Raw genomic sequence first — 94,882 nt, forward strand, 5'->3', positions numbered from 1 at the left:
TTCTTATATTTAACAGGAGAACAATTTAAACCTGAGTTATTTCAAAAGCTTTATCACACTGCCCAGCAATACTTTGCCCAAGATACTGCCATTAAGATGCAGCATTATATTGGCTTATCAGAAAATCATAGTGGTTATGTGCCGATCGGTGAAGAACGCTTTGTTGAAACAAGTTATGATCTCAAAGAGGCCTATGATGTCAATTATGATCACCAGAGCCAAGCAGATCGTCGCCCCTTGGTTGGCCCAACACAGTGGCCTGATGACCCGATATTTAAGCAGCAAGTCTCTGCCTATTATCAGCATATCAAAGCGATTGGGCATGAAATTTTCCAAAGTTTTGCACTGGCACTCGGTCTAGATGAGCATTATTTTGATGCACATATTTCCAAAGCCCCCAGCCAACTTCGCCTAATTCATTATCCTTACCATCCTGAAATTCAGGATAAAGAAGGTATCGGTGCGCATACCGATTATGAATGTTTCACTTTGCTATTACCCACAGCGCCCGGATTACAAGTGCTTGATAAAACGGGGCAATGGATTGATATCCCCCTTCTTGAAAATACTTTGGTTATGAATATTGGCGATATGATGGAAATTTTATCCAATGGTCGATATTTAGCAACCAAACATCGTGTTAAAAAAGTGTCTGAAGAACGCTATTCATTCCCGTTTTTCTTCTCTTGTGATTATGACTATGTAATTCAGCCTTTACTCAAAGATCAGCCTGCACAATATGCGCCTTTAAAAGGAGGTGAACATCTTTTTAATCAAACCGCACAAACCTTTCAGTATCTCAAAGAAAAAGTGGCACGGGGCGACATTCAACTTGAAAATGCCCGCCCGCTTTATTCATTTGGTTTAAGCCAAAATGAGGAGTCGAAATGAACTTATTAGAACTCTGTACACAACTTAAACCAACGGATGATTCAGCCTGCTTATTGCCGCAATATTTATTGGGTGCTTTTCGCCGTAAGAGCATTACCTTTGCCAATGGTTTAACCGATGAAAACACCCTGGTCTATTGGTTTCAATCCAAGACATTTACCATTGATTTACGCTTAAAAGACCCTCGATTAACACCCGTTTTAGAACGACAAGGTTGGGTTGGCGATACTCTTTGGGATGCTCAAAATCAATTACTTTCATGGCATCTCAGCAGTAATTATCAAAATCATGTGCAATGGCCCGAACCTGCAAAATTGTATTCGATTGGCAATGCCATACTCGAGTTTTCACCCAGCCATGCTTATGTTGAGGATTGGCGTCAACAAGCGACGCGTGGCATTTATCTTGGCTTACGTTTATTTAAAATTGAAAATACTGAGTTAAATACCAGTTATCCTGCGGATGGCGGCTTGATCCTTTGTGATCATTTTATTGCCTTTGCCAAGTCTCGACATCCCGATATACAACAGGCTCTTAAATCCGCTGAGACGTTAACAGATGCTATTTTTCAGCAACAGATCAGTCTAGAAGCTATCCAAGACTATGAGGTTTCGATCAGTTTTGATCAACAGATCATCGAACTTAGTACCGTCACCAACAAAGTTGGAAGCAAGATTGATCTTGAAAATTTCCAACAGCTTGATCGCAACACACTAGTACAACAGCGAATTATCGATGGTGAACTGTGCCGTTTATATTTCACACTCGATGTATTTCAAGCAGATTTTTGCTTTACAACACTCACGGGCACTTCAACTGCTAGCCAAAGTTGGTTTGATCATGAAGAAAATCACCTTTTCCATCATGCAAAAATAGCCTTATAAGGAATATTTCCAAGCAATGTCTTTTTTATATTTAATCATTGCCATTGTGGCAGAAGTCATCGCGACTTCTGCCATGAAAGCATCTGATGGTTTTAGTCAGTTATCTGCATCGATCATCACCGTGATCGGATATGCGGTTGCCATTTATTTTTTATCACTGACCATGAAAACGATTCCTGTTGGTATTACTTATGCGCTTTGGTCGGGCGCAGGTATTATTTTAGTGTCTTTAGTCGGCTTCTTTTACTACAAACAACACTTAGATTTAGCTGCAATCATTGGTTTGGTATTTATGATTATTGGAATTTTAATTATTCATCTTTTTTCAAAAAGCACAGAAATATAATCAATGGATAATCATATTTTAATGTGATTAAGCTCTATATAATATTTTTGCACCTAAAATAAAATAGCCCGAGACATGCTTAGGCTATTTTTCAAACTATCTAACTCTTTTAAAAAACGTTATTTCAACTCTTGTAACAATGTTGGATAAATCAGACCATCGACATTTTGTTCGGTTTTATAGATGCCATTTTCCACGTTGAATTTATTGACGTGATAAGACGAGCCATAGATCGAATCAAAACCATTGCCTTTGCTAAAGACTTTTTGATTGGCTTCTAAATCAAGTAAATGGGTACCATTCACCATTGTTTCGTATTGTTTTGGATCGACCCCAGAACGAATTGCCATAATTTTTACAGCATCTGCATGTGTCGCAGGATCATTGATGTATTTCACCGTCTTGTCCCACACTTGAAGGATCTTTTTCCATTCATCTTTATGTGCAGTTAAATGACTCATATTTACGGTCAGGGTGTCATAAATTAATCCTGGTTTATCCTTCGATGTATAAATGATTTTTGATCCAGCTACCGCTTTTAATGCCTGACTGGCAACAGGTTGCCATACCGCAATCGCTGAAACATCGGGGCTGGATAGAACTTGTGGTAATTGATTGGTGGCAGAATTGACCAATTTGATTTCATTGATTGGGATTTTTTGATCTGACATTGCTGTTGCAAGGAGCAAGTGATCGACCAGACCTTTTTCAACACCAACAGATTTACCTTTTAAATCATGAATACTATTGATCCCATCTTTGGCAATAATCACATCATTGCCCGCAGAGTAGTCCGTTGCCATAATCATCATGCCTTGGGTACCACCTGATGCCGTCACCAAGTTATCGCCATTGGTGACAAATACTGCATCTAATTGATTGGCTGAAAAGGCTGAGAGTGATGCTGAATAATCAAACCATTTAAACTCAACATTGAGACCAGCTTCTTTTAGCCAGCCTTTTTCAATCGCAACCTGCCACGCCACAAAACCCGGCCAATCACTATAGCCAATGGTGATTGGTTTTGCATTTGCTGAAGCTTGAGTACCTTCTTTCGCTTGTGGAATTTTTGCTGTGTTGTCACAACCAGCGAACAACATTGCAGATAATAGTGATACTGATAATAAAGATTTATGGATCATACAGATACTCCCCCGATTTAATCATTTTGCAGAATTGGTGGCATCACAGCATCCATCAGCTCCAGATGCCCTTTGATCACACCCTTGAGTGCTGTAAATTGTTGGCTTATATGCCAAAGCTCAGAACTTGCCCCTTGCATCAGCATGACTTGTAAGATTTTTTGTTGATCAAGTTGAATATGCAGTGAACTGATCACTTGTGTTAAAAACTGTTGTTGTAAATCAATCAGTTGATTTCGAAGTGGCATTTGTCCTGCATCATAAAGAATGGTCAAAGTGCCGACCATGACTTCATTTGCCTGTGCCTGTTCCGCAATCAGGTGTTTATTGATCATGTCAACAATCGCTTGAGAACGACTTTCGTAGTGCTGATCAACAATTTTCTGATCGAGTGCATTTAGCGTTGCTTCAGGTACAGTAATGCTGATTCGAGCCAACTTTTGTTTAGCCACAAACTTATCCTTTTACCTTGTTGACAGAAGTGTTTTGTTTGATATATACGCCTGCACGTACACTGAATAAATCTATAAAAAATGCTTTAAGCGGATGTGTTTTTTTGACTGCTGTTTTGACCTGATTCATAGCACAACTCCATCTCAGTATTACCAAATTAGGTTTTTGTATTACTGATATAACAATGCAGAAAATGTGCCAGTTTTTAACCAAGTTTTTGCTGGTTTTAGCATGTATTTATGGATGATTTTTGGGCAAAAATAAATTAAATGCACAAGCATAGCGCGAAGCGTTATATAGGTTTAACAGTAAAGCCTCTTTTATTTTAATTTTAATCGGCTAAGTCTTTCTAACTTATGACACTTGATAGGATTATGGCTGTAAAGCAAATAGAAAAAATTAAATCTATGTTTGAAACAGAAAAGGAGCATCATCACTGATGCTCCTGTGTTGATTTTTATCAGGCTACAGGTGCTAAGGTAAACAACACCTGTCCAGTCTTAACCGTCTGACCTTTTTCAATGGTGATGGCTTCCACCTTCATCCGTTCAGGTGCAACAATCGGAATTTCAATTTTCATCGCTTCAATCACCGCAAGGGTTGCACCTTCTTCAACAATATCTCCAGAAGCACATTCGATTTTCCAGATTGAACCAGGCATATGTGATTCAACTGCACAACCACCTTCGGGGATACTGACTGCTTCGCCATCCTCTACAGTATCTAAACCTTCTGATACATATTCTTGTAAACCTGCAGCATGCCAACGACGGCGCTCTGCTTCAAAGTTGGCTTGTTGCGTCTGTTTAAAAGCATGAATACTGTCTTGATTTGCAGCAAGGAAATCATTGTATTCTTTAAGATTAAGCACACCATCTTCAATACGCAGTTGCAAACGCCCTGCTTTAAAATCTTCACGCATTTGTAGCAATTCTACTTCTGAAACCTCATAGAATTTAACCTGATCAAAGAAGCGTAATAACCACGGTTTGCCAGCTTCAAAATTGGCATTTTTACGATAACGGCTCCACATTTGTGTGGTACGTCCCACAAATTGATAGCCCCCGGGACCTTCCATACCATAAACACACATATATGCCCCACCGATACCAACAGCATTTTCTGGTGTCCAAGTTCTTGCAGGGTTATATTTTGTTGTGACCAAACGCTGACGCGGATCAAGTGGTGTGGCAACGGGCGCACCTAAATAGACATCACCCAATCCCATGACCAGATAATTGGCACTATAGACCACATCTTTTACCGCTTGCTTTGATGCTAGGCCATTGATACGACGAATAAACTCAATATTATCAGGGCACCACGGTGCATCAGGACGGACGATTTGTGTATAGCGCTCAGTCGCCAATTGGGTTTGTGAATCTTCCCATGCCAGTGGTAAATACACGGTCCGTGAAGGCACTTGCATATTGTGAATATCGGGCAGTTCCGCTTCCGCTCGTTGAAGTTTTTCCAATAGCTCAAGTTGATCGATTTGAATTGAATCAAAATGAATTTGTAATGAACGAATCCCCGGAGTCAGATCAATAATTCCGTGGATATTCTGCTCTTTTACCCATTGCATCAAAGCATGAATACGGAACCGTAGATTTAAGTCTAAAACCAAATCACCATATTCAACTAATAAATAGCTATTCCCCGCAGGTCGGTAAGTCACACTCGGTAAATGTGCTTGTCCTACGCGTGTGGCTAAAACAGCATTTTCTAATGTGTCATTTTCCGCGTGGAATACAGGATTAAAATTCACTTCATCTGTGTCAGAAGCGATAAGGCTTTGATGATATGTGTGATCCAAGGCTTTTGCTTGCGCATAACTGACAGGAATAAATTTAACTTTATCACCTGCTTTAAGTTGACCAATTTTCCAAAGTTCAGAATGAATCACCACAGCTGGACAAACAAAGCCACCTAAGCTTGGACCATCAGGCCCTAAGATGATCGGCATGTCGCCTGTAAAATCAATCGCACCAATTGCATAAGCATTGTCATGAATATTTGATGGATGCAAACCTGCTTCACCGCCATCTTCACGTGCCCACTCAGGTTTTGGGCCAATCAAGCGAATACCTGTACGACTCGAATTATAGTGAATCTCAAACTGGTTGCTAAAGAATCTATCAATATCGTCTTTGGTAAAGAAATCTGGTGCGCCATGCGGACCATACATCACCGCAATTTCCCAATGACGCGCAAATTTAGGGATTTGATCTGCGGCTAAACTTTTGCTTTGATCAGATGAATATTCAGTAATCGCAAGCATATCCCCTATTAATAAATTACGCCCTGCATGCCCACCAAACTGTCCCAGTGTAAAAGTTGCTTTTGAACCTAGATATTCGGGAACATGAAAGCCACCTTTGATCCCAATATAGCTTCGGCATCCAGTGCTCATTGTTCCACACTTTAACACCTGACCTTTTTTAACATTTACGGTTTGCCACATTGGAACCAGTACGCCATCCAGTTTAGATGGCATGTCGCCACCAGTAATCACAATTTGACTATCACAATGAAACTTTAAACTTGGCCCTTGTAAGGTACATTCCAATCCAGAAGTATTATAAGGATTGCCTAAAAGTTGGTTGGCGACATTTAAACTTAAAGGATCAATTGCACCCGATGGTGGAACACCCACATCCCAGTACCCTAAACGACCAGTAATATCCTGAATTGCGGTTTGAATACCCGATTGTAAAACCTCAATTTTTTGGGTTTTCCATACAAAGCTGTTTAAGAAGCGTGTGGTTTGTGTCCCTGAATTAAACACCTCACCCGCAATAATATTTTGTAGGTATTCCAGATTGGTTTCGATTCCTGCAATCTGTGTATCTGCCAGACTAGATTGCATGGCTTGAATCGCTGACCGTCGATCAGATGCCATCACAATGATTTTGGCAAGCATAGGATCATAAAATGAAGATACATTTGAACCAGTTTCAACCCATGTTTCGACCCGTGCATTTTGATCAAATTGCACATAGGTCAGTAAGCCTGCACTGGGTTGAAATTGTTTAATCGGGTCTTCCGCATATAAACGAACTTGAATCGAATGTCCTTTTGACGCTAATTTTTCAGTGGGTGCTGACCAATCGCCACTGGCTAAAGTCACCATCCATTCAACCAGATCTACAGCATAGACTTGTTCCGTTACGCCATGCTCAACTTGTAGACGCGTATTCACCTCTAAGAAATAGAATTGCTCGGTTTCAGTATCCATCACAAACTCAACCGTACCTGCTGAACGATAATTCACAGATTGCATAAGTTGAATTGCGACAGTTTGAATATAGTCACGTTGCTCATCGGTTAAATGAGGTGCGGGTGTTTCTTCTATGACTTTTTGATTACGACGTTGTACAGAACAGTCGCGTTCTCCTAAAGCCAATACCTGCCCTTTTCCATCACCAAAAATTTGTACTTCAATATGTCGAGCATGCTGCACAAATTTTTCTAAGTACAAGCCTGCATCTTTAAAGTTGGCTTGGGCCAAATACGAAACGGTTTGATAAGCGTCTTTGAGTTCCGCTTCATCCCAAACCAAACGCATACCGATACCACCACCACCCGCAGTACTTTTTAACATCACAGGATAGCCAATACGTGCAGCTTCGGTGATTGCTTCTGGTTCGCCTGAAAGCAAAGAACTTCCCGGCAAGAGTGGTACTTGGCTTTTAATCGCCAGTTCGCGGGCCGTATGTTTTAGACCAAAGTCCAGCATTTGGCTTGAGGTTGGCCCAATAAAGGCAATGCCCTGATTTTCACATAGGTCACAAAACTCTGCGTTTTCAGACAAAAAACCATAACCCGGATGGATTGCTTCAGCGCCAGTTTGCTTGGCAATTTCAAGAATTTTTTCAATATTTAAATAACTTTGTTGTGCTGGTGCAGCACCAATACAAAATGCCTCGTCGGCTAAAGTCACATGTAAAGAATCCTGATCAGCTTCTGAATAGACAGCAACAGAAGCAATGCCAAGTTTTTTTAGTGTACGAATCACACGACAAGCGATTGCACCACGATTGGCAATAAGAACTTTTTTAAACATATTTATGCTCCCATACCATTGTGTACCAGCAATTGAATTTTCGTTGGGTTATAGCCATTACATGGGTTATTTAATTGCGGACAATTTGAAATCAGTACGATTAAATCCATCTCAGCTTGAATTTCCACATATTTGCCAGCGGCAGAAATACCATCAGCAAAGGTTAAATGGCCATCCGAGCTGACAGGCACATTCATAAAGAAATTAATATTGGGGCCGATGTGCCGAACGTTTAACTGATATTTTTGTGCAATCGGATGTTTGGCTAATGCATACATAAAATTATTACGGCAACTGTGCATCGGATAGGTGTCATGTGCATAGCGAACCGTATTACTTTCACATGAACAGGCACCACCTAAGGTGTCATGACGACCGCAGTTATCATCGGCAATCACTGCAATTGGGCGGCCTAAATTACTGTATAAGGTTGTCCCTTTTTCAAGGTAAACATGCTGATTAATGGCCAAAGTATCTGTTGCGCTATAACGTTCTGCTGGGTTTTCTGCTGACATAAATAAGGTATCGACGGCTTGATTGCCTTCTAAATCAACAATACGGAAATATTGGCCTTTTTTTACTTCGCCCATCCATGCTTCACCCGCAGGACAAACTTCATTTAACAAGGCTTGATCTAAAATAGGCTTTTCGATTGAAGTTAAAATGCTCATGATGATTGTCCTTAAATGCGTGTGTTACTAGATGAACTCAGCGCGTAATAACGCTGGTTATTGTCAAATGCACGTTGATTTTGCGGACATGAGTCTCGACAAATATCGTTTTCCATTAAGGACAATGCGGTAAAAAGACCCATTTCTATATCAGCGGGAGCATATTGCGCTGAATGATCTAAACCATGCGGTGCAGCCGATAAGAATACAAAACAATCCATTTCAAAACGCAGTTCAATGATTTGCCCAGTATTGTCTGAGCCAATATAAGATAATGCACCTGCATCATCTGGGGTCACTTTTGAAAATAAATTCACTGTTGCGCTGAGATCAATTTGCCCAAGTGAATATTTACTCATTTCAACCAGCAAACCATCTAAACCATTTTGAATCATTTGATTTCGGGCATCTTGGAATGTCTTTATTCCAAAAGTAGCTTGGATTTGTTCTGGACGACTTGGACCACACAAAGCGTCATTCCAGCCATGATCATCATGAATAATTGAGGCCATAACCCGCCCCAAATCGGAATACAACACATGACCTTGAGTTAAAAAAGCAGTATGTTGCCCTTTTAAACTATCTGGCATATTAAAACGCTCAAGTCTGTCATGGGCATTCACACAAAATAAAGAGACATTGGCATCGGCAGATAAAGCTTTAAATTGAAGTACGCTTCCTTTGGGAATGCGACCTGACCAGTGATGTCCACCGGGTAATTTTTCAGACCAAATGACCTGTTGATCATGATAATTTGTCGTATGCATAGCCACTCCTGTTCGGATAGTTTATTGACTTCCTCCCGGGCTTTTATCCCTCCGTGTAGTTCTTTCGAACCGCGAACTCTCGGTCCAGTCATACTCTTTTAGACAAGTATCGGAACCCTAGATCACTTTTTATAATTTTATTTGATGCAAAGGATGTGCCAATCTGGTATTACGATTTTAGGCTTTAGTAATACTAATTTTGTGCGATAAGAGTGCATTTAAGGACATAGAAAGCAAAAATGAGTTATTAATGATCTAAAAAATGGCGATGTGCTAAATAAAAACCCGTTCTAAATTAAAACGGTCTCTAAAAAAAATCCATCTCTAATAAAATCCTTTTCGAAAAGAAACCTGTCATCGAAACAACGCAGCACAAAAAATATTTAAGCTCGTCGATAGGTTGACTTAGGGCATTGCGAACCTTACGCTGCAAACAAAGCCATGCTTTGTTTTTGCTCATATTCTGCTTAAGAAGATAATTCAGGGATATAGCGGAAACACTCGATAAAAAACACGCACTGATTCAGGCCAAAACCAACCTGAGTCAGCGCGTGTTAAAATGATTCATCGTACTTAGCAAGTAGGTGCTACAGGATGGCTCATTAATAATACATTTTAGTAATACGTTGCTCTTTTTTTCGAGAATTTATCCAATTGCTTGAGAAAGCCATCAAAATAATCTTTTTCTTTTTCTTCTACACGATAACCTGCATATAAGGTTCGACGTAAACCTTCAGGCGCGACACAATCTAAACGGCGAGAAACCACCCAGCCCTTTTGCTCATATTCATTGACCACCCAATCAGGCAGTGCTGCGATACCATGACCACTTGCCACAAGTTGAATCAACATTTGAGTTAAGTCTGTGGTGCGAATATGTTTTGGCTGAATATTGGCAGGAATAAATAATCTCGACATGATATCCAGTCGATGCTTATCCACTGGATAGGTCACCAAGGTTTCTTCCGCCAACTCTTGCACCGTAATTTCTTTCATTCGCGCCAAAGGATGCGTGATTGAGAGTACCAATCTCGATTCATATTCAAAAATTGGAAAATACTCTACCCCTTTTAGCGCAATTGGATCTGCTGTAATTAACAAATCAAATTCACCGGTTTGTAATAACTCATGCGGATTGGCTTCAAATCCTGAGGCAAAATCTAAATCTACATCTGGGTATTGTTGACGATACTGGTTTAGCAATGGCATAAGCCAATCAAAACAACTGTGGCATTCAGAAGAGAAAACGATTCGTCCTGTTTGCCCATGCACAATACGGGTAATATCAGACTGGGCAATTTGCACTTGTGGCAAAATATCATCAGCAAGTTTCAGTAATCGTTGACCAACATTAGAAAAACTCACTGGACGTGAGCGACGATTCACCACTTCGACACCAAACCATTGATCTAACTCTCGAAGCTGGTGTGATAAAGCCGAAGGCGTTAAACACAAATCTCCTGCTGCTGCAACCAATGAACCATGTTCACGTAAAGCAGTAAGTGTTTTTAGATGTCGAAGTTCTAACATTCCGTCATTACCAAATTAATATGTTAAAGGTGATCTGGCTATAGCATAACGGATTGATGATGTTTATGTTTAATTATTTTCACTTAAATTTCAAATTTGTTATTTTTATTCATTTTTAAATAATACGTAAAAATATTGAAGATGCTCTTACTCATCCATACAATTAAATCACTCCATTTTTGAATGAACTAAATCTGGTGATTTAAAATATCATCCTTAAAAACTTTCAGCATAGACTGAAAACATTTCAGTGAATTCAAACACCACAAGACGTTAAAACTTCTAGAATAGAAGATTATTCATTTTTTATATTGTTTAACATGACTCTGGAACGCCAAAAGCTCACACTCCCCCAAGGCCACGACAAATTGTTGCTGCATTCATGTTGCGCGCCGTGCTCAGGTGAAGTCATGGAAACCTTAATTGAATCAGGCATCGACTTTTCAATTTTTTTCTATAATCCAAATATTCATCCAGTCAAAGAATATTTAATTCGCAAAGAAGAAAATATTCGCTTTGCTGAGAAGCATAATATTCCATTTATTGACTGTGACTACGATACAGACAATTGGTTTGAACGTGCCAAAGGTATGGAAAATGAGCCTGAAAAAGGCATCCGCTGTACCATGTGTTTCGATATGCGTTTTGAGAGAACCGCACTCTACGCACACGAACATGGATTTAGTTTAATCAGCAGCTCATTGGGCATATCGCGTTGGAAAGATATGCAACAAATTAACGGCTGTGGAATCCGAGCTGCCGCACATTATCCACAAATTGAATATTGGGATTATAACTGGCGTAAAAGTGGCGGTGCACATCGTATGATCGAGATCAGCAAACGTGAAGAATTTTACCAACAAGAATACTGTGGCTGTGTTTATTCACTGCGAGATACCAATCGCTGGCGTATGAAAAACGGTCGTGACCGAATCAAATTAGGTGAAAAGTTTTATACCAATGCGATGGACGAGGAAAATTAATTTATTCAAACTCGTCCCTTTATCACTGCTTCACATACCAGTTTTTCCAAGAGCTGGTTCCACGTACTTCTATCGGTACAGTTGGAATCAGCTGTTTTTTTAATATCTGAATTTGATCGACCTCTTCAGCCAATCGAGCTTTGATAGAGTGTATACACTCTCGATCCCCAAATTCACAACGGTCTAAATGTGTGCCACCGCATGGACCATTTGCCAGACCTTTAGGGCAAGTTTCAGGGCAAATATATAAGGTTTCAGCCAGCCGACACTGACCACAGCTCTCACACCCGACAATAAAGTGCTTACTCAAATATTCCGCTTGTAATAGTAATTTTGCTGCAAGGGCTTTATTCCAAAAATTCGCACTAAAAATATAAGCACCCAGCCCTTTGACCAAACTGGAATTAAACATGGTACTGTGAATGGTATCTAAAAATTGATATTTCACTTTCTGATGCAAATTACTCAGCTTAGACTTTTCTACAGCAGCTGGGCGTAATTCATTGCCCGTTTTAAGCTGCCATAATTGAGTCCATAATTGTTCACATTGTTTAAGATCAAGATGTCGATACTGTTCAATATAACTAGTTAAAATCGCTTGCTCATCGGCTTTATGGCACGCAGAAAGATGCACACCAGCATAACCAATATGCTGACAAATCAAAATTTGCAAAGCACAACGTAAATAAGTATTTTCAGTTTGATCAGAATCATGTTCTTGAGCCAACACTTCAAGCATATGTGGTGTAATCACAATACCTGCAACGTTATGTTTCAGCATAAATTTCGCTCGTGCTAAAGTCAGCGGCATCACACAAGCAAGAATTTTTTGTGTATAGTTTTCTTCAATTAAAAACTCATGTGCTTGTTTAAGTGCCACGAGGTCAAAGCCTAACTGGGTAATAATATAATCAGCGCCGGCTTGTAGTTTTTTATGTAATTTTAAATACTGCGCTTGTTTTTCTGCTTGGCTATATTTAAACGGATTCAAAGCAACGCCAATATGAAAGCCGCCCTGTTGTTTGGCAGCGATGACCGCATTCACCGATTCTAAATAGCGTGTTCGAGCGTGGCTACCTTGTCCATCATGATGTTGTTTTAACTTATCGCCAGTCAGTAACAATAAATTTTGCTGTCCGTGTTGTTTGGCTTGCGTTAAAAACAGATTGAAATCATGAATATCTCGGCCTTTACCTGCATAGTGCAATACTTTTTCAATCTGCTGCGGATAAGATTGCGCGGCGATTAAGGGTGCAATATCTTCATCTGAACGTACTCGATCTGACAAAGTCATACATACAGGAAAGCCCGCCAGTTGTGTTGCTACGGGCAATACCTCTTGCATCGAAGGCAAATATTCCACCAAACAACAAAATTGGTTTTGAGCAAAGTATTGGGAAAGCTGAGACATAAAAAAATTTAGATAAATACAGCAAAATAAATAGGCCTGAATTATAGAATGTTTTAAATCGAATTGCTGTAATCATAAAATGCTTTCTAAATAATCTTGATAAAAATGCTTAGCTCCGCTCAGTAAACATTTTTGTTTACACGGTCATCATTTTTGTTTACCATATACTTATGTTCAATAAAATGAGCTAAGTGTGAAGAGAAGTGATTTCATCAAAGAGTTAAAAGGTTTGGGCGCAACATTTGTAGAAGGTAGTAAACACACCAAGGTTTATTTAAATGAGAAACAAAGCACTATACCTCGCCATACTGAGTTAAAAACAGGACTGGTAAAAGCAATAAGAAAGCAATTAGGAATTTGAGGGTTCGCCCTCAAACCTTTCTTAAGATGAAATTGTTGTTCACATTATTTCGGAGATTTAATACATGTTTTATCCAGCTAAACTTAAACCAGATCTAGAAGATGGTGGTTATGTTGTAGAGTTTAGAGATATTCCCGAAGCTATTACCCAAGGTGATACTTTAGATGAAGCCAAAGAGATGGCTCAAGATGCACTTATAACCGCTATGGACTTTTATTTTGAAGATCAAAGGTCTATTCCTTTACCGAGTAAAACGCTTGAAGAAGACGAAGTATTTATTGAAGTTCCAATAAGTATTGCGTCTAAAGTTTTACTTTTAAACTTAATGCTTGAGAAAAAAGTAACTCAAGTAGAACTCGCAAGATTGCTCCATAAACCTAAACAAGAGATTACTCGTATTGTAGATCTACATCACTCAACAAAAATTGATACTGTTGTTGATGCATTAAAAGCCTTAGGCAAACAACCCCAGCTTATAATCTAAAAAAAGAAACCCGCCTACAAATGGCGGGTTTTTTGTACCACAATACGTATGGTTATTCACTTTACTATAGTGAACCTGTCAAAAAACTCAGACACATTAATGTAATTTCTTTTAATTAATATATCAATTAAATCAATTGCATGGAGAAATAAATTAATTGATTATAAAAAGGCTTGCAATGCCACATCTTACATTCTAGGTTTAGATCCCTTTGCGTAGGCGACGTCTCACTTTTCGTAGGGAGATGCCAAACCTTGCGCTGCAAACAAAGCCGTGCTTTGTTTTTGCTCATGTTTGGCGAGGGGTACGTCCTGTACCCCCGCCCAACGGCGACATCCCTGTCGCCACACGGTAGGATCACCATCCATGATTCAAAAGCACAAAAAACGAATTAATAACCAATAGTTTCTAAAAGTTCATACAAAAATATAAGCTTTATTTATGATTAATGACTTGATAGAAATCACTTATATGAATAATTAGGTGGTTTCACTATAGCTAATATATTGATAAATAAAAATATTTTAAATTTAACTTTTTTATACTGAAAAAAATGGGTATTGTCTCCAATACCCATAAAGCTTATGTCTTGCTATTAAATTCAAATAGTGAAAACTATATCTAAACTAAGCTACTGTTAATATTTAAATTTCACATTCAGACGAACCATCATTGGATCCCCCCAATTAACCAATTGTGCATTTGGTGTGGTCCCTGCCAGATACTCTCTATCAAATAAGTTTTTAATCGTTAAACCCGCACCCCAATTTTTGGCTTCATAACCCGCATTTACATCAAATAAGGCATAACTTGGTAAGTAGACAAAATCTGTACTACGTTGTGCTGTTCGAGAACCTTGATAACGAATCCCCGCACCAATATTCCAACCTAATTTATCTGGGCTAAAATAGTACTGGGTAGATAACGAACTGGCATTTTTAGGTACATGATTGGTACGTTTGCCAATATCACTGGCAATCACACTTTCAGTGACTTTTGCTGTTGGGATATAGCTATAGGTTGCTGTGGCATTCCATTGATCGGTTAATTCCGCAGCAATTTCTGCTTCAAAACCTTTGGTGACTTGTTCGCCTGTTTGGATTGAAAAGTTTCCAGAAATATCTGCTTCAGTTACATTTTTACGGGTCAGATCATAATAGGCAATATAGCCTTGTAGACGCTGATCCAGTGCTTGTAACTTGACCCCAACTTCGGCCTGTTTACCCTCTTCAGGATTCAGCAATTGACCATTTTCACCGGCATCTGTTACAGGCATAAACGAGGTCGAATAACTGATATATGGTGCAAACATATCGTTGATACGATACATCACCGATCCACTGCCCGTAAATGCATTGTCTGAGTTTTTGCTGCTGCTATTTTTTAATACATCGTCAATTTCAACCTGAGTCCAATCATGTCGACCAGACAATCCGATAATCCAGTGATCATCTACTTTAAGTGTATTGCGTAGATATAAACCAGTATATTGGCTATAGGTTAGTTGTTGCGTTGGTGCCCCCAGTTTGGTACTGGTGATCCCATAAACTGGACGGTCGGCATTAAAAGAATTGATGGTATCAGTTCTACGATAATAATCACTGCGCTCTCGCATCATATCAACACCGACCATCACATCATAGTTGATCTTTCCAAAATCAAAATTACGTTGTAAGTTATTGTCCAAGGTGTAGTTAGTATCTTGTTTGTCTTGATTATTTACAGCACGTTTAATGTCTGGTAGAGGATTGTTACCTGATGCTAATATCGGATTGCCTTGGGTATCAGTTTTGGTGACTGCAAAGTTTTGTTTAAACACCCAAGCATTGTCAAAGTAGTGCGCATAATTTGCACCTAGACGATAAACATCGACATCATAACCATGATCAGGTTCGCCAAAGAATAGACTTGAAGGGTATTTTTTATAATTGCCTTTGCTATAAGGAATACCCTGTTGACGGATGTATTCACGATGTTGATAGCTGGCAATGACAGATAAATCATCTTTATCGCCTAAATCAAAATTGTAAGATGGAGCGATATATTGGTTTTTAAAATAAACATGGTCAGTCGGGTCATCTTGATCAGAGATCCGTCCTACAATACGAAAAGCGCCTTTTGCACGATTGTCAGGTGCATAGTTCAGGTCAAATGTACCTTCTTTTAAACCATAGCTTCCATAACTTAATGTGCCTTTGTAAGCGGTTTCTGCTTGCGGTCGTTTGGTGGTTAAATTGACTAAACCGCCTGGCAGCGCCAAACCAAAACCAACTGAGGTTGGGCCTTTGACCACTTCAATAGACTCTAAGCCAGAAATATCTTCCGCTCTTAAAACATTATCTGATGCTTGAATACGCAACCCATCAATATAAGTTTGTGAACTGGATATTTGTCCACGAATAATAAAATCATCCCAGCCTCTTCGTCCATATTGACCAGAGGTCACACCTGCCACACCTTCTAAAGCTTCGGCTACTGTTTTTGCTTGCTTTTGTTCAATTTGCTGATTGGTGATCGCACTAATCGACTGAGCTGTTTCAAATAAAGGCGCTTTAGATCGCAATACCGCACTTGCTGTTTTTGCTGCATAGGCTTTTTTATCACTGTCTGCTTGTACGGTAATCGTTGGCAATTTATTGCTTACAGCATTTTGCGTTATATCTGATTCTGACTCAGCATGAGCGGTGGATAGCATGATGGCAAAAACTGAAAATGCGAGGGAGGATTTATTAAATTGCATTAAACAATGACCTAAAAACTTGAAGCATAATTATAATCATTTTCATTTATATTTATCACTATTTTTTACGCTTTCCTTTTAATGATATAAGTTTGAAAAGAAGCACGCTTTAAATAAAACATGATTTTTCTAATGATTAGACTGTATCAATCACATCATTGATAAGTTAGGCTTATTCTTTTATAACGATCGGTCAAAAATTAATAATAGTGTTTATTTAGATGTTTTATTTTGCAGATGACTCATATATTGAGTTGGGCTTAAACCTAGAACTCGATGAAACATGGTGGTGAATGCAGCCGGATTTTTAAAGCCAAAATCATAAGCAATGTGCTGTATTGGCTGATTTTGGATCAATTTTTCCAGACTTAACAGTACACAAGCATGTTGTCGCCATTTTGAAAAAGACATCCCGACTTCACTTTTAAACAGCCGACTAAAATGCCGCTCGCTGATATAAAGTTGTGTCGCAATTTCTTCGGGTGATAAATGAATATTGGGCTGCTTTAAGAACTTTTGGCAAATTTCTAAAATGGCTTTATTTTCCGGCAAAGGTAAATGCAGTTCAATTTTTTCAGAAACGGCTAGCTCAGTTAAAATCAATTCTTGAATCAGCTCATCATGTCTAGAAAGCGGTTCATTCAATGCTGGTGCTTTTAAAAGTAATTGTCGAAGCAAAGGCGAAATTGACAGCACTTCGCAACATTCAATCTGCCTCGGGACATCTTCAGGAAGAATATACAAACTACAGGTTTTAACATTAAACAAAGTCAATTGATGCGGAACTTGTGGTGGAATCCAAACTGCCCTTTCTGGAGGAATGATCCAGTTTCCTTGTGGTGTTTCTACATGCATCACACCCTGAGCAGCATAGAGTAATTGTGCTCGTTTATGGCTGTGCATCTTCAACACATAATACTCAGCGTACTGCGTTTCTATCGCAATCATTTTATGTTTTAAATGCTCAACACTATGAATCGAGATTTGTTTCATATCCATGTCTGATTTGAGTAATTAAATGCGGAATATAACAAATTTTACCAATCGAGAAATCCTTAAACTGGTATTTATTTTGAAAGATCTCTGTGTATGGAACTCTATCTTATTTTATTGGTTGCAGGATTTGTCAGTGGCATACTCACCATATTATTTGGTTTTGCTGGTGGCTTTGTTGTTGTTCCTTTGGTTTATTCGACAATTCGTATGCAATATCCAATTCATTCTACGGCCTATGATTTAGCTTTTAAAAGTGCGGTTGCAAGCTCATTATTGTTGATGGTGATCAACTCTGGTTTGGCAACTTATCAACAATATAAACAGCGAAAAATACACAAGCAGTACCTCTTCCCAATCGCATATTGGATTGCTGCTGGCGCAATTTTAGGCACTTTACTTGCCCTAAATATTTCATCACATGTATTAAAATGGTCTTTTGCGCTCTATTTGTGTTTTACAATTTTTGATTGTCTGCTTCGTCAATTCAAACAGCCGCATTCAAATCCACAAGCAATAAGATTACTCACCAAAACAGAACAAGGTCTAGGCGGCATCTTTATCGGCGGGATTGCATCAGCGTTGGGTGTCGGAGGCAGTGTGATGACTGTTCCTCTGTTCCGTCGCTGTGGTTTGGATATGTCTTCAGCCGTTGCCCTTGCAAATCCTTTGAGTATGCCTGTTGCCATAGCCGGTTGTATCACCTTGATCATTGGGCAAATTATCCAACCACAACATTTAGGAACGCATTTTGTTGGTTATTTTTATTACCCTGCTTTAATTGCATTGATTATAGGCGGCTTTTTAGGCATGAAATTGGCAATACAATGGACCGGAAAATTGTCTAATCAAATGCATGAGCGTGGTTATATCCTATTACTCACGCTGGTTTTGATCAGTATTTTATTTCAATAAGGGAGACTGGTGGCTTAAAGGCTTGGAGATTATCTGTTAACAATCCAACTAAAAACCAAGCCATATATCGTTTAACGTTAATATTTTTAAATTTTATATATGGCTCAATCAAGTAACATTTAAAAAAACGCTAGCTAATTTTAAACATGACAATACGTGAAGAAGTTTTGAGTTTTGGCACAATTGACATCAATGTCGTTAACATTAACCCCATTCGATGCCAACCTTTAAATTGATTAAACAAATAAGTCCGCACATGTTTAAGTTTGGGATGCCATGTTTCAATGTCTTTTTCATCATCCAAACCAAACTTAAATGTGGCTTTGGTTTTACTCACAGTGTCGTGTAAAGCAGACTTAGTACTCATCCAAGCATTGAGCATGTCAAAATGCAGTTCAGCACCTGAAAAACGTTCAGCTAAAGCTGTTAACACCTGTTGATTTTGTGCTTGATTGAAGTACATCAATACCCCTTCGATCACAAACATAAAATGACCATTGGGATGCGTTTCTTTTAATTGATCCATCCATGTGGTCGATAACATTGAACTTGCAATAAAGTGTTCATTTTTATGCGCGGGAATAAGTTGCTGACGTTGCTCAATCACTTCAGCAATATCCAATTGATAAAACTCAGCATGTTCAGCACTTTTACCGATACGTTGTATACGGCTATCTAAACCACAGCCTACAAATACAATAATCGGCTGATGATTAAGATAATGATGAAGCTGAATAAAGTCTTTAACTTTCTGATCAAAATGTGTTGAACGCAATGCAACACCTACAGACGTGGCCTTCTTGTTTTTATATTTTGAAAAATCATAATCAATTTTTTCCACCAACTCACAGGCTGTTTGGTCATTAATTAAAGGATTTTTTTTCTGCGTTTCAACGGATTTGGCATATAAGGTAATCAATAGCGTGTCGGCAATGTCATCCTGTAAGTTAAGCGATATTTTTTTCATTACGTATTCCTCATGTCATTTAGATTTATTTTTTGCAAATAATGCTTTGGGTGATTTGCCATAATAACGAGTAAACGCAACTGTAAAATTATTGGGATATTGATAGCCCACCTGCCACGCTACTTGAGCCACGTGTAAACCTGACTCAAGTAAGCTATGGGCTTTTCGCATCCTCAACTGCAATAAATATTCAGTCGGATTTACCCCATACAGCTTGATAAAACAGGCTTTGAATTTATATACATTCATACCGATCACACTGGCGATATACTGCATCGTCAATGCTTGATCTAATTGATTGATCATTAAAGCTTTGGCTTTTTCCAAATTTTGCACATCCTGCATACTCAAGTTTGCAGGTGAGACTGTTGATTCATCAGGCACAATTAACGGCAAATGTTCTGATAACAAACTCAGTGCATGAATATGTTGTTGTAAGCTATTTTGTGGTTGGTTGTTGCGTTGTAATAGTGAATGTGCCAATGCGCAAGCATGGACTTTACTGGTCATTGAAACAGGCTGAAAAGCGATTGGATGGATGTGGTTTGGGAAAAATAAGGTCTTGAGCTGTTGTGAACTTAAATATTTACTCAAAAATTCCGAGCTCATAATCAAGCGAAGCTGAGAAACCGTCTGTTGTTTTTGATAGTGGCGTATTCCTTCAATGGATGGAAAAGTGTTGATACTGATATGGTCCGCTTTAAAACTGAGCTGCTCTGTATTGTTACTCTGATATTTTGAGCACCCTTGTAATCCAACCGTCAATACCATCACGGGGTTTGGGTGTGTTGCTTGCGTTTCTTCTTCTAATGCATATTGAGGGCAATAGTGTAATTGGTTAAGTAGCAAGCCAGTTTCAATCTGTAAAGTGTCAGCATAGCAATGACCAAAATCTTCAGGCAAGCCAATACGTTGTTGCCGTGAAGAGATCTCTTGAACCGAACGCGCTACATCAATCCGTACACGATGATGTAATTGTGTCATCACTCAATACTCCATCTAGCCAGAAACTTCATTCCGCATACTATTTTCTATAATTTTAATATAAGAAATAATAATCATTCTCATTTATTGAGTCATCATATCGTATCTTTGGATCGAATGTCTAGACCAAATGTTATCGGCATTCCCTGTGTAATTTTAAAAGGTGCTTTTAATGAATCTTTCTCTAAATCAGGCTGTACAAATACTGACTCAACCTCATCCTTTACATTCCATTTGGCAAATTTACCTGTCACAAATACAGGCACAAGCCTTAGATTTTTCAATTGAAAAAAAACTCTTTGCATCATTATTTCAATTTGAAGATGCCACAGTCCTAGCAAAGAAACATGCTTTGCATCCTCAAAATACCGATTATCTGTTACAGCTCTTGGCAAGTTTACAGCTGTTAGATACCCAGTTTGACCCAACCAGACAGGCTATGCTTTATCGTATTAAACCAGCACTTAAAGACTACTTTGATCCTATATCAGATCAATATTGTGCTGATGCTCTGTTATATCGCCAACAAGTGATTCAGTCTGTTGCTGGACAACTTTCTGTGTCTTTTTCTCGTGATTTTCAAGCCCAATTTCGAACACCAGAAACGATCGGATCTGCATGGGCACAAGCGGCTCAAATACAAATTGCCCAAGAACAAAACGCTGTCACAGTTCACATTGCAGATGTGCTTTCTGATGTAGTCCGTGAATTTAAAACAGCAAGACATTTTCTTGACGTTGGTGCTGGCGCTGGGCGAGTTGCGATGCATGTGGCTGAAAAGTTTGCTCAACTTGAATGTACCCTTTTAGAGCTTCCGCATGTCATCGAGGTAATTCGACCTACTTTAACAAACCATCCAGCACATCAACGCTTGCATTGTTTAGCCGCGGACTTGCAAAGCTTAGACTTTCAAACTTTAAAATCTCAACCCCAATACGATATTATTTGGTGCTCATCTGTACTGCATTTTGTCAATGATTACGCTTTAATTTTAGAAAAACTGCTTGCAGCTCTATCACCCAATGGCGTATTAATTTGTTGTCATGCCGAAATTGACCCATCTCAATATGATGCAGATATTCAGAGCTATTATCTGAATATGCGTATGCAAGGCAATTACATTCCACAAAAGGACGACATTTATCGCAGCTTAAAGCAACTGGGTTGTCAGCACATTGAAACGATCGAGAATGTGCAATTCCCTGTTGCGCCGGTTGATGTACTGATTGCGCGGAAATAGGTTATAAAAAAGCGAGAAGTAAAACCCAATCCTTAAATCAAATTGACTTCTCGCTATCTTATGTTGTCATGTCGAATATTGAACATAAACGCATTAGAATTTCTGCGAAATACTCACCTTATAATCTCGACCTGTACCTGTCATATACTCTCCCAAATACATTTTGTAATCACGATTAAATAGATTATCAATCGAGAAATTCAACGTCGGGCCTTTTGCACCAATTGGCTGCCAGTCTGCATAAACGCTATGTAGTGAATAGCCTTTGGTTTTGGGTAATGAAAATGAAGATGCCGCGATCGACTTATCATTATCTGAAAGGCTTCGATCTTGTGCAGCAACAAATATCCCTCTCCATCCCATGGTTAAGTGATGTTCAGGCACATTCACCCCTAAAGTCGCTGTGGCTTTTTTCGGTGGAATATTGGTCATCCATGTTTTTTGATCAAACCACGGATTTACAGGGGAATTATCACGTTGCCCGCGAATATAAGCATAGGTTAAACCTGCAAACCAAGTCGGCTGGTTATAAAACGCTTCGGCTTCATAGGCTTTGATGGTGTAATCGGTCACGTTACGATAAAAACCACGATCATAATTGCCTTTACAGTCTGCTACGCTGCCTTTTCCAGTATTTACATTGTTTTCTGCTTGGGCTTTACAAAATGTTGAGCGATTGCGGAATATTTCATCACCCCCGCGATTATGATGATAAGTTAAACGCACTTGCAGATGATCTTCATCACTGAATACATCATCAAAATTCATCTCATTTCCGACACGAATCGCCAACATTTTTTCAGGAAGTAAATAACGACTGGTCGATGGAACAGTGGTCGCTGCGGATTGCACATAATATTGCTCATCAACACGAGGCGCACGCCATGTTTTACTGACATTTGCAAACCATGTCATGTAATCCGCCTGTTTCCAAGACATTGCCAAACGTGGAGACCAGCCCGTATAGGTTTTACTGGAATAATCATGCCCAGCCGCTGGATCATTAAATCGTGATGCACGATTTGGCTTGCCGTTATTTTCAATATGATCATAACGTAGCGATGGGGTAATGACGAAATTGTGAATCTGATATTGATCTTCAATAAATGCACTCAGCATTTGTTGATCGCCAGCAGGCATATAGTTCGGTTCATAATAACCAAAATTATAATCGGGCTTTTTGGCATTATTCTTGTCATAAATCAGCGAGTTTTGTTCCATTTTCTGGTATTGCGCACCGACTTTTAATTTATGCGTCCCCAGTTTTGTTGCAATATCACTGATATTACTCATTTTTAATGCTGTATTGGTATAGGTTACCCAGCTTTCATTACCTAACAGTGCCGCTGAACCTGTCACACTTGGCAAGCGTAGATCATGCTGATAGGTTTTGGAATAAGATGCGACAGCTTTTAAGTTTAGATATGGGTTAGCGTCTGGATTGAATTCATAACTTGCAGAATAGCTGGTATCTTCCTGATCACGGTCGACCAAACGGCGTTTCCAAGCCTCATCATAACCATATTTGGCAATATCAGCTTCAGTTGGCACTGCATCTTGATCACGCATGGCAGCAAAAGGTTCCCAGCCTTCATGTCCGCTACGCATGGCATTTAAAGAAATTTTATGACCATCGGCTGGATAAACATTCAGTTTGGCTAAATAGGTTTCCTGCTCTTGCCCAGAATATAAAAACTCACTGCCATCAGGACGCTTTACATTTCCGCTGTCTCGGTTGGTATAGTAAAACAGACCATCGACCAGCCCATTGTCGGCTTTACCATATACTGCACCTGTATAAGTATTTTGGCTGTTGTTGGAAAAACGTGAATATTTTAAAAATGCGCCAATATTTTTACCATCATCCAGCAAGTCAGTGGCATCTTTAGTTTCCAGTGTAACCTTACCCCCAAAACCACCATTTCCGACTTCAACATTATGTGGTCCTTTATCCACCGTAATTTTCTTTAAAATCTCAGGTTCAATAAAGACTGAACCTTGTCGATATTTATCAAACGTTTTAACAGAATCATCCAAGGTGATTGGCACATCAGCGACACCGCCCATGCCGAGAATATTAATCGTTTGCCCTCCCGGACGTGGAGATCCTGCTGAACCTACACTGGGCATATGATCGAGCAATTGCGCAACATTATTGGTTTGATAACGATCAATCGCCTTTTGATTGAGTACGCTCTGACCAAATTGTATGGTATCTTTTTTTACTGCCTCGACCACAATCGGGGTCATCTGATAAATTTGATTTTCAGCACTTGTGGTTGATGTTGTTGTTTTATCCGTTGCTGCTTTCTCTGTATTGACTACAGGTGCTTGTGTAGTGACAGGCTTTTCAATGAGTAGATAACCTGCCGAAGTTTTTTGAATCTGGAATGGCGTATTTTGCACCAATAATGCAAAAGCTTGATCTAGGGTATATTTACCCTTCATCGTCTTTACCCGATAACGATTGGTTTTTGCAGGATCTAACAACAAGGATACATTGGCTTGCTGTGCCAAGCTATTTAAAGCTTGGGTTAATGAACCGCTTTGCACTTGATAAAAACCAACAGGCGAAGCGTTATTTGCATGCGTTTGTATACTGATTGCACTCATAGACAGTGCGATTGCAACAGCCAACGCAACTGGCTTTATTGCATTCTGATATAAAGATTGAGACATTTTCTACCCACCCAAGGTTAAATGATAATCATTAACTTCATTTAGTTAAAATAATCCGTGTTTTCATGTGTTCTAAGTTATATGACGAAGCAGAAACAAAAAAACCGCAATCAATTGCAGTTTTTTTAAATTTTAACGTTCTAAAGTATCAGCAAATGCATCATTCTTCGCTTAGTCCAACACAGAATTACCCCTTTATAAATTTTGAATCAATAATTTGCGATAAATAGTATTTTATTCACATTATAGAAAAGAAAATCTCGATATAAATAAACACTATTAAATATAGCTAAACTATGTTTCTGCTTGTTTTAAGCATCTATTCATTTTAAACCCATTTTATTTTAAGGCCCTACTCACTTTAAAACACCGTTTAATTTAAACGTAAAATTATTTTAAAATTTAGCCAATCACCATTTATTTTTATTTTAAATCTCGACCAATTTAAAATAAAACCTTATCCTTACAAAAATACATCAACATCACAATAGTTTATAAATTAACTTTTTATCATATAAATACATTACATAAAATCATGTATAAATTTTATTGTTAAAATTCAATATTTTAAAAAATAAAATGGTAAATTTTAAGTCATTATTTTAGTTTTAAACAGTATTTTTAACATATAACAATGAGAGAAAAATAAATAAAATTATTTTTATTAATATATTTTTAATTCAACCAAAATAACATTTTTGTCATTTTGAAGTAATATAAATCACATGATCACCAAGTTTAGTAATTTTAATTGGATATTGAGTCACCAATAACCGTAGCGTTTGATCTAAATCCTGCTTCGCATTAATCACCCCACTGACTTTATAATCTTTTAGGGTCGAATGATTAAATATTAAATATTGATGATGATAACGCCCCAAGTTGGTCAGTAAATCAGCTAAAGGAAGTTGATCTGCCAATATCTGATGTTTATCCCAAGCAAACTCGGTCGATGCAATATCTAACTCAGAAATCGGACTTAAACCAAGTGAGTCAGCGCTAATTTTTTCGCCTTGCTTGACTACTTTTACTTGAGAATTTTGAGCCAATGAACGGGTTTCAACCTTTGAATGCAACATATTCAACACACTGCTATTGGCGTACTGATAAACGATAAATCGTGTACCGAGCGCTTTAAAATCCGCTTGAGCTGTATGAACGATCAGAGGTCGTTGTGGGTCTTTGGCAACATCAATATAAATATCCCCTTGGACTAAATTGATTTGTCTTTTTTCAGCAGTAAAATCAAGTTTAATGGCAGATTTTGCAGCTAAAGTCACTTTGGAACCATCTTCCAAGGTGATCGAATGCATTTGCCCAATCTCAGTTTTATAATCAGCCGTGTAGTAAGACATCATTGTTGAATGAGCAGTGAAATAGACAACCCCGCCGATACTCACACAGAATACCAATACTTTGCTAAACAGTTGTAAAATATGTTTTTTACTTTGTTGGCTGACTTTCATTGAATTTCGAATGTTTTGGCTGGATATGCCATGCGTTGTCGAAAACTGTTGCATCGATTCAGAAAAATTAAGCATTTGATCGAGTTGATCATGATGTTCAGGATACTTGCTTCGCCATGCCTCAAACTCAATTTGTGCTTGTTGACGTTCATGCAAATCATCGGTATTTAAACGAACAATCCATAAAGCCATCTCTTTCTGTAGCTGTTTAGCGTTCATTTAACCCTAGCTCAAGCAAATTGTTTTTCGCCTCATAACATAACTGTAAGCATTCAGCTAAATAGAGCTGTGTCGTGCGTAATGATTTGCCAATCTCAGTGGCAATTTCACTCTGACTATAGCCTTCAAAGTAATACATGATAAATGCTTTTCGAGTCAGTGCTGTTGTATCCTGTAAAGCGATGGTGAGAAAATCTAAAATAAGTACAGCCTCTTCAATTTGATTTGAAGTGATTAAAAGATCTTGATCTTCCGTATGCTGTTTGAGTGTTTCTAAATAATTCTGCTCTAAAATATAACGACGATGCTTATCAATCAGCAGATGTTTTGCGACATTAACCAGATATGCACGCGGTTCCTGAATTGAAAAAAGCTGTTTGGTTTGCAGCAATTTGACAAAAGTATCTTGAACCAGATCTGCGGCAGTAAAAGGATATCTAACACGCGAGTTCAACCATTGTTTCAGCCAATCATGGTGATCCAAATACATCTCTTGCAAGATTTGTTGCCGCGATGGTGTGGGGAGAATTGGAATCATAAAATTAAATTAAAAATTCTAAACAATAATAATTATCGTTTACATTTTGTTATTTGTAAATGCTATCCTAAAGAACTTTTTTGTAGGCTCTGTTGCGGTTTTTATCCAGTTCATTCGTCATCTCTCATATAACCCATTTTTTCATAGACTTTTTTAAATAAGAGAATTACATGAATCAAGCACTGATCACTGAACCCAATGCCAATGCGCAACAAGAACTCAGTTTAGCTATGCGTCTCAAATTACAGACCGCAGATGAGCATGAAAGAATGCATACGCTGATGGCAAAAGTAGACGTATTTTCAAGTTTAGAAAAATACGCTTTATTCACCTTGTCTCAGTATTATTTTCAACTTGAAATCGAGCATTTATTTCAACTAGATCAAGTGGCTTTACATATTACCGACCTTGATATTCGTGGTCGTTCTGCACAAGCACTGTTAGATCTACAAGATTTAGCTATTCAACCTCAAGGTCAAACTTTAGAAAGTTTAAATGTAACGTTCCCTGCTGCTTTAGGCTGGATTTATGTTTCAGAAGGATCAACTTTAGGCGCGGCATTTTTATTTAAACAAGCGCAGCAACGCTTAGGCTTAAGTGCTGAAAATGGTGCGCGCAATTTGGCAGCTTACCCTGAAGGTCGAGCAAAGGTTTGGAGACGATTTGTTCAAGCTTTAGATCAAGCCGAGCTCAGCCCTAGCCAAAAAGACGAAGTTATTCAAGGTGCACTGGATGCATTTAATTATTTTGGCAATGCCTTAATCAATTTAGAGCAGCTTAAGTAATTCTATTGCAGTGAAAATTTTTAATTCATTTGTGTAAGCAATAGAACTTTAATAAAGCAAAAAATGATCATGTGGAGCAAATTCATTTTGGTATTGAAAGTCCCTTCTCCCACTGGGAGAAGGCTAGGATGAGGGGCTTTTATGTTGATTTACGGTTTTAAAAAGGACTGATAAAACAAGAGAACTGAGTCAATCAGCTTTCCCTTTTTATTTGGCTCTATTCGAGTCAATGCAGTTGCCCCCTGCAAGATGCAGTGAGAAAATCTAAATAGAGGGTTGTTTTTTGCTATACAGCATAAACAAAATAGACAACAGAAACAGTCCACCCATCAACATAACCGTGACATGGAAAGCCAACAGTTCAGCAGATTGTAAGCTGTTGCCCTGCTGTTGAGACAAAGTGGTCACAAAGGTCATCGCTGTACCTAAAACGGCTATCCCAATCGTCATTCCCAGTTGACGTAGTGTATTTAAAATGGCTGCTGCAAAGTTTGCATCTTGCACTTGTACACTGCCCATGATCAATGTACTTGAACCCGGAACGATCAATCCCATACCAATTCCCATAAGTCCACTACAAAAGATAAATAGCGCAAAAGATGAATCGGTTTGAAAACTCATCATAGCCAACAATGCAATGCCTGCAATTGCCAAGCCCAGTGTTAATAAGCTCGCTACGGTAAAACGCTGGTGTAATTTGGAAAAGGCAATTGAAACAAACGCCTGTGTTAAAAACTGTGGTGCAATCAACCAGCCTGACTGTGCTGCAGTTAACTCAATCTGATTTTGATAAAACAAAGCAAATATAAATAACGAACTATATCCTGCAAATCCTAAAATAAAAGAAATCGCGTTATAGGCTAAAAAGCGTTTATTTTTAAATAAATGATTGGGGATCAATGGATGAGTGGCATGTTTTTGTTGCCATACAAACGCCATACTTGCCAAGATAAACAAGAAAATACTCAGCATAAACCAATGTGCTAAATGCACATGTTGTAATGCGATAATGCTATACGTTAATGTGACAATCGCTACAGCACTGTAGAGCAAACCTAAATAATCAAAAGGTACAGGCACCGATTTCTGATCCGCCTCAATACCATAATAACCCAAGTAAATCGTTAGAATCCCAACAGGAAGATTGAGCCAGAAAATACTTTGCCAGCCAAAATGATGTACCAATAATCCACCCATCAGTGGACCAACAATTAATGAAAACGCACTAAAAGAACTCCAGCGACCAATTTCACGTGCTTTGTCTTGCGGTTGATGAAAATGATGCACCATGATCGCCAATGCCAAAGGGATTAAAACTGCACCAGCCACCCCCTGAATCATTCGTCCAATAATCAACAAACTAAAATTGCTTGCCATCGCACAAATCAATGAACCCACGATAAAAATGATCACACCCAGTAACCATAACTTTTTACGCCCTATACGCTGGCTTAATGCCCCCACCGCTAACATTAAACTCGATAGACTTAAAGCATAGCTATCAATCACCCACTGCAGATCCGCCATATCACTATCAAATTCGTTTTGAATACTTCCAAGTGCAAGATTGACACTGCTGAGATCCACCAAACACAGAAAGGTACTGATATAGAGCGCTAAAACGAGATAAATCGGCTGGCGAGATGCATTCATACATCACCTAGGTTGTTTAAATGAGAATCATTATATTATATACTGACCGACGGTCGGTCAATGTATAAAAGTCTACTTAAACCCCAAACTTTTCATTTTTTATAGACAATCTTGAAAGCGCTTTTAAAGATCATCACTGATCACAACTTAAACAGAATGGTTAGCTTTAAAATGTATATTTTCGGGTTCTAATTAAAATTGATAATAAAAGAATATCAGACGAGAAGCGATTTATATGATTCAAGGTCATAGTGAAAGTCAGCCATCATGATGGAGCATTTTTAAATATTGCAGCGCAATTTGTTGAGAAAAATCTGTGCTATCTTGTAGTTGATTGGCAATTGCTTCATCTGCAACCCCATGCACACCTGAATAAATCAACAAAGCGGTTAATCTTGGCTGTTCTAAATACCAAATACCCGCCTGTTGCCCTCCATTTAAGATTTGCAGCAATTGTTCCAATATCATATTTTTTTCATTATTCTTACGTTCGTGATGGTGCGCGCCAAAAACAATATCATGCACTGCATAACTTTCGAGGTAGGTTTGTATATTGGCAGAGACCCAAACCTTAAATTGGCTGACCCAATCTTCAGCATCACATGTTGCAACTGCGGTGTCTAAGGCCGCGATAAAAAAATCGATATAACGTTTTTTTAAGGCTTCAACAATATGCTGTTTCGATTCAAAGTAATGATAAAAAGTCCCTTTAGCAACACCCACACTGGCAATAATTTCGCTAATCGTGGTAGCTTCCACACCTTTTGCTAAAAAAAGCGTTTGTGCAGCATTCATCAGCTCATCAATTCGGACTTCTGCTGGCTTGGTTTGCCTTTTTGTCACCTGAGTAGAAGCGACTTGAGATTGTGATGACATACTTCTCTATTTTCTACACACAAGAATTTAATTATAGAGGAGCCCTAGCTAATTCACAATTCAAGCTAATACGAGTTCCCGAATACATCAATGTGGATATAATCCTAGTTCAGTCATACCAAATAATTTTTTAGCTGATAAAGAGACTTATTCTTTTAAATTCTCTAGCGAAGATAGACCTACTTAAAATATCTAAATATTTTTTAATACTGATATAAAAAATGAGAGAACGAAGTCTGTAAGTTCTCCCATTTTATTCGGTGCTATTGATCTAAGCCTAAAGATTTAAATTTCGTTATTTCCCCCCTAACCATTTGGTCGAGTCACAATTGGGAAAATTGAATCTGGACGTTTAAACATGGCAAAGAATTTTCCAATTTTCAGTGGATTACCTTTAACTTTACTGTCTTTAGAAAGCAGGACTTTTACCCCTTCTATTTGACCTGTAATCATTTTTAGATATAAGGGCTTGGTTACGGTTAATGTTGGGCAATCCGATGCCAAACCATTACTGTCATCATGACGTTTAAACTGCATGACTGAGTTTTCAACCCATAATGAAAAATTCTCTTGGGTATCCGACAAAACCAGATTGATACACTGGTTTTCATTTTTTAAATTTTCCACATCTAAATTTGTCGCCATGGCTTCAAGAAATCTTTCAGTTGGCGTGTGAATCAATAAATCACTCGGATCAGAGGTATTTTGTAGTGGTACATTATTCTGTAACTCTTGAGCGCCCACCAAAAAGAAATTACGCCAAGTCGAAGCCTCAGCAGCATAGCCCAATTGACGATACGTATTTGCCAATAAGTCTTTCGCTTGTTGGTTTTGAGGGTTATTCAACACAATATGTTTTAAAATCTCGGCAGCCCATCTATAGTCAGCTTGAGCATAGGCATCCCGCGCATTTTTCAATGCATTGTTTTCTCCACCTGCTAACTCAATATATTTTTTTGCAACAGCTTTTGGTGGCAATGGATCTAAGTTGGAAGGATGGGCATCGAACCATCCCATATAATATTGGTATACCGCTTTTACATTATGCTTAAGGGTTCCATAATAGCCATGTGCGTATAATTTTTGATCAAGCGCAGCTGGAAGCTTAATTTTCTCGGCAATTTCAGCACCATTAAAACCAGAGTTCATATATCTTACCGTCTGATCATGGGTGAACTTATAAACATCTCGCTGGGTTTTAATAAAATCTTGAATATTGTCATTGCCCCAGACCGGCCAATGATGCTGTGCGATCAATACATCTGATGCTTTAGCATGCTGCATTGCTTGGTCTAAATAGCCCACCCATTTTAAGGCATCACGTACTTTAGCACCTCGAAGGGTATAAAGATTATGCATTGTATGCGATAGAATTTCTGCGCCATTATAAAGTTTCAGTGATGGAATAGAGAATGTTAATTCAGCAGGTGCTTCTGAACCCGGCACGTTATAAAACACAAAATCCAAACCATCAATGCTCATTTTCTGTTCTGCTTGGGTGATCAGTTGTGTAGGCTCAAGGATTCCCATTTTACCCACAGCAACAGCCTTACCTAAACCTGTATCCACCAATCCTTCCGCATTCTTTGGTAGAAAAGTTCCATACATATAAGTCGCACGACGTATCATGGCTGAACCTGCCATCACATTTTCACTGGTCGCTTCTTCCATAAAGCCTTGTGGCGCAATAATAGGAGTTTTTCTTGCGTTAATTTCGTCACTAGAAAGAACCCCTAACGCCCCACCAAAATGATCGATATGGCTATGGGTAAAAATAATGGCTGAAATTTTTTGCTCACCTAAATGCTGCCTAGCAAATTTAAGTGCCGCTTCAGCCGTTTCTTTAGAGGTTAATGTATCCACAATAATCCAGCCAGTATCACCTTGAATAATGGTCATATTTGCCAAATCAAAACCACGAATTTGCCAAACTCGATCAGTCACTTTAAATAGACCAACATTGTTGTTTAGCTTTGCTTGTCGCCATAGCGCAGGATTAACTGTATTTGGTGCTGGATCATTTAAAAAATTAAACGCATCAAAATCCCAGATAACATTGCCTTTCTCACTTTTAATTTGACCCGTAGGCTTGGCAATAAAACCCTTTTGCGCATGATTAAACTCTGTCATATCGTCTAAATTGTATTTACTTTTATAAGCATTATTTGATTCAATGACCGCTTTTTCGACTTGCCCATTTGCTGCAAAAACAGAAAATGGCAAAATAAACATCAATGAGATCGTTAAAAATTTAATTTTCATTGTCATTCCTTTTTTCAAAATATCCATAATTTTTGATTTTCTGATCTGTACTGTTCTTTTCATTCCGCATCTAATACGATGACTTTATGTCGCTATAAAAATCCTTTTTCCTCCATAAGTTCATTCATGATCGTTTTTAGCTCATATCATTTTTGACTCACATTGTTTTTATTAGCAACATTTTTAATCAATGATCAGTTTAGGCTAATCATAACGTTGATTTACCTTAAAACGGATTCCACCTTCTATATAGTCTTTTAAATATTTACCCAGTAGCTTGTGATCTTTCACTTGGGTTGGCCAAAAATGCTCAAGACCAATATCACTGACCACATTGAGAATGGTATTGAAGGTAAACAGTACTTTTAATGCAATCGCATCAGGCTCTGCATCGGGCAATGCCAGCTGTAATAAGTCGACCGCTTTATCTGAAATAGGTACTAGCGTTTTTACAACAATGATCCGCCCTTCATCTCCTGCACTAATAGTTTTAGAAAAGAATTTTAAATAATGTATGCCATTTTCCTGTAAAAGAATCTTTACCATCGGTTTCATCAAGGCATCTACCACATCAGAAACTTGTACCTGTTCAGGTTGAATTGCATTTAATAGCGCTAGGCTGTCTGTGACATAAGGTGTCATAACATGATCTAGCGCAGCTTCAACCAATCCCCATTTAGATTTGAAGTGGTAATATAAAGCTGATTTGTTTGCCACTTTTGCAGTTTCATTAATTTTCTGTACAGACAAAGTTTCGATATTGTTCTGAGAAAACAGAACAATCGCAGCCTCGATAAGCTTTTCTTTGGTTTGATTACTCATCACATTCCATAGAGAAAATAAAAAAGAGAGGTCTCTTTTATATCAAAAATGATAAAAAATAAACCAATCCTGAATCAGATTGGTTTATTTTTAACGGATGAATTACGAACAACCTTTGGCTTCAAATTCCTCTTTAGAGCTATAGTTAAGCTCTGGTAAATAATCACCCATCACCGTCTTTTCATCTCCCCAAACTTTGGTATTTTGAATGGCTTGATTAAAGTTTGAATACGGTAATAAATTTCTCATAATCAAGAAACCGACATCATTATGCCCTTTTTCCACCGCATCTGGACCAGTATAACCATCACCACGCGGGCTTAAAGGCAAGTAAGAAATCCCACATTCTTCTGTGGCATTCTTTGGTCGATCTTCGGGTAATGATACAACAAGGGTATAAAAACCATTTTTGTCTTTATGCTTCATTTGCTCGTCATAAATACAGAAGTTGGTCGCTGTCGAGATCAGCTCATTGGTACAAATCGACCAATAACGAATATCGCCTTTTGCTAAAGTGGTTTCATTACCAGAAGTTGCTGCGATTTGAGGTAGTTTACCTTTCACCACAACCACCTTACCAAGTTTACGACTAATCACCGAAAAGGTGTATTCATTATCTGGTGTAGCCCATTGATTTAGCTTACGTTCAGTTTTAAATCCTTCACACTGATCTAGGTTGTGTTTATAAATACAACTAATATTCGCAGGTCCATTATAGGCGGTATACCATGTTGGTTTTAATTGTGCAGGGAAACCTACATAAGGCTGTTTATTGTATAAACTTAAAATCACACTCAAAGGTGTTTGTACATTATCCAAAGCTTTTTCTTTCACTTTAAGGACTTTACAGACTTCTGCGCCTGTTTTGATTTCACCGTTGGCTAACTGTACTTTATAACGCGGAAAATTGACTCCACCTTTCTCATTAAAGCCTTTATTCGGCACATAAACACGATAGATTAACGCCACTTCATTGCTGTCTGTTTTAGGCGCATATAAGGTATTTTCTTTAGGTGATGCAGGTAGATCGCCTAACACCAACTCAGCTTTAAATCCTCTTTCTTTATTTAAGCGGTTATTACCCACAATAAAGGGATTGGTCACACCTTGATTGGGTTTAATATTGACATCTACCAGAGAATTAACACGCTCTCCTTTGGCTGTATAGCTAACCAGAGAGGTGTGACGAGCGTAAGGATAATCACCATCGATAAAAACTTTTGCGCCTTCTGGTACTGTAAATTCACTCGACCAGTAATTTACATTAGAGTCTGGAAGCGCATAATTCATTGGATTGGCACCACCTGTTCCATCCTTACTCGAAACAGCATTTTGCCACATACAATCCGTCAGTTCTGCTTTAGGCGGTTGAGTTACACGTTCTGAATCATCATTGTCGTTACAAGCACTTAAAGTGATTGAACCCATAACCGTCGTCAGCAGTATCCCTACTTTTAATTTATTCATCTTTTCCATAACTTACGTCCCTATGTACCATGTCCTTCAATCCTAGAACGATGGCGATTTCATTTTAATTTTAATTGATCACTTAAATGGACTGGCTTTTAATCCACTTAGATTAAATATAATAATCCACTTAGATTAATTTTCAAGCGGTTTTTTTCTGATCTATTTAAAAAGTGCTTTTTTGCATTGATCAACAGCATTTCCAGTTGATGTTTAAAGCGATTAAAAATGAGGAGAACCTAACAGCTACGATGTTTTAATTCTTCATCCATTGCTTAGACAGATGAAGGAAAACCCTTGCTAAATCGCTTAAAAATATCGGCTCTGTATTGAATTCTTCATTTTAAAAGAAAAATAAAATAGGGAAAAATGGCGAAAAAATTCTTTAAATTGATAAAAATAAAAATACATTCGATCTTTTTCATAAAGCAAAAAATGATCATCTGGAGTAAATCATATGGGTATTGAAAGTCCCTTCTCCCGTTGGGAGAAGGCTAGGATGAGGGGATTTTATCTGGATTTATGCATATTCAGTTTAAAAATCATCTATCCAATATATTCACCATAGAGTACCCAATAACATGATTTTTACTGGCTACTCTAAGTATAAACTGCCCTCAATTCAGGTTAATAAAATAAAAGCGGATTAAAACATATTAAAATAAATTGGAAAAACCCCTAACAATCGAAGCTCTTCAAACAATTGTACAAACGCAGCAACCCAGAAAAACCAGATCACCTGAGCTAAGAACAACCTAAAATGTTTGGATGACACTTGGCAATATTGCGGTTCAGAATAGTTTTTAAAACTCGGCCAAAAGCGTGGTGTAGTTTGAGTATAATTCAAATACAATTGATCAAATTTTTTCCTCAAAAAACGCTCTTCTTGACGTATGACAAAGTAATAATAAACTAAAAACAACACGCTAAAAGCTGCGGGAAAGAACAAGGTTTCGGTTAAAAACATAATCCCCAGTGCAGCTAAAAAACTAAAAAGATAGAGTGGATTTCGACAGATGGAATACGGACCATCCATAACTAACTTCGCGTTTTTATGGCCTAAAATATAGATACTGCACCAAATCCGCCCCATTGCTCCGATTCCCACTAAAATCCAACCGACCAACCATAAAAGATGCTCAATCAGTGGAAAAGTGTCGTGCCATAGACCAAAACTAAAAGCAATAATAAATGCCAATACAAAACCAATAACTCTTGAACCCATGGTCCTTATTCTGGAGGAAAATATAATACTCACACTATTTCCTCCCACAATAAATTGAATGCTTATTTTCTTCTAAATAAAGTTCTAAGTGGTTGCCCACTATAATTAAATAATGTGCAACACTTATTTTAAAAATAAAATTTAAATACGATGATTCCACAAAATAACATATAGATTTTTTTTGACTAAACATTTAAATACTCCTCAGCATATACAAAAATGTAAACTTTGGTGGGAGCTACTTTAGCTAGCCACCGTATAGCTGCTTGAATTTAGGAGGAGGAGATAAATTATTTAATTCAGGGGATTGATATAAATTCAACCATCTGTATCGCTGAAAAGTCAGAAGATTAAAAAATGGATTAAATGTATTTTCAAAATAGCGTTCAATTTTTAAATCAGCAAAGTTCGATATAAAATTACATTTATCACTTAAACAAATATTTTGACAAAACTGATTTATTTCATTGTTATATCTTATTTTTTCAATATTTACTTCTTGATTACCAATGGCAATAAGTGATTCTTTATCATCAATATTTTGTTTTATATGCGTTTGAGTCGAAATTTCATTAAGACATAAAGATTCAACCACATACCAGACATTCTGAAATGTAAATTGAAACACCAATAGCCAAACAAAAAACAGCTTCTTTCCCATTACAATTTTCTGTAAACAATATTCATGATATTTAAAAAATCTAATTAAGTCAGTTGCTACGCTACAAAGATAAAATAGATTTCAATAAATTAGTTTAAAATAATACTAAAGCGATTGCATACCTGTATAAATTTTCACAATCCTACTCATTTTAAAAATTCATGATTAATTTTATATAATAGTTTTTTAAATTTACAATTACATTTACACAAAAAAGAAACAAGATATTGGTAAATATTCGATAAAGCATTTTTATTACAAAATTGTCATTAATTAAATGTTTGATTAGAACGCTTTCATAAATCAAAAAAATGATCATCAGGAGTGAATCATATTGGTATTGAAAGTCCCTTCTCCCTCTGGGAGAAGGCTAGGATGAGGGGCTTTTATGTTAATTAATGTTTTTAAAAAAGACTTCTGAAAGGAACTTATAGATCAAAATAAATTAGATTATAGATCTAAAATAAGCACTAACCATTTTCTCGTTCATATTCCGCAATCGCTTCTTTCGCAATACGGAAACTATCCACACCAGCAGGCACACCACAATAAATTGTGACTTGTAATAGGACCTCCCTGATTTTTTCTTTGGGAACACCATTACGTAACGCACCTTTCACATGTAACTTAAGCTCATTTGGGCGGTTAAGTGCAGAAATCATAGCGAGGTTAATCAAACTTCGTTCAGGTTTAGTCAACCCTTCTCGTCCCCAAACCGCACCCCAACAATACTCAGTGGCTAACTCTAGTAAGGGCAAGTTAAAATCATCAGCATTGTTCATAGATTGATTAACATATTCTTCGCCGAGTACTTGTTTACGGATCGCCAGTCCTTTTTCAAATGTTTCATTACTCATTTGCTTAATCCTCACAATTAATTATTTGCTTAATCCAGCTAACAACACATATTTAATTTCCAAATAGTCTTCTATTCCATATTTGGAGCCTTCTCGTCCTAATCCTGATTGCTTTATCCCACCAAACGGCGCCACCTCGTTGGATAATATTCCAGTATTCAGTGCCACCATCCCATACGCTAAAGCATCAGACACACGCATTGCCCTGCCTAAATCCTGAGTATAAAAATAAGATGCCAAACCGAACTCAGTATCATTGGCATAGGCGATAACCTCTTCCTCTGTTTCAAACTTAAATACAGGCGCTAATGGACCAAAAGTTTCTTCTTTGGCAACTTGCATTTCAGCAGTAATATCTTTGACAATGGTCGGTTCAAAGAACAGTGCCCCGCATGGGTGAGGCTTTCCACCCAATACAATCTGGGCACCTTTACTTACTGCATCGTCAATATGTTCTGTCACTTTGCGAATCGCCGCAGCGTCAATGACGGGTCCAAAATCTACGCCAGCCTGCATTCCATTACCGACCTTGAGTTGTTTAACTGCCTCAACTAATTTTTCGATAAATAAATCATAGACCGCTGATTGCACATAAATACGATTGGCACAGACACAGGTCTGCCCTGCATTACGAAATTTACTTGCAATCGCACCTGTTACAGCAGCATCAAGATCGGCATCATTAAATACAATAAATGGAGCATTCCCACCCAACTCCATCGACACCTTTTTCACCGTTGATGCACATTGTGCAATCAACTTTTTACCCACCTCAGTTGAACCTGTAAAACTAAACTTCTGCACGCGTTCATCTGTAGTCAATACCTCACCGATTTCGCTAGAGCTTCCAGTGATAACATTGAATACCCCTGCTGGAATACCTGCACGTAGTGCCAACTCAGCAATTGCAAAGGCAGATAATGGCGTTTGCGAGGCTGGACGGACAATCATGGTACAACCTGCCGCCAATGCGGGCGCAACTTTACGGGTAATCATGGCATTGGGAAAATTCCACGGGGTAATTGCGGCACAAACGCCGATGGGTTGTTTGTTGACTAAAATTTTCTGATCAGCAGCATTTGAGGGAATAATGTCGCCATAAATCCGTTTGGCTTCTTCTGCAAACCATTCTATATAAGCTGCGCCATATGCAATTTCAGCCTTGGCTTCTGCGAATGGTTTTCCTTGTTCCAAGGTTAAAATATAAGCCAGATCTTCTTGATGATGCATGATTAAGTCAAACCATTGACGTAATATCTGACTGCGTTGTTTGGCAGTTTTTTTACGCCATAGCGGTAAAGCCTGTTCAGCTGCAGTAACGGCATTCAAGGCTTCCTGCTGCCCCATTTTCGGTACAGTGCTAATAATTTCACCTGTGGCAGGGTTGATCACATTAAAAGTTTGTTTCGTGTCAGCATCTCGCCACTGACCATTGATCAATGCCTGTGATTTTAATAAACCCACATCGTTCAGTTGTGCCATTTTATTGTTTTCCTATTTTTAAATCTTTGCCAAACACCCAACTTTTTACATCTTCAACAATACTTTCCCGATTTAAATCACTTGCAACGAGAGCTTTTGACCCAGTACTGAAAAATGATATTGCCCTACGATTAAATCCATCGGGCGAATGATGGAACCTGTTAAAATCACATCACCTGCGTTTAAGCTTTTAGCCTGTTGCAAGAGGGTCCGAATCAACCAAAGATAGTTGCGGATTGGGTGATCTTCAGGTTGTGTGGTCACAATGATGTCGAGGTTGGCTTGTTCAATAAGCGGGTAAATATCTAAATCAGCTATAGAGATCTCTATTTCATCACCCAGTATGTAAAACTGTGCCGCAGCATTATCTGCCAAGAATTGAGCGAGATTAAAATGCCAGTTTTGCCAGCGCGTATCTGCAATTTCAATTGCTGGTCGTATTTGCCCTACTTTTGCCAGTAATTCTGCATCCGTTAAATCCGCAGTGGTGATGGCCTGTTTTAAAATAAAGGCCAATTCAACTTCTAGTTTAGGCTGGTACAGATTTGCAAGCGCTATACAACTGCCATTTTCCAATTGCATATCCGAGCAAAGATGACCATAAACAGGATGTTGCAAAGCATATTTAGCTTGAGCCAGCGCACCCGAAAGAGCCACTTTCCAACCTGAAAGTGTAGTGTCAGTTTCCTGACAATAGTGTTGGATCAGTTGAGCCTGACTGAGATAAGCCTGATCGGTTTCAAGAGATTCAAACTCATTGGCATCCAGTACATGTCGCGCAATTCGAGCATCTAGTAAGCGATGTTGTAACTCGATTAATTGATCAACTGACATGCCAATTTCTCCAAAGTTTCTTCAAGCTTTTCCAAAGCGCATGTGGCTGCGATAAAGCGGTCAGGACGTACAATCACCACTTCATCACGGGCAAGATCAAACCAGTCTTCTAGTTTACGCTCCACATCCTCTACACAAATCACCTGTTCAGAAGCATTTAAAGGTTGCTTACGATTTAAACCACTTTTAGCGCGATTGATCTGAATAAAACGCGTCTCACGACTTTGCCAAAATTGTCGCGTCTGCTCGGATAAATGCTCCAGTGGATCTTTTCGGAATGCAATCACGGCATACCATTGACCCAGAATCTCATCAAATTTCAGCTTATTGGCATGAGCATCTTCGACATAGGGTTGAATAAATATTTTCCCAACCACATCGGTTTCTTTGATGTGCGGACGTGGATGATAGACCAAACCTTTATGAATAAAGGGTTTCGGTTTAAATTTAAATTCAACCAGATGGCTGCGTAAGGCATCGACATTGTTAAAAGCTTGAAATAGCCAATCACGTACCCCTGCCATAAGTGGATTGGTCAATCCCAAAACCATACCCATATTGTCTGCCAAGGCAACTAATTCTGTCGCGTTGGTACGGCGCTCATCATCATAACTGGCGATGATTTTTTCCGAGGCGTAGTTTTTTAATACCGCAGCCAATTTCCATGCGATGTTCCCTACATCTCGAATACCTGAATTTAAACCTTGCCCTGCCCAAGGTGGAGTAATATGTGCCGCATCGCCAATCAAGATAATTCGTCCGTCAATAAAGCGGTTGGCAACTCGTGAATTATGGGTATAGGCACGAATTCGAATGATTTCCAGTTCATCTACAGCATCCCCAATATGATTACGGATCAATTGGCGAATGTTGTCTTCCTTACACATGCTTTCTTCGTCTTCACCATCAAACAGCATAAATTCCCAGCGGCGCTGCTGATAAGGCAAATATATACAGACAAATGGGCGGTTAGGATCGGCATGTAAGGCGGTATATGGTGCATCCAGATAATCATGTGCAGCATCCACCACAATCCATTTATGTGGATGAGTTAAACCCTCAAGCTGAATCCCAGCTTTTTTACGCACACAGGAACGGCCACCATCTGCACCAATCACATATTTGGCTGAGATTTGGTAAATTTCACCATCGCTGTCTTTAACTTTGACCGTTGCCGATTCTTCAGTTTGGGAAACATCGAGCATTTCATGCCCAGAACGTAATTCGACCTGTGTATAGGGTTGCAACATTTCCCGCATAGATTTTTCTAAAAGCTGCTGCATAAAGATATTGCGCATCGGCCAACCATAATCAGCAACAGACGGTTTTACTTCAGCAAAACAAATTCCACGAGCATTGTAGTAACGCAACGGTACATTTTGGATCATGTCTTTTACAACTTCATCAGCCACGCCAATGCTTTGCAAAACACGTAAGGCTTCATCGTCCATGCCCACTGCACGAGGGTACGGTAAAATATCTGGACTCATTTCAAGCACAATGCTTTGAATCCCATACATTCCCATATAATGCGCCAGCGCAATTCCATTTGGCCCACCGCCAACAATAACAACCTGTGTGTGTTCCTGCTTCATCCCTATTGCTCCCTTCCTTTGACTTCCTTATACCGCTAAGCAAACTGTTTTAAAAAATCCTGTACGGTCTGATTAAATTGTTCAGTTTGATCATCATGGACATAATGTGATGCCCCTGCAATTTCCACTGTTTTGACCAGTTTGTTGTTTTCCTTAATTTTTTCGAGTATCTCAGTGGTTAAGAAATCTGACAAGCCACCCTTTATAAATAGCGTAGGACAAGTCAAACTTTTAACAGCAGGCCACAAGTCGATCGATGGAAAACTCAAACGTGCCTTGGCAATCCCTTCCTGATCATGGCGCCAATGAATCTGACCATCTTTTTCTAGCAAGGTATGTTGCAAACGTGACTGAATCCCCTGCTCATCAATCAATGGGCGAAGCTTTTGCCAAAATGTTGTGGCCTCATCCCACGAAGCAAAAGATAAGGGGGTGCTTTGCATTTCATGTCGAATCCGTGCTGCACCCTCGCCTTGTATAGAGGAGCCTGGACCAATATCCTCAACAATCAATGCCTGAACCTGCTCAGGATGCAAACGGGTAAATTCAAGTGCATTAGTTCCACCTAATGAATGACCCAATAAGATGATTTCATCCACCTTTAATTCAGCAATCAAATCTTCAAGATCATGTACATAATATTCAGTTTGGTAGCTTGAATATTCCGCCCAATCACTTTGTCCACGTCCACGCTGATCCAGTGCCACTACATAGAAATGCTCTGCAAGCAATGGTGCAAGCATGTGCCACGTTGCGGCATAGGAACGCAATCCATGCAGCATGATTAAAACAGGCTGCTCAGGTTCACCCCAAGTTAAATAATGTAGACCAAGTCCACTGCGGTTTTTAAAAAAATGACTTCCTATTCGCATAATCTCATGTCCTTATATGCATGCGCGATGCCTAAGATTGAGCTGCGTTATCGCTGGCTTAATTTAGACCATCTTCACCTTTAATTTCAGATGCTTTTAATCCACCTAAACGGGCATGTAAGCGTCCACGAGTCGCAAAAGCCCAGATCACAATAATTTCATCGTTATTGGGTGCATCATTAAAAGATAAAGAAAATGTGTCATAGTGCGAACGTACATAAAGCGCATCTTTATGTGCTAAAGGAACATCAATGATCGTCCCTGCAACACCACGCTTACCAGTCGAAGGTACCCATGATTTACCACCTCCAATAGCCTCACGTACTGGATTGGCCGCAGGATTGGTCAAAAAAGCATTGCCATGTTCATATTCACTATTCATACCGACCAAAATGGCTTTGCCATAACTTTCAATAGCGCGACCCTGTGCCAAAGCCTGTATACGGCGACCAAATTCACGACCCAGTTCAGGTGATTTTTCAATCAGTGCATTGAGGTCTTGCTGAAACTTTCCTGCAAATGGATTATGGATCGCAACAGCAACCGCATATTTATAAACCGGTTCGCCATCTGCCAACACACCGCTTTCATTTGCCAGTGTTTCTTCTACAAAGCTGTACCATTTACGAATATGGTAATATTCAAAATTTGTTTTTTTCATATCAGAACCCTTTAAAAAATAGGCTTAATTTCAATCGGATTGCTTGGAGCACCTGTATCATGAAAAGCTTTAATCGCTTCGGCATCGTCATGAATGGTTTCTAAAAAAAATTCTAAACGATTGCCATCTGGGTCATTGAAATACAGGCCATTGCCTACGGTATGGTCTGTGGTTTTGACCACTTCCACGCCTTTTTGGATCAGCATGCCATGCAATTTTTGCAAGGTTTCAAATGTTCCCTCAATTTCCAAACCATAGTGCTGTAAGCCGAGTCCACCTTGCTGTGCATCAGGTGCCGCCTTAATCAAGGCAATGTCATGATGCTTTACACCAAAACTCATCATGATCCATGCTGGACCACGCGCATGCTCTACCATTCCCAAGACATCGGCATACCATTGAGCAGATGCTTCAGGATCTCTGACAAAGAGTGAAAGATGCGTACGTAATACTTTTATTTTCATCTTTAGCTCGCATTATTTTTCAATCACAGATTGATGTAGCGCCTTGATTTCAGTATTTGCAGGCGTCCATAACACGTCTGCAATTTCACTAAATTCACGCCAATGTTTAATCCAGCTATTACCGCCATTTTTACTGGTAAATAGATGACCATACTTTGTGCCAGCAACCATCTGCGCTGGATTGTTAAAGTTTTGCTGAATCGCCCAGATACAAGAATTGGGTTGTTGTGGTAAAGGCAAGACTTCCCATGTTGCTGCTGCATCTTTGGATAGCAGAATCTTACTGGTGGTTCCCGGTGTCCCATCCGAAATACTGATATACACAGTACTCTGACTCTGATGATGTGCTGACATTGCACGTACGTAATACAAACCAAAAGTTTCTTTGGCAATGATTCCTGTCCATGTCTGCCCGTCATCAAAACTGCGATACACCGCATTGACACAGACCACCACCACCACTTTTTGACCATGATTTGGCAACACTGCAATCGCATGAACGTCAGAATTAAAATCCCAAAGCAAACGATCATCTAGTCGCTGCCAAGTATCACCACCATCTTGTGAATGAAAAAGTCCGCCTTCTTCTAAACCAAACCAAATTTTATTGGCATCGGTTGGATCGTAAGCAAAAGCCAATAAACGCGGACGACTGACCCCTGCACAAAACTCTGGAATTTCAACAGGCGCAGCATCCCAAGTCTGCCCACCATCTAGACTACGCCAAAGCACAGCGCGTGAGGGTGCTCCTGTTCCAGCAAAAATTCTTTGTCGGTTTTGCGGATCAACTGCAACTTTCCACACAGTTTGGCCTTTAAACGGCGTATCCATTTGCTGCCATGTCCCACCACAATCATGGCTGACACATAAGCCAATATCTGTGCCTACATAGATGATGTTGGCTTGTTCAGGATCCTGTGATAAAGCGCGGGTAATCGCATCAAATTCTAGATCTTGCCCCACCCCCAAACGATGCCATAACCTGCCATCATCACCACTACGGATCACCGCTTGCCCAACGGTCGCCACTAATAATGTTCCATTTGACATAATGCCTGCTCCTTAGATAAAGATGCCACGGGTCAAACCACCATCAATCCCAATCGACTCTCCTGTGATCGCACCCGCTTTCGGTGAAGCAAGGAAACCAATCAAGTAGCCCATTTCGATAGGTGCAAGTGTCCTGCGAATTGGCGTGCTGTCGATATAACCCTGACGAACTTGCTCAGGTGTTTTGTTCTGTTTAACCCCTTCACGTTCATAAAGCTCTTGAATATGTGGTGTATCAACAACGCCAGGATGAATCAGATTTACAGTAATACCCGATGGACCAAGTTGGTCGGATAAGGTCTTTGTCAAATGGGCAATCGCGAGATTACGCATCCCTGACATGACCTTACTGCCACGACCTGTTAAGCCACCTATATTAATTACCCGACCAAAACCAGCCTTTTTCATATGCGGTGTAACGGCTTTGATACAACGAAAATAGCCAATAACCTTAGTGTCTAAATCACCCAATAACTCATGATCTTCTGCATGTTCAATATCATTACGTACCACACCAGACGGGGCTGCTGCGCCATTGACCAAAATATCAATTCGTCCAAAATGCTGCATGGCCTGATCAACCATAAACTGCACCGCTTTCATATCCGTGGTATCACAAAATAATGGCAAAACCTCATTACCTGTTTCAGTTGAAATCTCTTTGGCTGTTTCATTTAGATAACTCATACGACGCGCGCAGATCACGACTTTGCAACCTTCTTGAGATAAAAGACGGGCAACATCTTTACCAATTCCCATCCCACCACCAGTAACGATTGCAACTCGATCTTTTAATTCTAAATCCATTTTTTAGTCCTTTTTTGAGTCAAAAATCCCCCATTCCCACTTTGAATGGGAAAGTAACGCCCTTTTTCAAGGGAGCTTAAGAGAGATCTTAATTAATACAAATTCACGCAAACATTTTTGGTTTCAGTATAAGCTTCAATCACATCATGGCTCATTTCACGTCCCCAACCTGATTGTTTATAACCACCAAATGGAGAAACTGGATCCACCACGTTATAGCAATTTACCCACACAGATCCTGCTTCTAACTTGGCTGCAATTTGATGTGCCTGAGATAAATCCTGTGTCCAAATTCCAGCAGCTAAGCCATAAATTGAATTATTGGCGCGCTCTATCAACTCATCCGTATCGGACCAACTCATCACCGTTAATACAGGACCAAATATTTCCTCTTTAGCAATACAGGCTTTTTCTTCTCGATCAAGGAAAATGGTTGGCTCGAGAAAATAGCCCTGATCAAAACCAGTTGGACGTTGACCGCCTGTTAGTAATTCAGCACCTTCCGCTAATGCTTGCTGAATATAACGATTGACTGTCGCATATTGGCGTTCAGACACAAGTGGCCCCATGGTTGAGCTTTCATCTAGGCCATTGGCAATTTTCATGCCCTGTGCCTGTTTGCATAAACCATCCAGCACTTCATCCAGCACTTTTTCATGCACATACAAACGGGAACCTGCGGTGCACACCTGTCCTTGGTTATAAAAAATGGCTTGTGCTGCACCAGGAATCGCTTTACTCAAATCCGCATCAGGTAAAATAATATTGGGGGACTTACCGCCTAACTCTAAAGTGACACGCTTCATATTCGAGGTTGCTTGTTGGGCAATCGCTTTACCCACCGCTGTCGAGCCAGTAAATGCCACTTTATTCACTTGCATATGTGCACTGAGTGGTTCACCAACATCACGACCTGTACCTGTGACCAGATTGACCACCCCTGCTGGGAAGCCTGCTTCTTGAAAAAGCTGCATTAAGCGCACTGCAATCAATGGTGTTTGTTCAGCAGGTTTTAAAATTGCAGTACAGCCCACAGCCATTGCAGGCGCAAGTTTCCAAATACACATGGTCAGTGGGAAATTCCATGGCACAATCAAACCACAAACGCCTACAGGATCACGTAAGGTATAGTTTAAAAATGCGCCTTGCGGTGCACCTGAAACTGGTACTTGTCGCCCTTCAACCTTGGTCGCGAAGCCCGCAAAGTAACGTAAAATATGTGCTGCACCACCACACTCATGACGTGAATACAATAACGGCTTACCATTATCCAGCGTTAAAATCTGCGCCAACTCTTCAGTGTGTTTTTCCACTAAATCTGCCAATTGATACAACAATTTGGCACGTGTTGCGGGGATCTCATAACGCCACGTTTTAAACGCTTGATTGGCAGCATCGACTGCCAAATCAACATCCGCTGCGCCGCCTTTTGCCACTTGAGCAATGACTTCTTGTGTCGCTGGATTTTCAACATCAAAGGTCTGTTTACTGACTGAGTCCGTCCATTGACCGCCAATAAATAATTGTTGTGGTTTCGCTAAAAAACGATGTACTTCTGGAAAAATCTCATTTATAGCCATGGGATACACCTCATAATTCCATTACGATTAGATGGGGTTGCATTGCTTGATTGGTTTGAGTCAATGCAGTTTGTAATTCTTGATTGGTTCGCGCCACAGTAGACGCTAAGCCATATGCTTTGGCCAAAGCTGTCCAATCTATTTTGGGTTGATTGAGTTCGGTTAAAGACAATGCCGTTTCACTGAATTCTTCTACACCAAAACGCCTTAATTCATTTTGCAAAATGGCATAACGATGATTGGCAGCAATGAGAATCGTGACAGGTAAATTTTCACGGGCAATGCTCCACAATGTTTGAATGGTATATTGCGCACTGCCATCAGACTGTAAGCAGAACACCCGTGTGCCTCGTTCAGCCAGTGCAGCACCAAAACCAGCAGGAATGCCCTGTCCAATTGCGCCACCCGTATTGGTCATGACCCGATGTTTTACTGCATCATTCGAAGCAGTAAAAAATGGATAACCACAAGTCCCCCCCTCAATAGAGACAATACAGTCCTCAGTCAGACTGGCAGAGAGAACTTTAGCAATAGAGGCTGGGCTCAATGCCGCTTGTGCTGGTGGTAGTTCTATCGCTTTGCTTACGACAGGCACAAAGGCAGGTGCATTCAGTTCATCCGCCAGCGCATTGAGTGCCGCAGGTACATCCTCACCGACATCAGCCAGATAAAGCAAACGATCTGGTTCAGCTAAGCGCGATGGCAATCCTTCATAGCCAAAATAGCTAATTGGATCAATTACACCCGCACACACCACGTAATCATATTGTTCCAACACCTCAATCGCCTTTTCAGGAAAATATGGCAAGCGATCTAGATCTGGCAAGCCACCACCTCGATGACTAATCCTTGGGAATGTTTCAGCAAACATATGCACATGCGCCAATTGCGCCAAACGTCCTGCTGCTTTTAAACCCTCATCATTTACACCTGTGTCTCCCACGATAAATACCAGAGATTTACCATGCTGATAATACCGAGCGACCTGTTCAACCTTACTGGCGATAAAGTGACGTTGTGGTGCGGTGACCTGAAAATGCTTCCCGATATCCTGAATCTGTTGGGCTTGAAAATCCATTGGTAAGATCAGCGTAGCGATTTGTCCTTTTGCCTGCCAAGCGGCTTTCATCGCATCCTGTAAATCATCACCAATACTGTTGGCATTGCGGGTCATGCGTACCCAACCTGACACAGTTTTTGCCATGCTTTCAATATCACTGGCAAGTGGTGGATCATAGTTCACATGCCATGAAGCATGGTCACCAATAATATTCACTATAGGTGTATTAGCACGACGAGCATTGTGCAAATTTGCCATGCTATTGGCAAAGCCCGGTCCCAAATGGGTCAGGGTCAAAGCTGGTTTTGCTGCAACCCGACCATATCCATCAGCTGCACCAGAACAAACGCCCTCAAATAGAGAAAGTATAGGTTTGATTTTAGTTTCCGCTTGCATCACCGCAACCATCGGAATTTCTGTTGTTCCTGGGTTAGCAAAACAATATTCAAAGCCAAGTTGCGCAGCCGTTTTTACAAAATATTCCGCACCGATCATCTTCTTCACCAGAAAATTTAAATTAATCCCTTATTAAGATATTTATAAAACATAAAATTTATTATTTCAATAGTTATTTTCACAATACGGGATTTTTTTAATTTCTTTATTTTTAGCTCATTCAATGCTAATTTATTTAATTATTTCCATAATGTAAAAATATGAGCAGCAGCCTTTCAAGAATACTCAGCGTATTAAATTTATTTACACCTGAACGCCTCGTTATTGATGCTGATGTGATTGCTAATGAATACGGTCTTTCTCGCACATCTTCTTATCGCTACCTGAAAGAACTATGTGATGCTGGTTTGATTGCAAAACGTGGCCCAGGCGGTTACGTGTTAGGTCCTCGCCTAATTGAACTTGATTGGATGATGCGTAAGTATGATCCAGTCCTCAGCTCAGGGCGTGTTTATATTGAGCAATTAAGTCAAAGAACTGGCCTAACTGTTTTTGTCAGTGCTTTTTATGATAATAAAATTATTAATACTTTTATTCTCTCGCCAAACAACGACCTAAACTATAGCTTTGGCCGTGGTCGCCCTCTTCCATTATTTCGTGGAGCGCAAGCCAAAGTATTAATTTCTTTCCAAGGTACAAAAAAAATTAAAGACTTGTATGAGGAGAAAATAAAATTTGATCCTTTGAATATTTATTCTTTAGAAGAGATCCTTAAACAAGCGAAACAAATTCGTAAAGAAGGTTTTTGTATTACCAACAACGAATTAAATCAAGGACAAACAGGTATCGCCGCACCAATTTTTATTGATCAAGACTCCAAAGAATCACATACAAGTATTAGTGTGGTCGGGTCTTATGAACAATTTGAACTCTTGAGAAAAGAAACCATTATTGAAATACTTTTGGATACATCGGCAAAATTAACCCAAGCAATGGGTCAGCAAAATCAAGTGGATAGTAATAGTAGCCAAATCAATTTGGAAGAAGTAGAGCACATATGATTTAAAGCAGATGTGCATATCAAATTCTTATAATCTATCGAAAGCGTGATATTTCATATATATAATGTGATGACAATCATACAGATGGCTTTTAAATCATTCTCAATAGAAACATTGAGCTTATGCCCCAAACATAGATCGGGGCAAAAGCTTTATTTTTCCAAAATTTATTCTGTTTTAAGACATTATATTCCACAGCGTTTTTTATACCAATAACGGCAGTACCATTACTGCTAGCTGTTAATCATATTGAAAAAATGGGTTCACTCTTTTTTGTACAGCTCTTTTTAATATAGCCCGCTTTTATATTCCTTTTACTGTGCTCAAGTCTTTATTTTTATCTCAAACTACAGTTTAAACCCGCTAAAAAGCAATAAATTTAATTTTTCACACTATTTAAAATAAATAGTATTTTAATTGCAATTAATCCTAAATTTATTTGTATTTTTACCACATTACAGAATTTTTTAAAAATAAACACTTTCTTTTAATTAATTTTTATGCTTAATTATTGTACATAGCCAGCAGCCAAGCTTAAAAAAACAATATTTCCTACAATATGGAATTTAATTTTATTAATTTTGTTTATTATTTTAAATTATCCCATATTGTAAAATTTAACAAAAATATTAACGGAGTTGATGTGCGATGGATACTCACTGCTTTTTTACCCCTAAATGGTCTTTATTACACAGTACAAACCTATATCAATGCGTTCTGTATTCCACAGCAGGGGAAAAATTCCTGTTTGTACTGCCCATGCAGAACCATCTAGATAAAAATACTATTTACAAAAAATTTGATTGAAATTTATTGGCTTGGAAAAAAATTGTATTTTTCACTGCACCATCATTTGGAACACAAATATTTGAAAGTATTCACCATGGAGGGAATTTACCACAATTTTAAAATTTAAATGGCGATAGGGAAATCGACCAAGATAAATTGACGATGGTTAATGAAGAAATTATGTCAAGTTTTAAATACCTCTCGACAATTTAGCTTTTATCTCGATCCCCACACTAGGTTTAAAAATAAGCCAACGACAAGCGACCAACGTAGTCGTTAAGCAACCTCAAGGAAGAGACGAATATGAGTATATTAGAAAGCTTACCTAACTCATCCAAACCTTCAAGTAACGATGAGCGACAAAGAAAAAAAACTGAACGAAAAGTTGCCTTAGCCACAGTGATAGGAACATCAATTGAGTTTTATGATTACTTTATTTATGCAGCTATCGCAGGCATGGTTTTTAACCATATTTTCTTTGGTCCAGCAGGACCCGCATTTGCTACGATTCTAGCTTTTGCTTCAGTTGGAATTAGTTTCTTATTCCGCCCTTTGGGTGCATTTTTAGCAGGACATTATGGCGACAAACTAGGCCGAAAAAACATGTTGGTCATCTCATTGATTTTAATGGGTGGGAGTACCACGCTGATTGGTCTATTACCGACGTATGCGTCAATTGGCATCGCTGCACCATTGTTATTGGTGTCATTACGTATTATTCAAGGAATTTCTGTTGGGGGTGAATGGGGTGGCGCTATCTTAATGGCCGTTGAGCATGCACCTAAAGGTAAACGCGGTCATTTTGGTGCTTTCCCTCAATTAGGTGTTCCCCTTGGACTGTTGCTATCCTCTGCCGTTCTCTCAATTATGACAGGGTTCGTTTCCCCAGGTGATGAGTTTCTTGAATGGGGTTGGCGAATTCCTTTTCTGTTCAGTATCGTTCTAGTTTTAATCGGTCATTGGATTCGCATTTCACTGGATGAAACCCCTATTTTTAAAGAAATTAAACAACGTAAAGTTGCGACAAAAACACCAATTAAAGAATTGTTTAAAAATCATTTTTTAATTCTTATTCTTGCATCGTTCTTATTGGCTGGAACACAAGCAATCGGTTATATGACCACCGGCGGATTTATCCAAAACTATGCAACCGATCCAAATGGCCCAATCCAAATGGCTCGTACAACGCTGTTAAGCATTATGACAGCCATAGCAGTGGTCTGGGTGATTGTGACTTATTTTGCTGGTGGTTGGTCAGATAAATTTGGCCGTAAAAAAATGTATTACCTTAGCTATAGCCTGCAATTTGCGACCGTTTTGGTCTTGTTTCCCTTGTTAAATATGGGACAGATTTGGTCGATTGGTCTAGCTTTATTCCTACTTTCAGTCAGTGTCGGTATTGCCTGTGGTGTTCAATCTGCCTTTTATGCAGAACTGTTCCCAGTCTCTGTTCGATTCTCTGGTGTATCGATTGCCTATGCATTGGGCTCTATTTTAGGTGGTGCATTTTCACCAATGATCGCTGCTTGGTTGATTTCCACTACAGGAGAAACCTCTTCGGTCACCTACTACTTAGCATTTATGACCATTTTGGCTTTGGTAGCCATTAGCTGTTTAAAAGAACGACGTAACTTACCTTTAGGATTCGAATATGAAGAACGGCAAAAGGCAGATCCGCTTGTTTGGCAAAAAAAACCTGATTATCAATAATTCTGATTAAAAGAATAACCAAACAGACCTCTCTTCATCTGCCTTTAAATCGAATAAGTAGATGAAGCAGAGTGCAATACCCGCTTGTCGCAGTATGACAAAAGAATAGCGATAACTAAAAAATGAAGGGAAACCCTATGAAAAATCCTATTTTAATCACCGTATTCACATTTAACCTATTTGCATTCACCCAACTCAGCTATGCCAATGTCCTCGATGGTAGTGCTAGGCTGGTGCTTAAAAATGCATATATTGACCGCGATTTTGACCCTTCAACAATTAAAGATGTTGGAAGCTGGTCACAAAGTGCATCTTTATTTATTCAATCTGGCTATACCGATACCCCTCTACAAATTGGTTTAGATGCAAGTGTGCAATATGCACTTCGTTTGAGTAATGATAAAGGCGTTGCCGATACTGTATTACCTTTTGATACGAGTACAGGAAAGCAGGCAAAAGACCAGTTAAAATATGGAGCGACACTAAAAGCCAAATACCAACAGGCTGAACTAAAAGTTGGGGAACTTTGGTTAAATTTACCGACCACTCCTGTAGATGAGAGCCGACAATTATTTACAAGCTTTCAGGGTGCACAATTGAATTTTAAAGCAGCGCCCAATCTGAATATTGAGTTAGGTCGTGTGGAAAAACTATCTCCACGGAATGAAGAAAAATTTAGAGATCTGAGCTATACCCTGAATGGTGTAACACATCGTTCAGATGGCTTGAATTATATTGATGTGAAATATCAACCTACGCCTAAATGGCATTTGGAATATTACTTTGGAGAGGTTGAATCCTTATTTAACCGCCACTATTTTGGTGCAGAATATCGATCTCAGTTTGATCAAGTTACAAGTAAAACCAAATTAAAATATTTTCATACTATCGAAACTAATGATTCAAAATTAGACGCTTTTACCAATCAGAATATCGGCATTTTGCAAAGCTTTGATTATGGTAATCACAGTATATCTGCTGGCTATCAACAAATCAGCGGTGACAATGCCTATGCCCTGCTTGATGGTTTTGTACCTGAATTATATTTTATTAACTGGAACGTAACTGGCTTTTTCAAAGAGAAAGAAAAAACATGGCATGCTATTTACAGCTATAAATTCGATGGCCCATTAAAAGGTCTAAATGCTGCGGTGAAATATTCTTATGGCTATGATTTTATTTATAAAGACTTTAGCAATAACAAAGAGAGTGAACTCGATGTGGGTTTAAATTATAAATTCATGCATCCTAAACTTAATGGATGGTCGCTCAGTTATTTATTTGCAGATTACAACAGTAAAAATAGTAATAGCTTTATCGAAAATCGTGCATTTCTCAGCTTTCAAAAAACATTTAAATAAAGGTTATTTAGCACTATGTCCATAGTTTCACTTCACCCATACCCAATAGGTAAATTCGGAGGAAACAACATAGAAATTAGGCCTCATGAGATAGCTTCATTTAATAGTATCTTATGATGAAGATCATAAATGAATATTTGACCTATAGAACCTTGTTATTGAAATACAACCTGACTCGGACTTTCATATCCGAGTCATTTTATTGGAAAATTATTCGATCTGATTATTATTTACAAGCAAGTTGATGTACATACTTTGCAAAGTAAGTATCTCGACTGGGTTTGATTTCAGTAATAATTGTAGAGGGTACTCTTTGAAGTCTGGAGGTGATGTATCATTTAAATTCTTTCACAAAACAAAATATAAATTTAATATCTTGCTTGATTGCTAAACTCATCTCTGTTGTAGTTAATCTATGATTTTTTTAAAACAAAGAGGTAGTCAAATAATATCAACTACCTCATAAAGAGCAATGCGATTATTTAAAAATTCTTGGTCACACTGACATACAAACGGTCATCATACATATTCATTTGACTGTCAATATTATTGCCAACCCACGCTAATTCAGTGGTTACACCTTTATAATCACCGCGTACTCCCACTTTATAATCAAAGTAACTGTCTTTCTTTCCATCAGGAACTGAACCTAGCTGAAATTCAGCAACACTATCCTGCTTGGTATAACCCGCCGAACCAAACAGTTGTACATTTTCAACTACAGGAAAGCTGTATTCACTACTAAAATAATATTCGTTACCTGAACCAAAAACATAATTCGGTGAATAGTAAACTGCTGCACTGAAGTTATCTTGAGCAACAAATGTACCTGTACGCTTGTACATCACCCCATACTCACCAAAATCAGCCGATTTTCCATTTGGGCTAAAATTTCCTCCAGGATAATTCACATCTGCATAAAAGAAATCCAGACTGTTTTTATCATTGATATGCCATGTATAGCCCAGTATTGCATCTGCTTCTACGCTACCACCATTTGGTGTTGTTGCACTTGCGCCCCATAGCATTAAATAAGCACCTGACTGATGTGCCAAAATCAATCCCCCTTGTACTGACGGTTTTTGATCTGACTTGGAAAAACCACGACTACGATAATCCGAAGATAAAGTGAATGTCCCATGTACAGAAAACTGATCCATAAATGTTTCTGGATTAGATGTCTCTGTCTGGGCTTGTACTGTCTGTGCACTTCCTATCGCCAGTACGGTAGATAAAACTAAATAGTTCATATTGTTCTCCTTTCATCCTTGTTGTTTTACCTCATCACACTTCACCTTGAATGTATGTGAGATGGTGCCATCCTTAGAGACACATTCCATAAAAATATTTATTCCTTATTATAGGATTTTATATATTTAAATGACTATAAAAACAACAACTATTTTAATTATTTTCACAATACGGTATTTTATCATTTAAATTCAAACCCAAGAAACATTCATCAATAGTTATTTATCCTTTGCCACTTTATTTGGCATTTTAGGCTGCTTTATTGCAACATTTATTGGGCATAAGGTCAGCCGTATGGTGATCGTGATCAGTGGTTTTGTCTTGTTCTTTATTTCACTCTCTTTAATGTTTGGCACGATTACGGCGCCAACATTTATGACCGCCGTTGTTGTGTTTAAATTTGCCTGGATGTTTACTTTCCCATTTATCTTGGGCAGTTTAGCCATCATGGATCATACTGGCAGTATTATGAAATACGTCAGTTTAATGATTGCGATTGGTATGGGGGTTGGACCTGGCGTATCGGGTCAAATTATCGAACATACAGCAAGCTTTAATACACTGGTGAGCTATGCCATGTCGATGTTCCTGATCTCTTTAATCTTGGTTACTTTATTAAATCGTAAATTTGATCAACAGCCAAATAAACAGAAAAACTCGACAGAACATTAATCTCATACATTGCAGTTAGCCAGTCGATTGACTGGCTTGGGTGTTTTTATTGATCTAAATAGATTTCTAAATACGACTTATTCTTTTGAATTGTTGATGCTTTATTTTAAAGTTCAGTAATGCACACCAACCACTACCCTATATTTATTTACACTGTGCCAATGTTTGTGATGGCGTTTCACCAAACAATTTTTTATAGTCTGTGGCAAATTGTGATAAATGCCAAAAACCCCATTCACTAGCCACTTCACTGACCAAAGCAGATGTAGCATTTTGAATAAAGCTGCGTCTTACCCCATTGAGTCGCAAGTGTTTTAAAAATTGCGCAGGACTTTGTCCTGTAATCAATTCAAAACAGTTTTGCAAGGTACGGCGCGAGGTATTGGTGAGCTGACACAACTCATCCATGGTCAAGGGATTATCTTGATAAGATTGCATTGCATCAAGTGCGCGTTGTACCACAATTTTTGCCTTCCGTGCGGATAGACGAATCTCATTTTTTTGCTGCTGCAAGGCTTGAACATACCGAAAACCCAGATCTAGAATCTCGGACTTTGCCTGTTGCATACTGGCTAAATTTACTCCACAAGGATGTTTAGATAAGTTATTTAATAAAGCAGTCAGTTTAGAATAAATTTCTTGTGCCAAGGGCTGATGTGTCAACATACTCGCCCCTTGCGGAATATCTCCCAGCTCTTCTAATAAAGACATGGGTAGACTTAAGGATACAAAGGAAGACTGTTGCGGTGTTCGCATCATAATTTCACCGCCTTGACATAATGAAATAATTTCTGCGCCTTGTAATGCCTGCCCCATCCACAATGCTGGATCAGATAAATTAGAAAAAACACCTAAACACAATGAGTCCGCTTTGCCTTCTCCACTTTGGAAAATTGAGGGACTAATTTTTTCTTCATAGATTTGAATATCATCCAGCCAAAGTTCATTCAAATGACTTTCAAAATGACCTGACGAAAGTTGATCATAGGATAAAGACCAGTCCTTTAAAATCTGGGTATGCTGTAAAGACTCTCTTATTTGAAAGCCATGCAACAAACCTGTATTTACATCTGGTTCAACGACTAACATCCATGCCTCGCTTTTACCTAAAAATGCAAAAAATTTTCTATTAAATTTCAATTTGTTAAATTTCAATCAAAAATGAAATCTAACTTTTATTGTAAGGTGAATCCATGAATTGGCAAGCCTTTAAATGTAACGTTTTCAATACTATATTTACTGGCTATTCAACAGATAAAACAGGATCAAAGTGCTGCATACCACAGACACTTGATCCTGTTTTTAAACCGATAAATTTGCAGTGTTATACATCAACTTGTTCAAATGCAGTCTGTAATGCATTGACCAATAGCTCACACCCAGCTTGATCAATCACCAACGGTGGAGCAAGCACGATTTTTGGCCCAACAGGTCGAACCACTGCGCCCGCATTACGGCAAGCTTCTGTAATACGCCAAGCCAAGTTATTATCAGGTGCAATAGATTCACGAGTATTCTTATCTGAAACCAGATCAATTGCCAGCATCAAGCCTTTGCCACGAACATTACCAACGGATGGGAATTTTTCTTCAAAACTTTTTAATTGATTCAGTAAAACATCCCCCATTTTGGCAGCATTGGCAGGCAAGTCTTCTTTTTCAACAATATCAAGCACTGCCAGACCTGCTGCACACCCCAAAGGATGTCCACCATAGGTATAGCCCTGCATCAAAATCCCCCGATGATCTTTGTTGTGTAAGAAGGCCTGTTCAATTCGATGATTGATCAAAGTTGCTGAAAGCGGGACATAGCCTGCGGTTAACGCCTTGGCAAATACCATAATGTCAGGTTTTACTCCCCAGCCTCGCGAACCAAACATATTGCCACTACGACCAAAGCCAGTAACCACTTCATCTGCAATCAGTAAAATTCCATATTTATCACAAATCTGACGTACCAAAGGCCAGAAATTCGTTGGAGGTACAATTACCCCACCCGCACCTTGCACAGGTTCCGCAATAAATGCGGCCACACTGTCTGAACCATAATATAAAATGTCTCGTTCCAGCTGTTCAGCAACCAACTGCCCTAATTGCTCAGGATCATCACAGTTCCAAGGATTGCGATACAACCACGGTGATTCAATCTGTGAACAACCGTCCAAAACAGGGCCATAGTTCATCCGATAAATAGACAAACCTCCGACAGATGTCCCACCGAAATGCACACCATGATAAGCATTTTTCAATGAGATAAAACGGGTACGCTGCGGTTGTCCCTGTAAAATCCAATATTGACGGGCTATTTTTAAAGCGGTTTCAACGCCATCTGAACCTCCCGTGCCATAGAGCACCCGAGCCATATCTTCCTGAGTTGTCATTTCAATCAGTTTATTGGACAAGGCTTCTGCTTTAGGGTGGCTCACGCCATCAAATAACTGGTAGTACGCCAGTTCGTCCATTTGTTGAGTAATGGCCTGTTTGACTTCAGCTCGATTATGTCCAACATTGACACACCATAAACCAGCAAAACCATCTAGCATTTTACGGCCCTGATCATCCCAGACAAAAAGTCCATCTCCTTTAACGATTCGTAATGGCGCCTTGTTTTCCCAATTATTGGGATGGGTCATTGGATGCCAAAATTGGTAATCTTTTGTTTGAACCATTGGACTATTCATACAGAAACTCCTTGCCTATTCGGACATTAAGAATGGGTAACAATATTTGCGACATCTTCATATTTTTGCGGATTAATATGTTTCAAGACACGAGCTGTGATCATGCCAATGAGCATACAAGCCAGCAGTAACCATGGTAAAAACAGTACAACTGGAGAAGATGAACCACTCAACATTTCCAGATTTCTAATCACCACATACAGTATGACCAACATGCCCAACGCGGAAATAATGGGTGCGATCAGACGACTCCACAGCGAAACAGGGAGTTGTTTATGTTGGCGGAAATATTTAATCACTGCGAATGAAACACCGATCTGTAATACCAAAATCGCCATACTTCCCAGAACAGATGCCCATGCAAAAATATTGATCATTGGATCTAGTTTAAACAGCCCAAAAATGACCAAAGCAGCGATCATAAAAATACCTTGTGCAATACTGGCCATATAAGGTGTTTTATAAACAGCATGCGTTTTGGCCAATTGGGACCACAACAAACCATCACGACTAATGGTAAATAGGTAACGGGATAATGAATTATGAAAAGCTTGCGTTGCGGCAAATAAACTGGTGATCAATAAAATTGAAATAACTTCAACCGCCCAACCACCGAGCAACTGCTCAGCCACGTTGTAAACATAGACACCTGGATCTTTGGCTGCTTCTGCGGCAATTTGACTGGCACCGGTATACTGAACAAATACCCATGACGTGAGTGCATAAAATACAGTGATTAGAATCACAGCAGTAAAGGTTGCTTTAGCCACAACTTTTTTAGGTTCTTTACATTCTTCGGCATAAATTGCGGTTGCTTCAAAACCAATAAACGAACAAATCGCAAACACCATAGCAATACCAAAATTGCCATTTAAAACAGTGCTGGGTTGAAAAGCGCTAAATTCCCATGTTCTTGGTTGGGTCATAAAGACGGCATCCATCAACAAGACGATGGCGATCTCAAGCAACATCAGTATGCCGAGGACTTTTCCACCAATTTCAACTTTCGCGATACCCAAGCCAATGACCGCCATTTGCATAAATGCTGCATATGCCCACCACGGTAAACTGCTACCAAAATGTCTAGTGACAAATAGTTCGGTAAAGAAACCAAACATCGCACTGCAAGAAAGTTGCATCGCTGCATAGGCAAGTAAAGCGACATTGAAACCTGCTAAACCACAGGTAAGCCCTAAGCCTTGGACAATATAAGAATAGAATGCGCCTGCATTGACCACATGACGACTCATTGCAACCAAGCCAAAACTAAAAATAAGCAGTAAAGTGCCTGCAACGATAAATGTACCCGCGACACCTGCTCCATTACCTGCCATAAAGGCCACAGGTAGCGCCCCAACCACACCAGTTAAGGGGGATGCTGCAGCCACCACAAAAAATACAACGTACCACAGCCCTAAACTTCCTTTTTGTAATTTATATTCTTTTGACATGCTGATCTCCTTCCTTGATCATGTCTTGAGTCTATAAAGGAAGAACTTAAAGGTGTTATCAAAATATGGCAATTTTAGCGCTTAAATTATGATGGGGCTGCTCGGAACGCATCAGTCCTATTTTTTGAAATAACCGTAGATAAGAGAGCTTGTTTCATAAATCAAAAAAGGATGATTTAAAACTTGTTTTGATTATTTTGTTTGAGATGGCTGTTTTTCATCTTCTTATGTACAGTAACTTGGTAAAATCGACATGGTTTTGAAATCTATATACTCACCACAGATCTCTCGACCATTTTCATCTTGTCTACGATCTAGTTGTTTCTTTTGTTTTTCAGTCATCGTATCGAAATAATGATAAAATGACGCTACAGAATAACCAGCGCAATCCGCAGAGCCATTTTTTATCATTTTAAAACTCATTTAAACTCAGGCATATTGTTTAAATATGCCAATGCTTGCTCGGTTGAGCCTTCATTGAGTGGGCTATGCTTGGGATTAAAATAACGTATACAGGCACGTATCATATAACCAGCTCTAGGGACTCGGTCTTGTCGAGCTGCTCGAAAATAATCCTTAAAACGAAAACGATGCGGTAATTGCGGGTCTTGTTGGACCAAGTTTTCGACAGCAATATAAGCCAAGATAAGGAATAATGGAAAGGTAAAAACAGCCGCACCTGTTCGCAACAAAATATTATTGCTCAAGTGCCTAAACATGGCATCTGCCACTTCACGATGTTCAACCTCTTCAGCGCCATGCCATTGTAATAAACGTAACATTTGTACATTTACTGGTGCAGTTTGTAAGCCCTCAGCATTTAAAACCCAATGACCCAATACACCTGTGAGATGCTCTGCTGCTGCAACCATAGCCAATCGTGTCGTCAACCAAGTTGATTTTAAGCGTGGATGTTTTAACTCATAACCGAATGGTTTAGGACCAATCATGTCATTAAATATCCAGTTCATCATTTCGGTATAACGACTTAAATCAATTCCTAAAGCTTCTATATGTCGCGTACCTAAGGTATGTCCATAGCTGTGAGCACCCTCTTGTTTAATAAAGGCCATGGCTACAGCTTTTAATTGCTCATCTTGAACAAACGGTAATGCGTCTCTAAAAGTCTGACAAAACCAACGTTCTGGTGCTGGTGTAATTGGGTTAATTAAATTCAGCATTTGCGTCGCCATCGGATCATCATAAATCCAATGACTGGGAGTTTCAGCAAAATCAAATACTGGACGTCTTGGAACAATCGTATGGGTTTCTTTGATTAAACCACTCATGATAAAACTCCTTGTATCGCAAATCGTTTAACGATTAGTCCTGTGTCAAAATGTTAAAACCCATACGAGGGCCAAAGGCGATCAATGTACGGAATAATCCCTTAATTGCCTTGGGTTGCTGACCGCTGCTAATCCGACGAAATTGGGCAGCATGCCAAGCCAGTTGTAGATAGGCGTCGACAGGTTTGTATCCAACAGCAGGAATGTTTGCAGGATCAAGTAGTGATTTTCCAGCTAAAAGTTGTTTGGCTAAATCTGGTTGCAAAGCAAAAGGACGAGCCAAACCAATTAAATCAACAGTACCATCAGCAACAATCCGGTTCATCAAATCGACATCACGCAGTCCGCCTGTCAGCATTAATGGCAGTTTGCTCTGCTCACGAAGTGCAGTCGCATAATCAAGGAAATAGCCATCACGCTGAGCCTGTCGATCAGGTGCATATCCCAACTGTGCAGGAGATTCATAATTGCCCCCTGAAACCTCTAATAAATCGATACCCTCAGCTTCTAGAGCTAAGGCAATTTGAAGAGATTCTTGCTGACTTAATCCGCCCTTTTGAAAGTCAGCAGAATTTAGTTTGACACTTAGGATCTTATTTTTGCCGATGGCCTGACGCACTGCACGCACCGTTTCAATCAAAATCCGTTGTCGATTTTCAGGATTCCCACCCCATTGATCTGTACGTGTATTTGCCAATGGAGATAAAAATTGTGATAACAAATAACCATGTGCAGCATGAACCTGTACACCATCGAATCCAGCTTTCACAGCCAATGCAGCCGTGGTCGCAAAACGTTTAATTTGCTCCAAAATTTCTGCCTCAGTCATCGCACGAGGAATACGAATAATATTCATTGCAGGCAAATCTAGCCCAACTGCGGATGGCGCGATTGGCTTTTTTAATAATGGAAGTACAGCAACACGACCAGGATGGTTAATTTGCATAATAATCTTGCTGCCATTTGCTTGTGCAGCTTGGGCCCATAACTTATTTGCCTGTAAGAATTGTTCATCTTGCAAAACGACATTGCGTGGCTCAACAAATGCACGAGAATCAATCATGACATTCCCTGTGATTAATAACCCAGTTCCTCCTCTTGCCCATACAGCATAGAGTTGTTGTAAGTCTATGGTTGGTGAACCATGTCGATCCGCCAATTGCTCACTCATGGCCGATTTTGCAATACGGTTTGGTATCGTTATACCGCAGGCCAAGGTTAATGGTTGCTTTAACGGAGATTTTGCGAGTATACGTTGTGCCATTGGATGAATTCCTAAAATAATTGGATGAATGAGTACGCTGTAAATTTCAATTTCTTGTTTATTTCAATTTCTTGTTTATTTCAGTTACTACTCATTGAAATATTGATTTTTTAATAGGCGCATCATGTTTCTATTGTCATGCTGCCAAGGATGAAAATCGGTTGAGAAGAAGTCGAGATAAGCTTTGCTGATATTCCTCACTAAGCCTTTGCGACCAAACAAATAACCTAGCCCCTGATATAGCCCTTTTAAATCTCGTTGCATTCCTGAATGACGCAAAAGCTCTATCGTTCCACGCCCTGTGACCAAAACAAAAGAGAGTGTAGTTTCAAGCATGACTAGGCGTAGAAAATAAGGCCGATTCACTAAGGATTGATAAACATCAAATGCCACCGCCTTATGTTCAGTTTCTTCAATCGCATGCCATACCCATATTTTTCTTAAATGTACATTGAATAATGCGAGATCTTCGGGGGCGGTACTGATGAAATAATCAGATAAAATCGCAGTCAGGTGTTCCATACAAACTGTGCATGCCAATTGATGTGCTGGAGAAAACTGCGTCTGCATCAAACGATTCATCTTTTTAAATCGTTTATAAATTCGATCGACTGGATAGCCCTTTTTCAGCATGACCCCATTCAATACATCATGCTCTTTACCATGGTGTGCTTCCTGCCCAATAAAAGCGCGAACTTGCTGAAGCAGAATCGGATCTTCAATCTTATTCTGATAATGACGCACACTATGAATAAACTGCCGCTCTCCATCAGGAAAAGCACTAGATAATGCAGTCAATAACAGGGTAAGTAATGGATTATTGCTAAACCAAAATTCAGGAATTTCATCTGTAAAAGTAAAATCCATACTTCTGACTTGAATATCTATCGATGCAGAAACGTGTCTATATTGAATGGCTTTGCTTGAGGAAGGGCTAGCAAACATATCCATCGCCATGCTCCCTATTTATAAAATACGTGGATTAAATTGACGCATTAAGAACAAAGGAGTCCGTAAACGCGGAATCTGAATTGGAGGGATAAAACCACCGGATAAATCCACGCGATGCAATCGTGCATCAACCACTTTACCGAGTCCCATGTCATGTAAAGGATCATTTACCGTACCTGTAAAACGTAAGTTCATCTCCACACGGCGAACCTCGACAGGATGTTCTTTAGGGGTAAATCGAACTTCGCGTGGTAAGCTCAAACCTAATCCTCCTGTGATATTACGATGTGGTAAACCTAGAATTGGCGGTGCATCATGAATGACCTCTCCAAGTTTGGCGTCCATTTCAACTAACACAGTGCCACGACGTGATGCTTTGCTTAGAATACGAGTACCATCATTATCCCAACTGATCTCTCCCATTTTTTTGGGATAGCCCAGCAATTCACGCCCAATGATCATGGCCCGATCATCATCCAGAATCATCCATGGACAAAAAATACCTGTTTTATTACCCACCTGTATATGTACAAACAAACCCGCCTCATGATATGCCCCTGTATAGACATTTTCAGGGAAATAAGCACAGAACAAATCGGCTCTGGCAGGTTTTACCAGTTTCATTCCAGCAGGTAACCAGCGTGCCATTGCTTTTTCATTGACCTCTACCACAGCCGTTAAATATTGAGCATTGTGGTAAAGCTTATTGCCAAGGTTTGCTAAACCAATGGGGATGCGTAAATCATTGATCAGCTGTCTCATGCTTTTAATCTCGAAAATACTTGTTTTAATATGGGTAATAAAATAACGCGTGGGGTATAGCGTCCACCCAGTGTTTGAGCCTGTGCAATAAAACCTGGGATCACAATACGGCGGTTACAATTCATTCCTTGTATCGCCTCTTTGGCTACCCGTTCTGCGGTTACCCAAACAAAACTTCCACCTACACCATCAATTTTTGTAATCCCCGCCACTTCATTAAAACCAGTGATCGTCGGCCCAGGTGCTAATAAGGTACATGTCACACCAGTACCACTCAGCTCACTATGTAGAGATTCAGCAAAGGAGTTCGCGAAAGCTTTACTTGCAGCATAGGTTGCATTGGCTGGTGTTGGTTGATGGCCTGATGTCGAACCCACAATCAAAATTGCACCCGTTTTACGTTGCATCATTTTAGGCAATACAGCTAAAGTAAGATCCTGTACCGCAACCGCATTAACTTCCGTCTCTTCCCGCTCTCGGTCAGCATCCAACTCATGTAATCGGCCAAAAGTGGCAAAACCAGCGTTATTGCATAAAATAGCCACATCCATCTTTTCCAATTCCAGACGGAACTGGGTTCTTGCCTCACGGTTCGCGAGGTCACATGGGCGTAAACTCACTTCTACCTGATATTTCTGACGTAAATGGGTAGCGAGAAGCTCAAGCTTATCTACACGTCGTGCAACCAAAATAAGCGGATAACCACGTTCAGCAAATTTTTTAGCAAGTTCTTCACCAATACCTGAAGATGCGCCAGTAATCACCACTGGTGAATTTTTAAGGGGACGAGGTAAGCTCATCATCAATACTCAGATCAATAGAATAATCTTAGTATCGCGTAGTTAAAACTTGAGCGTGAGATGGAGTTAAGACATAATGCTAATCATTTTCGGCCACCACATAGAACAAAAATGAAAGATCCGTATGGGTTATCAAAAGCCAGTATTCCGATTTCTTATGTTCATTTATTATTAGAAATCATGGTCGAAAAGGGCTTTTCCGCTCCTGATATTTTGCAAAAGAGTAAAATTCCTTTAACACTGCTCAACCAACTAGATGCGCGTATTACGCCTTTACAATGGTCGAAATTAGCTTGGATAAGTTTAACCTTAGCTCAGGACTTTGGACTTGGATATGAGTATGGCCTAAAACTGCGTTTAACCGCCCACGGCCCAATGGGATATGCGTTAATGAGTAGTCCCTCTTTACGTCATGCGATTGAACTTGCAGTGCAATTTTTTAATATGCGCTTAAAAGATTATCGAATTGATTTTTACGAGGAAGAAAATTTATCTGTCATTGATATTCAAGAAACGCACCCTGTGATCAGTAACGATAAAGAGCAAACTGAAATTTTAAGACGGTTTTTTTATGAATGTTTAATGATTGGAATTATTCAGACAGGTAGATCATTAACAGAAAAAGATTTTTCTCAAGTTGAATTAAGAGTTGACTGGCCAGAGCCCCGCTACCATCAAAAATTTCAACAGCAACTTCCCTTGATTCATTTTAATCAAAATAAAAATCAAATCCGATACATCTCATCACGGCTTGACCTCTCCCCACAAATGGCAGATCCGACGGCGTTTCAACAGGCATTGGCACAATGTGAAGCAGAACAAATCCGTTTTTCTGAACAAATTCAAGATATTTGCTTACGTGTAAAAACAGAATTGGTGCTTATTCCTCAAAAAGGCTACCCTTCTTTAGATGACGTTGCCGAACGTTTACATATGTCGAGTCGTACATTGAGAAGACATCTCAACGAAATAAATTCGTCTTACCTGCTTCTGTTAGACGAAGTCAAATATAAAGAGGCTGAAAAACTTTTACTGAACAGCAATATGGAAATCCAAGATATCGCCAATTATCTTGGATATATTCAACCCGCTAATTTTGCTCGCGCATTTAGAAAATGGAGTGGCGTAACGCCGATTCAATTTCGTAAGCAAGCGATACAATAAAAGCGGCGAGCATTAAAGCAAAAATAAACAATTCATTTTAGATAGATCAATTAAAAATCTCTGCCACGTTTTTACTCTCTTATATTTCCTTTTCCCAATTATTTCTCACTAACAATACTTCCACTTACTCAGACTCAAGCTCACTTTAGAGCTTATGGTAAAGCCATTTCTCTAACTGATCTTGGCGCAATACTGTTGACAATCCTCGCAAGAAAAACTAAATTGAATTCAATTCAGTTTTTCTAAGAATAAAATCATGACCGAAAAAAAGATCGCGACTTACCAACGCTTGATCACTGCAGCAGAACAGGAATTGATTGCTAACAATGGACATATGGAGATTAGTGCCATCGCCAAAAGGGCGAATACATCAGCTGGGCTCACCTATCATCACTTTGGCTCAAAAACAGGTCTGATTGCCGCTGTTGTGGATCAATTCTATGAACCATTGAGAGCGCTTGCTTTGGGTGACAGCATTCCAACAAATATTGAATGGAGAGAACGCGAAAAAACCCGTACCAAAGCAATTATTGACTATTTCTATAATCATCCTCTGGCACCTTTGATTGCTGGGCGACTTGCCCGTGAACCTGAAGTGCTTGATATCGAACGTGCACACATGGAGGCATTATTAGAAGCGGGTGCACGTAACATTGCTCAAGGGCAAAAGTTGGGAATAATCAGTCCAGATCTTAATCCGCATACAACAGTAGCAATGCTGATGGGAGGTCTGCGTCTGGCGATTGATCAAGCCATCCTTGCCAAAGAAAGGCCCTCGAATGTGGAACTATTCGAACAACTCTGGAATCTGACAAGCAATACCCTACAACTCAGCCCACTGTCATCTGGAGAAACAAGTAAAAAAACCAAGGCAGGAAACAATATGAACTAAGCGTTTCGTTCTGCCCAGCACGTTAAATCTAGGAGCTTTCAATGTCTAAATTAGATATTCGTCAATATAATAAAAAAGATCACGCAAAGACCCATCGACAATTACAACCAGGGCCTGAGCGAAATACGCCAGAAATCGAACGAGATTTCCAAACCTTAATGCGTGATGGTTATGTCATCATCAACAACCTGATCAGCAAAGAAACCTGCAAGCAGATTAAGCAAGAAGGCCTTGCTCTTCTCGACCAAACTGGACGCAACCCGTTTGAAGGTCAGCAAACCCAGCGTGTCTATAATGTTCTCTCAAAAACGCGAATCACTGATCAACTTGCCGTACATCCTCACATTCTTGGTCTTATGGATCGTCTGTTCCAACCCAACTTCCTGCTCTCTCAGAGTCAAATCATCAATATACTTTCAGGTGAAATCGCTCAAAGTCTGCATTATGATGATGCTTTTTACCGCCTCCCCCGCCCTCGTCAGCCACTTGGTGCTGCAACCATCTGGGCAATTGATGATTTTACCGAAGACAATGGTGCAACAGTAATTATTCCTGGCAGTCACCGTTGGGGAGATGATCGTTTTGCACAAAGATCAGAAGCGATACCCGCAGTGATGCCTGCAGGTTCGGTGATCTTTTTTCTCGGTACGACTTGGCATGGTGGCGGTCAAAATCATTCGAAATCCTCACGCTTTGCGATTACTCATCAGTACTGTGAAGCCTATGTCCGACAACAAGAAAACTATTTGCTTGAACTTTCCAAAGATACGGTAAGGTCGATTTCACCTGAACTTCAAGCCTTAGTTGGTTACTCAATTTACCCACCATTTATGGGTATGGTTGAGGGCATGCACCCACTGCGTACATTAGAACAATCTGAATAAGCTTGTTTTATAAGTCTTTTTTAGAAGTATAGATACCCCTCATCCTAGCCTTCTCCCAAAGTGAGAAGGCTCTTTCAATAACAATATGATTCACTCAACATGACCATATTTTAATAGATGGAAGCGTTCTAATATTCCAGTGTTCAATATCTTATAAAATTGCCTCAACAACATCGTTTTCAAACTAGGTTATCTATAGCCAATCTATTACAATGGCTTCTTTTATTCAGCACAGCATATTTTGAATCGCTCATCTTCCCAATTAAAACGTGGACTTAAAAATCGTCATATCCAATTGATCGCTATGGGTGGCGCTGTGGGTACAGGATTATTTTTAGGTTCTGCACAAGTCATCCAATCTGCTGGTCCTTCGATTATTTTAGGCTATGCCATCGTCGGTTTGATTGCCTTTTTAATCATGCGCCAAATGGGTGAAATGATTGTAGAAGAACCTGTTGCAGGTTCATTCAGTTATTTTTCACAAAAATATTGGGGAAAATTTCCTGGCTTTTTATCTGGCTGGAATTACTGGGTAATGTATATTTTAGTCGCCATGACTGAACTTACAGCGGTGGCTAAATATGTGCATTATTGGTGGCCGCATATTCCCGCTTGGGTCTCCGCTTTATTTTTCTTTGTCATCGTGACTGGTTTTAATCTAGGCAATGTTAAATTTTATGGTGAATCTGAATTTTGGTTAGCCATTATCAAAGTTGTTGCTGTGATTTCGATGATTGTGTTTGGTTTATATCTTTTGCTCACAGCAGGTGCGGATTCAACTACAACTGTGGCAAACCTCTGGCAACATGGCGGATTTTTCCCACATGGTTTTTCAGGGCTATTTTATATGCTGGCCTTTTTAATGTTTGCATTTGGCGGCATTGAATTGATTGGGATGACGGCTGCCGAAGCAGAAAACCCTGAAAAAAGCATACCACAAGCAGTCAATCGCGTGATTTTCCGTATTTTGGTTTTTTATGTGGCTTCTCTTGCCATCATCATGTCATTAATTCCATGGAATCAACTTGATCTTGGCGGTTTAGATAAAAGTCCCTTTGTAATGATTTTCAGCCAACTGGGCTTAGGTTGGGCAGCACATTTACTCAATTTTATTATTCTAACTGCCGCACTTTCGGTATATAACAGTGGTATGTATGCCAATAGTCGTATGCTGTATGGGCTTGCAGTACAAGGCAATGCACCGAAGATGTTTGCAAAAGTCAGCAAACAAGGTGTACCAATCACTGCGGTGATCTTCTCTTCTATACTGATTTTTGGTTGTGTATTACTAAATTATTTTGTGCCTGAAGAAGCATTAAGTCATCTGATGTATTTGGCTGTTGCTGCTCTGGTTTTAAACTGGGCACTGATTAGTTTTACCCATTTAAAATTTAAACGTGCTAAAAAGTTGGAAGGGACAAGGGTAAAATTTCCCTCATTGTTTTCACCCGTAAGCAATTATATTGTTTTAGTTTTTATCAGTATGATCCTATATATCATGTGGGTGCAAAACTTTAAAGAATCGGTCATTTTGATTCCAATCTGGATTATTGTGATGTTTGGATTATTTAAAATTTTGAGTTGGAATAAATCACGTTAGTATTTTAAAGGCTTATTGAATCAAATAAGCCTTGAATAACACAAAATTTCTGACTTGATGGATAGTTGCTGATTGTTCTCTTCTCATTCATGATGGTTATAAAATTTCGCATACTGATAAAACCATGATTACGGTAAAGTATGGCAGATAAAAATTTCATATCTATAACATTCAAATGATAATATCCATAAGCTCAAGTGGGTATGAATGAAGCAGGGTCTTTTGGAAAATTTTATGACACAAGATACAAAACGAAATAAAGGTTCATCGATCACACGAGTACTTGAAATTTTAGAAGCCATTGGTGAAGCAAAACATCCCCCTTCCCCACTTGATCTCTCTTTAGCCCTTGATATTCCAAAGCCCAGTATTCATCGACTCATCCAACTATTAGAAAAAGAAGGTTATGTCAAAGTAGATTTACATGGTGGCTTGTTGGTGGGTGGAAGAGTCAAACAACTATTATTTAATGTTTGGGAAAATGAAAAATTTAGAATTGAACGGTTTTCTATTTTAGAAAAACTGTCAAATAAGATTGGCGAAACCTGTGGTATAGCAATCCTACAAGATAATCATATGCTGTATGTGGATCGTATACAGACGAACTGGCCATTACAGGTATATTTACCCGTCGGTTCAACAGTGCCTGTCTGGTGTACATCAAGTGGCAAACTTTTTTTAAGCCATTTATCCGCAGAAAAAAGGAAAAATATTCTAAAAAATATTCCAATCACCCAGTACACCAAAAACACCATTACAGATCTTAATTTGCTGGAATCTGAAATTCAGCGTATTGGCGTAACAAATTTAGGTACCGATAATGAAGAGTTTATCGCAGGGATGGTGGCCTGTTCAGTGCCTATACTCCACCCCAATGGTGAAATCATTGCCTGCTTATATACCCATGCGCCAAGTATTCGAAAATCCTTAGATGACTTAATCAGCTATCAAGATGCATTAAGAGATGCAGCCAATGATTTAAACATCTATATAAAAAATTCAATCGATTAAATAATAAAAGCTAGCGACTTAGAATACCCAAGTCTCTAGCTTTAAAAACTCAAGTCTTAAAATGATCCAAAATATGTTCCAAGTGTAATCACTCCAATCAACGCAAGTAGTGGAAAAATAACTGCGACCACAAACATGTCGTAATAAGACTGTTTATGCGTGAGACCACAAAGTGCAATAATGGTAATTACAGCGCCGTTATGAGGAAGTGAATCTAAAGATCCAGAAGCCATAGAAGCAACTCTGTGCATCAATTCAGGTGAAATGCCAAATTCATGCGCCAGATTCATATAGGTTTCACCCATCGTATTTAATGCGATACTCAAACCTCCAGACGCAGAACCTGTAATCCCAGCCAGTACATTGACCAAAATTGCTTCGGAAACCAGCGGATTACTTGGCGCTAAACCAACTAAAAAATCTTTTAAAATGACAAAACCCGCTAATGATGCAATAACTGACCCATATCCAACTTCTGAGGCGGTATTAAAAATAGGTAAAAATGAAGAAGAAACACCATTTTGAATACTGTCTCGAATATCGTTAATCCGTTTCCAATTGAGCGCAATAATGGCAATACATGCGATCACCAATGCTGTAATGATCGACCATAAACCAATCACAGAATTTAGACTGGTGTGACCAAATTGAGCCGTGGCCAAATATGAAGTATCCATACTTGGAAAAATCACTTTAGATAATATTAAATTCGATAAAATCACCAATACAATCGGGATCATTGCAATCAGTAAACTAGGATCTGAGTGGGTTAAAATTTCTTTATGATGTTCAATATGATTGCCATAACCTTCACCTTGTTTTATCGAATGTTCAACTCTTCTATTCAGCCACCACATCCCCGTGATTAACATAAAAATCGAGGCAATGATGCCAAGCACAGGCGCAGCATATAGGTCTGTTTTAAAATATGGCATTGGAATTGCGTTTTGAATCGCAGGCGTACCAGGCAATGCGGTCATTGTAAAGGTTAATGCACCCAGCATGATTGCCGCAGGAATTAATCTTTTAGGAATACCCAGTTCTTTAAATAATGCCGAAGCAATTGGAAATACAGCAAAGCCCACCACAAAAAGCGAAACACCACCATAGGTTAAGATTGCACAGGAAATCACAATCGATAACATCGCGCGATGATGCCCTAAGCGTTCAACAAAAAAAATTGCGATTGTGCGAGCTGATCCACTGTCATCCATGAGTTTGCCAAAGACAGCGCCTAACAGAAAAAGTGGAAAATATTTAATGATGTACCCACCTAGACCACTCATAAATACTTGCGAATAAAACCCTAATAATTCATGCGTCATCCCACTCCAAATGACCGCAAACAGTGCGAGTACAGGCGCCAAAATAATGACACTAAAACCTTTGTAAGCTAAATACATGAGCAATACCAAGGACACTACTATTCCAAATAGTCCTATCATTCTAAACTCCATTTATTTAATTATATTGATACATAATGTATCGTTATATATGTATAGCTAATTTTTAATGATGAATCTAGACAAAATTCTTTTTCACTTTAAAAAACAGATCAAATTATTGTTATTTATAGATAAATAATTTTATTTAAATAAAATTCATAAAAAACCTGTTTACATATAATTTTATATTGATACGATACATATCAATATACAAATATTATAAAGCTAATTTACAGCATGCAACTTGGTCTTTTTTTAAATACAAAATGCATGTAAATGGAATGAAACTAAAATGGAGTTCGCTTATGTCACATACAATTTTATTGCCCAGATTTCTTGAAGTCGGAAAAAATGCCCGACAGAAAATTCCTCACATTTTAAAAAGCTTAGGCTGTAATAAACCACTGATCATCACTGATCAAATGATGGTGAAGTTAGGCTATATCGCGGATATTCAAAAGATTCTTAAACATGAAAATATTGAAGCAGACTTTTTTGATCAAACCATTCCAGAACCCACCTCAAGTTCTATTGAAGCTGGGGTTCAGTTTATTCAAGCACATCAATATGATTCAATTATTGCTGTGGGTGGTGGTAGTCCGATTGACAGTGCAAAAGCCATTGGCATCTTAGGTCGCTATGGTGGAAAAATCCGAGATTATAAGTTCCCTAGACAAGTCAATGAACAAGGCTTACCAATTATTGCTGTTCCAACAACAGCAGGTACAGGTTCTGAAGCAACCAAATTCACGATCATTACCGATGATGAAAGTAATGAAAAAATGCTCTGTGTCGGTGCTGGTTTTATGCCCATTGCTGCGATTGTGGATTATGAACTGACGTTAAGTTTACCTGCCCGTACCACAGCAGATACGGGTATAGATGCTTTAACCCATGCGATTGAAGCCTATACCAGCAAAAAAGCCAATCTATATAGCGATACTCAAGCATTAGAGGCCATGCGCTTAATTGGCCCAAACCTTAAAAAAGTCTATTTTGATCCAAATGATGAAGCTGCCCGAGAAGCATTGATGCTGGGTGCAACATTGGCTGGTGTGGCTTTTAATAATGCATCTGTTGCCTTAGTTCATGGCATGAGTCGGCCTATTGGCGCGTTTTTCCATGTCCCGCATGGTTTATCGAATGCCATGTTATTGCCCATGATTATTGAATATTCAATTCCAGCTGAACCTGAAAAATATGCGAACTGTGCCAAGGCCATGGGGGCAGCGCAGCAAAATGATTCTATTGAATCTGCCAATGCCAAGTTAATTGAAGCATTAAAAGACATTAATACATCCCTTCAAGTGCCAACTTTAGAAGCTTTTGGAGCAGATAAGCAATATTTTGACGAAGTTGTAAATACTATGGCAGAACAAGCACTTGCTTCAGGCTCACCAAGTAATAACCCTCGTCTTCCAACCAAAGAAGAAATCGTAAAACTTTATCAGCAATTATGGTCTTAATTTTTAACCAAAATAAATCAGGAGATCTCAATGAATACAATCGGGCATTTTATTAATGGACAACTTTCAACAGAAGCGAGTCGTAGCCAAAAAGTATTTAATCCAGCAACAGGTGAATCAAATTCTCAAGTGGCCATTGCCAGCCAAAAAACGGTACTTGATGCAATAGCGGCAGCAGAAAATGCCTTTCCGGCATGGCGTGATACCCCAGTGATCAAACGTGCGCGAGTCATGTTTAAGTTTAAAGAGTTGCTGGAAAAAAATGCCGATAAAATCTGTGAGCTGATTGGTTTAGAACACGGTAAAATTTGCCATGATGCAGCTGGGGAATTACAGCGTGGCATTGAAAATGTTGAATATGCTTGCGGTGCACCCGAATTTTTAAAAGGTGAATTCTCCAAAAATGTTGGGCCGAATATTGACTCTTGGAGTGAATTTCAACCTTTAGGTGTCGTTGCAGGAATTACCCCATTTAACTTTCCTGTGATGGTGCCACTTTGGATGTTCCCAATGGCAATTGTCTGTGGCAACTGCTTTATTTTAAAACCTTCTGAGCGTGATCCATCTTCAACATTATATATTGCTCAATTATTAAAAGAAGCAGGACTTCCTGATGGTGTCTTTAATCTGGTCAATGGCGATAAAGTTGCAGTAGATACACTTTTAAATGATCAGCGTATTCAAGCGGTTAGTTTTGTAGGCTCAACACCAATTGCTGAATATATTTATAAAACGGCCACAGCTGCGGGCAAACGTTGCCAAGCTTTAGGTGGGGCAAAAAATCACGCCATTATCATGCCCGATGCAGATGTTGATAATGTGGTGAATTCCCTCCTTGGCGCTGCTTTTGGTTCCTCAGGTGAACGGTGTATGGCACTTTCTGTTGCGGTTGCAGTCGGTGACGAAATTGCAGATACCGTCATTGCTAAACTTCAAAATGAAATCAGTAAATTAAAATTCGGACATTTTGCCGATAAAAATAATGATTTTGGACCTGTGATTACGGCAGAACATAAAGCCAAAGTGATTGGTTTTATTGACAGTGCAGAGCAACAAGGTGCAAAAATCGTTGTGGATGGCAGACAAGCAAGCGTTGACGATTTCCAAAATGGCTTTTTTGTGGGGCCTACTTTAATTGATCAAGTTACCCCGAATATGCATAGCTACCAACAGGAAATTTTTGGCCCTGTTTTACAAATTATGCGGGTAGAGACCATGCAACAAGCCATGGATCTGATTGATAACCACGAGTATGGTAATGGAACATGCATCTATACTCGTGATGGAGAAGCAGCACGTTATTTTTCTGATCATATTAAAGTAGGTATGGTGGGTATCAATGTTCCTTTGCCTGTACCTGTCGCTTATCATAGTTTTGGTGGTTGGAAACGTTCACTCTTTGGTGATTTGTATGCGTATGGTCCAGATGGTGTACGTTTTTATACACGTCGAAAAACTATTACTCAACGCTGGCCTTCTGCCAACATTCGAGAAAACAAACAATTTTCAATGCCGACTTTAAACTAAGACTATTCAAATTAAGATGGTTCAAATTTAGACTGTTTATTGATAAAACGGTTCTGACTATGTTGGGAAGTATTCAACCCTATTTTGGATACTTCCCAAATATTTTGACATTTAAATTTTAAATCGAGCTTATAATTTTCTAAAATCACGTACAAATATTATTTTAATAAAAATATTTTAAATTTAACAATTTTTTAATCCATTAAACATAATTTACCAAATTTAAAATATAAATTAAGCACCCTCCTCTCATGCAACGTTAAATAAAAAATTAATTTAAAAAACACAAACACTCAATTTAAATATTTAAAATCTATAAAATAAAACCCTCACATTATAAAAAATGGTTAAAAATCGATTTATTCAAAATAAATTTTAAAATACATTAATAACAAAAACCAAATACGATATCAAAGAAAATCTTAAATTTTATTTTTAAAACCGAATAAAACAACTATAAATATATACTTTATCACACCACAAATAAATCAAGACTCATAATAAAACAATGATTTATTTAGATCCAAAAAATATAAATCAGAACCATATAAAAAGATAATCATTTTTCCCTCATGTTTAATCCCTTGAATCCTATAGTTGATCAAACCATTTATCGACTTTATTTCAATACTATAATGACTCATCAAATTTTTTGCTTTTTTGGGATTTACTTGTCGTAACACATAAACCAATTGGACAATAATTGTTTTGTTAAAATCAGATCTTTTCTGCGCAATCGCAAACCTACTTATATGATTTTTTTGAAGTTTTATACTCCTCATTTACTTTTCATCACTATTAATGACGTCAGAAGATTTTAAAATTAAGCGTTGGATGACTGTTCGAGTAACTGAGTAATGCTTAGCAATTGAATAAACAGTATGGCCTTTTTTAAACTTATCCAAGGCTTCTTTCTTTTGCTTATCAGTTAAAATCTCGGGACGACCTACACGCTTTTTTGCTTTATTCATAATGCTCTTTTTAGAAAAACTAGATTTCTCTTCAAAATCAGAACATAACTTTAAAAAATGCATAAATAATTTCTTAAGATCTCCCACAATTTCATTTTTAGAAAAATCTAAACAGATTAATCGAATTTTTTTTTTAAAAATCAAATTTACACTTGAAGATACTTCATTAAAGTTACCACCTAATGAATCAATTCCATTGATTAACAATAAATCACCGCTTTCCATCGCATAATTGACTAAATTAATAAATTTATTTCTATATTTTAATGATATACCTGCTTCCACCTCTTCAAAGATCACTCGTTTATTTGGTATTTCATAACCAGCGTTTGAAATATAGGAGACATAATTACTGTCTTTTATAGACAAATCATCAACTCTAAAATATGCATAGACTCGCACAACAAATAACCCTCTTATAATTAAAACAATTATTATAATCTTATACTAATAAAAAAAACATCTGTTGAAAATTATATTGGTGTTTTAAACACTATTAATGATTTAAAAACATAAAATCAGAATCATTATAAAAAAATAGCAGGATTAATTTAAACACACGAAATACGAAAAAATTATTTAACAAACAAATACAAGAAATTAGCGACAAAATAAATAATATGATGTAAGAATTTTTTTCAAAAAATAATTATTTATTTCACTGGTGCTTAATATAAAAAACCACTTAAATAAATAAAAGAATATAGCTTAGGTGTTTTTAATAGTGTAAATTAATAATTTAATTATATGTATTCTTTTTTATAATTAACATCATGATAAAAAATCATGATGTTATTGTGAGTATCTCTTAAAATTCGACCTGTACAGTTACAGTATCACTATATTTACCAGCAGGCAGACTCAGTGAATTTGTATCCAGAATTTTTGTTGTGAAAGCATAACCCTGCTGAGTTTTCGCATCATAAATACCAGGATTTGTAGTCGCAACATCGCTCAACCACTGCTCGTTATTTCTTCCCCAGCGTTCCGTAGTTGAGTTTTTATAAATTTCATAACTCATATAGTTATTCCCCGTTTCTGACTTCATTGCACGTTGATTGCCATTTTGTGGATAAAGACCATCATTCAGGCTCACTTTATAAGGTGTCTTGACTGAACAGCGTATTCCCATCGAGGTTTTCACTGGTGTAAAGGCATCTGCAAAGGCTGCTGTTCCAAAATTCACATCATTGGTCGCAATACGGCAGTCTGGTAAAACTTCAATACTTAAATTTAGAGAAGAATCACTACCACTTCCCCAATCAAACCCGAGTCCCAAAAATCCACGATTAAAACCAGGGCTTGAAAAATAAAATCCTATTCCAGCTACAGCAATTGCAGGCACAGAATAATACCATTTGACTTTAAATGGTGTTTCAGCTCGGTAAATCCCAGGCGATACAGCTTGTCCAGAATTAATCTTTGCATAAAATGGTAACGCACCATTAGGCCCCGTAAAGAAATTGATAATTGTAAAGCTACTCATATCTCTTTCTTGCCCCACATTAATTGGATTACTATTGGTATCCAAATAATTCACCGTAAGGCGTTCACCAGTGACACTATTGATATAGTTTATTGGCATCTGATCGACCCGATATTTCAGATAAGTGGTATTTAAAGCAGCCAAACTAAATCCACTACAGGATAAACCTGCACTGAATTGCGAAGATTGAACTCCATTTTCTGCCAGAGTAATGGAAGGAACCTTACCAATGGACACATTGCCACTTGAGTTAACGTTACAATCTGCCTGACTTTGAGCAGCAATCAATATTAATCCAGAGAATAATAGACCTGTAGGTATTATTTTTTTTAAAGTAATCATGGTTTAGCCACCTCACGACAAACAACCGACTTAATCACTGCAATCTGTTGTTGCGCTTGTTTTAAATCCAACGAAAAGTTTGCTTCACATACGCTTTGATCTGGCAGTTGCACTCGAATGCTATTCTCTGCACCCAGATCTTCAAGATAAGCAATCCCGTCCATCCCCACATAACTCGATTCTTGATCGGCACGATGTACCACCGCACCCACTGGAATCGCTTGCCCATTGCTTTGCACTAAAGATACATTGGCTGCATAAGACTGTTTGATTGGGAAGCCAATCACAACACCNATGTACCACCGCACCCACTGGAATCGCTTGCCCATTGCTTTGCACTAAAGATACATTGGCTGCATAAGACTGTTTGATTGGGAAGCCAATCACAACACCTGAGCCTCGTTTTGCCGCAATCCGATTTTCAACTTGGGTTGCATTAAAGTTAGAGGGTAAATCGATCGGGTTAATACTGTATTTAGCCGCGTAATAAGGCGTCACTGACGGTACAAATACATAGCCCTTGGCGTTACTCCGCCCCACCAAGCTGTTTTCATAATGCACAGGAACATCTGCAATTTTGTTGGTATCAATCAAAGCAAACGACTCACCCAATCGATTGGCAGCAAAGACATTGCCTGACATCAACACCACCGAACCTGACAGTCCAAACCAATAGTTGTAATCATTGCTACCCGACATGCCTACATCGGTATTAAAATATTGGTTACGGTAGCTGACACGTGCCTGATTAAAGTCATCACTGTTTTCATTAAAACGTCGAGTTAAATCAACACCAACACCACCGTCCAACGGTGCACTACGGTTATAGTTGATATAAGAATAATCACCACTTGATTGTTGGCTATAGCCTAGATTGGCTGTGGATCTGCTCTTGGAAAATGGAACCGACAGCTGAAATGCAGCACTCCACTCTTTTTCCACAAAATCCCGATTGGCACTTAACGACACTGTCGCTCCACGCAGATAGGACGGTAATACCGGTGCCCAAGACAGGTTCATCAGTTTATTTTCAATGTCTCTGCTCTTGGTTCGGATATATGCCACCCCAAAAGTACCCGACTTTTCTGTCGCAAAATAAGTATTGGCAACCAAACTTTTATGACTGTTGGCTGAAATCAAATCTGTATATTGCAAGCGTGAAAGATCATAATAATCCTGATCTCGCTGGGTATGATTGAGACTAAATCCAAAGCGTTGTTGGTTATAGCTATAACCGAGCGTGTATTGATTTCCCTTGAAGTTTTTATTTCCGTTCAAGTTATTATTTAACTGATTAAGCTCTCCATCAGCCCAGCTTTGGGTTGCCGAACCACTTACAACACCAAACCGATTCAACTTAAGCACTGAACCTAGCCCAGCCAACTGAAACTGATTAAGCTCTCCATCAGCCCAGCTTTGGGTTGCCGAACCACTTACAACACCAAACCGATTCAACTTAAGCACTGAACCTAGCCCAGCCAACTGAATTGAATCGGAGAGTTCAACTCGTCCTTCAGCCGTGAGCCAGTCGTTAATCCCGTAACGCGCATCCGCTGAACTGGCAAATTTGCCATATTCAAAGTTCTTGATCCCATAATCTTCGCGGATTTGTCCCATAGACACCGAATAATCCAATAACCCYGGTTTAAGCAAAGTATTCGAAATATAAAACGGCACCGAGGTTGCCACCTGACGGCCAACACTATCTGTGGTGACAATCACCGCCTCGCCTTTACCATTAATAAATGGAACATTATTTAGAATAAAAGGGCCAGATTGTACATCGGTTGAATTGGCTTTCTGTCCGTTAATCAATAAGTCCACGGTGCTCGGTAARGCCGCTTGTCCTTTAAACTGRGGTAAAGGATAGGTAATCAAATCTGGACGCGTACCAAAATTACGCTGTAACTGYAATCCACCTAAACGCACTGAACTTCCCCAAGCGTTTTTACTTCCCGTAATTACATCRCCSGCTAAAAATGAAACTACCCGGACTGGGTCATCATATTGCCAAGTGGTGTCATAGCGGCGGTAGCCATCATTATCTTGATTTGAGTCGTTTCCAATCCCATCAGATTTAAAATCAGTTTTRCTATAAACCCCTGAATTTCTCAGTACCCCATAAGGGGAGAAAAASCGTTGTTCTGTAAASAGYGTACTGCTATAGCCACCATTCTCTGGGCGGTAGGTATAAAAGTCATAGTTATTTAATAAACCAATACCCGACTGCGCTGTTTCAGGTTGATACCAAGAATCCAAGCCGCGTATCTGCACCGGCATCCAGCTGGCAGGANAAGTCATAGTTATTTAATAAACCAATACCCGACTGCGCTGTTTCAGGTTGATACCAAGAATCCAAGCCGCGTATCTGCACCGGCATCCAGCTGGCAGGTAGATCCAAACTAAAATACTGTTGCGCTGAATTGTACTCATACTTCAATTCAGGAATCTGATTGAGGCTGACCCAATCCAAGGCCTTGCCCGAAAATCCTAAAGTAAATACATCCAGATCAGTTAGGTTTTTTTCTGACTGTTGCTGAAGTGCATCCGCAGGCAGCTTAATCTGTAACTCATCCAGTTTGGATTGCTGGATAAAGTAATGATCCCCTTTGACAATGACCGGTATCACTTGTCGCGTCGAATATTGATTGATCACCAAGTCCAGATAAAGCTTAAATAAGCTATTCACTTCTGAAACATCTCGTGGTGGCGGGGGCAAACCATTTGCATAGACATTGCAACTCAGCAATGGAATATTCGCAACCAATACCAATGTCAGACTTTTGCATAAAAAAGAAGGGGTGTGTAACCCTGATAAATAACCCATTTATCCCCCTCCTTCTTTTTTAATCTCAACCAATTCTTGTTTCACCCCTGAACTGTCAACGCCATACAAACTGCTTTGACCACTCAGGCTGTTGAGTAGCTTGTTGTCCAGATCAAACTTCATGGTGCTGTTTGCCAACACATAACCAAAGGCAGTTTTGCCAAAAGCCATTTGCTCTGAAGTCGGGGTTAATTTAATTCCTGAAAGCCGTGAAAATTTTGAACCAGTATTTTTAATATAAAGTTCAGGTTTGCCCTGTTCATTATTCTTGACCCACCAGCTTAATATCGGTTTAGCCAAAGGGTTTTTCGNTCTTCCGATCTAAAAGCCATTTGCTCTGAAGTCGGGGTTAATTTAATTCCCGAAAGTCGTGAAAATTTTGAACCAGTATTTTTAATATAAAGTTCAGGTTTGCCCTGTTCATTATTCTTGACCCACCAGCTTAATATCGGTTTAGCCAAAGGGTTTTTCGYATTGGTTTTTTGTGAAACTTCAGTTAAACCACTRCCAAGTCCTTTGCCATAGCTAAACAAGGGAATGGAATAACGCATCTGAAARCTGACTGTCGAYGCATCTTTTTCATCTTCTGGATTGAGCTTGATCGGCAGTTCATCAACAATAATTCGATAGGCCAGTTCTTTTGCATCAGGTACAGCAGYYGAGCGAGTCAAACGCAACATATGCTTTTCACCCGCCTTGATCTTCGCTACGGGTGGACTCGGAATAACCTCGGTTTGTTCCGCATAAGCATCTTGCTGATGATTCTGATCCCATTTAAATACCCGAATCTGTACCATGGCATCAGAGTTACCGGTATTTTGTAGCCAGACCGCAGTGGCTTTNATAAGCATCTTGCTGATGATTCTGATCCCATTTAAATACCCGAATCTGTACCATGGCATCAGAGTTACCGGTATTTTGTAGCCAGACCGCAGTGGCTTTTTCGTTTTCTTCAATTTTTGGATAAATTGGCCAGATTAAAAATGTAGCCTGTGCGAATACCGGTGAAGTGACCATCAATATCGCGGCCGYAGAGAAAGTCCTGCCCGACCATATTTTCATTTTATTTAAGCTCATAGAATCACCATGTAATCGTAATTGCGACCGTATCTTTATAAAGGCCTGCTGATCGTGGTTGATTGTTATTATTCAAGTCTGCAACAGCATAAACTGCAAAACCCAGTACGGTGTTCAAAGTAGTGGTTGGTGTCAGTGAGTAACTACTCCCACTGGCATATTCACCTTGCAAACTACTGTCCTGATAAAGCTGATAAGGTACAAATTCATTCTGCTGGGCATGTTTCATCCGCCGAGAGTTATTTGAAAAGTGATCACCACCATTCAACATAATCTTTACCGGTAGCCGTGCAGTACATTGGACATTCCAGCTTTGCGCAGTATTAATCACAGATGCTTTTAACTGCCCCTGCGCCACAACAGGATGACGACCAAAATCAAGTAACTGTTCGACATTGCTGAGTTTGCACCCATTTTCAATGGTCGCCTGCACTTTAAAANCTTTTAACTGCCCCTGCGCCACAACAGGATGACGACCAAAATCAAGTAACTGTTCGACATTGCTGAGTTTGCACCCATTTTCAATGGTCGCCTGCACTTTAAAATTTGCTGTTGTTTCAGCACATACACTATGTACAGCCAGCATCAGCAGAACACTTAAACCTATTTTTTTCATGATTTTGTTCTTTAAAATTCAATGGTAATTGGAATAGTGTCGGTATATTGTCCAAGTGAGACTGACCCATCAGCAGAACACTTAAACCTATTTTTTTCATGATTTTGTTCTTTAAAATTCAATGGTAATTGGAATAGTGTCGGTATATTGTCCAAGTGAGACTGACCGACCATTATTAACAGTTTGACCCATGAGATTAAGCGTTTGCGGCTGACCATTATTGGTCAAGGTAATTGATTGATTAGGCCTTAATGCTTCGCGAGCAGTTCCATATAAGATGTTGTAGGCAAGGAAATCTGTGCCATTACTGATTGCACGAAAATAATTTGCGCCAAAAGGTGCTGGAACCTTGCTGTCATGTTGCCCCGCACCAAAGGTAACTTTTATTGGGGCATTGCCAGGACATTGAATGGTCAAACCTGATGTAGAACCCTGACTTAAACTGGTCTCTATCACCTGATTAAATGCAGCTGTGGTTTCTCCAAAATCCAACTGACCAAAATTCAAGCCATTGGTTCCGTTATTCACGGTCTCATTGTTGATCTTGCAGGATGGCTCTAATTCAAGTTGAACATTTAACTTAGCGGCCAATTGCCCAGCACTGGTGAGCGATGAAACAATGCTACAAAGTANCATTGTTGATCTTGCAGGATGGCTCTAATTCAAGTTGAACATTTAACTTAGCGGCCAATTGCCCAGCACTGGTGAGCGATGAAACAATGCTACAAAGTATCAATCCAACGCATTGTTTAAGTAACAGGTGCATACGTTCCTCCCTAAAACAGGCCTGTCCAACAACAAACCTGTTTACTGTTACGTATACCAATTAGAAATTAACAGTCACCAATAAAGTGTCTGTATAATCACCCTGTGCTTTTGCAGTGCCAGTGTTCGCAGCAATTGCACCAAAAATTGGAACTTCTACAGTCACCAATAAAGTGTCTGTATAATCACCCTGTGCTTTTGCAGTGCCAGTGTTCGCAGCAATTGCACCAAAAATTGGAACTTCTTGAGCTACACCTGTCGCAGCCGTGAAAGTCTGAGCTGTATTAATGACATATGGGTTGGTACGTGCTGCATCACGGTAAACGTTATAGTTTACTAGGTCGGCAGCAGTTGTATGTTTAAGGCTGCGATCAGCGCGTTGACCACCGTCAATGGCAACAGTAAAGTCAACAGGTGTTGTACTGTCACATTCAACAGTGAGATGACCACCTGTCGCTGAAGAAGCAACTTGTCCAGTCAAAACGTTTGACCACTGACCAGAAGTTTTACCGAAATCTAATGTACCAAATTGGTTCATATTTCCAGTAACAGTAGAACCTTCAACAGTACAGCCCGTCGAAACATTCAGCTTGACATCAACTTGACCAGTAACAGCTGCTTGTGCAGTCGCGATATAAGCTGTGCTCAATAATGCAGTTAGTGTTAGTTTTGTGAAAATATTCATATTAATTCCCATAATTTGTATTATTTATTAACTTTTACACTGGAAGTGTGAAAGAATTAACATAATTACATGAGGTATGTATATATTCAATTGAAACTTGCTGATTTAATTTCAATCAAAAGCATTACTAAATTTCATTTGACTTAGCTCCTCAAGGAGCTATCGCAAGCAAATAAAAAACTGGGAAAACACATTAAAAATTAAACTTTTTATAGGAAATAAAAAGTCTTTCTTTAACAAAATAAAAACAAATTTACTTAATTTCTGCCAAGAAAATTTTCATAAATTTAATCTATTTCTAATAGATTTAAAAAGTAAAACCACACCACAAAAAGCACACTTAGTTATTTCCCGTGAACCAATTATCTGTATAAAATAGCTAATGCAAAAATTGAATAAATTTTATAATTTAGGGTTAGACCTTAAAATAAAAATAATAATTCATAACAAAAACCCCAATTTAAAAATAAAAATATCGATTTATTTATACAATTGAATGACTCATTAATTCCTAAAAACTTACACACTTACAACTCAATCAATTAAATTTGTTTTTTTTACAACAAAAATAATATCTATATTTCAATTAATAGAACCAAAATAGAAACCAACTTGTTGTTAAAAAAGGGAAAATAATTATTTATTGATTATAAAAAATAAATTTAAACACTTCTATTTATGTATTTAAGCTGCATTATCAGGAAATTTTATAACAATAACATTTGGATTCAAGATAGACAATTAAATAAAAAACAAATATTTAACACTCACCACCCTCCATTTTAAAATGATTCTTCATTCTATTTAATATCTCAGAAAAATATAGAGTAAGATCAAAAAGAAATTATCTTAAAAAAACTGGCTTTTTTATGAGTTAAATATTTCATACGAGCATTTAAAAGAATAAAAATCTCCATATTTTTTATACAATACCACACCTAAACACAAGATAAATTCAATAAACAAATAATTTAATATATATTAACATTAAGCATATCAGTAGCAATAAGCAAAAAATAACGGAATAATAAAAACTCATACTTCACCCAAAAAAAACACTTATTATAATTATAATAATTTCACTATTAAATAAAAACCAATGATTTTTTCTCAACAACTGGAATGATTAAATTTAATTTTCAAACAGATACATCATTTTCACTACACACTAAGATCCCTAAATTTTACTTCTTTAATTTTAATGCTTTAAAAAAGATATTAACTTATTAAAAACAATTAAAAGTCATTTATATCATTGGAATTCAAACACTGTAAAAAAATATGAAAAAACCACCAATCCATATATTGTTTTTCAATAAAAAAGTGAACCAATTTAAAAACACTTAAGAGATAATTAATAAATAAAATCCAAGCTAATATTTATTATTAAAAGAAAAAATATTAGAATACAAAATTATATATGTAGGTTTATTCATTACAGAATAGAAAGGGGGGTTATTATACATAATTACAGAACAATGTTTAAATCTATCATATCTAAATAATCGATATTTTATTCATAAATATGTGAAGCAGCCTTAATACGTGCCTGATTAATTTCCATCCAATCAGCAAGATTTGCGACATGTACCGCAACTTCTTCGCCTAATGGAGTTAAGTCATACTCAACATGAGGCGGCATAACTTTATAAGAGGTTCTGCGTACAAAACCATCACTTTCTAAACGTTGAAGAGTTTGTGTCAACATTTTTTCACTTACTCCATTCGCTTTTCGACGTAATTCGCTATATCGGTGCGTTCCATCACGTAAAGCAATAAGGCATAAAACCCCCCACAGGCTAGTTACATGTGCGAAAACTTCTCGGGATTGGCAATTATTTTCTCCAGTAAAAAGATCACCTCTTCTAACTCTTTCTGTCAATGTATTTTTTTCAACTCTTTGCTTTTCCATACGCTAATCTCCTTATAAATGTAAGTGTATGTTCAATCCGAACCTCTAGGTGCGTACTTCCAGTTGGATAGGAATATATATTATAGTTTATTTTGTTGATCTAAACCTATCATGACTAAATGCCACAAAACTAACTCTTTAAATATAAAAAGTTAGCCTTGATTTGACTCATTAATTTAGTAGTTCTCTACCTAAATCGTCAAATTATCCTTGATAGAAACTTACTAAGCAGTGTAAATGAGAGTTAGGATGAATAAATTAAACTTCAAAAATCTAAAAAAAAATTGGATTTCATTAGTTGGTATTACGGTAATTGCTAGCATATTAAGTTTGGCTTTTGCATGGAGTGCAGGTTTAGTTGGTAATCGCATAACGACAAAAACTTTCCTTGGTAATTCATTAGAAAACTTTGAACCTGGATATCGACGAGCACATGGAAAAGGTATTTGTTTTGAAGGTACTTACTACAGTAATGGTAGAGCAGCAATAGTCTCTAAAGCTGATGTTTTTTCCAAGTCTGATGTACCTGCTATTGGTCGATTTTCTATTGGAAACAGCAATCCGCACGCATCAGATAACTCCACATCAACAGTTAGTATGGCTTTATTACTTACTCCAAATGATCAATCACAATGGAGGATGAAACTAAACAATTTTCCTTATTTCTCTACTAGAAATCCTGAAGGCTTTCTAGCACAGATGAGCGCTTTTAAACCAGATCCAGTTACTGGTCAACCAGACCCAGAACTTGTAGCTGCATTTTTTAAAGAATATCCTGAAGCACGTAAATCAGTTGAAGATAAAGCAAAAATGCCATTAACTGGTAGCTTCAGCGGCACTGAATATTATGTTGTTAACGCCTTTATTCTAAGAGCAGCCAATGGACAAAAACAGCCAGTACGTTGGTCTATGCGTCCTCATTCAGAATTTATTAGTATGACCAAAGAACAACATGCTCGTTCTGGTCATGATTTTTTGTTTGAAGACATTAAAAATCGCTTGGCTGTAGGACCTCTGTACTGGGATTTAGTTTTACAACTTGCTGAATCAGGAGATCCAGTCAATGATCCCTCCCAACCTTGGCCCAATGATCGTAAAGAAATTATTGCTGGGACATTGGAGGTTAAACATGTTACCGATCAGATAAATGGTGCCTGCCGAGATGTTAACTTTGACCCTACTCTAGTTCCTCCAGGAATTGAATTATCTGATGATCCTGTGTTAGCTGCGCGAGCTGGAATCTATTCACATTCTTACAATGCTCGGTTACGCGAAATCGGATTTGGTAAAGCTACAGATGCCGTTGGTAAATAGGAGTACTCTCTAATGAAACAAATATCAAACAATAATACTCCGCGCCATTTTAATTTGGTCTCTCGAATACTACATTGGTTTATGGCAGTTGCAATATTGGCAATGCTATTTATTGGAGTGGGGATGACAACCTCATTGACTTGGCGTCCTTGGTTAATTGATATTCACCGTCCCTTAGGTATAGCAATTTTATTATTAGTCTTCCTAAGATTAATAAATAGGCTATTTTATAGAATTCCACCTTTGCCAGATACTGTACCACGTTGGCAAGCGTTTCTTGCCCATACTTCACATTGGCTACTTTACATCTTAATGTTTAGTTTACCACTGCTTGGTTGGGCGACATTATCAGCAGGTAATTGGCCTATAACATTAGTGCCTGGTTGGAATCTTCCTCCTATAGCTCCAATAGACTCAACACTTTATGCTTGGTTTCGTGCAGCCCATGGAGGCTTAGCATGGCTACTGTTTGCTGTTGTCTTAGGGCACCTTTCTGCAGCTCTATTACATGCATGGGTTTACCGTGATGGAGTATTCTCCAGTATGGCTTTAGGTTCTATTAAGCAATTAAACAGCCCCTCAACCTTACATTCACCTAATGAAAAAAATGAAAAGAATAAAACTTAATTAATCCACGTTCTCTTGGGCTGTTCCTATATTTGCCGTGTAAAAATAGTGAGTAAGTAAAATTATACCCAACACTACTCACTATTATTTTAAATAATGAATAGCCACCGATTTTGTAGACACCTTTTAGTTAGATAATGGACTGCCACCACTCTCTTAGACAAATTTAGTCTATTCTTTTTGCATAGGAGAGAAGCTTATGAGTGGACAAAGATATACTCCAGAATTTAAAGATGAAGCTGTTAAATTGATTATCGAACGTGGATATTCTGTCCCAGATGTCGCAGAACTTTTAGGTGTATCAGAGCACAGCATTTATAAATGGCTAAAGGCAGTACAACCCTTACGCAACAATTCAGATGAATATGAACTACTCGAAGCAAAGAAAGAGATTCTTCGCCTGAAAAGTCAGCTTAAACAAACTGAAGAAGAGCGGGATATCTTAAAAAAGGTCGCAAGGTACTTTGCAAGCCTGCCCGAGTAAAGTATCAGTTTATCCTTGAATATAGCCATCAATTTAAGATTAAAACGATGTGTCGGATTCTTAAGATTGCGCGTGCTGGCTATTACACGCCTGGCTACATGAACCTGAATCAGGCAGGACTATTGAAGATAAGCGGTTATTACAACTGATACGGTCTTCTTATGATGGTAGTTATGGTATCTACGGTTATCGTCGCATCACGCTGGATCTTAAAGAGTTAGGTGAAAGCTGTGGACCTAATCGTGTGCTGAAGATCATAAAGAACAATAGTATTGCCGCTGTACTAGGATATAAAAAGCATAAGAGTTATGGCTGTGGCAGTCCTCAGATTGTGCCACCAAATCACTTAAATCGAGAGTTTGTTGTAAACACGCCTGATACCTCTTGGGTAACTGATATAACTTACATTCGCACATGGCAAGGCTGGTTATATCTGGCTGTGGTTCTTGATTTATATTCAAGGAAAGTGATCGGTTGGTCAATGAAACCTAGTCTAGCCAAGGTTATCGTTTTGGATGCACTTCACATGGCAGTGTGGCGACGCAGGCCTAATGTACCTGTAATCATACACTCAGACCAAGGCTCACAATACAGCAAAGGAGACTGGCAGAAATTCTATCAAAAGCATAATTTGGTTCCAAGTATGAGTCGTTGCGGAAACTGCTGGGACAATGCCGTTGCTGAATCCTTTTTTAGCAGCTTGAAGAAGGAAAGAATTAAAAAGAGAATCTATAAAACTCGAGAAATGGCCCGTGCAGATGTGTTTGATTATATCGAGATGTTTTACAATCGAATCAGACGTCATTCGCATCTTGATGGGATGAGNGCGGAAACTGCTGGGACAATGCCGTTGCTGAATCCTTTTTTAGCAGCTTGAAGAAGGAAAGAATTAAAAAGAGAATCTATAAAACTCGAGAAATGGCCCGTGCAGATGTGTTTGATTATCTCGAGATGTTTTACAATCGAATCAGACGTCATTCGCATCTTGATGGGATGAGCCCAGAAGCATTTGAGGCAGCTTCAAAATGAGGCTGTCTCATGTCTAGGATACTGGGAGCAGTCCAGTTTTTTACACGTGAATGCTATGGCTGATGAATATGTACAAAATTCAAAGGCAACATTTAATCAATTCATTTGCCTAAATGTAGAAGAACATGACGTATTGGACATTTAATATAAAATACAATATTCTTCAAGAAAAAAATTACTTTGAATACGAAATTGGACTGTGTTTTGCATTTATCTGTAAAAGATAAGTATCATAAAATCAAAGCTTCTGCCACTTAAGTCAGAAGCTTTGATAGATTCTTTTCATTTAATAGTAAACAGAACATTTATAAAAAACGTACACAAAATTTAGAACAGTCCCTAATAATTCCTTGTTTTAGTTCCGAAAGACTAATTATTTGATAATTTCAAGTCTTATTAAAACTAGGTATAATCCAATTACTCAATGAATAAACATTGTTTAGTCTGACCATGCCCACCCCTAATGAAAGTGATTGGAGATCAGGTTGGCAGAACCTTCCAAGCACAGGATTATAGTGACGTTACTTTAAATAAACCAAATCATCAGCATCTCTAACCCCTCCAACAAAAGCATTCGGATTCTTTAAAGTGCTTGGTTTCTTATGTTGTAGCTGTTGACCAAAAGGAGCATCTTTATAAGGCTAACTGACCACGCCATGTCCATTAATCACTTTTTAAGTTGAACCATCAAAGTTCTGAACTTGATATTGTATCCATCTATCATTGGAAGTATTGTTAAGGTCCTCTAAATCATATTTCTGAGTAAACAAAAACCTAATTTAATGGTTTTAATTTATTACTATATCTACTGACAATCTTTAAAGATTAATATTAAAGGAATTTTTAATGCCTAAACATTATGATTATATAGCGATCGGCGGTGGCAGTGGAGGTATTGCATCCGTTAATCATGCTGCACTTTATGGCAAAAAATGTGCCCTGATTGAAATGGGTAACATAGGAGGAACCTGTGTAAATGTTGGTTGCGTTCCTAAAAAAGTCATGTGGTATTCAGCTCAAATTGCCGATGCAATTAACAAGTATGGTTCAGATTATGGATTCAATACTGAATTAAAATCTTTCGAATGGAAAAAGCTCATTAATAATCGACAGGATTATATTAAAAGAATTCGTGCCTCTTATGATTCTGTACTGAGAAAAAATAATATTGATGTAATTCATGGCCTTGCTAAATTCATTGATAAAGGAACTATTGAAGTCAATGGTGAAAAAATTACCGCTAACCATATTCTAATTGCAACTGGAACACAAGCAAGTTTACCTGATATTGAAGGTGTAGAATTTGGAATTGACTCTAACGGTTTTTTTGAGTTACAAGATTTGCCTAAACGCACTGCGATTATCGGTTCTGGCTATATAGCAGTAGAACTTGCAGGAGTTCTTAACTCTTTAGGATCGAATGTACAACTTTTTATCCGTAAGAATCAACCTCTACGTACACTCGACAGTTTTCTAGGTCAAACCTTACTAGAACATATGCAAAATGAAAATATTCAAGTTTATACTCATACTCAAATAAAAAAGGTTTCCAAACTTCAAGATAACTCTATTGTTTTATATTTAGAGGATGGAACTAAACATATTATTGACTGTCTCATTTGGGCAGTTGGTAGAAAACCCAATACACAATCTCTTGGCCTAAATCTGACAAATATTCAATTAACTGATCAAGGATTTATTCAAGTTGATTCATTCCAAAACACAACAGAAACTGGTGTATATGCGATTGGCGATATTACTGGTAAAGTGGAGTTAACCCCAGTCGCAGTTGCCGCAGGTCGTAGACTATCAGAAAGACTTTTCAACAATAAACCACATGAACATTTAGACTATAACAATATCCCAACAGTGGTATTTAGTCACCCACCTATTGGTACAGTCGGTCTTACCGAAGAAAAAGCCATTGAACAATTTGGTAAAGAAAACATCAAAGTATATAGCTCGTCTTATACTAGTATTTATACAGCTGTAACAGAACATCAACAGCTGACCAAAATGAAACTAATCTGTGTAGGTTCTGAAGAAAAAATTATAGGAATTCATGGAATTGGATATGGAATGGATGAAATTCTTCAAGGTTTTACGGTTGCTTTAAAAATGGGAGCAACAAAGCAAGATTTTGATAATACTATTGCTATTCACCCCACCTCATCTGAAGAATTTGTCACCATGCGATAATTAGCCATTTTATTTCACTAAAAACTGTCTACAAAATCGGTGGCTTTTCAGTGCAAACAGCTACTAGAGTTCTCTATTGAGAAGTTTAGAACTCATAAATATATCTTAATTGGATATCGCCGATGCACTGTTCTAGATTTTTCAACACTCACATCAAACATGCTCAATATGTCCATTTCCATGGCCACAATACACCACCTATTCGACTATTATGTCGTATCATATCAATTTGATATTTCGATAAAATATTTAGTTTACCATTATATTTAGAAATAATATTATTTTCACTCTGCGCATAATCCATTAGATTATCTGTATAACCTTGATGAAACTTAAACATCCCATTCGATTCAAAAGTGTGAGTTAATCCTAATGCATGACCTAGTTCATGAGCATAAGTTTCAAGAAAACCATAACTTATACCATCCTTGAAAATAACAACGGCATTACTAAACTCTTGATTATTGGAATATTTACCTTTTGAGTATAGTATATTTGAATGAGCTTTAAAGCTCGCACTACCTAAAATGAAATTCCACTCATGTTTGCTTTTAGGTGGATGTCTAACATAGATAGGTGCGAAAAAAATATACGTATTTCTTTCTGAATCACTATATGGTGACAGTAAACCGACCCACTTTTTACGCCAATAAAGCTCTTTTAACTCTCATTTTAGGTACAGGGTTTTTCCTCTGAGGATTATATTGCTGAATCAGACCTTATGGATTGGTTGGTGCACAAAGCCAATCCATAGTAGAAATATGGCATATCAATATTTATAACTATTAACAAAACAACAAAGATTTATTAAAAATCAATAATTTATAATTACTTAACAAGTGATATTTTTTTTTATAAAATAGTGTTAAAGTTAACACGTTGGCTACCAAAGGACTTTAGGAAGCCTCAGAAAAATAATCCAAGGAATATGCTATGAAAAAAATCATTAAAACACTTTTACCTATCACTCTTGTTTGCGTAATGCCCCTTACGCACGCTGCCACTTCTGAAGGAAAAACATGGGCAGTTTCAGCTGGTTGGCTTCATGTTATGCCACAAGGTAAAAAACAAGGGGTATTTGGACAGATTACTGATAAGGCTCCTATTTTAAAAAATACTCCAGCTTCATCTCCAGGAGCAGGTTTTGAAGTCCAAGATGATGACACTGCAGGCTTAATACTGGACTATTTTATTAACGATAATGTTTCTCTTGAGCTAGTGCTTGGTGCTCCTCCTGAAATGGAACTATCAGGTAAAGGACAAATTAATATTCCATTTGGTGGAATAGAAATCACTGCGGCTAATCTTGATAAATTTGATAAAGTCGCAACAACAGATGCTTATACTCCTACATTTTTAGCAAAATATCATTTTGGCTCTGTCAATAATAAACTGCGCCCTTATCTAGGAGCTGGTGTTATGTACGCACACTTTAGTGATGTACAAGCAGATCCAAATATTAATGCTGAATTGAATAGTAATGCTATATTGGCATTACTTAAACCTGAATTAGGAAAAATTAAAGTTGATGATGCTTTTGCTCCTGTAGTAATTGCTGGCTTAGATTACAATATCAATAAAAGCTGGTTTGCGACGGCTTCTGTTAGCTATGCGCATCTTTCAACTAACGCTGAATTGAATGTTATTGGTAATACTGAGCTTTTTGGCGCTAATATTCCCCGTGATACTATTCTTAAAGGAAAAAGTAAAATTGAAATCAATCCAGTTGTGACTTATTTGGGTATTGGTTACCGTTTCTAAAATTGAAATTCCATTATTTTCATTTATTAATAGTGCCATTTTTCTATAAAAATGGCACTATTAAAATTTAAGCCAGCTATTATTTAATGTAATGGCGATTATCCGAAATTATCAAAAAAAATAGTAAAATGTGAGTTTAAGACTCCAATTTTTCAATTCGTATAACGTGTATATATTAATTTTAGAATAATTAATTATTTTAAGTAAATTCAGATTATTAGCAAAATTTTGACATAAATTCATTCATTTATGTAACTTTAACCCCTAATGATAATTCCTGACATATAAAAATAGATTTTTTAAAAGTTGCGGTATCTTCTGTCACAGAATAATTGATTGAGAAGCAAAATATAAGTTTTTATAGTCTCCAATATAATGCACCCGAACAGAACTATGCATAAGATACGCTTAACCTTGTAATTGCTATTGGCTACCTTAACAAACTCGTATCCAGAGAAAACATTAAAAATCATTTAGTAAAATATCAGCCAGATATTTTATCTGGCTGATATTTTAATTAATTCCAATATGGTTAAACAATTAAAAACTGATATAAAAATCAAACCATCTCATCATAAAAATTAGATATTTTAATCAACCAAAATGATTTTTTTACAACTTAAATTTTTAAACAGTCTAATTAACCGCCCCCACACTTCCTTGTAATCCTTGCTGAATATCCTGCGCAAATCCATCCACCTGATTGGATTTAGGGCGAACCTTGGTTTTCAAATCAAGCTGTCCTGACATAGTTTCGGATTCCTCATCCGTATAAAACTCTTCGACTAAATCCAATCCCTCATCAGAATTCACCTCAAACCTTGCATTGCTAAAACCTTGCAGTGCCGTTTGATCTAAAGCACTTTGATTAAACCCAGTTGCTTTACTTTGCTGATCAATTTCTTTAGCCATTTGAATGGCTAGTTGTAAATTGACGCCATCACGCAACGTTAAATCCACGTAGTACACAGGTGTACGATAACTTTGTGTGGTGGATTTTCCTCGAAGTGCCAGTTGTAGTGGTAGACATGACAGTAAACCATTCGATGCTGCATGGTAGTAACTGAGTCTCGCTGCCAAAGTCCTAATGCTATTAAAGCCTGTTGTTCTAAAAATGAATGTACCCAGTTCATCCGATTCATCTAAATTCACATGTAATCTGCCAAAGGGTTTACAGTTGCCTCCTTGTGCCAACGGACATAAGTCAGGTGATGGGCATGGATGTTGTTCAATGCCTTGGTTGGTTTGTCTTTGACAGAATTCACCATTTCCAACACAAACAGGTCGTCCTGTTTGCCGATCAAATAAAGTATATTCAGCTCTAAGGTTAAGTTCGGGATCATTAAAAATCATCCGTACTGGAATGGTTCGAAGTTTTTGATTGGGTGCTTTGGCTCGCAGTTGCTCATCAAGCGGATGATTGATCCAGCCATCCTTACCTTGAATTTGGCTGGTAATGGTAAATTGATCATCCCGTTCAGGCAGTCTCTTTCCATTCTTTTCAACGACTTTACCAATACTGATTCTACCGAGTATGGGTGGTGTAATTGCTAGACCTTTAATCATGGTAGTTTCCTCTTCTGTTTAAATGAGTTTCTGTATTTGGTTAAAATGAAATTTGCTTAAAAAAATCCCATGCGCTAAAGCATGGGATTTTTAGTAGGTCTGTTTTAATGTTAAGTGGTTGGATATTTTGCTTAGGCTAATCGGTATAAATATTGAAACGCCGTGAACCTTGTTTAGTTTGTGGGAATTGATTGAGATACTCTGGGTGTTGTTTCAGTAATGCCTTACTGTCTAAGCTGATTGAGTTTTTAGACTTTTTCCATGTCACTGAACCATTGCTGAATGTTGCTCGTTCAACCTGTTGCATCTTGGCTTGCAGTTGATGTTTAAGTAGGTCAAATTGCTCTTGATGTTTTTCGATTTGATGGCGTGCTTGAATCAATTGTTCAAATTGTTGATTGGCCTGATCATCTTGGGTTAAATCTGTGGTCGTCAGTGGGATATGTTCAGGATAAAGTAGTTGTAAAGCTTTCGCGGCTGATTCGGATGCATCTGCATCAGGTGGGGTATCTTTTTCCACACATTCCCAGAAGTAGCGTTCCGCATGGATGATGTGTTGGATCACTGATTCTGAACGGGTGACTTTAAAGATTCGGGTTTCATGTCCACAGATCAACACACAGATGTGTGCTGCTTTCTTGCCAGTGACCGCCAATTGATGTTGTACTTGGCAAAGTACATATAGTGGTACGCCATCATGCCAAAGCTTGGCACCGTGTTCCCCAGCGGTTTTACATTCTAAAATTTGTACATCGGCATCCCCCACCACCGAGTAGTCCAAGTTTGCCAACATAAAGTACTTATCGGGTTCAGGGTGTTGTAATACGGCATTGACTCGGCGTACTTTATAATTGGTATGCATACTGTAGTATTCAGCCACCAAAGGCTCTAGGCGTTTGCCCCAATAGAGCGGTGCATGCCCTTCACTTTCATCCTCAATATTTTGTTGAATTCGTCCTGTTTTAATCATCCACAGTTCAAGCATTGACATATAGGGATTCAGTCCACAGGCTGCGGCACAATCACTACTGCCAATGCCTTGTTTACGCACA

Annotated in this window: 79 protein-coding genes, 8 pseudogenes and 1 riboswitch (1 of these 88 running past the window's edge); of the genes and pseudogenes, 26 read left to right on the plus strand and 61 right to left on the minus strand. The window is 38.5% G+C overall.

Annotated features, from left to right (window positions below):
• The 3 genes in view from ASC84_RS19910 to ASC84_RS19920 are tightly spaced (at most 16 nt apart) and all read left to right on the plus strand, a layout consistent with a single transcriptional unit that may run on beyond the window.
• Nucleotides 1–891: the 3' portion of an isopenicillin N synthase family oxygenase gene (locus ASC84_RS19910; RefSeq protein ID WP_056517872.1), read on the plus strand. It extends 114 nt beyond the left edge of the window; 891 of the gene's 1,005 nt are visible here — the last part of the coding sequence; the start codon falls outside the window, past its left edge; it ends in the stop codon at nucleotides 889–891.
• On the plus strand, nucleotides 888–1,775 hold the full coding sequence (locus tag ASC84_RS19915) for a hypothetical protein (RefSeq protein ID WP_056517874.1): 888 nt from the start codon (nucleotides 888–890) through the stop codon (nucleotides 1,773–1,775). Before ASC84_RS19910 ends, ASC84_RS19915 begins: the two co-directional genes overlap by 4 nt.
• 16 nt (nucleotides 1,776–1,791) lie before the next feature.
• On the plus strand, nucleotides 1,792–2,121 hold the full coding sequence (locus ASC84_RS19920) for a multidrug efflux SMR transporter (RefSeq protein WP_004724663.1): 330 nt from the start codon (nucleotides 1,792–1,794) through the stop codon (nucleotides 2,119–2,121).
• A gap of 119 nt (nucleotides 2,122–2,240) precedes the next feature.
• On the opposite strand, the gene ASC84_RS19925 is transcribed toward ASC84_RS19920, so the two are convergent.
• The 7 genes from ASC84_RS19925 to ASC84_RS19950 form a co-directional block, all read right to left on the minus strand.
• A complete protein-coding gene (locus ASC84_RS19925) occupies nucleotides 2,241–3,263 on the minus strand; it encodes an ABC transporter substrate-binding protein (protein ID WP_056517876.1) in 1,023 nt (340 codons plus the stop codon).
• A gap of 17 nt (nucleotides 3,264–3,280) precedes the next feature.
• Nucleotides 3,281–3,715 carry a CopG family ribbon-helix-helix protein gene (locus ASC84_RS19930; RefSeq protein WP_056517878.1) on the minus strand — a complete coding sequence of 145 codons (435 nt, stop codon included), beginning with the start codon at nucleotides 3,713–3,715 and terminating at the stop codon, nucleotides 3,281–3,283.
• A 4-nt stretch (nucleotides 3,716–3,719) separates the two neighbouring features.
• Nucleotides 3,720–3,845, minus strand: a complete 126-nt coding sequence (locus tag ASC84_RS23520) for a hypothetical protein (protein ID WP_264753257.1) — start codon at nucleotides 3,843–3,845, stop codon at nucleotides 3,720–3,722.
• Nucleotides 3,846–4,176: 331 nt separating this feature from the next.
• A complete protein-coding gene (gene uca, locus ASC84_RS19935; RefSeq protein WP_056517880.1) occupies nucleotides 4,177–7,782 on the minus strand; it encodes an urea carboxylase in 3,606 nt (1,201 codons plus the stop codon).
• Nucleotides 7,783–7,784: 2 nt separating this feature from the next.
• The gene (locus tag ASC84_RS19940; RefSeq protein ID WP_056517881.1) at nucleotides 7,785–8,453 is read right to left on the minus strand and encodes an urea amidolyase associated protein UAAP2; all 669 of its coding nucleotides are present in this window, start codon (nucleotides 8,451–8,453) and stop codon (nucleotides 7,785–7,787) included.
• A gap of 11 nt (nucleotides 8,454–8,464) precedes the next feature.
• Nucleotides 8,465–9,220 carry an urea amidolyase associated protein UAAP1 gene (locus tag ASC84_RS19945; RefSeq protein WP_056517884.1) on the minus strand — a complete coding sequence of 252 codons (756 nt, stop codon included), beginning with the start codon at nucleotides 9,218–9,220 and terminating at the stop codon, nucleotides 8,465–8,467.
• Between the two features lie 30 nt (nucleotides 9,221–9,250).
• A riboswitch (guanidine-I (ykkC/yxkD leader) is annotated at nucleotides 9,251–9,352 on the minus strand.
• 483 nt (nucleotides 9,353–9,835) lie between these two features.
• Nucleotides 9,836–10,750, minus strand: a complete 915-nt coding sequence (locus ASC84_RS19950) for a LysR family transcriptional regulator (protein ID WP_004724679.1) — start codon at nucleotides 10,748–10,750, stop codon at nucleotides 9,836–9,838.
• A gap of 320 nt (nucleotides 10,751–11,070) precedes the next feature.
• On the opposite strand from ASC84_RS19950, the gene ASC84_RS19955 reads away from it, so the two are divergent.
• The gene (locus ASC84_RS19955; RefSeq protein ID WP_081401080.1) at nucleotides 11,071–11,733 is read left to right on the plus strand and encodes an epoxyqueuosine reductase QueH; all 663 of its coding nucleotides are present in this window, start codon (nucleotides 11,071–11,073) and stop codon (nucleotides 11,731–11,733) included.
• A gap of 22 nt (nucleotides 11,734–11,755) precedes the next feature.
• Here the strand turns inward: ASC84_RS19955 and ASC84_RS19960 are convergent, their stop codons facing one another.
• Complete coding sequence (locus tag ASC84_RS19960) at nucleotides 11,756–13,144, minus strand: methylenetetrahydrofolate reductase C-terminal domain-containing protein (RefSeq protein WP_056517886.1); 1,389 nt, start codon at nucleotides 13,142–13,144, stop codon at nucleotides 11,756–11,758.
• Between the two features lie 193 nt (nucleotides 13,145–13,337).
• Here ASC84_RS19960 and ASC84_RS22545 point away from each other — a divergent pair, with 193 nt between their 5' ends.
• Nucleotides 13,338–13,505 carry a type II toxin-antitoxin system HicA family toxin gene (locus ASC84_RS22545; RefSeq protein ID WP_016539635.1) on the plus strand — a complete coding sequence of 56 codons (168 nt, stop codon included), beginning with the start codon at nucleotides 13,338–13,340 and terminating at the stop codon, nucleotides 13,503–13,505.
• 64 nt (nucleotides 13,506–13,569) lie between these two features.
• On the plus strand, nucleotides 13,570–13,989 hold the full coding sequence (locus ASC84_RS19965; RefSeq protein ID WP_056517888.1) for a type II toxin-antitoxin system HicB family antitoxin: 420 nt from the start codon (nucleotides 13,570–13,572) through the stop codon (nucleotides 13,987–13,989).
• A gap of 227 nt (nucleotides 13,990–14,216) precedes the next feature.
• Here ASC84_RS19965 and ASC84_RS23525 read toward each other — a convergent pair whose 3' ends face one another.
• The 3 genes from ASC84_RS23525 to ASC84_RS19975 form a co-directional block, all read right to left on the minus strand.
• Nucleotides 14,217–14,339, minus strand: a complete 123-nt coding sequence (locus tag ASC84_RS23525) for a hypothetical protein (protein ID WP_264753258.1) — start codon at nucleotides 14,337–14,339, stop codon at nucleotides 14,217–14,219.
• Between the two features lie 287 nt (nucleotides 14,340–14,626).
• Nucleotides 14,627–16,729: a TonB-dependent siderophore receptor gene (locus ASC84_RS19970; protein WP_056517889.1), complete on the minus strand. Its 2,103-nt coding sequence runs from the start codon at nucleotides 16,727–16,729 to the stop codon at nucleotides 14,627–14,629.
• Nucleotides 16,730–16,942: 213 nt separating this feature from the next.
• Nucleotides 16,943–17,722, minus strand: coding sequence for a helix-turn-helix domain-containing protein (locus ASC84_RS19975; protein WP_056517891.1), 780 nt, complete (start codon nucleotides 17,720–17,722; stop codon nucleotides 16,943–16,945).
• 96 nt (nucleotides 17,723–17,818) lie between these two features.
• Here ASC84_RS19975 and ASC84_RS19980 point away from each other — a divergent pair, with 96 nt between their 5' ends.
• Complete coding sequence (locus ASC84_RS19980) at nucleotides 17,819–18,637, plus strand: sulfite exporter TauE/SafE family protein (protein WP_056517893.1); 819 nt, start codon at nucleotides 17,819–17,821, stop codon at nucleotides 18,635–18,637.
• Nucleotides 18,638–18,767: 130 nt separating this feature from the next.
• Here the strand turns inward: ASC84_RS19980 and ASC84_RS19985 are convergent, their stop codons facing one another.
• Both ASC84_RS19985 and ASC84_RS19990 read right to left on the minus strand, forming a co-directional pair.
• On the minus strand, nucleotides 18,768–19,604 hold the full coding sequence (locus tag ASC84_RS19985) for a class I SAM-dependent methyltransferase (protein WP_056517894.1): 837 nt from the start codon (nucleotides 19,602–19,604) through the stop codon (nucleotides 18,768–18,770).
• Nucleotides 19,605–19,619: 15 nt separating this feature from the next.
• Complete coding sequence (locus ASC84_RS19990; RefSeq protein ID WP_056517896.1) at nucleotides 19,620–20,588, minus strand: AraC family transcriptional regulator; 969 nt, start codon at nucleotides 20,586–20,588, stop codon at nucleotides 19,620–19,622.
• A 172-nt stretch (nucleotides 20,589–20,760) separates the two neighbouring features.
• Between ASC84_RS19990 and ASC84_RS19995 the strand changes: the two genes are divergently transcribed.
• The gene (locus ASC84_RS19995) at nucleotides 20,761–21,828 is read left to right on the plus strand and encodes a trans-aconitate 2-methyltransferase (RefSeq protein ID WP_056517898.1); all 1,068 of its coding nucleotides are present in this window, start codon (nucleotides 20,761–20,763) and stop codon (nucleotides 21,826–21,828) included.
• Between the two features lie 93 nt (nucleotides 21,829–21,921).
• Here ASC84_RS19995 and ASC84_RS20000 read toward each other — a convergent pair whose 3' ends face one another.
• The 3 genes from ASC84_RS20000 to ASC84_RS20010 all read right to left on the minus strand — a co-directional run bounded on the left by ASC84_RS20000 (nucleotide 21,922) and on the right by ASC84_RS20010 (nucleotide 26,730).
• Nucleotides 21,922–24,507, minus strand: a complete 2,586-nt coding sequence (locus tag ASC84_RS20000; RefSeq protein WP_056517899.1) for a TonB-dependent hemoglobin/transferrin/lactoferrin family receptor — start codon at nucleotides 24,505–24,507, stop codon at nucleotides 21,922–21,924.
• Nucleotides 24,508–25,208: 701 nt separating this feature from the next.
• The gene (locus ASC84_RS20005; protein ID WP_056517901.1) at nucleotides 25,209–26,192 is read right to left on the minus strand and encodes a FecR domain-containing protein; all 984 of its coding nucleotides are present in this window, start codon (nucleotides 26,190–26,192) and stop codon (nucleotides 25,209–25,211) included.
• On the minus strand, nucleotides 26,182–26,730 hold the full coding sequence (locus ASC84_RS20010) for a sigma-70 family RNA polymerase sigma factor (RefSeq protein WP_056517902.1): 549 nt from the start codon (nucleotides 26,728–26,730) through the stop codon (nucleotides 26,182–26,184). The genes ASC84_RS20005 and ASC84_RS20010 overlap by 11 nt, the downstream gene beginning before the upstream one ends.
• Nucleotides 26,731–26,900: 170 nt before the next feature.
• On the opposite strand from ASC84_RS20010, the gene ASC84_RS20015 reads away from it, so the two are divergent.
• A complete protein-coding gene (locus ASC84_RS20015; RefSeq protein ID WP_056517904.1) occupies nucleotides 26,901–27,515 on the plus strand; it encodes a biliverdin-producing heme oxygenase in 615 nt (204 codons plus the stop codon).
• Between the two features lie 264 nt (nucleotides 27,516–27,779).
• Here ASC84_RS20015 and ASC84_RS20020 read toward each other — a convergent pair whose 3' ends face one another.
• The 18 genes from ASC84_RS20020 to ASC84_RS20105 all read right to left on the minus strand — a co-directional run bounded on the left by ASC84_RS20020 (nucleotide 27,780) and on the right by ASC84_RS20105 (nucleotide 48,238).
• Nucleotides 27,780–29,168 (minus strand): MFS transporter, encoded by a 1,389-nt coding sequence (locus ASC84_RS20020; protein ID WP_056517906.1) that lies wholly within the window; start codon nucleotides 29,166–29,168, stop codon nucleotides 27,780–27,782.
• Nucleotides 29,169–29,426: 258 nt separating this feature from the next.
• Nucleotides 29,427–30,044 carry a TetR/AcrR family transcriptional regulator gene (locus tag ASC84_RS20025; protein ID WP_056517908.1) on the minus strand — a complete coding sequence of 206 codons (618 nt, stop codon included), beginning with the start codon at nucleotides 30,042–30,044 and terminating at the stop codon, nucleotides 29,427–29,429.
• A 306-nt stretch (nucleotides 30,045–30,350) separates the two neighbouring features.
• On the minus strand, nucleotides 30,351–32,306 hold the full coding sequence (locus ASC84_RS20030) for an alkyl/aryl-sulfatase (protein ID WP_056517910.1): 1,956 nt from the start codon (nucleotides 32,304–32,306) through the stop codon (nucleotides 30,351–30,353).
• A gap of 204 nt (nucleotides 32,307–32,510) precedes the next feature.
• Nucleotides 32,511–33,128 (minus strand): TetR/AcrR family transcriptional regulator, encoded by a 618-nt coding sequence (locus ASC84_RS20035; protein WP_056517913.1) that lies wholly within the window; start codon nucleotides 33,126–33,128, stop codon nucleotides 32,511–32,513.
• A gap of 102 nt (nucleotides 33,129–33,230) precedes the next feature.
• Complete coding sequence (locus ASC84_RS20040; protein ID WP_056517915.1) at nucleotides 33,231–34,604, minus strand: hypothetical protein; 1,374 nt, start codon at nucleotides 34,602–34,604, stop codon at nucleotides 33,231–33,233.
• 637 nt (nucleotides 34,605–35,241) lie between these two features.
• Nucleotides 35,242–35,853 (minus strand): isoprenylcysteine carboxylmethyltransferase family protein, encoded by a 612-nt coding sequence (locus tag ASC84_RS20045; protein WP_056518001.1) that lies wholly within the window; start codon nucleotides 35,851–35,853, stop codon nucleotides 35,242–35,244.
• Between the two features lie 214 nt (nucleotides 35,854–36,067).
• Nucleotides 36,068–36,481 (minus strand): hypothetical protein, encoded by a 414-nt coding sequence (locus ASC84_RS20050; RefSeq protein ID WP_056517917.1) that lies wholly within the window; start codon nucleotides 36,479–36,481, stop codon nucleotides 36,068–36,070.
• Between the two features lie 470 nt (nucleotides 36,482–36,951).
• The gene (locus ASC84_RS20055; RefSeq protein ID WP_056517918.1) at nucleotides 36,952–37,338 is read right to left on the minus strand and encodes a carboxymuconolactone decarboxylase family protein; all 387 of its coding nucleotides are present in this window, start codon (nucleotides 37,336–37,338) and stop codon (nucleotides 36,952–36,954) included.
• Between the two features lie 21 nt (nucleotides 37,339–37,359).
• Complete coding sequence (locus ASC84_RS20060; RefSeq protein ID WP_056517920.1) at nucleotides 37,360–38,820, minus strand: NAD-dependent succinate-semialdehyde dehydrogenase; 1,461 nt, start codon at nucleotides 38,818–38,820, stop codon at nucleotides 37,360–37,362.
• Between the two features lie 72 nt (nucleotides 38,821–38,892).
• Nucleotides 38,893–39,654: a 2-keto-4-pentenoate hydratase gene (locus ASC84_RS20065; protein ID WP_056517922.1), complete on the minus strand. Its 762-nt coding sequence runs from the start codon at nucleotides 39,652–39,654 to the stop codon at nucleotides 38,893–38,895.
• Nucleotides 39,636–41,249: a bifunctional 3-(3-hydroxy-phenyl)propionate/3-hydroxycinnamic acid hydroxylase gene (locus ASC84_RS20070; protein WP_056517924.1), complete on the minus strand. Its 1,614-nt coding sequence runs from the start codon at nucleotides 41,247–41,249 to the stop codon at nucleotides 39,636–39,638. The genes ASC84_RS20065 and ASC84_RS20070 overlap by 19 nt, the downstream gene beginning before the upstream one ends.
• Before the next feature lie 35 nt (nucleotides 41,250–41,284).
• Nucleotides 41,285–42,121 (minus strand): alpha/beta fold hydrolase, encoded by an 837-nt coding sequence (locus ASC84_RS20075; protein WP_056517926.1) that lies wholly within the window; start codon nucleotides 42,119–42,121, stop codon nucleotides 41,285–41,287.
• Nucleotides 42,122–42,179: 58 nt separating this feature from the next.
• A complete protein-coding gene (locus tag ASC84_RS20080) occupies nucleotides 42,180–42,782 on the minus strand; it encodes an amino acid synthesis family protein (protein WP_056517927.1) in 603 nt (200 codons plus the stop codon).
• 11 nt (nucleotides 42,783–42,793) lie between these two features.
• Nucleotides 42,794–43,246 carry a VOC family protein gene (locus tag ASC84_RS20085; RefSeq protein ID WP_056517929.1) on the minus strand — a complete coding sequence of 151 codons (453 nt, stop codon included), beginning with the start codon at nucleotides 43,244–43,246 and terminating at the stop codon, nucleotides 42,794–42,796.
• Between the two features lie 12 nt (nucleotides 43,247–43,258).
• Nucleotides 43,259–44,296, minus strand: coding sequence for a YCF48-related protein (locus ASC84_RS20090; protein WP_056517931.1), 1,038 nt, complete (start codon nucleotides 44,294–44,296; stop codon nucleotides 43,259–43,261).
• A gap of 12 nt (nucleotides 44,297–44,308) precedes the next feature.
• Nucleotides 44,309–45,103 carry an SDR family NAD(P)-dependent oxidoreductase gene (locus tag ASC84_RS20095; protein WP_056517933.1) on the minus strand — a complete coding sequence of 265 codons (795 nt, stop codon included), beginning with the start codon at nucleotides 45,101–45,103 and terminating at the stop codon, nucleotides 44,309–44,311.
• 92 nt (nucleotides 45,104–45,195) lie between these two features.
• Nucleotides 45,196–46,683 (minus strand): aldehyde dehydrogenase, encoded by a 1,488-nt coding sequence (locus ASC84_RS20100; RefSeq protein WP_056517934.1) that lies wholly within the window; start codon nucleotides 46,681–46,683, stop codon nucleotides 45,196–45,198.
• Nucleotides 46,684–46,693: 10 nt separating this feature from the next.
• Complete coding sequence (locus ASC84_RS20105) at nucleotides 46,694–48,238, minus strand: acetolactate synthase large subunit (RefSeq protein ID WP_056517935.1); 1,545 nt, start codon at nucleotides 48,236–48,238, stop codon at nucleotides 46,694–46,696.
• A gap of 161 nt (nucleotides 48,239–48,399) precedes the next feature.
• Between ASC84_RS20105 and ASC84_RS20110 the strand changes: the two genes are divergently transcribed.
• From ASC84_RS20110 to ASC84_RS20120, 3 genes are all read left to right on the plus strand, one after another.
• Nucleotides 48,400–49,200: an IclR family transcriptional regulator gene (locus tag ASC84_RS20110; protein ID WP_056517936.1), complete on the plus strand. Its 801-nt coding sequence runs from the start codon at nucleotides 48,400–48,402 to the stop codon at nucleotides 49,198–49,200.
• 1,092 nt (nucleotides 49,201–50,292) lie between these two features.
• Nucleotides 50,293–51,699, plus strand: coding sequence for an MFS transporter (locus ASC84_RS20115; RefSeq protein ID WP_056517937.1), 1,407 nt, complete (start codon nucleotides 50,293–50,295; stop codon nucleotides 51,697–51,699).
• 137 nt (nucleotides 51,700–51,836) lie between these two features.
• Nucleotides 51,837–53,060: an OprD family outer membrane porin gene (locus tag ASC84_RS20120; protein ID WP_081409407.1), complete on the plus strand. Its 1,224-nt coding sequence runs from the start codon at nucleotides 51,837–51,839 to the stop codon at nucleotides 53,058–53,060.
• 482 nt (nucleotides 53,061–53,542) lie between these two features.
• Here the strand turns inward: ASC84_RS20120 and ASC84_RS20125 are convergent, their stop codons facing one another.
• On the minus strand, nucleotides 53,543–54,310 hold the full coding sequence (locus ASC84_RS20125; protein WP_056517940.1) for a TorF family putative porin: 768 nt from the start codon (nucleotides 54,308–54,310) through the stop codon (nucleotides 53,543–53,545).
• Nucleotides 54,311–54,605: 295 nt separating this feature from the next.
• Between ASC84_RS20125 and ASC84_RS20130 the strand changes: the two genes are divergently transcribed.
• Nucleotides 54,606–54,983, plus strand: a complete 378-nt coding sequence (locus ASC84_RS20130) for a hypothetical protein (protein WP_056517942.1) — start codon at nucleotides 54,606–54,608, stop codon at nucleotides 54,981–54,983.
• A 144-nt stretch (nucleotides 54,984–55,127) separates the two neighbouring features.
• Here the strand turns inward: ASC84_RS20130 and ASC84_RS20135 are convergent, their stop codons facing one another.
• From ASC84_RS20135 to ASC84_RS20175, 9 genes are all read right to left on the minus strand, one after another.
• Complete coding sequence (locus tag ASC84_RS20135) at nucleotides 55,128–56,072, minus strand: helix-turn-helix domain-containing protein (protein ID WP_056517944.1); 945 nt, start codon at nucleotides 56,070–56,072, stop codon at nucleotides 55,128–55,130.
• A gap of 235 nt (nucleotides 56,073–56,307) precedes the next feature.
• Nucleotides 56,308–57,663: an aminotransferase class III-fold pyridoxal phosphate-dependent enzyme gene (locus ASC84_RS20140; RefSeq protein WP_081409408.1), complete on the minus strand. Its 1,356-nt coding sequence runs from the start codon at nucleotides 57,661–57,663 to the stop codon at nucleotides 56,308–56,310.
• A gap of 26 nt (nucleotides 57,664–57,689) precedes the next feature.
• Nucleotides 57,690–59,114 carry an APC family permease gene (locus ASC84_RS20145; RefSeq protein WP_056517945.1) on the minus strand — a complete coding sequence of 475 codons (1,425 nt, stop codon included), beginning with the start codon at nucleotides 59,112–59,114 and terminating at the stop codon, nucleotides 57,690–57,692.
• A 225-nt stretch (nucleotides 59,115–59,339) separates the two neighbouring features.
• The gene (locus tag ASC84_RS20150; protein ID WP_151957267.1) at nucleotides 59,340–59,525 is read right to left on the minus strand and encodes a hypothetical protein; all 186 of its coding nucleotides are present in this window, start codon (nucleotides 59,523–59,525) and stop codon (nucleotides 59,340–59,342) included.
• An 8-nt stretch (nucleotides 59,526–59,533) separates the two neighbouring features.
• Nucleotides 59,534–60,403 (minus strand): metal-dependent hydrolase, encoded by an 870-nt coding sequence (locus tag ASC84_RS20155; RefSeq protein WP_056517948.1) that lies wholly within the window; start codon nucleotides 60,401–60,403, stop codon nucleotides 59,534–59,536.
• Between the two features lie 34 nt (nucleotides 60,404–60,437).
• Nucleotides 60,438–61,667 (minus strand): NADH:flavin oxidoreductase/NADH oxidase family protein, encoded by a 1,230-nt coding sequence (locus tag ASC84_RS20160; RefSeq protein ID WP_056517950.1) that lies wholly within the window; start codon nucleotides 61,665–61,667, stop codon nucleotides 60,438–60,440.
• A gap of 87 nt (nucleotides 61,668–61,754) precedes the next feature.
• Entirely contained in the window at nucleotides 61,755–62,618 is an 864-nt protein-coding gene (locus tag ASC84_RS20165; RefSeq protein WP_056517952.1) for a metal-dependent hydrolase, read from the minus strand.
• A gap of 15 nt (nucleotides 62,619–62,633) precedes the next feature.
• Nucleotides 62,634–63,380, minus strand: a complete 747-nt coding sequence (locus ASC84_RS20170; protein ID WP_056517954.1) for an acetoacetate decarboxylase family protein — start codon at nucleotides 63,378–63,380, stop codon at nucleotides 62,634–62,636.
• The gene (locus tag ASC84_RS20175; protein WP_056517956.1) at nucleotides 63,377–64,180 is read right to left on the minus strand and encodes an SDR family oxidoreductase; all 804 of its coding nucleotides are present in this window, start codon (nucleotides 64,178–64,180) and stop codon (nucleotides 63,377–63,379) included. The genes ASC84_RS20170 and ASC84_RS20175 overlap by 4 nt, the downstream gene beginning before the upstream one ends.
• Before the next feature lie 111 nt (nucleotides 64,181–64,291).
• Between ASC84_RS20175 and ASC84_RS20180 the strand changes: the two genes are divergently transcribed.
• The 5 genes from ASC84_RS20180 (at nucleotide 64,292) to ASC84_RS20200 (ending at nucleotide 69,731) form a co-directional block, all read left to right on the plus strand.
• Entirely contained in the window at nucleotides 64,292–65,344 is a 1,053-nt protein-coding gene (locus ASC84_RS20180; RefSeq protein WP_056517959.1) for an AraC family transcriptional regulator, read from the plus strand.
• 256 nt (nucleotides 65,345–65,600) lie between these two features.
• Nucleotides 65,601–66,236 carry a TetR/AcrR family transcriptional regulator gene (locus tag ASC84_RS20185; RefSeq protein ID WP_056517961.1) on the plus strand — a complete coding sequence of 212 codons (636 nt, stop codon included), beginning with the start codon at nucleotides 65,601–65,603 and terminating at the stop codon, nucleotides 66,234–66,236.
• 41 nt (nucleotides 66,237–66,277) lie between these two features.
• Nucleotides 66,278–67,120: a phytanoyl-CoA dioxygenase family protein gene (locus ASC84_RS20190; protein ID WP_056517963.1), complete on the plus strand. Its 843-nt coding sequence runs from the start codon at nucleotides 66,278–66,280 to the stop codon at nucleotides 67,118–67,120.
• A 241-nt stretch (nucleotides 67,121–67,361) separates the two neighbouring features.
• Nucleotides 67,362–68,720, plus strand: coding sequence for an amino acid permease (locus ASC84_RS20195; protein WP_081409410.1), 1,359 nt, complete (start codon nucleotides 67,362–67,364; stop codon nucleotides 68,718–68,720).
• Nucleotides 68,721–68,954: 234 nt separating this feature from the next.
• Nucleotides 68,955–69,731, plus strand: coding sequence for an IclR family transcriptional regulator (locus ASC84_RS20200; RefSeq protein ID WP_004724755.1), 777 nt, complete (start codon nucleotides 68,955–68,957; stop codon nucleotides 69,729–69,731).
• 56 nt (nucleotides 69,732–69,787) lie between these two features.
• Here the strand turns inward: ASC84_RS20200 and ASC84_RS20205 are convergent, their stop codons facing one another.
• Complete coding sequence (locus ASC84_RS20205) at nucleotides 69,788–71,176, minus strand: GntP family permease (protein WP_056517964.1); 1,389 nt, start codon at nucleotides 71,174–71,176, stop codon at nucleotides 69,788–69,790.
• Between the two features lie 305 nt (nucleotides 71,177–71,481).
• Between ASC84_RS20205 and ASC84_RS20210 the strand changes: the two genes are divergently transcribed.
• Nucleotides 71,482–72,642: an iron-containing alcohol dehydrogenase gene (locus ASC84_RS20210; protein ID WP_056517965.1), complete on the plus strand. Its 1,161-nt coding sequence runs from the start codon at nucleotides 71,482–71,484 to the stop codon at nucleotides 72,640–72,642.
• 30 nt (nucleotides 72,643–72,672) lie between these two features.
• A complete protein-coding gene (locus ASC84_RS20215; RefSeq protein WP_056517966.1) occupies nucleotides 72,673–74,169 on the plus strand; it encodes a CoA-acylating methylmalonate-semialdehyde dehydrogenase in 1,497 nt (498 codons plus the stop codon).
• Nucleotides 74,170–74,951: 782 nt separating this feature from the next.
• On the opposite strand, the gene ASC84_RS20225 is transcribed toward ASC84_RS20215, so the two are convergent.
• The 12 genes and pseudogenes from ASC84_RS20225 to ASC84_RS20265 form a co-directional block, all read right to left on the minus strand.
• Nucleotides 74,952–75,542, minus strand: coding sequence for a recombinase family protein (locus ASC84_RS20225; protein WP_056517969.1), 591 nt, complete (start codon nucleotides 75,540–75,542; stop codon nucleotides 74,952–74,954).
• Between the two features lie 406 nt (nucleotides 75,543–75,948).
• Nucleotides 75,949–76,968, minus strand: coding sequence for a spore coat U domain-containing protein (locus ASC84_RS20230; RefSeq protein WP_056517971.1), 1,020 nt, complete (start codon nucleotides 76,966–76,968; stop codon nucleotides 75,949–75,951).
• The coding region (locus ASC84_RS23420) for a FimD/PapC C-terminal domain-containing protein (protein ID WP_319822761.1) at nucleotides 76,965–77,261 on the minus strand (297 nt) is incomplete at its 5' end. The genes ASC84_RS20230 and ASC84_RS23420, both read right to left, overlap by 4 nt.
• A 1-nt stretch (nucleotide 77,262) precedes the next feature.
• A pseudogene (locus tag ASC84_RS20235) lies at nucleotides 77,263–79,261 on the minus strand (fimbria/pilus outer membrane usher protein); the annotation flags it as partial.
• 1 nt (nucleotide 79,262) lies between these two features.
• A pseudogene (locus ASC84_RS23425) lies at nucleotides 79,263–79,795 on the minus strand (fimbrial biogenesis outer membrane usher protein); the annotation flags it as partial.
• Nucleotides 79,796–80,106: pseudogene (locus tag ASC84_RS23585) on the minus strand (molecular chaperone); the annotation flags it as partial. It abuts the pseudogene before it with no gap.
• Between the two features lies 1 nt (nucleotide 80,107).
• A pseudogene (locus ASC84_RS20245) lies at nucleotides 80,108–80,637 on the minus strand (molecular chaperone); the annotation flags it as partial.
• Between the two features lies 1 nt (nucleotide 80,638).
• A pseudogene (locus ASC84_RS22790) lies at nucleotides 80,639–80,857 on the minus strand (molecular chaperone); the annotation flags it as partial.
• A gap of 19 nt (nucleotides 80,858–80,876) precedes the next feature.
• Complete coding sequence (locus tag ASC84_RS20250) at nucleotides 80,877–81,305, minus strand: spore coat U domain-containing protein (RefSeq protein WP_227515183.1); 429 nt, start codon at nucleotides 81,303–81,305, stop codon at nucleotides 80,877–80,879.
• Between the two features lie 294 nt (nucleotides 81,306–81,599).
• Nucleotides 81,600–82,079, minus strand: a complete 480-nt coding sequence (locus ASC84_RS20255; protein ID WP_227515184.1) for a spore coat protein U domain-containing protein — start codon at nucleotides 82,077–82,079, stop codon at nucleotides 81,600–81,602.
• A gap of 235 nt (nucleotides 82,080–82,314) precedes the next feature.
• Nucleotides 82,315–82,938: a spore coat U domain-containing protein gene (locus ASC84_RS20260; RefSeq protein WP_264753259.1), complete on the minus strand. Its 624-nt coding sequence runs from the start codon at nucleotides 82,936–82,938 to the stop codon at nucleotides 82,315–82,317.
• A 1,513-nt stretch (nucleotides 82,939–84,451) separates the two neighbouring features.
• On the minus strand, nucleotides 84,452–84,850 hold the full coding sequence (locus tag ASC84_RS20265) for a helix-turn-helix domain-containing protein (protein ID WP_056517977.1): 399 nt from the start codon (nucleotides 84,848–84,850) through the stop codon (nucleotides 84,452–84,454).
• A gap of 249 nt (nucleotides 84,851–85,099) precedes the next feature.
• Between ASC84_RS20265 and ASC84_RS20270 the strand changes: the two genes are divergently transcribed.
• The 4 genes and pseudogenes from ASC84_RS20270 to ASC84_RS22550 form a co-directional block, all read left to right on the plus strand.
• Nucleotides 85,100–86,164 carry a catalase family peroxidase gene (locus ASC84_RS20270; RefSeq protein ID WP_056517979.1) on the plus strand — a complete coding sequence of 355 codons (1,065 nt, stop codon included), beginning with the start codon at nucleotides 85,100–85,102 and terminating at the stop codon, nucleotides 86,162–86,164.
• A gap of 12 nt (nucleotides 86,165–86,176) precedes the next feature.
• Nucleotides 86,177–86,791 carry a cytochrome b gene (locus ASC84_RS20275; protein WP_056517980.1) on the plus strand — a complete coding sequence of 205 codons (615 nt, stop codon included), beginning with the start codon at nucleotides 86,177–86,179 and terminating at the stop codon, nucleotides 86,789–86,791.
• 199 nt (nucleotides 86,792–86,990) lie between these two features.
• A pseudogene (locus ASC84_RS20285) lies at nucleotides 86,991–88,100 on the plus strand (IS3 family transposase); the annotation flags it as partial.
• 1 nt (nucleotide 88,101) lies between these two features.
• A pseudogene (locus tag ASC84_RS22550) lies at nucleotides 88,102–88,304 on the plus strand (IS3 family transposase); the annotation flags it as partial.
• 435 nt (nucleotides 88,305–88,739) lie between these two features.
• On the opposite strand, the pseudogene ASC84_RS23430 reads toward ASC84_RS22550, so the two are convergent.
• Nucleotides 88,740–89,017 (minus strand): annotated as a pseudogene (locus tag ASC84_RS23430) (RHS repeat-associated core domain-containing protein); the annotation flags it as partial.
• Between the two features lie 133 nt (nucleotides 89,018–89,150).
• Between ASC84_RS23430 and gorA the strand changes: the two are divergent.
• Nucleotides 89,151–90,503 carry a glutathione-disulfide reductase gene (gorA, locus tag ASC84_RS20290; protein WP_056517982.1) on the plus strand — a complete coding sequence of 451 codons (1,353 nt, stop codon included), beginning with the start codon at nucleotides 89,151–89,153 and terminating at the stop codon, nucleotides 90,501–90,503.
• A 163-nt stretch (nucleotides 90,504–90,666) separates the two neighbouring features.
• Here the strand turns inward: gorA and ASC84_RS23590 are convergent, their stop codons facing one another.
• Complete coding sequence (locus tag ASC84_RS23590; protein WP_319822762.1) at nucleotides 90,667–91,128, minus strand: M43 family zinc metalloprotease; 462 nt, start codon at nucleotides 91,126–91,128, stop codon at nucleotides 90,667–90,669.
• 308 nt (nucleotides 91,129–91,436) lie between these two features.
• On the opposite strand from ASC84_RS23590, the gene ASC84_RS20295 reads away from it, so the two are divergent.
• On the plus strand, nucleotides 91,437–92,264 hold the full coding sequence (locus ASC84_RS20295) for an OmpW family protein (RefSeq protein ID WP_056517983.1): 828 nt from the start codon (nucleotides 91,437–91,439) through the stop codon (nucleotides 92,262–92,264).
• A gap of 636 nt (nucleotides 92,265–92,900) precedes the next feature.
• Here ASC84_RS20295 and ASC84_RS20300 read toward each other — a convergent pair.
• Both ASC84_RS20300 and ASC84_RS20305 read right to left on the minus strand, forming a co-directional pair.
• Nucleotides 92,901–93,830, minus strand: a complete 930-nt coding sequence (locus ASC84_RS20300) for a hypothetical protein (protein ID WP_056517985.1) — start codon at nucleotides 93,828–93,830, stop codon at nucleotides 92,901–92,903.
• Between the two features lie 136 nt (nucleotides 93,831–93,966).
• The coding region (locus ASC84_RS20305; protein WP_056517987.1) for a YqaJ viral recombinase family protein at nucleotides 93,967–94,882 on the minus strand (916 nt) is incomplete at its 5' end.

The sequence above is a fragment of the Acinetobacter sp. Root1280 genome, assembly GCF_001425285.1.
Classification (GTDB): Bacteria; Pseudomonadota; Gammaproteobacteria; order Pseudomonadales; family Moraxellaceae; genus Acinetobacter; species Acinetobacter guillouiae.

Coding starts and splice junctions, on each gene's coding strand:
- ASC84_RS19915 (WP_056517874.1), top strand. CDS start 888: ATGAACTTATTAGAACTCTGTACACAACTTAAACCAACGGATGATTCA.
- ASC84_RS19920 (WP_004724663.1), top strand. CDS start 1,792: ATGTCTTTTTTATATTTAATCATTGCCATTGTGGCAGAAGTCATCGCG.
- ASC84_RS19925 (WP_056517876.1), bottom strand. CDS start 3,263: ATGATCCATAAATCTTTATTATCAGTATCACTATTATCTGCAATGTTG.
- ASC84_RS23520 (WP_264753257.1), bottom strand. CDS start 3,845: ATGAATCAGGTCAAAACAGCAGTCAAAAAAACACATCCGCTTAAAGCA.
- uca (WP_056517880.1), bottom strand. CDS start 7,782: ATGTTTAAAAAAGTTCTTATTGCCAATCGTGGTGCAATCGCTTGTCGT.
- ASC84_RS19940 (WP_056517881.1), bottom strand. CDS start 8,453: ATGAGCATTTTAACTTCAATCGAAAAGCCTATTTTAGATCAAGCCTTG.
- ASC84_RS19945 (WP_056517884.1), bottom strand. CDS start 9,220: ATGCATACGACAAATTATCATGATCAACAGGTCATTTGGTCTGAAAAA.
- ASC84_RS19950 (WP_004724679.1), bottom strand. CDS start 10,750: ATGTTAGAACTTCGACATCTAAAAACACTTACTGCTTTACGTGAACAT.
- ASC84_RS19955 (WP_081401080.1), top strand. CDS start 11,071: ATGACTCTGGAACGCCAAAAGCTCACACTCCCCCAAGGCCACGACAAA.
- ASC84_RS19960 (WP_056517886.1), bottom strand. CDS start 13,144: ATGTCTCAGCTTTCCCAATACTTTGCTCAAAACCAATTTTGTTGTTTG.
- ASC84_RS19965 (WP_056517888.1), top strand. CDS start 13,570: ATGTTTTATCCAGCTAAACTTAAACCAGATCTAGAAGATGGTGGTTAT.
- ASC84_RS19970 (WP_056517889.1), bottom strand. CDS start 16,729: ATGCAATTTAATAAATCCTCCCTCGCATTTTCAGTTTTTGCCATCATG.
- ASC84_RS19975 (WP_056517891.1), bottom strand. CDS start 17,722: ATGAAACAAATCTCGATTCATAGTGTTGAGCATTTAAAACATAAAATG.
- ASC84_RS19980 (WP_056517893.1), top strand. CDS start 17,819: ATGGAACTCTATCTTATTTTATTGGTTGCAGGATTTGTCAGTGGCATA.
- ASC84_RS19985 (WP_056517894.1), bottom strand. CDS start 19,604: ATGAAAAAAATATCGCTTAACTTACAGGATGACATTGCCGACACGCTA.
- ASC84_RS19990 (WP_056517896.1), bottom strand. CDS start 20,588: ATGACACAATTACATCATCGTGTACGGATTGATGTAGCGCGTTCGGTT.
- ASC84_RS19995 (WP_056517898.1), top strand. CDS start 20,761: ATGAATCTTTCTCTAAATCAGGCTGTACAAATACTGACTCAACCTCAT.
- ASC84_RS20000 (WP_056517899.1), bottom strand. CDS start 24,507: ATGTCTCAATCTTTATATCAGAATGCAATAAAGCCAGTTGCGTTGGCT.
- ASC84_RS20005 (WP_056517901.1), bottom strand. CDS start 26,192: ATGAACGCTAAACAGCTACAGAAAGAGATGGCTTTATGGATTGTTCGT.
- ASC84_RS20010 (WP_056517902.1), bottom strand. CDS start 26,730: ATGATTCCAATTCTCCCCACACCATCGCGGCAACAAATCTTGCAAGAG.
- ASC84_RS20015 (WP_056517904.1), top strand. CDS start 26,901: ATGAATCAAGCACTGATCACTGAACCCAATGCCAATGCGCAACAAGAA.
- ASC84_RS20020 (WP_056517906.1), bottom strand. CDS start 29,168: ATGAATGCATCTCGCCAGCCGATTTATCTCGTTTTAGCGCTCTATATC.
- ASC84_RS20025 (WP_056517908.1), bottom strand. CDS start 30,044: ATGTCATCACAATCTCAAGTCGCTTCTACTCAGGTGACAAAAAGGCAA.
- ASC84_RS20030 (WP_056517910.1), bottom strand. CDS start 32,306: ATGAAAATTAAATTTTTAACGATCTCATTGATGTTTATTTTGCCATTT.
- ASC84_RS20035 (WP_056517913.1), bottom strand. CDS start 33,128: ATGAGTAATCAAACCAAAGAAAAGCTTATCGAGGCTGCGATTGTTCTG.
- ASC84_RS20040 (WP_056517915.1), bottom strand. CDS start 34,604: ATGGAAAAGATGAATAAATTAAAAGTAGGGATACTGCTGACGACGGTT.
- ASC84_RS20050 (WP_056517917.1), bottom strand. CDS start 36,481: ATGGGAAAGAAGCTGTTTTTTGTTTGGCTATTGGTGTTTCAATTTACA.
- ASC84_RS20055 (WP_056517918.1), bottom strand. CDS start 37,338: ATGAGTAATGAAACATTTGAAAAAGGACTGGCGATCCGTAAACAAGTA.
- ASC84_RS20060 (WP_056517920.1), bottom strand. CDS start 38,820: ATGGCACAACTGAACGATGTGGGTTTATTAAAATCACAGGCATTGATC.
- ASC84_RS20065 (WP_056517922.1), bottom strand. CDS start 39,654: ATGTCAGTTGATCAATTAATCGAGTTACAACATCGCTTACTAGATGCT.
- ASC84_RS20070 (WP_056517924.1), bottom strand. CDS start 41,249: ATGAAGCAGGAACACACACAGGTTGTTATTGTTGGCGGTGGGCCAAAT.
- ASC84_RS20075 (WP_056517926.1), bottom strand. CDS start 42,121: ATGCGAATAGGAAGTCATTTTTTTAAAAACCGCAGTGGACTTGGTCTA.
- ASC84_RS20080 (WP_056517927.1), bottom strand. CDS start 42,782: ATGAAAAAAACAAATTTTGAATATTACCATATTCGTAAATGGTACAGC.
- ASC84_RS20085 (WP_056517929.1), bottom strand. CDS start 43,246: ATGAAAATAAAAGTATTACGTACGCATCTTTCACTCTTTGTCAGAGAT.
- ASC84_RS20090 (WP_056517931.1), bottom strand. CDS start 44,296: ATGTCAAATGGAACATTATTAGTGGCGACCGTTGGGCAAGCGGTGATC.
- ASC84_RS20095 (WP_056517933.1), bottom strand. CDS start 45,103: ATGGATTTAGAATTAAAAGATCGAGTTGCAATCGTTACTGGTGGTGGG.
- ASC84_RS20100 (WP_056517934.1), bottom strand. CDS start 46,683: ATGGCTATAAATGAGATTTTTCCAGAAGTACATCGTTTTTTAGCGAAA.
- ASC84_RS20105 (WP_056517935.1), bottom strand. CDS start 48,238: ATGATCGGTGCGGAATATTTTGTAAAAACGGCTGCGCAACTTGGCTTT.
- ASC84_RS20110 (WP_056517936.1), top strand. CDS start 48,400: ATGAGCAGCAGCCTTTCAAGAATACTCAGCGTATTAAATTTATTTACA.
- ASC84_RS20115 (WP_056517937.1), top strand. CDS start 50,293: ATGAGTATATTAGAAAGCTTACCTAACTCATCCAAACCTTCAAGTAAC.
- ASC84_RS20120 (WP_081409407.1), top strand. CDS start 51,837: ATGAAAAATCCTATTTTAATCACCGTATTCACATTTAACCTATTTGCA.
- ASC84_RS20125 (WP_056517940.1), bottom strand. CDS start 54,310: ATGAACTATTTAGTTTTATCTACCGTACTGGCGATAGGAAGTGCACAG.
- ASC84_RS20130 (WP_056517942.1), top strand. CDS start 54,606: ATGGTGATCGTGATCAGTGGTTTTGTCTTGTTCTTTATTTCACTCTCT.
- ASC84_RS20135 (WP_056517944.1), bottom strand. CDS start 56,072: ATGTTAGTCGTTGAACCAGATGTAAATACAGGTTTGTTGCATGGCTTT.
- ASC84_RS20140 (WP_081409408.1), bottom strand. CDS start 57,663: ATGAATAGTCCAATGGTTCAAACAAAAGATTACCAATTTTGGCATCCA.
- ASC84_RS20145 (WP_056517945.1), bottom strand. CDS start 59,114: ATGTCAAAAGAATATAAATTACAAAAAGGAAGTTTAGGGCTGTGGTAC.
- ASC84_RS20150 (WP_151957267.1), bottom strand. CDS start 59,525: ATGATAAAAAATGGCTCTGCGGATTGCGCTGGTTATTCTGTAGCGTCA.
- ASC84_RS20155 (WP_056517948.1), bottom strand. CDS start 60,403: ATGAGTGGTTTAATCAAAGAAACCCATACGATTGTTCCAAGACGTCCA.
- ASC84_RS20160 (WP_056517950.1), bottom strand. CDS start 61,667: ATGGCACAACGTATACTCGCAAAATCTCCGTTAAAGCAACCATTAACC.
- ASC84_RS20165 (WP_056517952.1), bottom strand. CDS start 62,618: ATGGATATGTTTGCTAGCCCTTCCTCAAGCAAAGCCATTCAATATAGA.
- ASC84_RS20170 (WP_056517954.1), bottom strand. CDS start 63,380: ATGAGACAGCTGATCAATGATTTACGCATCCCCATTGGTTTAGCAAAC.
- ASC84_RS20175 (WP_056517956.1), bottom strand. CDS start 64,180: ATGAGCTTACCTCGTCCCCTTAAAAATTCACCAGTGGTGATTACTGGC.
- ASC84_RS20180 (WP_056517959.1), top strand. CDS start 64,292: ATGAAAGATCCGTATGGGTTATCAAAAGCCAGTATTCCGATTTCTTAT.
- ASC84_RS20185 (WP_056517961.1), top strand. CDS start 65,601: ATGACCGAAAAAAAGATCGCGACTTACCAACGCTTGATCACTGCAGCA.
- ASC84_RS20190 (WP_056517963.1), top strand. CDS start 66,278: ATGTCTAAATTAGATATTCGTCAATATAATAAAAAAGATCACGCAAAG.
- ASC84_RS20200 (WP_004724755.1), top strand. CDS start 68,955: ATGACACAAGATACAAAACGAAATAAAGGTTCATCGATCACACGAGTA.
- ASC84_RS20205 (WP_056517964.1), bottom strand. CDS start 71,176: ATGATAGGACTATTTGGAATAGTAGTGTCCTTGGTATTGCTCATGTAT.
- ASC84_RS20210 (WP_056517965.1), top strand. CDS start 71,482: ATGTCACATACAATTTTATTGCCCAGATTTCTTGAAGTCGGAAAAAAT.
- ASC84_RS20215 (WP_056517966.1), top strand. CDS start 72,673: ATGAATACAATCGGGCATTTTATTAATGGACAACTTTCAACAGAAGCG.
- ASC84_RS20230 (WP_056517971.1), bottom strand. CDS start 76,968: ATGATTACTTTAAAAAAAATAATACCTACAGGTCTATTATTCTCTGGA.
- ASC84_RS20260 (WP_264753259.1), bottom strand. CDS start 82,938: ATGAATATTTTCACAAAACTAACACTAACTGCATTATTGAGCACAGCT.
- ASC84_RS20265 (WP_056517977.1), bottom strand. CDS start 84,850: ATGGAAAAGCAAAGAGTTGAAAAAAATACATTGACAGAAAGAGTTAGA.
- ASC84_RS20270 (WP_056517979.1), top strand. CDS start 85,100: ATGAATAAATTAAACTTCAAAAATCTAAAAAAAAATTGGATTTCATTA.
- ASC84_RS20275 (WP_056517980.1), top strand. CDS start 86,177: ATGAAACAAATATCAAACAATAATACTCCGCGCCATTTTAATTTGGTC.
- gorA (WP_056517982.1), top strand. CDS start 89,151: ATGCCTAAACATTATGATTATATAGCGATCGGCGGTGGCAGTGGAGGT.
- ASC84_RS20295 (WP_056517983.1), top strand. CDS start 91,437: ATGAAAAAAATCATTAAAACACTTTTACCTATCACTCTTGTTTGCGTA.
- ASC84_RS20300 (WP_056517985.1), bottom strand. CDS start 93,830: ATGATTAAAGGTCTAGCAATTACACCACCCATACTCGGTAGAATCAGT.